The following is a 115,343-nucleotide window of genomic DNA, read 5'->3' as shown; positions in this document are numbered from 1 at the left end:
CGCGGATCCTTACAAATACCTATTCCGCGTGACCAACGCAGATGACAGCTTACGTCAAGCAACAGATTCTGCACTGCGTGCCGTAATCGGTGATTCACTAATGGACAGCATTTTGACGAGCGGTCGCTTGTCTATCCGTCAGAATACTCAAATCACCCTCGAAGATATCGTCAATAATTATGATATGGGTATTGAAATTGTAGCGGTGAACTTTGAAGATGCTCGTCCACCTGAAGAAGTGAAAGATGCGTTTGATGATGCGACAGCGTCTCGTGAGGACGCGCAGCGCTTTAAGCGTGAAGCCGAAGCATATCAAAACGATATTATTCCTAAGGCTAAAGGTCGTGCTGAACGTCTCCTTAAAGAAGCGCAAGGCTACAGTGAGCGAGTCGTCAATGGAGCGTTAGGTGAAGTCGCTCAGTTTGAGAAGTTACTCCCTGAGTACCAAGCTGCACCAGAAGTGACTCGTAATCGACTCTACTTAGATACGATGGAGAAAGTTTACTCCAGTACATCGAAAGTTCTGATTGATTCAGAGTCGAGCGGTAATCTGTTGTATCTACCTATCGATAAGCTTACCAGTGGTCAAAAAGAAACTCGCAGTCGCTCAATGAAAGAAACCTCTACATATGAAAAAATTGAGTTAGAACCGCAATCAAATAGTGATACCAATGACTCAGGTTCTCGTTCTACCTCACGTCAAGGGAGATATTAAAAATGCGTAAGTTAATGATCCCTGTTTTGGTCGTCGCACTTGTCCTTATGTTGATGTCGCTATTTGTGATACCTGAAGGAGAGCGTGGTATCGTTGTTCGTTTCGGTCGAGTGTTGAAAGACAACAATGAGATTGCACGAATCTACGAACCGGGCTTGCACTTCAAAATGCCACTGTTTGACCGAGTCAAAACCCTAGACGCTAAGATTCAGACGATGGACGGGCGCTCGGATCGTTTCGTAACGTCTGAGAAAAAGGATGTTTTGATCGATTCGTACATAAAGTGGCGTATCGAAGACTTTGGTCAGTATTATCTTGCCACTGGTGGTGGCAACGCTAATACAGCCCAAACACTACTAAGCCGTAAAGTAACGGACGTGTTGCGTTCAGAAATAGGTTCACGTGAGATAAAGCAGATCGTTTCTGGGCCACGTAACACAGATATATTGCCTGACAGTACTGACGCCGATGTGGTAACCACTGAAGCTGCCAAAGAGGCACTAGAAGTTGACGGCGAGCGTGACATCATTATGAAGAACGTGCTCAACGATACGCGCAAAGATGCGATGGAAGATTTGGGTATTCATGTCTTCGACTTTAGAATGAAGAAGATTAACCTTCCAGATAGTATCAACCAATCTATCTATAATCGGATGCGAGCAGAGCGTGAGTCAGTTGCAAGGCAGTTTCGTTCAGAGGGTCGCGAGCAAGCGGAAATTATTCGCGCTCAAGCTGAATTAGAAGTGGCGACGATTCTTGCTGAAGCAGACAAGACCGCTAGAATCACTAGGGGTGATGCGGATGCTGAAGCTGCCAACATCTATGCTGAAGCTTATAGCAAGGACCCTGAGTTCTTCGGGTTTATCCGTTCATTGCGCGCTTATCAGTCTTCATTTAACAGTGAAAGCGACATTTTAGTACTGGATCCTAAGAGTGATTTCTTCCAGTACATGAACAACTCAGCAGGTACGCCTGCTAAGTAAGTTCAAACTCATCAATAAAAGGCTCCCTTGTGGAGCCTTTGTTTTTTCGAGGAAAAAGCGATGACTAATTCTCTATGGATGGCTCTGGGTTTAGTGTTGATTGTGGAAGGGTTGGGGCCTCTAATCGCACCGAACGGTTGGAGAAATATGGTCTCTCAGCTTAGTGAACAACCCGACAATCAACTTAGGCGTATCGGTGGGTGTTTAGTGGTTGCAGGTGCCGTGATTGCATACGTGTTTAGTTAGTAGTGTGGTGGCGGGGTTTCTTGGGCTGGATCTGCTAAATTAGATGAGTCCATGTTTTTGACTTTGCCCACCACGTACTTCATCTGATCCTGCATTTTCGTGATCAGCAGTTGTTGCTGACTTAGTGCATCATTGAGAGACTCAATAGTCTGCTCTTGGAAAGCAAGCTGGCACTCCATGTCGTTAAGACGGTTCTCTAGCTCTTCAATACGCTTTTCGGTCATGATTAGTTATCCACACTCCAAGCCTGGGCGATCCCTGCAGAGGTGCCAGATATCACTCGGTTCTGATTATCAAAGGCTGCATCATACACCACTGCGCGTGGAGGGCGAGTATCTTTTAAAGGCTCTGCTTCAAATCCCTCGACCTTTTTACCTGTTTGTATGTCCCAGACCATAATTCGGCTTGAAGGAGTACCAGTGACAAGGAACTGCCCGTCATCAGAGAAGCGGGCCGTTGAGAAGATCAACTGACGAGAAAAACTGCGCAGATTGGAAATTTGTTCTCCAGTTCTGAGATCCCAGATGATTGCCTGATTGCCTCCATCTGAAGTAAAGGCATACAAACCATCTCTTTGTAGGGCGACACGATTGATGCGCTGCTCATGCTCAAAGCTCTTGAGAATTTGCCCTGTACGGGTATCCCATAGATAGGCGGTATAATCATTACCTCCCGATAAAGCGAAACGACCATTAGGAGATAGGGCAACGGAATTCACTTTTTCATTATGGGCAAGGAACTCTAGGCGTCTTCCAGTGACTAAGTTGACGTATATGGCTTTGCCATTCGATAACCCCAGCAAGACTTGTTCACCATTGCTGGCGATGTCGATATCGCGAATTAAGCCGTCTGAGATGGACCAGAGCCCTTGAGCTTGTGTCCAAGCTAAATCCCATACAGCAAAGTTTATTTGTGTTGCAGTGACGGCAAATCGGCCGTTATCTGAGATACGGATTCGAGAAACGGTACTCGCTTGAGGATCTTGTTCGCCTAATGAGGCAAGCTGTTGGCTTTCGTAGAGGTCCCACAGTACCAGTTGATGCTCTTTAGAGTACAACAGGGCAAATCGGGCATCTCGGCTTAAGGCGAAACTGGTGGTTCCCAGAGGTTCAATTACCCAGCGTTGATCATCCTGTGTGGAGAAAAAGCAGCCATTTAACGCTGCGATGACAAACGTAAGTATCAGAGTGTGAAAAATAATTCGCATTAAATACAAAGATCCGCTTTAGTTAACGTTTAATTAAAACGCATATTGGTTATAGTGGTACAACATGCTTATGAGCACCAGTCGAAATTACAGATTTGTGCGCAAAGACAAATGGTTAGCCATTAATTGGAGAATTCAATGAAATCTATTTTTAAGGTGTCACTGCTTGCAGCAACAGTAATGTTGGCGGTTGGCTGTCAAAAAGAAGAAGAAGCTAAAACAGAAGCCGCGCCTGCAGTCGAGCAAGTGCAAGCAGAAGCCGGTAAAACGGTTCACTTTAAAACCGACGATGAAAAAGCAGCTTACGCGATTGGCGTATCGTTTGCTAATTACCTAAACACTAGCTTAGACAAACCAAATGAAATTGGTATTAACCTAGATAAAGATCTCGTACTGAAAGGCATAGAACATGTGTTTGCGGGCAATCCCGAGCTTAATGAAGAAGAAACACGTGCAGCACTTGAATCACTAGACAAGCGCGTTGCTGAAACAATGCAAAAGCAAGCGGCAGAAAAAGCGGCTGAAGCAAAGAAAGCGGGTGATGATTTCCGTACTGATTTTGAAAAGCAAGATGGTGTCAAAAAGACGGACTCAGGCCTTCTTTACCAAGTAATGACACCAGCTACAGGTGAACAGCCGAAAGACACAGATACGGTTCAGGTTCATTACAAAGGCACGTTGATTGACGGCACTCAATTCGATAGTTCATACGACCGTGGTGAACCTGCGACGTTCCCACTTAATCGCGTGATTTCTGGTTGGACGGAAGGTGTGCAGCTAATGCCTGTGGGTTCTAAGTTTAAGTTCGTTATTCCACCTGAATTGGCATACGGTGAGCAAGATACGCCAACTATCCCTGCAAACTCAACACTGGTCTTTGAAGTTGAACTACTGAAAATCGATAACGGTGAAGGTGAGCAAGCGGTTCAATAAACCACTACTCGCAGAATGAAGTAGAAAGGTCTGATGAAAGTCAGGCCTTTTTTATGTTCTGGGCACTGTATCGCGTGAATAGTTTGTTCTAAATCACTAGATAGTGGCATTGCTAGATGTTCAATTCAAAATTTCTGATAAACTTACACCAATTTGTTGATTTTTCGCTCGAAGGCTTAAAAAGTGACAACTACAGACACAGTAAACACAGATATGTTGCTCGAAATGGAATCTGTCAATGTGATGCCATTTAGTGAGCACGACAAAATTATTCTGAGATCGTATGAAGCAGTTGTGGACGGCATTGCTAGTCTTATCGGCCCTTTTTGTGAAATCGTTCTGCATTCTCTGGAAGACCTCAATACATCAGCTATTAAAATTGCGAATGGTGAAAACACAGGGCGTCAGGTCGGTTCACCTATCACGGATTTAGCGTTAAAAATGTTACGTGATATTGAAGGCTCGGAACGTAACTTCTCTCGCTCATATTTTACCCGTGCCAAAGGTGGTGTGCTGATGAAGTCGATTACTGTTGCGATCCGTAACGGTGAAAATCGTGTTATTGGCTTGCTATGTATCAACGTGAATCTCGATGCGCCATTCTCTCAAGTATTGCAATCTTTCATGCCTACCGAAGAAGCCAAGCAAGCGGCTTCCTCCGTAAACTTTGCCAGTGATGTTGAGGAGCTGGTGGATCAGACGGTTGAGCGTACAATAGAAGAGATAAATGCTGATAAGTCGGTATCGAACAACACCAAAAACCGTCAAATTGTGATGGAGTTATTCGATAAAGGAATCTTTGATATCAAAGACGCGATAAATCGGGTAGCAGATCGTTTGAATATCTCTAAACACACCGTCTATCTCTATATCCGCCAGCGCAAAACTGAGGAAGACGAAAGTTGAATTCATTGAGCTATACCTTGGTCGTCAACGGCTCAGTTTATGGTAGTCAGTCCGCCAGAACGGCCTATCAATTTGCACGCAGCCTGATTAATAAAGGTCATCGGTTAGTGAGCGTGTTCTTTTATCAGGATGGCGTAACCAACGGAACGGCACTGAGTGTGCCAGCGAATGACGAATTTGATTTGGTCAAAGCTTGGCAATCTCTGGCTTCAGAACACGCTGTGCGTCTTGAAACTTGTGTTGCCGCCGCATTGCGTCGTGGTGTCGTCAGTCAGGATGAAGCCAACCAACACAGCTTGATGCAAAGTAACCTTGCAGATGGATTTTATCAGGCAGGGCTGGGCAGTCTGGCTGAAGCTATGCTTACGCAAGATAGAGTGGTGCAGTTTTGAGCAAGTTAACCTATGTATTCCGTAGTGCCCCCCATGGTAGTGCCTCTGGTCGGGAAGGCATTGATGCTTTATTGGCAGCATCAGCGTATTGTGAAGATATCAGCGTAGTGTTTATTGGGGATGGCGTTTACCAGTTGATTGCCGGTCAGCAAACTGGTGATATTCTGAGTAAAGACTATTCACCTATGCTCAAGCTATTTGATCTTTACGATATCGAACAAGTGTACGTCTGCTCGGTTTCATTGGCGGAACGTGGGCTAGCGCAAGCAGATTTAGTGATAAACGCTGAATCGCTTTCTATTGTTGATATTCAGGCGCAGATCCATCGCGCTGGCAAAGTACTTTCTTTTTAAGGGAATCATGTTACATATTGTTAAGTCGGTAGCGGCGTTAGAAGACGTCGTAAAGGTGTATGTTGACGGCGATGTTTTGTTGCTGATAGAAGATGCGGTGTACTCGGTCAATCCCCAACACAAGACTTACCCTTTGATAAAAGGCCTCAATACCTTTGTATTGCGGAGTGATCTGGCAGCCCGTGGTATCCTCAACCGCACGAGCCCATCGATAGAGACGGTCGACTACGAAAGCTTTGTCGATCTGACTTCTGAGCAAGAAAACTCTCTCACCTGGGATTGAGTCTTGTCCCTAGCATAGTGTGAATCAGCATTTACGGCATACGTGTTCGAGTTGGACAAAAAAGATCCGTATATTTCTTGACACACCTCTCACTGCTGCATAGAATTTTGCGTCCCTATTTGTACGAAGTACTTCGGTACACGTGTAGATAGGGTTAGATTTTTCACAAAGCTTACTTTTAAGTAAATCAGGAGCTAGTTAATGGCAACTATTAACCAGTTGGTACGTAAGCCACGTGCAAAGCAAGTTGTTAAAAGCAACGTGCCAGCACTAGAAGCGTGCCCACAAAAACGTGGTGTATGTACTCGTGTTTACACTACTACACCTAAAAAACCTAACTCGGCACTACGTAAAGTATGTCGTGTACGTCTAACAAACGGTTTCGAAGTAACTTCGTACATCGGTGGTGAAGGTCACAACCTTCAAGAGCACTCAGTTGTTCTAATCCGTGGCGGTCGTGTTAAAGACCTTCCGGGTGTACGTTACCACACAGTACGTGGTGCACTTGACTGTGCTGGCGTAAATGACCGTAAACAAGGTCGTTCTAAGTACGGTGTGAAGCGTCCTAAGTCTTAATCGTCTTTTCTTTTAAAGAGAAGCGTTAAGTAAGGCCAAACACTAAAATTAATATTAATTTTTGAAGAAACTGTAAAGTTTTGGATAACCTGAAGAATAAGACAACGGAGAAATTCCATGCCACGTCGTCGCGTCATCGGTCAGCGTAAGATCCTTCCAGATCCAAAGTTCAAATCAGAACTGCTGGCAAAATTCGTTAACATCCTTATGGTTGACGGTAAAAAATCTACTGCAGAGAAAATTGTTTACACTGCACTAGATGCAATGGCTGAGAAATCTGGTAAAGATCACTTAGCTGTATTTGAAGAAGCTCTTGAAAATGTTCGCCCTGCGGTAGAGGTTAAATCTCGTCGCGTGGGTGGTTCAACTTACCAAGTACCTGTAGAAGTACGTCCGGTTCGCCGTAACGCACTTGCTATGCGTTGGGTAGTTGAAGCTGCGCGTAAGCGTGGTGAAAAATCTATGGCTCAACGCCTAGCTGCTGAAATGCTAGACGCGTCTGAGAACAAAGGTACTGCTGTTAAGAAACGTGAAGACGTTCACCGTATGGCAGAAGCGAACAAAGCATTCGCTCATTACCGCTGGTAATACCTTTCAGTGCCGCGAGAACCTTCGCGGCGCTACTCTAGTTCCTATGCGCAAGCTTAGGAACTATTGCTATATCTAGGGCACGTAAAAATTGCCATGAGCAGACTAAAATGCAACTAGAAATAGCAATAGTCCCTAATTCAAGAGGATTCAATCGTGGCTCGTAAAACACCTATTGAGCGCTACCGTAATATTGGTATCGTCGCTCACGTAGACGCAGGTAAAACAACCACAAGTGAACGTATTCTGTTCTACACTGGCCTTTCTCATAAAATCGGTGAAGTTCACGATGGTGCTGCTACCATGGACTGGATGGAGCAGGAGCAGGAGCGTGGTATCACCATCACCTCAGCGGCTACGACGACTTTCTGGCGTGGTATGGACGCACAATTCCAAGACCACCGCATCAACATCATCGATACTCCCGGACACGTAGATTTCACTATCGAAGTAGAGCGTTCACTGCGCGTACTTGATGGTGCTGTCGTTGTGTTCTGTGGTTCATCGGGTGTTGAACCTCAATCTGAAACTGTATGGCGTCAAGCTGACAAGTACCAAGTACCTCGTATGGTATTTGTTAACAAGATGGACCGTGCAGGTGCTGACTTCCTACGCGTTGTTGATCAAATCAAAAACCGTCTTGGTGCGAACCCTGTTCCTATCCAACTTAACGTTGGTGCGGAAGATGACTTCAAGGGTGTTATTGACCTAATCAAGATGAAGATGATCAACTGGAGTGAAGCTGATCAAGGTACAACGTTCACTTACGAAGAGATTCCAGCGGACATGCTTGAGCTTGCTGAAGAGTGGCACAACAACCTCGTTGAATCTGCAGCGGAAGCTAGCGAAGAGCTGATGGATAAGTATCTTGAAGAAGGCGAACTAACGGAAGCTGAAATCAAGCAAGCACTGCGTACACGTACATTAAACAACGAAATCGTACTGGCCACTTGTGGTAGTGCGTTTAAGAACAAAGGTGTTCAAGCGGTACTCGATGCAGTAGTCGAATTCTTGCCATCGCCAATCGATGTTCCAGCGATCAAAGGTGTGGATGACAACGACAACGAAGTTGAACGTCATGCAGACGACAACGAACCGTTCTCAGCATTAGCATTCAAGATCGCAACTGACCCATTCGTAGGTACGCTGACCTTTATGCGTGTTTACTCTGGTGTGGTCAACTCTGGCGATGCTGTTTACAACTCTGTTAAACAGAAGAAAGAACGCTTTGGTCGTATCGTACAGATGCACTCAAACAAGCGTGATGAAATTAAAGAAGTTCGCGCAGGTGATATTGCAGCGGCAATCGGCCTGAAAGACGTAACTACAGGTGACACGCTATGTGACCAGAACCATAAAGTGATTCTGGAACGTATGGAGTTTCCTGATCCAGTTATTCAGATCGCAGTAGAGCCTCGCTCTGTTGCTGATCAAGAGAAGATGGGTATAGCACTAGGTAAACTAGCGGCAGAAGACCCATCATTCCGCGTAGAAACGGACGACGAAACAGGTCAGACACTGATCTCTGGTATGGGTGAGCTTCACCTAGATATCATCGTTGACCGTATGAAACGTGAATTCAGCGTTGACTGTAATGTTGGTAAACCTCAGGTTGCTTACCGAGAGACGATTCGTGGTAACGCGGAAGTTGAAGGTAAATTTGTACGTCAATCTGGTGGTCGTGGTCAGTATGGTCACGTATGGATCAAACTGGAGCCATCTGAACCTGGCGAAGGTTTTGTCTTTGTTGACGAAATTGTGGGTGGTGTGGTTCCTAAGGAATACATCAGCTCGGTAGCGAAAGGTATCGAAGAGCAAATGAACAGTGGTGTTCTAGCGGGTTATCCTGTTTTAGATATTAAAGCCACTCTGTTTGATGGTTCTTACCACGATGTTGACTCTAACGAGATGGCGTTTAAGATCGCTGGCTCGATGGCATTCAAGAAGGGTTCACTAGAAGCACAGCCTGTACTTCTTGAGCCAATGATGAATGTTGAAGTAACTACGCCTGAAGATTGGATGGGTGATGTTGTTGGTGACCTAAACCGTCGTCGCGGTATGATCGAAGGTATGGACGATGGAGTGGCGGGTATTAAGATCATCCGCGCTCAAGTACCACTATCTGAGATGTTTGGTTATGCAACGGATCTACGCTCTGCGACTCAAGGTCGTGCGTCTTATTCTATGGAGTTTAACGAGTACGCTGAAGTACCGAAAAACTTTGCAGATAAAATCATTGCAGACCGTGGTTACTAATAAATCGTATTAACCTTTAAAAATAGCAAGACTTTTTTAAAGATCAATACGTCCAAATATTGCGCTGACGGACGTTGGCGCATAAAATAGCAAATTCTGGCGCGTCGTGATCAATAACGTTCGCGGCGAATCATAACTAGGAAGGAACACGATCGTGTCTAAAGAAAAATTTGAACGTACTAAACCGCACGTAAACGTTGGTACTATCGGCCACGTTGACCACGGTAAAACAACTCTAACTGCTGCAATCTGTACAACTCTTGCTAAAGTGTACGGCGGTGAAGCGAAAGACTTCGCATCTATCGATAACGCTCCAGAAGAGCGTGAGCGCGGTATCACAATCGCAACATCTCACGTTGAGTACGACACTCCAACTCGTCACTACGCACACGTAGACTGTCCAGGACACGCGGATTATGTTAAAAACATGATCACAGGTGCTGCACAGATGGACGGTGGTATCCTAGTTGTTGCTGCGACAGATGGCCCAATGCCACAAACTCGTGAGCACATCCTACTAGGCCGTCAGGTTGGTATCCCATACATCATCGTATTCATGAACAAATGTGACATGGTTGACGATGAAGAGCTACTAGAGTTAGTAGAAATGGAAGTTCGTGAACTTCTATCTGAGTACGACTTCCCAGGTGATGACCTACCAGTTATCCAAGGTTCTGCACTAGGCGCACTAAACGGCGAGAAGCAGTGGGAAGACAAGATCGTTGAGCTTGCTGAAGCACTAGACTCTTACATCCCAGAGCCAGAGCGTGCAGTAGACCAACCATTCCTACTACCAATCGAAGACGTATTCTCAATCCAAGGTCGTGGTACAGTAGTAACTGGTCGTATCGAGCGCGGTATCCTAACAGTAGGTGATGAAGTCGAAATCGTAGGTATTAAAGAAACTACAACAACGACTTGTACTGGTGTTGAAATGTTCCGTAAGCTTCTAGACGAAGGTCGTGCGGGTGAGAACGTTGGTGCCCTTCTACGTGGTACTAAGCGTGACGAAGTAGAGCGTGGTCAAGTACTAGCGGCTCCTAAGTCAATCAACCCACACACTAAGTTCGAATCAGAAGTATACGTACTGTCTAAAGATGAAGGTGGTCGTCACACTCCATTCTTCAAAGGCTACCGTCCACAGTTCTACTTCCGTACAACTGACGTAACTGGTGATATCTCTCTACCAGAAGGCGTAGAAATGGTAATGCCTGGCGACAACATCCAAATGCAAGTAGAGCTAATCGCTCCAATCGCAATGGATGAAGGTCTACGTTTCGCTATCCGTGAAGGTGGCCGTACAGTAGGTGCTGGTGTTGTTGCTAAGATCTTCGACTAATTCTTAGGAATTAACTGAAATCTTGCACTTTTCTTCATTTATGAAGAAAGCACATCTAAAAAAAGAGAAGCCTCGGCTTCTCTTTTTTATTATTTGGTTATAAAAAAAAATATTCACCTTTTGGGTCATATCTAGATATAAACTTCATTTTATCTTCTAAAACAATTTGTTAAATCGCCACAAAAGCCATGTTCTAAGCATGGTTAAACGCGTAAGTGCTTTGCACCTTTCATTCGTCCTGTTGGTTATAACAAATTTGTCTTAATATCTTCGACAACCCAACTGGTAATAAGAACAATTATTGTTTATATTTTTGTCCTAGGTTGTATTACGGGTCTCATTTATGTACGTTTGTTTGTGTCATGGAGTTTCTGACAAGAAAATCAGGAGGTTAGCTTTAGAAGAGGGCGTAACCGATATTAAAGGCATAAAGAAATGCACCGCACTTGGCAGTCAATGCGGCAAATGTGTCAAGATGGCGAAGGAAATCCTCAATGAAACCGGTGTAGTACAGTACCAAAAAGCGAGCTAAAACAGTCTCGTGTATTTTTGACACCTTCTCAATTGGTTCTACAGTTTATATGGAGCCAAAGAGGAGGTTTTTGTCATGAAAGGCGATCCAATCATTATTCAACATCTCAATAAAATCCTTGGCAATGAGCTAGTTGCCATTAACCAATATTTCCTTCATGCGCGAATGTATAAAGACTGGGGGTTAAAGCATTTGGCGGATAAGGAATATCACGAATCCATCGATGAAATGAAGCACGCAGATCATTTGATTGAACGTATTTTGTTTCTTGAAGGCATCCCTAACTTGCAAGATCTTGGCAAGTTAATGATTGGTGAAGACACCAAAGAGATGCTGGAATGTGACCTCAAGTTAGAAATGGCTGCGATACCTGACTTAAAAGCGGCGATCGCTTACGCGGAAGATACGCACGATTATGTATCCAGAGATCTGTTTCAGGATATATTAGAAGATGAAGAAGAACACGTTGATTGGCTTGAAACTCAACTTGGTTTGATCGACATGACAGGTATACAAAACTACCTACAGGCTCAGTTTGTTGATGAAGACGACGACTAAGCAGAATGACAACAGCTTAGAGCAGCGTGTTATGCGCTGTTCTATTCTCTAGCCACCCTTGTATCACATTTCTCTTGCTTAAATTGCAATCATTCTGTACTATTCGTGCTCCTTAAATCTCGGTCAATTATCTTTAGTTCCTTGCTTCCTCTGGATGACCGGGCCAATTGTGGAAGCTGAATAATCCGTAAGGAGCAACCAATGCGTCATTACGAAATCGTATTCATGGTGCACCCTGATCAAAGCGAGCAAGTTGCTGGCATGATCGAGCGTTACACTGGTTCTATCACTGAAGCTGGCGGTACTATCCACCGTCTAGAAGACTGGGGTCGTCGTCAACTGGCTTACCCAATCAACAAGCTTCACAAAGCTCACTACGTTCTAATGAACGTTGAAGCTGACCAGGCTGTTATCGATGAACTAGAAACTGCTTTCCGTTTCAACGATGCAGTTCTACGTAACATGATCATGCGTACTAAAGCGGCTATCACTGAGCAATCTATCATGCTTAAGCAGAAAGAAGAGCGTGCTCCTCGTCGCGAAGAGCGTGCTGAAGCTAAGCCAGAAGCAGCGGCTGAGTAATTACTACTCAGAATTAGTACTCAGTCTAGATAACTCTAGGGTTTACTCGAATGTGTTTATCTAGGCAGACAACTTTTTTCAAATTTAAGATCAGGAGATAGCCCATGGCTCGTTTCTTCCGTCGTCGTAAATTCTGCCGTTTCACTGCAGAAGGCGTACAAGAGATTGATTACAAAGACGTAGCAACTCTTAAAAACTACATCACTGAAGCTGGTAAAATTGTACCTAGCCGTATCACTGGTACAAGCGCTAAGTATCAACGTCAACTAGCTCGCGCTATTAAGCGTTCTCGCTACCTAGCTCTACTACCGTACACTGACAAGCATCAGTAATCGGTCGTTTTATTAAGAAAGAGGATTAAGCAATGCAAGTTATTCTACTTGATAAAATCGGTAACCTAGGTGGTCTTGGTGACACTGTAAACGTTAAATCTGGCTATGCTCGTAACTTCCTTATCCCTCAAGCTAAGGCAGTTATGGCAACTAAGGCTAACGTTGAAATGTTCGAAGCTCGTCGTGCTGAACTAGAAGCTAAAGTTGCTGAGCAACTAGCTACTGCAGAAGCTCGTGCAGAGAAAGTTAACGCTCTAGAAGCTGTTGTTATCGCTTCTAAAGCTGGTGACGAAGGTAAACTGTTCGGTTCTATCGGTACTCGTGACATCGCTGATGCAATCACTGCTGCTGGCGTTGAAGTTGCGAAAAGCGAAGTTCGTCTTCCAGAAGGCGCACTACGTAACACTGGTGAGTTCGAGATCAGCGTTCAGCTTCACTCTGAAGTATTCGCTGCAGTTAACCTACAAGTTGTTGCTGCTGAGTAATTCAGTATCAAGACGTATTTTAAAAGCACCTCTCAGAGGTGCTTTTTTATGTCTAAAGTGTGGTATTTAAAATAAGAAAAGTAAGTTAACAGAGAAAATACTGTCGGCTTTCTTTAGCCCTTCGGGGACGCGGTCATGATATTGACGTGTATGAGCCAGTTTGAGTGCGATATCTTCTGTGATGTTGTTGGTCACATTGATATCTGTATCTACTCTGAGGTTACTGTCACCGGCGACGAGAGTCACATCGGCGGCTAGGCTAAGGTTTTTCAGTACTTGCCAACTTGAATTGACTTTACCTCGAAAAATCGCTTCCTGAACGGTTTCCTCAAAGACAATATCGCTGTCACCAATTTCATCAGTATTGGGCTCTTGGTAGCGGAAACCAGGGCCGAGCTCGAGTTCCAGTACAAAGACATCGGTATTAGAAAATTGATAACCTAAGCCTCCCGAGAGCGTATAGTCCTTAAAATAAGCACTATATCGAGAATCGACACCTTTGAAGCTGCCGTAAAGATACGTCTTAGGGCTAAGCTTATAGTCGCTCTGTGCCGTGTAGGTTGACTGCCGTTTGTCTTCTTCCCCATCCTTATAAAGTAGGTAGTACTTCCACTCACCGCTGGTTCGGTATCGGCCAGATAGGTACTCGGCACTGAGTCGAGAATTAAGGGAACGTGAGTCTGAGTTTCCGGTGTGCGCCTGATAACCGAATTCAATTTCGGTATCCCAAGGGGAGGGTATTTCAATGTCCGTTTGACTTTGTACTGTCTCATCCGCAAGGACTACGGAACTGCACAGTAGGCCTGCACTCAAGAGCCAAAGGTTCGTCACTCACTACCTCTTTATAGATGGGAAAATTGGGGAAATAGTAGAGGTTATTCACTCAAATTCCGTCAGTTCTAAGTTAATTCTACACGAGTTGCATTCAAACCCCTTGTTTATTACAGACATCCCGCTCATTCTGGCTATAATGAGCGGTCACAAGTAAATTGTTGAGCAAGAGCATGGCAGAACAGAGAACAGACAATCGTAATCAGAAACCAGCAGACGCCCAAGTCGATGCTATCAAGGTTCCTCCACATTCGTTGGAAGCTGAGCAGTCCGTCATCGGTGGTTTGTTGTTGGATAACGAGCGCTGGGATACTGTATCTGAACGAGTGGTGGCGAAAGATTTTTACAGCCGTCCACATCGTTTGATGTTCGAAGCATCGCAAAGCATTCTAGAAGATAGCCAGCCTCTTGACTTGATCACCTTGTCAGAGTTTTTAGAGCAGCGTGAACAATTGGACGATGTTGGTGGTTTTGCTTACCTTGCAGATTTGGTCAAGAATACACCGAGCGCAGCTAACATTAACGCCTATGCAGATATCGTCGCGGAACGTGCTCTGACTCGCGACTTGATCGGTGTGGCGAATGAAATTGCCGATGCGGGATACGATCCTCAGGGGCGTACATCTGAGGATCTGCTTGATATGGCAGAGAGTAAGGTGTTTGCTATTGCCGAGTCGCGTACTAGCGAAAGTGAGGGGCCGCAAAATGTCGATAATATTCTTGAGAAAACGCTCGAACGTATTGAGATGCTCTATAAATCCCCTCAGGATGGGGTAACAGGGGTAACGACGGGCTTTACCGATTTGAATAAGAAAACGGCAGGTCTTCAAGGCTCGGACCTAGTGATTGTTGCAGCGCGTCCATCGATGGGTAAAACAACATTTGCGATGAACTTGGTTGAAAATGCAGCGATGGCCCATGATAAGCCCGTGTTGGTTTTCTCTTTGGAGATGCCATCTGAACAGCTGATGATGCGTTCTTTGGCATCCCTTTCTCGTGTCGATCAAACCAAGATAAGAACTGGCCAGTTAGATGATGAAGATTGGGCGCGTATTTCTTCTACTATGGGGCTTTTAATGGAGAAGAAAAACATCTTCATTGATGATAGCTCGGGTCTGACACCAACCGAAGTCCGCTCACGAGCAAGACGTATTGCGCGTGACCATGGTGGTCTGTCTATGATAATGGTCGATTACCTTCAATTAATGCGTGTCCCTGCGCTGGCTGATAATCGTACGTTGGAAATCGCCGAAATTTCCCGTTCACTGAAAGCCTTGGCTAAAGAGCTCAACGTGCCAGTGGTTGCACTGTCGCAGCTCAACCGTTCCTTAGAGCAACGTGCCGATAAACGCCCTGTTAACTCAGACTTGCGTGAATCAGGCTCGATAGAGCAGGACGCTGATTTGATCATGTTTATATACCGTGATGAAGTGTATCACCCAGATAGCCCGATGAAAGGTACGGCGGAAATCATCCTAGGTAAGCAGCGTAATGGTCCGATTGGTTCGGTACGTTTGACTTTCCAAGGTCAATGGTCACGGTTTGATAATTATGCTGGCCCGGCGTTTGATGTGGATGAAGAGTAACGCATGAGTTATATGAAAGCGGCAACGGCCTTTATTGATTTAGATGCGTTGCAACACAACTTAAAACAGATTAAATCTCAAGCACCAAATAGTAAGATCATGGCGGTGGTTAAGGCCAACAGCTATGGTCATGGTTTGAGACATATTGCTAAGTATGCCACGGATGCAGATGCGTTCGGTGTGGCACGGATTGAAGAAGCGTTGCAACTTCGGGCTTGCGGTGTGGTGACACCGATTTTATTGCTCGAAGGCTTTTATTCTTCGGGCGATTTACCTGTCTTGGTGACTAATAACATTCAAACCGTAGTGCATTGTGAAGAGCAGCTTGAAGCACTTGAGCAAGCAGAGCTGGATACTCCTGTCGTTGTTTGGCTTAAAATCGATAGCGGGATGCATCGTCTCGGTGTCAGGCCGGAACAATACTGGGATTTTGTCTCTCGTCTCAAAGCGTGTCGTAACGTGGCGAAGCCACTGCGTTACATGAGTCATTTTGGTTGTGCTGATGAGCTGGATAAGTCCACTACGACAGAACAAACTGAGCTGTTCTTGTCTCTGACTGATGGTTGCGAAGGTGAGCGTTCACTCGCCGCTTCTGCGGGATTATTGGCGTGGCAGAACAGTCACCTCGATTGGGTTAGACCCGGAATCATCATGTACGGTGTTTCGCCATTTAACGACAAAACGGCACAGCGGATGGGATATCAACCTGTCATGACGCTCAAATCACACCTGATTGCGGTACGTGAAGTAAAAGCGGGCGAGAGCGTCGGCTATGGCGGGATGTGGACCAGTCAACGCGATACCAAAGTGGGGGTTATCGCGATTGGGTACGGTGATGGCTACCCAAGAACCGCTCCCAATGGCACACCAGTGTTAGTCAATGGTCGCAAAGTACCGATTGCGGGAAGAGTGTCGATGGATATGCTGACGGTTGATCTCGGTCCAGATGCCAGTGATAAGGTGGGCGATGAGGCGATCCTTTGGGGACAAAGCCTTCCTGCTGAAGAGGTGGCTTGCCATATTGGCACTATTGCTTATGAACTGGTAACTAAACTGACCTCGCGAGTGGAAATGGAATATTCCAAATAGCTGACATCGAATCTTTCGTTTTAGGCTGGCTTAATTAAGCCAGCCTTTTTATTATTCGCCCTGAATCGTCGCAACTAAGGTGCGGCTACCACCGTAATCACGATGCTCTCCAAGGTAGATGCCTTGCCATGTCCCTAGAGCTAATCGTCCGTTGCTAATGGGGATCATCACGCTGCACCCTAAGATCGACGTTTTGATATGGGCGGGCATATCATCATCGCCTTCATAGGTATGCTTATAGTAAGGGGCGCGCTCCGGCACAAACTGGTTAAAGTGCTTTTCCATATCATGACGTACCGTTGGGTCGGCGTTTTCGTTAATGGTCAGGCTTGCAGAAGTATGTTGGATAAATAACTGTAATATTCCGACAGAAAAATCCGCTATCTCTGGAATTTGTTGTTCTATTTCATCGGTGATGAGATGAAATCCGCGTTTTCTCGCGCTCAATTGAATACGCTTCTGAGCCCACATATGGCATCCTCTATAATCTATTTGGCAAATTCAACCTGAGGCGGTAAGGTGAGTGCCAATAGCTAGTCATGGGTTTGAGTGTAACTAAATCACTTAACGTGACTTAACTCAATGATGGTGCAGCCACACTGGTTCATAATTGCACCTTGAAAATTTATTACAAAGTTCTGGCTGCTTGTTGCAATGCGAGAACCGAACTATTTTTGCTTAATCGGGGATTCTACTGGCTGTCGTTTATCTTACTCTTCAGTCAATCAATGTAGAATAAAACCTACTGTAACATCGGGATAGTAACCATGTTGAAAAATATCAATCCAACGCAAACATCAGCTTGGAACGCGCTGACTGCGCACTTCGAATCGGCTCAAGATATGGATCTTAAAGAGCTGTTTGCTCAAGACGCTGCGCGCTTTGACAAATTCTCTACGCGTTTCGGTAGCGACATTCTTGTTGATTACTCTAAGAACCTAATCAATGAAGAAACTATGAAGCATCTGTTCGCATTAGCTGGCGAAACTGAGCTTAAAGCAGCAATCGAAGCGATGTTCAGTGGTGAAGCAATCAACCAAACTGAAGGTCGCGCCGTCCTCCACACAGCACTACGTAACCGCAGTAACACTCCTGTTATAGTTGATGGTGAAGATGTCATGCCTGCAGTAAATGCTGTGCTAGAAAAAATGAAATCGTTTACGGAACGTGTCATCGGCGGCGAGTGGAAAGGGTACACAGGTAAAGCGATTACTGATGTTGTGAATATTGGTATCGGTGGTTCTGATCTTGGTCCTTATATGGTGACTGAAGCTCTAGCTCCTTACACAAACCACCTAAATCTCCACTTCGTTTCGAACGTTGATGGCACGCACATCGTTGAGACGTTAAAGAAAGTAAACCCAGAAACGACACTATTCTTGGTCGCATCTAAGACGTTTACTACACAAGAGACTATGACCAATGCACACAGTGCTCGTGATTGGTTCCTTGAGTCAGCAGGTGATGAAGCACACGTAGCGAAGCACTTTGCAGCGCTTTCTACCAACGCACCAGCTGTATCTGAGTTTGGTATCGACACCGACAACATGTTCGAGTTCTGGGACTGGGTTGGCGGTCGTTACTCGCTATGGTCAGCTATCGGTCTTTCCATTGCCCTTGCGGTAGGTTACGACAACTTTGTTGAGTTGCTAGATGGCGCTCATGAAATGGATAACCACTTTGCATCTACAGAGCTAAAAAGCAACATTCCTGTGATCCTTGCGCTAGTTGGCCTTTGGTACAACAACTTCCATGGTGCTGAGTCTGAAGCGATTCTTCCATACGATCAGTACATGCATCGTTTTGCAGCTTACTTCCAACAGGGCAACATGGAGTCTAACGGTAAGTACGTTGACCGTGATGGCAATGCAGTGACTTACCAAACAGGTCCAATTATCTGGGGTGAGCCTGGTACTAACGGTCAGCACGCTTTCTACCAGTTGATTCACCAAGGTACTAAGCTGATCCCTTGTGACTTTATTGCACCTGCTATTAGTCATAATCCTGCAGGTGATCATCACCAGAAATTAATGTCTAACTTCTTTGCTCAAACTGAAGCGCTTGCTTTTGGTAAGTCAGAAGAGACAGTCAAAGCGGAATTTGCCAAAGCAGGTAAGAGTGAAGAAGAAGCGGCAACTCTAGCACCATTCAAAGTGTTTGAAGGTAACCGCCCTACTAACTCAATCCTAGTCAAGCAAATTACACCACGTACTTTAGGTAATTTGATCGCAATGTACGAACACAAGATCTTCGTTCAAGGTGTGATCTGGAATATCTTCAGCTTCGATCAGTGGGGTGTTGAGCTAGGTAAACAATTGGCTAACCAAATACTACCTGAGTTAGCTGATGAGTCGGAAATCAGTTCTCACGACAGCTCAACGAATGGTCTGATTAACGCATTCAAAGCGTACAAAGCGTAATCTGCTTTGAATAAAGTAAGAACGCCAACCTGTCAGGTTGGCGTTTTTGTTTTGGAAAGCGGGAACGCTGCGCTCCGAGATTCGTGAACGGGCTTCGTCCTTCGAGAGAAGCTGTCATTCCATAGACTGACGAAGGAAGGAGTAGGGAATCTCATAGAGTATTCGACTTGCTTTAAGAGATCCCCAACTCACTCGTTCCTCATTCTCGGGGATGACAAATCAATTGATTTAAATAAGACTTGGGAAGTGGGAACGTTGCGCTTCTGGATAACGGGGTCGAGCTTTGTCCTTCAAGAGAAAAGCTGTCATTCCATAGACTGACGAAGGAAGGAGTAGGGAATCTCATAGAGTATTCGACTTGCTTTAAGAGATCCCCAACTCACTCATTCCTCATTCTCGGGGATGACAAATCAATTGATTTAAATAAGACTTGGGAAGTGGGAACGTTGCGCTTCTGGATAACGGGGTCGAGCTTTGTCCTTCAAGAGAAAAGCTGTCATTCCATAGACTGACGAAGGAAGGAGTAGGGAATCTCATAGAGTATTCGACTTGCTTTAAGAGATCCCCAACTCACTCGTTCCTCATTCTCGGGGATGACAAATCAATTGATTTAAATAAGACTTGGGAAGTGGGAACGTTGCGCTTCTGGATAACGGGGTCGAGCTTTGTCCTTCAAGAGAAAAGCGGTCATTCCATAGACTGACGAAGGAAGGAGTAGGGAATCTCGTAGACTATTCGACTTGCTTTGAGAGCTCCCCAAATTACTCATTCCTCATTCTCGGGGATGACAAATCAATTGATTTAAATAAGATTCGGGATGCGGGAACGGTGCGCTTCTGGATAACGGTATCGGACTTCGTCCTGCTAGAAAACGAGAGTTGATTTCCCACTAACCTCAAGCAATGATGGCTCTCCAGCTCCCCTAAACCGTCGTATCCACACTTGGCTGAGCATCTGTACTTGCGGTGAATTTCTGGCTGAGCAAAGCGACCATCTGATCGTAATACTGCATGTTTGGCTTGTTTCCAAGTAGCTTACACAATTCATTGCCAGTTGGACTAAAGCGGTAGTAGAGAAGTCGAACCCCTTTGCTGTGCGCTTGAAGTGATAACTGCTTGCCCTGGTAGGTAAGCGGTAAGGGGGAATCGAGCTCAATTTCACCTGACTCCAACTCAGTGCCGTGCATCAGACCAAGTTCAAATAAGACCAACAGGCTTGAGTAGGGAAGCTGAAAATTACCAACGTTGATATTACCGGTAATATTACGCTTACCAAAGCTGAAAATACCCCCTTGTGCCCGATAGCCAATTAAAAGCTTGCGACTGGTATCGCCACCAAAACTACACGCTAAAGAGGCGGCACGCTGCAAGGTCTGTGCTTCCTTAGGTGACATATCTTGTAGCACCTTGAGCGCTTTCATTGACGTTGAACCTGGGTTGGTGACTTCGCGTTTTAACACTTGTGCCCATAGGCGCTGCATTGAGGCGTTATGTACTTCCTGAGCCATGTTGAAGAAGCGGTGCAGCCAATCTTGATCGGGGTCGCCCGCGGTTTCATCTTTACAGGATAGGTGAGCGAGCTTAAGGATTTGTTCAAGATTTTTTTGTTTCTGCTCTTTGTAACGGCGCTCGCGAATGAGGGCGCGTTCTAATGCCGTTTTTTCTGGTGAGTCTTTTTGTAATAAGGCATCCAAACCATGGGTTTGAGCAATGTTCATCACTCGACTGGCACTATCTTTGATATAGGTTTTCTTTTTCTCATGCCGTGATTCAGCGCTGGACTCGTGCTCTATAACCACTGGCTTTTGCTTTTCCGACATGTGAATTCCTTGCCCATCAGAGTGTTAAACGTATTTAATTAAATTTACCTCTTAACCTGATTGTCTGCCAGAAGAACTATGTGAGCAATCCTTGAAAATTGGCGCTATGCCAAATGATAATAAGTTGTTAAAATTGTTATCGATGTTTTGAGGGGCTTATGAAGTTTTTAAATGAGAATAAACTGAAAAAGCACCTGTCAATTGCCCTACTATTTCTGGTTTATCTAGCAGTCTTGGTATATCTCTCTAGATACATATAAAGAAAAGCGGATAATTAACAGGTTGCTTTTATGTTAATCAATATTAGTAGTCATCGTACTCTTCGATCGCGGTGCCTTCTAAGACGTAACCTGTTTCAGCCAGATCATGGTTGATGGTTTCCGTTTTCAGCGTACCGACCACGTAAATCACATCCCACAGCTCTTGCACCGGCGCCCCTTTAGGGAACTTCACGTAGATGATCTGGTTCGGCGGAGGTGGTGGCACGTGAATACATGCACCAAAGTATGGCACCAGCAGAAATTCGGTGACTTTGTTTTCATCCCCTTCCAACGGAATCACAAAACCAGGTATTTTAACCTGACTGCCGTTGAGCTCCTGACGGACCTTGCCCATCAATGATTGCTTGGCAGCCTGACCGGAGTGATCAGTCACTGGCATACCAGATGAATCGAATTGCTTTCGTTCACTTTCTGGGATCAGGTCGATCCAGTCCAGTTTGAGAATATTTTCTTTAGCACTGACTATAGAAGGTGTCATAAAGCTCATGGCTAATATGACTAATAATATTATCTTTTTCATGTTTAAACCCGAATTGTCATCCCGTCACTAAGGGATTGTCTGTATGCACGGAATGCTGGAATTAAACCGATTACAGTACCTGCTAACTGGACAGCTGCAAGCAATATCCACTCATAATGGGATATGGCTACCATCTCAATATTAATGCCATATTGTTGTTGAATGATTGGTGCGATAGCGGCTAACAGAGCATAAAGACCTAGCACACCGACAACTAAGCCAACTAAGGTTAAGGCACTGGCTTCGAGAACTAACAGAGAGAGAACATGCCTTGGTCTTGCTCCCATCGCCCTTAGAATGGCCATCTCTCGACGTCTTTCTTGCAAACTGGTCAGCAAACTAGACAACATTCCCAGTAATCCGGCAATAACGACGAATACCGAAACCGCCATCAGGGCTTGTTCTGCCACCGACATCATCCCCCACAATTCATGCAGCGCAACGCCCGGTAGGATGGCACTCAGCGGTTCTTTAGGGTAAGTGTTGATCTGGCGCTGCAGAGCAAAGGTCTGAATTTTCGAATTCAGGCCAAGAAGCATGGCAGTAATTTGTTTTGGCTGAAAGTTTTGCTTTTCAAGGTGTTCAGCACTTGGTGTATTGCCTAAGTGGGCTCCAGATTCCCAGCCAACGTGAATCGCTTCAATCGCTTCGAGTGAGACATGTACGGTTTTATCAACTGGGGTGCCTGTCGGAGCTAAGATACCGACCACTTTAAACGGCAGGTTGTCATGGCGACTGAAGCCAACGTCACTGATGCCGTGGGCAATAATGATTTCTGTGCCTATATTGTACCCGAGAGAGCGGGCAACATCGGAACCAATGACGGTTTCAAATAAACCATCAAATTCGCGTCCCTCAGCGATGGCGATGTTTTGTTTTTTGCCGTAGCGATAGTGCTCAAAATAGCTATGATTGGTGCCCATCACGCGGAAGCCTTTGTGTGAGTCTCCGAGAGAAATAGGTATCGCCCACTTCACAGAACGATGATTACTGAATTCCTGATAACTTTTCCAGTCAATGTTATTGGTAGCGTTGCCGATGCGAAACACTGAGTAAAGCAGCAAGTTTACTTGACCAGAACGTCCACCGACGATCAGGTCAGTTCCTGAAATTGTATTAGCAAAGCTGCTTTTGGCTTGGGTACGGATCCTTTCTACCCCCAAAAGTAGTATGACCGAAATAGCGACGGTTAATATGGTCAGAATGGCGGTGACACGACGGTTACGGACACTCTTCCAGGCAAGCATAAATGTAGGGGTCATTGTTGTGCTCCTGCCTGATTGATTTGATTAAGGTTTAAGGTGCGATCGAACAGGCTTTCCAGTGTGGGGTCATGACTGACGAACAACAGGGTTGATTGAGCCTGATTGACCTGCTCGAGCAATAACTCGATAAAAGCAATGCGATTTTCGTAGTCAAGTGAAGAAGTAGGTTCATCGGCAATGATTAGCGCCGGTTTGCCAATCAGAGCTCGAGCGGCAGCGACACGCTGTTGCTGTCCAATACTCAGTTCGACGACAGGCTTCTTCAACAGATGTTCAGGTAGATGCAGTTTTTTCAGAAGCCGAGTGGCGTCTTCAACCAGTGATGTCTCAACCTGTGATTTGCGTTGTGCGGAAAATTGGCACGGCAGGATGACATTTTCAATCACGTTAAGATAGGGGAGCAAATTAAACTGCTGGAATATATAGCCAATATGATCGGCACGAAATTTATCGCGTTGGTTAGCCCTCATCTGATTGAGGTCCTGACCTAAAACACGTAACTGGCCGCTGCTGGCAGTGTTAATGCCAGTGAGTAGCCCGAGCAAGGTGGATTTACCACAGCCACTGGGGCCTTTAATAAAGAGGTGCTCGCCTTTAGTGATATGCAGTTGTTTGATATTAAGTGTCGGAGTTGGGTTCCTAGGCCAGGTAAAGGTGACCTGCTCCAGCTCAACGACGCTGTTACTTCTGTTTTCTACCATTGGATCAACCTGAACGAGTAGACCTGATAGCCGCAAGCTATCAGGTCGTTTTGGACTTAAAGCGAAATCTTAGTGTTGTCTGCAGACAGTTCAAGTGCGGTTTGCACTTTATCTGTTAATAGGTTAACGCTAATAGATTCTGTGCTTGGGAAAGCTTTAAACCATTGTGTATCGATGGAAGAAAGTGCGTTGATGTCGTTACATTCGAAGTGATATTCGACAGTAAACTCGCCATGACCGCCATGAGGTTCATCATGATGGTCGTGACCTTCGTGACCTTCGTGACCTTTATGCTCATCGTGATGTTTATGGTCATCATGATGTTTGTGTTCATCATGATGTTCGTCATGCTTTTCGTGGTCGTGGTCGTGGTCGTGGTCGTGGTCGTGGTCGTGGTCGTGGTCGTCAGCACCCAGAGTGTGCTTTACTGACTGATGTTCAACCTGACAACCTGCTGCTGATGCAAGAGTGAAAATAGAGTCTGCATTTTTTAGTCGAGTGACTGCGTCTTTTAGGGCTTTTTCTTGTTCTGCTGTTTTTGGAGCATGTTCAAAGCCGACAACATCAGCACCAGGAGCGGTAATTTCCATTAAAAGCTCTTTACCATCTTGAGCGATGTTTAGCTCAACGTGGCCGTGCACGTGAGCTTCGTGTTGACGGAATCCTTCTTCAGCGAAAGCGGTAGTACTTAGGGCAAGGCCAACCAGTGTTGCAACTTTTGTCATTGAGTTCATTGTGAATCCTAATAAAGTGTTTTGATAAAATATATGGTTATTGCTTTGAAACAGCACGTGAAAATCTGAGTTAACTAGTTAGTCTCACCGGGGAGAGCGGGCCTGATAGGCAAATGCTAGTCGCTGGTAGAAGTGATAATCATCCTGCTCGATGAATACATCTGGTAATGAGGTATCGGTGAGTGTCGGAGATGAATGGCTCATGCCGTATTGCGCACAAGAAAATAGTTGGCAGTGATGATCACTGTGATGGGCAGGCGAGATATCGTATTGGTGGTCGATGTAAGCGAAGCTCATCCATGACATCAGCACAATGCCAAAGAAAGCAAGGACCGCTGAGCGTCTGGTTAGATTGGGATGAGTTTTAATCACAGCGTTTCATTTAATACGAAAAAGAGCTGTTATATTATAACAACTCTTAAGAAAACGCTAAGCGCAAATGAGATTAGATATTATCTTTAATTAGTGTCAAAACTTGTTGAATTTCTTCATTATTCAGAGCACCTTCTTTAACAAACAAGACGGTACCTTGCTTGTCTTGTAGCACAATGGCGGAAGATTCTTCCTGAAGTTCCCAAGCGCCAGTAACCACACCTTCTTTATCAAGTACCATTGAAGACCATGGGAATTCTTTTTTGCTGTCTTCTGCTGAGGATTTAACGAAAGAGCCTGTACCCCAGATCGCATCATCTTGGTTAATGATGGACGTAGTCTGGTAGCTTTCTGATGGGAATTTCGCGGCTGTGATAGCTGACATAAGGGGGGCATTAAGTTCTTTCGAGCTACTGCGTCCGGCGATAGCTTGGATCACACGTACCTTACCTAACATGTCCTGAGATGACCATGGTTGATACGTCGTATCATTATCTTTGACCATGATTTCACCGTGGCTGGCCACTTCAACGTTTGGAACTGTTTGGCCGACAGTGATGTTATGCGCCAGAGCAAACATGGGAGAGCATGCTACTGTCAAAGCGATTAGAGTCTTGTTTTTCACTATTTTCTTCCTTTTTAGTAAGCGGGAAAAGTATATACCTAAAAATTCTCAGTCGCTGAAGAAAACCAATGATGTTAATAATTTGTTTTGTGTTTGTGATCTTGCTTGTATTGGTCTTACATTAATGTGTATGATGCACTGTAAGCCAAGCAGGAAAAGAAGCGGATCCAAGGAAAGGATCAGATCGCAAATGGATATTGAGGTAGTTATGCTGCGCGAATTTACGAAATATCGACCACATCAGGTGGCACGCTTTGTGAAGACATTATTCAAGGGACAGTTTGTCATTTCAGGAATTGGCAAGTTTAGATTTGATAACGGTAAAGTCCTGATGCCGGACATAAAAGATAAAAAGAAAATGCATACCTTCAAGGAAATTAATCAAGCGATTACCGTGTTACCTGTTTAGGAAAATGAAAAGTCGCTCAACTGGGCGACTTTTTTGCTTAGTAGCGTTTAATCTTCTGGTGGGAAGCACACACCAGTGCCACCTAACCCACAATACCCATTTGGATTCTTAGCCAAATACTGCTGGTGGTAGCTTTCTGCGTAATAGTAGCGACCAGCAGGCAGAATCTCGGTGGTAATGGATGATGTTTCTTGTCCGAGCAACGATTGATACTCGTCTCGCGATTGTATCGCTGCCTGATATTGTTCGTCGCTATATACGTAAATAGCAGAACGGTACTGGGTGCCTAAGTCGTTGCCCTGACGCATTCCTTGAGTTGGGTTATGACGCTCCCAAAATTTTTGCAGTAGTTGGTTAAGGCTGATAACTGCAGGGTCAAAAACAATCCGCACCACTTCAGTATGACCTGTCTGACCTGAGCAGACTTCTTCATAGGTTGGGTTAGGTGTAAAGCCACCAGCGTATCCCACCGAAGTACTGATCACGCCATCAAGTTGCCAAAACAGACGTTCTGCTCCCCAAAAACATCCCATGCCGAACACGATTTCGTCGCAGCCTTCAGCGGGTGGTGCGGTTAAACTGGATTGATTGACAAAGTGTGTATCATCAATCGCAAGTGGTTGCTTACGTCCCGGTAAAGCTTGCTGAGCCGTGATCATGGTTTGTTTATCGAGCATAGTGAATATCCTTAAAATTAATAATCTTGAGAGTAGACCGCCTAATTGACTGTTTTCGTACAGACTTATTTTTTGTGTGGCGTTATTATTCCGTTACGATTCTTGGGTAGTAGATAAAACATGATAAGAAAGTCATTACCAGTCATTCTCCTTGCCAGTGGTTTTCCTGTGTCTGCTGATACAGTAGGCTTGTCTGTTAAAGGGTTATCTGGTGAGTTGGATATGAATGTCGATGCTTATCTGGCCTCTATTCCTGACGAAGATTATAACACCAGTCTACGCTTTCAAGCTCGTGTCGAAAAGAGCATCACAGAAGCTCTCAATGCCCTCGGCTACTATCATCCAGATTTTTCGTTTCAAGTTCTAGACGATGGTCATCAATTAGTGGTGACGGTTACCCCCGGCCCACCAGTATTGATTAAAGAAGTGGATATACAGTTGACTGGTGAAGCGAGCAATGACCGCTCATTTAAAGTGTTGCTCCGAAAAAGTGGTATCAAGGAAGGCCAGATCCTGAATCATAGCCAATATGATGCACTTAAATCTGGGATCCGTAATCTGGCATTGCAGAAAGGCTATTTTGAGGGTGATTACTCGATGAGCCGCCTTGAGGTTTCACCGGATTTGAATCAAGCCTTTATACGCCTGCATTTCGACAGCGGTATTCGTTACGCTTTTGGTGAGAACATAATTTCGGGAAGTCAGATTGAAGAAGACCGTGTAGGATCGCTTTCTCCCTACAAAAAGGGAGAACCGTATCAGGTTTCGCAAGTCGGAGAGTACAATCAAAACTTGTCTAATACGGATTGGTTTTCTTCGGTGTTTGTTGAGCCTGACTTATCCATGTTGAGTAAGAGCAGAGAGTTGCCAATGAAAGTGTCTCTGGCTCCACAGGCAAAGAACAAACTGGAAACAGGCCTAGGTTACTCTACTGACGTCGGTGTTCGAGGTTCCCTGAAATGGAAAAAACCTTGGGTCAACGCACGTGGCCACAGCTTTGACAGTAGCTTTTCTCTCTCTGAGCCTGAGCAGACGATTACCGCAGGCTACCGTATCCCACTTGAAGATGCGTTGAATGAGTATTATCGCATTGGTTATGGGATGAAAAATGTCGATAACCGAGATACAAAAAGCCTTGAATCTAACTTAGCGCTTGAGCGCCACTGGACTTTAGACAATGGTTGGCACAGAACTTTGTTTATTCGCTACTTGTTGGAAAACTACGAACAAGGCCTTCAGGATGACTCTGGTCAGTTTCTACTCCCAGGTCTGACATACAGTCGCAGCCGAGTTCGCGGCGGTGCCATGCCTCGTTGGGGAGATCGCCAAAGCCTGACTATCGAGTACGGTGATGAAAGCTTATTATCTGAAACTCGGGTCATTCGCCTGCAAGCAGGCACATCTTGGAATTCGCAGCGCAGGTCGCAATCATCGGGGATCTTACGTTTAGACGGAGGGGCCAACTTTGCCGACAAGTTCGATAAGTTATCTCCATCACTGCGTTTCTTTGCCGGTGGTGACAATAATTTGCGTGGTTATGGCTATGAATCTATTTCCCCCAAAGACAGTAGTGGTGCATTGACGGGGGCCAAATACATCGCGACTTCATCCTTGGAGTATCAATACCGCGTCTATGGTAATTGGTGGGGAGCGGTATTTTATGATTATGGCGATGCCTTCAATGACAAGCCTGATTTTAAGCGCGGGACTGGTTTTGGTGTCCGTTGGGCATCGCCCGTGGGTCCAATTCGTCTCGACTTTGCTTGGGGCCTTGATGCTTCGCCGGGTGATGAATTTAAAGTCCACTTCACGTTAGGGCCCGAATTATGACCAAGGTTGTTTTAAAATGGTCAAAGCGGCTGTCTATCTCATTGTTCAGCTTTTTGGTGGTGATTGCCATTGCCCTAGCTGCAGTTCTTTTTACAACTCCGGGTCTTAAAATAGTACTCTGGGGAGCAGAAAAGTTTGTACCTCAGTTGAAAATCGAGTCCTATTCAGGGGCGATTTTCCCGCGCTTTACGCTTAATGGTGTCGTGTTTAAAGACGACTCACTTAACGTCGATGTGCAGGCTCGCTCAATCACGTTGGCGGTTAATGCTGCTTGCCTGACAGAGCCCAGTGTTTGTGTCGATGAACTCGCGGTAGATGGCCTTAAGTTTGATATGCCGGAATTACCGCAGAGCAGCACGACGCCAGAGGAACCTGTGGCTGACGAAAGTGGACCAGTGACAGTGCCTATACCCATTAAAGTCAAACGCGTGGCCTTAACCGACATGTCCCTGGATATTCTAGGTCATCAGATCAAGTGGCAGTCTTTCACGACAGGGTTGGCCTTTCAGGGTAATCGTCTACGAATTAATCAAACGGCGTTCGACTCCATTCGAGTGGCTCTGGCACCAAGTGATGCCAGTGAACCAGCCCCTGCTGCGAGGGACACTAACGCCCCGATAGTCTTACCAAACATTACCTTACCGCTACAAATTGATGTAGTGCGACTGGATGTGAATGATTTTGAGTTGCAACAACCCACTCCTGTAGTCGTAAACCATTTGGGGTTGGAGGCAAGTGCCGCTGGATCCCAAGTTCAGGTTGATACTCTTGCATTGGATATGCCCGAAATCGAAGGTGTGCTTAGTACAACAGTGACCTTATCAGATGACTATCCGTTGGAGTTGGAACTGAATGCCAAAGTGAAGCAGGAGATAGCGGATGGACAGACAGTCAAACTGCATGCGACGGGAAGTGTTGCTGAACTGACGTTAAAGGCAGACTTCGGCGGTTTAGCTAAAGCTCATCTTGAAGCTGCATTGCAGCCACTGAATGCCGAATTTCCTTTTGAACTGACTTTGAGTGATGGTGACCTTCAATGGCCGTTGAAAGGCCAAGGTGATTATTTTGCCACAATACGCAACTTGCATACTCAAGGCTCGCTAAATGGCTACAGTGTTGAACTCGATTCGGCTCTGAAAGGCAGTCAATTGCCTGATGCTGACCTGACTCTGCATGGCAAAGGGGATTTAAACCAAATCGATCTTCAGTCCCTCTCTATACAAATCTTAGGTGGGGAGGTGAGTGGTACGGTGATGGCCAATTGGCAAGCGCCGATTAACTGGGCGGCTAACCTTTCACTGAAGGACATTCAACCGGGCCTACAGTGGCAGCAGGCAGAAGGGAATATTAGCGGCAAGTTCGCCACTACTGGTTCACTGACGGAGCAAGGTGGTTGGCAGGTTAAGTTACCAACATTAGATATTGACGGCGTTTTGCGAGATTACCCGCTGAACATAGAAGGTGCGTTGTCTGCTTCCGATAAAGCGGGCACTGGTGAACTCAAAATTGATACGCCACGCTTAGTCTTATCTCATGGACCGAATCATCTGACGGCAAAAGGTGATGTTGAACAAAACCTAAATATGCAGCTTGCCGTCGACTTTCCGGATATCGCTAAATCCGTCCCTGATTTAAGAGGTAGCGCTCGAGGTCAGATTAGGCTGACTGGTAAGTTGGATAAACCTTTGGTTGGTGTGGATCTTAATGTGAAAGCCATTAAGTGGCAGCAAGATGTGCAGGTAGAGGATGTTTCGCTGCAAGGGCAGATCTCTCCACTGCCTTTACCTTCTGGTGAATTGCAGCTCAGAGTTGCCAGAGCCAAATATCAAGATTATCTGATTGATAAAGTGTTATTAAATTTTGATGGCGAGCAACAGCAGCACGCATTGACTCTTGATCTTGAGTCAAACATCGCCTCAACGAAATTGGCGATTAAAGGTGCGTTGCAAGATAAGCCTGAGTTGATGTGGAAAGGTGCGCTGGAGCGTATGTCGTTGACCTCAGAGCAAGGTATGTGGAACTTGAATCAACCGACTCAGTTAGAGTTTCTCATTGACTCACAGCAGGCATTCGTTGCGGCGCATTGTTGGTTACAAGCCGATGCTTCGATCTGTCTCGATCAGGATGTAAACGCCGGCCAAAGTGGCGAAGCGCATCTTTCCATCAAACAGTTCGATTTTGATCAGCTTAAAGCGTTGGTGCCTCAAACGATTAAATTAGAGGGTGGAGTGAATGCTACTGCGATGGCTAAGTGGGCACCAGAACAAGCGCCACAGATCATGATCAAGTTAGAAATGCCCAAAGGCTCGGTAACGCAACATAATGAGCAGCCTGTCCATCTTGGCTGGGAGTCACTCAAACTTAATGCTCATCTTGAGAACAACAAACTTGAGGCTGACTGGTTACTGGATGTGACAGACAATGGAGACATTTCAGGTGAGATCCATATCCCTGATGTGTTAGCGAAAGACAAACAGCTGGATGGTAAGCTTGGCTTAACGACTTTCCACTTGGATTTTCTTGCTCCTCTTCTTGGCGACTATAGCAAGATGAAATCTAATGTTAGTACCGATTTAACATTTTCCGGCCCTATGATGCACCCTAAAGTTTATGGCCAGTTTGTGGTCGATGATATTTTGCTTGAAGGGGAAATCACACCCGTTGAGATTGATTCGGGTAAACTGTCCCTCAGTTTCTCGGGCTATGACGCCACACTCGCGGCGATGATCAATACACCTGATGGTAAGCTGGAAGCTGCCGGAGATGCTAACTGGCAAGATCTCAAAGATTGGCAGACGAGTGTTCGGGTTTTTGCCGAAGAGCTGTTAGTGGATATGCCGCCGATGGTGAAAATCAAGGTTGTGCCAGATATGACGATATCGGCTTCTCCTAAGCAAGCCCAGATCGATGGTAAGATTTCTCTGCCTTGGGGACGCATTGTGGTTGAGGAACTGCCGCCAAGCGCGATTGGAATATCGAAGGATCAGGTTATCCTAGATGATCAGCTTCAGCCCCAAAATGAAACCACTAGCGTACCGTTTAGTGTTCAGACAAACATTAACATCAATATTGGTGAGGACTTCAAACTTTCAGCTTTTGGTTTAGAGGGCGGTTTATCGGGAAACCTCAATGTTGCACAGCGTGATAAAGGGCCGTTCGTCACTGGCGAAGTGAATATTGTCGATGGTTCCTACCGCTCCTTCGGCCAAGATTTGTTAATCAAACAAGGCAAAGTTCTGATGAATGGTCCGGTGGATCAGCCTTATGTGCAAATTACCGCGGTGCGTAACCCTGACAACACTCGAGATGAGGTAACGGCAGGTGTTCGAGTCACTGGGCCTGTTGATGAACCTACCGTCACTATTTTCTCTGAACCTGCGATGCCTCAGGCCAATGCACTATCTTATTTGCTGCGTGGCCAAAATATTGATGGTGAATCAGGCAGTAGCTCCATGACGACGACGTTGATTGGTTTGAGCTTAGCTCAAAGTGGTCGTGTCGTCGGAGAAATTGGCCAAGCTTTTGGTGTTCAGGATCTTCAGTTGGATACCTCTGGGTCTGGTGATGATTCACAAGTGACCGTGAGTGGTTACGTTCTACCGGGTCTGCAGGTCAAATATGGAGTGGGTATCTTTGACTCTGTGGGCGAATTTACGGTGCGTTATCGACTGATGCAAGATCTCTATGTTGAAGCTGTATCAGGTCTGGACAGAGCAGTCGATCTGCTGTATCAATTTGAATTCAATTGATCGTCAAGCTAGGTGGCAGGATGCAGCATTTACTCTTTGTGTACGGAACCCTACGTCAGGGAGAAAGTAACCATAATTATTTGGTTGGCTCCCAATGTTTAGGTCATTTTGAAACTCTCCCTAACTACGCGTTATATGATCTTGGCTCGTATCCAGCGGTGATTGAGGGTCATGGTTCGATTCTGGGGGAAGTGTACCTGATTGATGGTGAGACACTATCTAAAGTCGATCAACTTGAGGATGTGCCTATTGAGTATCGCCGTGAGCAAATTGAAACCCCCTTCGGCGAAGCTTGGATATACCTTTACCAAGATGGAAGCAAGCTTGATACCATTATTTCTTCAGGTGACTGGTGCCAGCGGGTCTAGCGTTCAGTGATATAAAAAAGCCAGCATTTGCTGGCTCTTTTTTATTATTTCTGTGCGCGTTCGTAAGATTCAAGAATCTCTTTACGAGCAGACTCTACGTCTTCCCAACCGTCGACTTTTACCCACTTGCCAGACTCAAGCTCTTTGTAACGCTCAAAGAAATGCGTGATCTGTGCTTTTAGTAGCTCAGGCAGGTCGTTTACGTCTTTGATGTGATCGTATTCTTTGGACAATTTAGTGTGTGGTACTGCTACTACTTTCGCGTCTTCACCAGACTCATCCGTCATTTTTAGAACACCGACAGGACGGCAGCGGATCACTGAACCAGGCATCAGAGGGTGCGGTGTTGGAACCAGAACGTCTACTGGATCCCCGTCTAGAGACAAAGTGTGGTTTACGTAACCATAGTTACATGGGTAGAACATAGGTGCAGACATAAAGCGGTCGACGAACACAGCACCTGAATCTTTGTCTACTTCATATTTGATTGGATCCGCATTAGCAGGGATTTCAATCACGACATAGAGATCATCAGGAAGAGACTTACCTGCTGGTACGTTGTTTAAACTCATTAAGAAAGTTCCTTTTTTAGTTTGTACCTCAGTGAGGCACACGGGCTTGAATATAAGACCGCAATACCTTACTGCTAAACTCGGTTTTATGTAAACCAACTAAGGCGAGATTTTGCTCAAGAAAATGTGAAAAAGGCGCTCGAAAGCGCCTTTCTATTTAATCTTCTGAGTGTTGTTCTAAGAACTGTTCCACTTTCTTGACCATGTTTTTTGAGCCAACAAAGAAAGGCACACGCTGGTGCAATTCAGTTGGCTTTAGATCCATGATACGAGTCTTACCATCAGACGCGACACCACCAGCTTGCTCAATGATATACGCCATTGGGTTGCACTCGTAGAGTAAACGCAGCTTACCGTTTGGATGGCTTTGCGTACTTGGGTAAAGGTAGATACCGCCTTTAAGCAGGTTGCGATGGAAGTCCGCGACTAGTGAACCAATATAGCGTGATGTGTAAGGACGCTGTTCGCTCGGCTCATTTTCCTGACAGTATTTGATGTACTTCTTCACACCCATCGGGAAGCGGATGTAGTTACCTTCGTTGATTGAGTAAATCGTGCCATCTTGAGGAATCATCATGTTTTCATGAGACAGGCAGAATGTGCCCAGAGATGGATCGTAGGTAAAGCCATTAACGCCTTTACCAGTTGTGTACACCAACATGGTTGAAGAGCCGTAAATTACGTAACCTGCAGCAACCTGTTTATGGCCGGGTTGAAGGAAATCTTCTTCTGTCGGTGGGGTGCCAATAGGCGACACACGACGGTAAATGGAGAAGATGGTACCGACTGACACGTTAACATCGATGTTTGAAGACCCATCTAGCGGATCCATCAGAACCACGTATTTCGCGTTTTTGTTCAGCTCTTTATTGAACGCAACGGCTTCGTCTTCTTCTTCACTGGCTACACCACAAACCTGATCACGGGCTTCTAGCGCTGCTTTAAACTTTTCATTCGCGTAAACATCCAGCTTTTGCTGGTCTTCACCCTGTACGTTCTCAGTACCGACTGCACCGGTAATGTCACCAAGACCAGCAGCGTTGATCTCGCGGTTAACGATTTTTGCAGCAAGTCGGATAGAAGAAAGTAGGGATGATAGATCACCGCTAGCGTGGGGGAAGTCCGCTTGTTTCTCAACAATGAACTCGCCAAGGGTGCGCATTCCAGACATGATTTTTCCTTTAGTCGCTTCAATATAGTAGGGGATAGGCGTTGATGATCTCTAACGGATCTTAAATTTCGCCTAAGCCTAGTCTAAGAGTTAGATCTTTTTATTGGTAATGAACTAACTGACTGAGATCTCGTTTTATTTGTCGACTTGATAACAGTTTTCATCTGCTTGTTTGAAGCCATACGAGTTGGATAACGCGCATAACACGCAATCATTTGCGCTCGTGTGACGTAAAACAGTGAGCAAAGTAGTTCGCTTTTCTGCGTATAATCGCCATAATGTCAGCTCAGTTTTCGCCTTGGAGAAGGTTGTTTATGCATATTCATATCTTGGGAATTTGTGGCACATTTATGGGAGGTGCTGCAGTTTTAGCTCGTCAATTGGGGCATAAAGTGACGGGTAGTGACGCTAATGTTTATCCACCAATGAGTACATTGTTGGAATCTCAAGGTATTGAAATTATTGAAGGATTTGAACCGTCTCAGCTTAATCCTGCACCTGATCTCGTTGTGATCGGAAACGCGATGAGTCGAGGTAATCCCTGTGTCGAACATGTATTGAACAGTAATCTGAGATACACCTCAGGTCCACAGTGGCTGCAGGAGTTTCTTCTCCATGACCGTTGGGTGCTGGCTGTCTCTGGAACTCATGGAAAAACGACCACTTCCAGCATGCTGGCGTGGATTTTAGAAGACTGTGGCTACCAACCTGGCTTTCTTGTCGGTGGTGTCTTGGGCAACTTCGGTGTTTCAGCACGTTTGGGCGAAAGTATGTTTTTTGTCGTGGAAGCTGATGAATACGATAGTGCTTTTTTCGATAAGCGTTCTAAGTTCGTGCATTACCATCCTCGCACGTTAGTGATGAACAATTTGGAGTTTGATCATGCGGATATCTTCGATGATCTGGAAGCGATCAAGCGCCAATTCCATCACTTAGTAAGAACCGTGCCGGGGAACGGTCGAATCCTTGCTCCGCAAGGAGATTCAGCAATAGGCGATGTATTACAGCGTGGCTGCTGGAGCGAAACGGAGTTCAGCGGCGAACAAGGTGACTGGCGAGCGGAGAAACAAGTCGCCGATGGTTCAATATTCACCGTTTTCTTCCAAGGGGAAGCCGTCGGTACTGTGAAGTGGGAGCTGGTGGGCGATCATAACGTCGATAATGCTTTGATGGCCATCGCAGCGGCCCGTCATGTGGGTGTTACTCCGGATTTAGCCTGTCAGTCGCTGGCGAAATTCATCAATACTAAACGTCGACTTGAGCTAAAAGGTGAAGTGAATCAGGTTACGGTTTACGATGACTTCGCTCATCACCCTACGGCGATTGAACTTACTGTGGGTGGATTGCGTAATAAGGTTGGCCAACAACGAATCCTAGCAGTACTTGAACCTCGTAGTGCGACGATGAAACGTGGCGTGCATAAAGAAACGTTGGCAGCTTCCCTCGCACAGGCCGATGTAGTTTTCCTTTATCAACCAGATAATATTGAATGGTCTGTCGAGGATATTGCCCAGCAATGTCAGCAATCGGCTTATGTGTCAGACAGTGTTGATGCGTTAGTGCAGATGCTGACAGAACAGGCTCAACCGGGCGATCAAATTCTGGTGATGAGTAATGGTGGGTTTGAAGGCATCCACGACAAGCTGCTGGCTAAACTCGCCGAATAGATTAATGTAGTAGTATGAACAAAGAGAAAAACAAAGCAATTACACTCGCTTTTACGGGGGCTTCAGGCGCACCGTACGGGCTTAGATTGCTTGAGTGTCTGCTAGCCGCCGGCTATCAGGTACATTTGCTGATATCGTCAGCGGCTCGAGTTGTGTTAGCGACCGAGCATGATATGAAATTGCCGGCTAATCCCGAGTCTGCTCAACAAGCATTGGTCGCACACCTTAATTGTGACTCCGCGAACTTGGTTGTCTATGGTAAAGACGACTGGTTCTCTCCAGTGGCTTCCGGGTCTGCGGCGCCAAAACAGATGGTCGTGTGCCCTTGCTCTGCAGGCAGTGTCGCTGCCATCGCACATGGTATGTCCGACAATCTCATCGAGCGTGCGGCCGATGTGGTGATGAAAGAGCGCGGGCAGCTGCTGCTGGTCGTGCGTGAAACACCATTCTCTACGTTGCATCTAGAAAATATGCATAAGTTGTCGCAGATGGGCGTCACCATTATGCCTGCGGCACCGGGCTTCTACCATCAACCTAAGTCTATTGATGATCTGGTCGACTTTATGGTGGCGAGGATTCTCGATCATCTTAATGTTGAACAGGGGCTTGTTCCGCGTTGGGGATATGACCAGCGCGCTTAATTCTGGCCAATTGATAACATTACGATTACAATTCAGCCGACACTCATCGGGGAGCTATTCATCGCACAGATGAAGCTGAGATTGGGCAAAGCCCAGGACCCGTGTACCTGAACCAGATAATGCTGGCGTAGGAATTGAGTCTGAACATTTGCCCTGCCAATGTTTCCTCAAACCTGTGCCGCTCAACCAAGGAGAGAGCGAGCAGTGAAAACCACTTTAAGCACCATCGCCGTTGCCACACTGACATCTTTTTCTGCATTGGCAGCAGATAACACCCTTACCGTTTATACCTATGATTCTTTTGCCGCGGATTGGGGCCCTGGCCCGAAAGTGGCAGCCGCTTTTGAAGCGCATTGCGGTTGTGATGTCAATTTTGTTGCTCTTGATGATGGTGTCTCTATTCTTAACCGCCTGCGTCTCGAAGGGGACAACAGCAAAGCGGATATTGTGTTAGGTTTGGACAACAATCTAATGGCGGAAGCACAGAAAACAGGTTTACTTGCTGAGCATAATGTCGATACCAAATCAGTAAAATTGCCTAATGGTTGGGAAGACAGTACTTTTGTGCCGTATGACTTCGGGTACTTTGCGTTTGTCTACAACAAAGAAAAGCTAACCAATCCACCAAAGAGTCTTAAAGAACTGGTGGAATCTCGGAATGATCTGAAAGTGATTTATCAGGATCCACGCACCTCAACACCGGGTCAAGGTCTGATGTTATGGATGAAATCTGTTTATGGTGATGATGTTGTACCCGCTTGGCAGCTACTGGCTAAGAAAACCGTCACTGTCACGAAAGGTTGGTCTGAGGCTTACTCTATGTTCCTTGAAGGTGAGTCAGACATGGTGTTGTCTTACACCACCTCACCGGCATATCACCTGATCGCAGAAAGCGACAGCCAATACGCAGCGGCTGACTTTTCTGAAGGCCATTACACTCAGGTTGAGGTTGCGGCTAAAGTCAAAGCATCGAAAAACGAAAAGTTAGCCGATGAATTTATGACGTTTATCCTTAGCGACGATTTTCAGTCTTTGATGCCAATGGGTAACTGGATGTACCCAGTGACAGAAGTCGCATTGCCTGAAGGTTTTGAGACACTGACGGTACCTGAAAAAGCATTGAGTTTTAGCGCAGAAGAAGTAGCCCAAAACCGAAAAGCTTGGATACGTGAGTGGCAAAGCGCCTTAACCTTTTAAGGAGACGCTTTGCGTAGTATTCCACAATTGGGACTCTGGGTCGCGATAGCTATCGCGGCCTTTGTTGTTTCTGCTCTCGGTGCTTTATTAGTTGCGGCCCCATCCCTGAATATCGCTCAGGTTTGGTCAGACCCTTACTATCGATATGTGACCAAGTTCAGCTTTTACCAATCGTTTCTGTCGACTCTGCTCAGTGTTGGTTTAGCGGTTCCTGTAGCGCATGCTTTATCTCGGCGTAACTTTCCTGGTAAGTCATTATTGCTTAAGTTGTTTGCCACCACATTAGTACTGCCTGTATTGGTTGGGGTGTTTGGCTTACTGGCGATTTATGGCAATAGCGGTCTGCTATCGTCAGCTTTTGCATGGTTTGATTCTGGACTGCCATTTTCGATTTACGGTCTGAACGGTATTTTACTGGCGCATGTGTTTTTCAACCTGCCTTATGCGACGCGCCTGCTATTGCAATCATTGGAGTCTATTCCGGCTGAGCAGCACAAACTGTGTGCGCATCTAGGTATGGGCCATTGGCATAAATTTAAGTGGGTCGAATGGCCTCGCTTGCGTCAGCAGTTGCCGCACGTGTGTGGCTTGGTGTTTATGCTGTGTTTTACCAGTTTTGCGACGGTAATGGCGCTCGGTGGCGGGCCGAAATCGACCACGATTGAGCTGGCGATTTATCAGGCGATCAAATTCGATTTTGACTTGCAGGCAGGGGCATTACTGGCGATATGGCAAATGCTATTGTGTGGCATTATGGCGTTGGCGGTGCAACGTTTGACCAAACCTGTGGCTGTGAGTTCAGGCGCACCAAGTCACAACCTTTATATGGTAAAGGACTCCATCTGGTCATATAGCTGGGATTGGATCTGGATTGGCCTGAGTATGCTATTGGTGCTGCCACCTTTACTGATGGTGGTGCTCAGTGGCATCAACTCAGAAGCTTTATCGGTGTTTACTGATCAACGATTTTGGCTGGCGTTATGGTCGTCGCTCAAAGTAGCAACATTGGCAAGCGGTATCGCGCTCTCGGCAGGGATTGCAATATTGTTGACCAGCCGTCGATTGCGACTGAACGCAAGAAGTCGTCATGCGGATCAGATTGAACTATTGGGTACGATCATTCTTGTCACTCCCGGCTTGGTGATTTCTACAGGATTATTTTTGCTATTGCGGTCTTTTACGGATGTGTTTAGTCTGGCGTTTTTTATTGTGGTTGCGGTGAATGCGTTGATGGGCTTGCCTTACGTGATCAAAACCTTGTCACAACCGATGCTGCATATCGAACAGCAATACCAATACGTATGCGCAAGCTTAGGTATCAAAGGTTGGCAGCGCTTTCGCGTTGTTGAATGGCGAGCACTGAGAAAGCCAATGGCACATGCTTTCGCGATCAGTTTCATGTTTGCGGTGGGAGACTTAAGTGCAATTGCCCTGTTTGGCAGCCAGGAGTTCCGCACTCTGCCGTTGTATCTTTTCCAATTGCTGGGCAGTTATCAGATGGATGCAGCGGCTGTAGTGTCAGTCACTTTGTTACTGCTCAGTGTTGGCTGTTTTGTACTGATTGAAACCCTGTTTAAGGCAAATGCCAAGGTGACTTATGCTGACCCTTAATGATGTTCGTTACTATTACCATCAGGATCTATTCCATTTTGATTTAGATATTGAGCAGGGAAGTCTGGTCGCATTGATGGGACCGAGTGGGGCGGGGAAATCAACGTTACTGGCCTTGGTTGCGGGTTTTATCGAACCTGAAAGTGGCAGTATTAAAGCTGGTGAATTAGAAGTTGCGGGCAAAGAGCCTCACCAGCGTCCTTTTGCGATGTTATTTCAGGAGCATAACCTGTTTGCCCACCTCACCGTGCGCGAAAATATTGGATTGGGGCTGAACCCTGGATTGAAACTCAATTCTGAGCAAGCCAGTCAGGTGGAACAAGCCGCGATTCAGGTTGGTATTGAGGAATATTTGGATCGTTTACCTGAACAATTATCGGGTGGACAGCGTCAGCGTGTCGCATTGGCCCGATGTTTTGTTCAGCCTCACCCTATCTGGCTGCTTGATGAACCTTTCTCTGCGCTTGATCCGGTATTGCGTGAAGAGATGCTCGGGCTGGTAAAGCAGTTAGCCGCAGAGCGTAATATTACTGTGGTGATGGTGACTCACCATATCAGCGACGCGAAAGCTATTGCCTCGCATTTTGCTTTTGTTGACCAAGGAAAGGTGGCGGTTGCTGATACGATTGAACTTTTAACTCAGCAACATAGCCATGCTGTACTCAGCGGGTTTGTTAAAGCGGGCGAATAACTTTCCCTAACAACAAAAAATGGGCTGATGTATCTGCATCAGCCCATTTTTATCTAAAGCGGCTTGCTTAAATCTCTTCGTCGTTGAGCTCTTTTAGCACTTGGAATATTTCACGGAACGCTTTAGCTGGCTTACCCGCTTTCTTCTCTTTTGCTGCCTGACGTGCCAATTGGCGTAAACGCTGGCGATCCGCTTGTGGGTATAACTCCATTACATCAGCAATGGCGTCATCGCCTTCTTCAACGACGCGGTCACGCAGCTGTTCCAGCTTGTGCAGTGCAGCGGTCGCTTGAGAGTGTTTGTTACGTACTTTGTCCAGTGCCGCTTGAAGTGGCTCAGTCTCTTCGAAACGCATCAGCTTACCAATGTATTGCAACTGGCGACGACGTGCTTCATTTTTAAAGCGTTGTGCATCTTTAATTGCTTCTGCAAGGTCCTCACTTAACGGGAATTTTTCTAACACCGAAGGTTTAAGACTGGCGAGTTCTTCACCCAGTTTTTGTAACTCTTCCATGTCACGCTTCATTTCGGTTTTACTGACCCAAATGATTTCCTCTTCTTCTTCCCATGGCGCTTTTTGATTCTTACGGGCCATCTTTCTGCCTTAATTTGAACATCTATTTCTCTATTTTAACAAGAATCATGGGGAGAAAGCGAAATTCTTGTTATTCTAGGGACAACAGACCTTAAGCATGAAGAAGATATGGACGTAAGACAGCAAGTCGCTCAGCAACGTGTTGAGCTTGAGGCCGCCGTTGCGAAAGCACTGGAAATGGCCGCGGAAAAATCCGATGGCGCTGAAGTCGCGATCACTAAAACCACTGGCCTGAGTGTATCAACACGGATGTGTGAGGTGGAAAACGTTGAATTTAACAGCGATGGCGCTTTAGGTATTACCGTTTACCGTGGTCAGCGCAAAGGCAGTGCGTCTACCTCCGATCTCAGTGAAAAAGCCATTCAACAGACGGTGATGGCAGCACTTGATATTGCCAATTACACTTCAGAAGACCCATGCTCAGGTCCTGCTCCTAAAGAGCTGATGGTAAAAGAAATTCCTGATCTTGATTTGTTTCACCCTGATACGCCAGACCCAGATCATGCGGCCGAGATTGCGATTGCTGCTGAGCAAAAAGCGTTATCTTTCAGTGACAAAATCAAACAAAGCGATGGTGCGAGTTACGACAGCCATTATGGCTTGAAGGTTTATGGCAACAGCCACGGTTTGCTTGCTAGCTATGCCTCCAGCCGCCACAGTACCAGTTGTTGTGTGATTGGTCAGGGCGAAAGTGGTGTTATGGAGCGCGACTACAGCTATACAGTCGCACGCCATAAAGATGATCTTTGGTCACCTGAGTCAGTCGGCTTGAAAGCGGCGGAGAAAACCATCAGTCGCCTTGATGCGCAAAAGCTGAAAACAGGTCAGTATCCTGTGATGTTCGCAGCTGATGTGGCAACAGGTTTACTTGGACACTTAGTGATGGCAATCAGTGGTGGTAACCTGTATCGCAAGTCATCATTCTTACTTGATCATCTCGGCCAAAAGGTACTTCCAGATTGGTTTAATGTTGCTGAAAAACCGCATTTACTCCGCGGCTTAGCGTCGAGCCCATTTGATAGTGAAGGTGTTACAACCCAAGATCGTGAAATCATTACCGATGGTGTGCTCGCGACATATCTATTGACCAGTTACGCCGCGCGTAAAATGGACATGACGCCAACGGGTCATGCTGGTGGCATTCATAACTGGTTCGTTAAATCGACGGGGCAAGACTTTGAGCAGATGCTTAAAGAACTGGGAACGGGCTTTCTTGTCACCGAAGTGATGGGACAGGGCGTGAATATCGTCACCGGTGATTACTCTCGAGGCTCGGCTGGCTTCTGGGTGGAAAATGGCCAGATCCAATATCCTGTTTCTGAAGTGACCATCGCCAGTAACCTGAAAGACATGTTTAATCAGATTGTCGCGGTTGGTAATGATGTTGAAACCCGCTCACAAATCCAGACGGGTTCGATTCTGATTGAATCTATGAAAGTGGCGGGTGAGTAACTCACTCGGTTTTACCACTGATACAAATTGAAAGGGTTGGCGTTTTAGCGCCAACCCTTTTTTGTTCTCTGTTCTATTATTACTTCTCAAACAATTCAGTGTGCAGCTTCTGGATCGCTAGCTTTGCGTCTGACTCATCAACTAAGAAACACAGGTTGTGAGGGCTTGCGCCGTAGCAGATCATTCTCAAGTTAAACTCTTCTAGTGTGCCAAATACTTGCTTTGCATAACCTTTGCTCTCACTCATATTGTTGCCGATCAGCGCGACCAGACACAGGTTATGTTCTACTTCCACTGTACATAGTTCTTCCAGTTCAAAACGTGCGGCTTCAGGTAACTGAGGGGCACCACCAGATGTGTCGGTTTGGTCAAGCGTGAGACTGACACTGATCTCTGAAGTAGTAATCAAATCCACCGAAATCTTGTGCTTCGCCAGAATTTCAAACACCTTGGCCAGAAAGCCGTAAGCGTGGAACATCTGCGCACTGCGCAACGTCACCATGGTCTGGTTACATCGTAAAGCCAGAGCACGGAAGAGAGGTGAACTCTCGACTCGATGGCGAATCCAAGTTCCGCCTTTTTCTGGTTGCTTTGATGAACCGACAAACACCGGGATATCATGGCGCAGAGCAGGAATTAGCGTCGAAGGGTGAAGGATCTTGGCGCCAAAATTGGCCATTTCGGAGGCTTCACTGAAGCTGATCTCTGAGATGGGAGAGGCTTTTGGAGCAATACGTGGATCAGTGGTATAAATGCCCGGTACATCGGTCCAAATCTCGAGTCCCTGAGCTTCAACTGCTTCTGCAATAAGTGCGGCACTGTAATCGCTACCACCTCGACCCAGTGTCGTGGTATTGCCATCTGCATCGGCGCCAATAAAACCTTGAGTTACCACAACCTGTTGTTGGCATAACGGGATAAGTGATGCTTGCGCTTGTTGACGAATGGTAGCTAGTTCTGGTTCTGCTTTACCAAAATTATCATCTGTGCGTAGTACGTCACGAATATCAAAGCGTACCGCATTGATGCCACGTTCTTTCATTAACTGGGCCAGTAGATGTGTAGACATTAACTCACCACAGGCGACAAGGTGATCGGTCAGCTTGGTACTTGACTGAATCGAGGCGGCTTCTGCTAAACTTGTGACGGTATCTAGAATGGAGTAGACCTCGTTGGCCGCTTGAGTCGCATCTTCTAGTTGATTGAGTACCGCATCATGAATACTGGCGAGTTTGGTTAGAATCGCACTGCGTTCTGTCTGATCTTGAACTCCGTTCGCAAGCTCTACTAATAAGTTTGTCACACCTGAACAGGCGCTACTGACGACTAACTTTGTGTTTGGGTTCTGTTCAATGATCGCAGCACATCGACTCATGGCTTCAAAGTTAGCGACACTGGTTCCACCAAATTTAGCAACGTTAAAATTGCCCACGGCATTTCTCCCACAACTTCCTGAAAGTAAATAAGTAATCCTTGCTTGAAGAGAGAGTGAGCGTATAAAGAGGTTTTATTGTGTAAGGTTTACCTCAGAAGCTCTTCACCAGACTGAGCTGATGACAGTTGATGGGAGTCAACCCAAGTCAACCGACAGATCAAAACCACAACGTTGATCTACCTCGGCACTACTCCCCCTCAGTGATTTGTATCGGAGTTGTGGCTCCACAAAACACCTACCTGGGTAGTGCTCCTCTTCTGCAAAATGCATTCATATGGCGGCATAAAAATTCACCATACAAACTGCATTGAACGTTTTTATGTGAGCTTTGTCAACGGGAAAGTGTCACTTTAATCGGTTTATTAATTAACAAACTTGTGACAGTGGTTTTACCTGACAACTTTCGTCCAATTGCTGCTGGTGTCGATTTGTTTTAATGTAAAGACAAATAAAGTAAAAGCAGACCAGTATCAAGGAGTGAACAATGACGATTCAAAGCTTTATCCCCCCTCACCGTATTCTTATGGGCCCTGGCCCTTCGGATATTTCTCCTCAAGTTTTGCAGGCTTTGAGTCGACCTACAGTTGGCCACCTTGATCCCTTGTTCATCAAAATGATGGATGAACTAAAACAGCTACTCAAATACGCTTTTCAAACCGAAAATGAATTCACTATTGCTGTTTCAGCACCGGGCAGTGCGGGTATGGAAACTTGTTTTGTTAACCTTATTGAACCGGGTGAGAAGGTGATCGTTTGTCGCAATGGCGTGTTTGGCGAGCGAATGCGCGAAAATGTTGTTCGAGCGGGAGGTGTAGCGGTCATTGTTGATGATGAATGGGGTACTCCTGTCTCGGTCGATAAAGTCGAGCAGGCGTTGAAAGCGCACTCAGATGCAAAGGTCCTGTCATTCGTTCACGCGGAAACATCGACTGGTGCACGTAGTGATGCCCAAGCATTGGGTAAGCTTGCAAAGGCACACGGTGTGCTAACGATTGTTGATGCGGTGACTTCTTTAGGTGGTGTGCCACTGAAAGTCGATGAATGGCAGCTAGATGCGGTCTATTCAGGCAGCCAGAAATGTTTATCTTGTGTTCCTGGCTTATCGCCAGTGACCTTCTCACCCCTGGCCATTGAGAAGATTCAGGCAAGGCAAACACCTGTCCAAAGCTGGTTTTTAGATCAAAGTCTAGTATTAGGCTATTGGAGCGGGGAAGGAAAACGTAGCTACCACCATACAGCGCCTGTAAACAGCCTTTATGCGCTGCATGAGTCGTTATTAATCCTAAAGAATGAAGGGTTAGAGAATGCTTGGCAGCGTCATAGTGACATGCATGAAAAGTTGAAGTTAGGTCTCGAAAAGTTGGGTTTTGAGTTTGTTGTTGAAGAAGAATCACGTTTACCTCAGCTCAATGCAGTCTATATTCCTCAAGGCGTTGATGACGCAGGGGTTCGTAACCATTTGCTAGAAAACTATAATCTCGAAATTGGTGCAGGTTTGGGGGCATTAGCGGGTAAGGCATGGCGCATCGGCATTATGGGCTACGGCGCTCGTGCAGAAAATGTTGCACTCTGTTTGAGAGCATTAGAAGAGTCACTCACGCAGTAACTGCCATCAAAATAGAATTGAAAGGCGACGCTTTAAGCGTCGCCTTTTTATTCGGCTACTTTTCATTGTCTGCTTTGAGTGCATCGATATCTGGAGCTATGTATTGCACCTGTGAGAAATCTCTCTCAGGGAACAAGTATTGCGCTTCACTGCGAATTTGTTCAGCACGCTCACTATCACCAAGACCTTGGTAAGCCAGGATCAGGTTGTTATAAAACGCTGGTCTTGGCTTCTCTTTAATAATTTTCAGTGACCAGTCAATGTATGGCTGGATGAATTTCGCCTCCTGACGATAAAGGCCAATATTGAGATAGGTGCTATAAATATCCCAGTCGTACCTGTCTTTCCAAACTATTGGATTGCTGACTTGATTGAGTAAGTCAGGATTTTTAGGGTTTGATGTTTCAAACTGAGTGAGCACGTAGTTAGTGTGCAGCGCGGTGAGCATATAGAAACTGGTTATGATCGGCACGACTAAGCTCATCACTCGGAACAGTGTTTTAGTCACAATGCTGAATGACGCAAAACGATACGAGCGCGCGCGCTGATCAATCCAGAAAAGTAGAATCACAAAGGTTATCCAGTGAATTGCAGAGTGGTAAAACGGATATTCCAACTGGCTGTGAAGCACTATTGGTACAAATAAAGCAAACATCGCGAGGCGAGTGCCTTTTTTAGCATTGTAGATCCTTACTAAAACCATCACCGCTGCGAGTACGATAGCTAATACCGGAAGCAATCCTCCTTCTACCCCCCAATAAAGCAGCTCATTATGAGGGTGATCCATTGAAGCAAGACCGGGATGATAGTTAGGGTTTAACTGATGTTGGCGTGCCGTGTAGACGATATATTCTGGCTCAAATCGCCCGTATCCGTAGCCTGTGAACGGCCTCTCAACTAACATATCGAGTGCTTGAGGGTAGATGAATTGTCTGACGTCTTCTAGGCTAACTTTTTGGGAAGCGATATTTTCTTTATCTGCAAATATGATTGAACTGGAGCCTATTGCTAAACCAATGATAATAGCGCTAAGCCAGCCCCAAAAACGCTTTTTAGTTGCAAAGCGGTACAGGTATGAAAGCAACAAAACAACGCTGAGAAATGCACCGAGCCAGCCAGTACGCGAAGCGAGGATGACCAAGAGTGGTACGGTGACCACTGGCATCAAGTACAGCAACAAAACTTCACTGAGATGACGGTTGTATTTCTTTGGGTGGCGAGTGAGTAGGTAGCCTGACAGAGCCAATCCCGTGGCGAGAAAGCTGGCCATGACATTCGGCTGCTGAAAAATACCGTAAGGGCGATTTTGTACTGTATCGTAACCAAAAAAGTTGTCAGGTTGCAGGAGTAAATATTGAAACCAGCCAAACAGCGCCTGCATAAAGACCGAGATGGTGATGAACCACAATAAACGTTGCTTCTGCTTGTTGCTGAAGCGAAATTGTTGAAGGACAAAAAACAGCCCGTAGCCAGCCCATAAGCCGAGCAGTTTACCTTGAGAAAGGGAAAAGTCTGAGTGAGGGAAAAATATCGGAATTGTGATCAATATGCAGCACAGAAACAGTCCAATGCTTAGCTTATTGTATCTGACAACACCTTGGGTTCCGACCTGATACAACCCTATTGCCAGAGAGAAACTGACCGCCAGCCAAGTCGTGGTATTAAAAGAGAGCGCGAGCCCAGCACCGCCAGGATTAGGGGTGAAAATGTGCATCGCGAGCAAAAATACGATCGCTATAGAAACGAGAAACGGCTTAATGAGCGGTAGTTTAGGTGCTTGCGGCTCTAGACTTGTCCCTGCCAAATGGATGGTTGCCATTGATTATTGCGTCCTTCAAAAGAAAACAGACCATGTTATGGTCTGTTTAATTTACTACTTTTCTTTATTTTAACATAGGCTTGAGGAATCGTGCGGTATGTGAACCTTTTACCTTGGCCACTTCTTCCGGTGTTCCTTCAGCAATAATTTCACCGCCACCTTGACCACCTTCTGGGCCTAAATCGACAATCCAGTCTGAGGTTTTAATCACATCAAGGTTATGCTCGATGACCACCACGGTATTGCCGTGATCACGTAGTCGATGCAGTACAGTAAGTAACTGTTGAATATCATGGAAGTGCAGGCCAGTGGTGGGCTCATCCAAAATATAGAGTGTCTTACCAGTATCACGCTTAGATAGTTCTCTGGCCAGTTTGACACGTTGCGCTTCACCCCCAGATAAGGTGGTCGCAGCTTGGCCAAGACGAATATAAGAAAGTCCAACATCGATAAGTGTTTGCAGCTTACGGGCTATGACGGGTACAGGATCGAAGAAGTGTCGTGCATCTTCAACCGTCATCCCCAGTACTTCATCAATGGTCTTGCCTTTGTAGTGGACTTCGAGAGTTTCACGGTTGTAGCGTTTGCCTTTACACACATCGCATGGCACGTAAACGTCTGGCAGAAAGTGCATCTCGACTTTGATGACCCCATCGCCCTGACAAGCTTCACATCGCCCTCCACGTACGTTGAAACTGAAGCGACCCGGTTTATAACCTCGAGAGCGTGCTTCTTGCGTTCCCGCAAACAGCTCTCGGATCGGTGTAAAGATGCCTGTATAAGTGGCTGGGTTAGAGCGTGGCGTGCGCCCTATTGGACTTTGGTCAATATCGATAACCTTATCAAAATGCTCCAACCCTTTAATTTTTTGATAAGGAGATGGGGTGGCTGTCGTCGCACCATTTAGTTGAGTGTGTGCAATCTTGAAAAAGTATCGTTGATCAGAGTAGATTTACCAGAACCTGAAACCCCTGTCACACAGGTGAACAAACCAACCGGGATTGTTAATGTCACATCTTTAAGATTGTTACCTGTAGCGCCGAGCAACTCGACCACTTTCTTTTTATTGATAGGGGTACGCTGTGCAGGCACTTCAATTTTTTTTGTACCGCTGAGGTATTGGCCAGTTAGTGACTCTGGAGTGGCGATAATATCTTCCATGGTCCCTTCTGCCACCACGCTACCGCCATGTACACCAGCTCCAGGGCCTATATCGATCACGTGATCGGCGATGCGAATCGCATCTTCATCATGTTCTACAACCAGCACCGTATTACCTAAATCACGCAAGTGAGTTAGGGTGTTTAATAGCCGCTCGTTATCACGTTGATGAAGCCCGATGGAAGGTTCATCTAATACGTACATTACTCCGACCAGGCCTGCACCAATCTGGCTGGCGAGTCTAATACGCTGAGCTTCCCCCTGATAAGGTTTCAGCGCTACGCGAAAGGTTGAGGTAGTTGAGGCCAACATTGACTAAAAATTGGAGACGATCATTGATCTCCTTCATTACTTTTTCGGCAATCTGCGCTCTCTGACCTTCTAGCTCCAATGACGCAAAGAAATCCAACGCATCTGCGATACTGAGCTCAACAATCTCAGGTAAGGTTGTGTCGTCTAAAAATACATTACGAGCTTCTAAACGCAAGCGACTGCCTTCGCAGCTCGAGCAAGTACGAGTTGAAATGTACTTAGCTAGATCTTCACGTACGGCACTAGACTCAGTATCACGATAGCGACGCTCAAGGGTATTGAGTATGCCTTCAAATGGGTGACGTTTGACGCGAATATCGCCGCGATCATTGATGTACTTAAACTCGATCTCTGTACGTCCGGATCCTGTAAGTACCACATCTTGCATTTTCTTTGATAAGGACTTAAAAGGCGCTTTTAGATCAAAATTATAGTGTTCTGCCAAAGATGACAGCATTTGGAAGTAATAATAGTTTTTCTGATCCCAACCACGGATCGCCCCGTCTGCGAGACTTAAAGAGTCATCTAAAATCACTCGATCTGGATCGAAATACTGTTGTACACCAAGGCCGTCACAGGTGTGGCAGGCGCCTGCTGGATTATTGAACGAGAACAGCCTAGGTTCTAGTTCTTGCATGCTATAGCCACAATGTGGACAGGCGAAGTTAGCTGAAAAAACGACTTCAGCGCCATCTCCATCCATCGGAGCCACGACCGCAATGCCGCCGGACAATTCGAGCGTCGTCTCAAAGGATTCCGCCAGCCTCTGTTGTAAATCATCACGCACCTTAAAGCGATCTACTACGACTTCAATGGTGTGTTTTTTATGCAATTCTAAAGTTGGTGGATCGGACAAGTCGCAAGTTTCACCATCAATACGAGCTCGGATGAAGCCTTGTGCTGCTAAGTTCTCTAGTGTTTTGACATGCTCACCTTTACGCTCTTTGACGATGGGAGCGAGCAGCATCATTTTGGATCCTTCAGGAAGCTCCAAAACTTTGTCGACCATTTGTGAGATGGTTTGAGCTGTCAATGGTACATGATGTTCAGGACAACGCGGCTCGCCAACACGTGCGTACAATAGACGTAGGTAGTCATACACTTCAGTAATGGTACCAACGGTCGAGCGAGGGTTGTGCGACGTTGATTTTTGTTCAATGGAAATGGCTGGTGATAAGCCTTCAATATGATCGACATCGGGCTTTTCCATCAAAGACAAAAACTGGCGAGCGTAGGCCGATAGGGATTCAACATAACGACGTTGACCTTCCGCATACAGGGTGTCGAAGGCAAGTGATGATTTACCTGAACCGGATAAACCTGTAATCACGATGAGTTTATCTCGTGGAATGGTTAGGTTCACATTTTTTAAGTTATGGGTGCGTGCGCCGCGAACTTCGATCTTATCCATTGCTCTCGCTCAATGTAAAAACAAGTGGGCTAAGTATTACATAGAGTGATAAATGTTCAAAGAAAATACTGTATGAAAAAACAGTAAAAAGGTCGCTCTGTTGAGCGACCTTTCATTCTGTAAAGAATCTAGAATTATGATCCTTTCGTTGTACTCTGCTTATCAAGCTCAGACTTTTTGCTGTCTTTAAGGTAAAGGTTCTCAAAACAGTAGTTAGTTGCTTCGATGTACCCTTCAACGCTACCGCAGTCAAAGCGTTTTCCTTTGAATTTATAGGCCAGAACACAACCTGCCTTTGCCTGTTTCAGCAGAGCGTCAGTAATCTGAATTTCTCCACCTTTACCTGGCTCGGTATTTTCGATGAGCTCGAAAATATCAGGCGTCAAGATGTAGCGACCAATGATAGCTAGATTGCTTGGTGCGGTACCAGGTTCCGGTTTTTCAACCATATCATCGACGCGATAAATGTCGTCTTTGATCATCTCACCGGAAATCACACCGTATTTATGTGTTTCGTCGGCAGGCACTTCTTGAACAGCGACAATTGAGCAGCGGAATTGCTTAAACAGGGCAACCATCTGGGCTAACACTCCTTCCTGTTCATTGACACAAAGGTCATCAGCAAGTACCACAGCAAACGGTTCATCACCGACTAGCTCACGGCCAGTCAAAATTGCATGACCTAACCCTTTCATTTCACGTTGACGAATGTAAGTGAAGTTGGCGCTCTCGATAATGTCACGAATATCGACCAACAGTTGTTCTTTATTCGTTCCGCTGATTTGATGTTCCAATTCGTAGTTCTTGTCGAAATGGTCCATGATCGAGTGTTTGCCACGGCCAGTAACAATACACATACCATTCATACCGGCTTGAATAGCTTCTTCAACACCGTATTCGATAAGCGGCTTGTTGACGACTGGCATCATTTCTTTAGGCATGGATTTGGTCGCAGGGAGAAAGCGAGTTCCATAGCCAGCTGCTGGGAAAAGGCACTTTTTGATCATGTTTAAACCCTATATCTTTATTAATCTATTATAGCTGGCGCAACCTTATCACTTTTTGCGTGAATGGATAATGAATGTTAAAGACAAAATGTGAGTTTTTGCGTATCGGATTATATTTAAGACAGCATATGTTGATTAGCCCAAGCAATGGCTTGTACTCGATTCCTTACCGAGAGTTTCTTGAAGATTTGGTACAAATGAGATTTAACAGTGAATTCACTGATGAACAGATCTTCAGCAATTTGTATGTTTGATGCTCCGGTTTTTAAACATCGCAGAATCTGGATTTCTCTAGCGGTTAAGTCTACGGTGGCTGGAGCAGTTTGGCTGAGTACTACATGGCGATAGTAATGCAGCAGTTGAGCAGCCACTTTTCGAGGTAGCCAGTTTTGACCATTGATCACTTCACCACACCCTTTTGCAATCGCTTCAATTGATTCTTCTTGATAAAACAGAGCTTTTAGGTCGCCAAAGCAGAGCAGGTCGTCTGTTTTCAGTCTTTTCTCTACATTAAAAACGATGGTTTCAAACATTTTGTTCGAGAGAGGAAGATCACGGATCTGGTTATTGAGTGTTTGATAGTTCTTGTGATCTATCATCAGAATCTTATGTTTATGCTGCTGCATGGCAAGCATTAATTCGTCTGGCTCGATTCGGGGATCTGGATCTGGAGTTGTTCCTCAACCTGACGGATAAGAGGGTGAATTGTGCTTTTATCTTCACATAGAAAGTAGATAGTTCGGGTATAGATATTTTTGCTCATCGGAGTTTTCATTCGATTTCATTACAAGTACTTGCAGAGTGAAGGAGAAATGTGACTAGTGCGAATTATGTTTACAGGATTGCGTATAGTTTCATGTTAGTAGGTAATTATTAAATCTATCAATCATGTAATGGATTGAATTTGCTCGTAAATAATGCTGCTATCTATAGGGCTCATGACTTTGTGAACCCATGGTGAGGATTGCAATTTGTTCAAAGAGTAAAGCGTGTTATCCTTATGTGCTGTTTTAAGGTAAATAGAAAAATTAGACGGAGCGAATCATGGCGAGCCGTGGAGTCAACAAAGTTATTTTAGTCGGAAATCTGGGTTCAGATCCGGAAGTACGTTATATGCCAAGCGGTGGCGCTGTAGCAAACATCACGATTGCGACGTCTGAAAGCTGGCGTGATAAAGCAACAGGCGAACAGCGTGAGAAAACTGAATGGCACCGTGTGTCACTGTTTGGCAAGCTGGCAGAAGTTGCTGGTGAATACCTGCGTAAAGGTTCTCAGGTTTACATTGAAGGCCAGTTACAAACTCGCAAATGGCAAGATCAGAATGGTCAAGATCGTTACACGACAGAAGTGGTTGTTCAAGGCTTCAATGGCGTAATGCAAATGCTCGGTGGCCGCGCTCAAGGTGGAGCACCCGGTCAGTCGATGGGACAGCCTCAACAGCAAGGCGGATGGGGTCAGCCTCAACAGCCTGCAATGCAGCAAAGTCAACCGGCTCAACAACAGTATTCGCAGCCGCAACAGCAGCAGTCACAGAACCAAAGCCAGCCTCAATACAATGAGCCGCCAATGGATTTTGATGACGATATCCCATTCTAACTCATTGAATCCTGAAAAAAGCCGCGAATTTCGCGGCTTTTTTATATAGTTAGAAAAACAGACCAATCAGTTAATGGCAATGATGAGAACTGATTGATTATTATCGCTGCTACGACCTTATTTTGAGAAAAGGAATTCTTTACCTATGAGGTACACCCCTACCTTAAAGCTGAGCACTCGCCTCGTTGCGTTTGTCACTGTCATAGTGACCAGTGCGATGTTCATCCTTTTTTAGGTGGAACCTTATCGTTTAAACGACTTGGCCAAGAGTACCTAGATCACTCTCTTCAAGGCATTGTCGAAGTATTAGATAAGGAAATGGAAGATCCTGACGCCGCGTACTCGTTGCAACGTTGGATGCCCAAAATGCTCCAAGCTTCCAACATTGTTGAGATGGAGCTGCTATCTAGCCATGGTGTTATATACCGTTATAAAGATACCTCTTCGAAAGTTGATAAAGTTCTCCTCTATGACGCTGAATACCAGCTAGAGCGCAATATTGGTTATCGTCTCCACTTTAAAGCCGTTCCTCCCTACATCGGCTATGGCTATTCCCTAGAAGCTTTGTGGTCGATCACCTTAGCTGTGGTTTTGATTATTTTCTGCTTAATGCGTGGTGTTAAATGGCTCAAGGAGCAACTTGCGGGATCTGAGTTATTGGAGGAACGAGGGCGAATGATTCTTGCTGGACGTGTTGAAGAGTATGCCAAAGGTGATGTAAGAGAGTGGCCCTACACGGCCAGTGAAGCTCTAGATCGGTTAATAGAAGAATTGCAGGATGCTCGTCAAGAGCGCAGCCGCTTTGATACTTTCATTCGTACCCAAACTTTTTTAGATCAGGTCACTGGCACTGCTAATCGCGTACTTTTCGACAGTAAATTAGAATCAGCACTTTCTGAACATGGTTCTCACGGTGGTGTATTGCTTTTGCGTATCGACGATTGGGAACAATTACAAGAAGAGTCTGGAAAACAGGTAGCAGATGACTTTGTGATCGATATCGGCACTAGCTTAAATAACATTGTTCAGCGTTATCCAGACGCCATTCTATCTCGTTATTATGAGTCTGACTTTGCTATTTTTGCCCCTCATTTAGGCAGCAAAGAAGTCGCTCAAATAGCAATAAATAGCTTAAAGCAATTGACTAAACTTTCTCCTCCTTTACCTCTAGAAAAAGAAAATTGGTTGCATATTGGTGTCAGTATGTACAGAGAAGGAGAGAGCCAAGGCCGTATTCTAGATGAAGTTGAAACGGCCCTGAAAAGTGCTCAGTTACAGCGCGTAAATACCTGGAATAAATTTAATAAATTGGTCACGCATGATGATGACCGCGGTAACGTGCGTTGGCGTACTCTATTCGATTTAGTAATTAAGCCAGAAAAACTCTATATTTTTTATCAGCCCTGCTATTTGTTAGATTCAAACAAAGATAGGGTGTTTGAGCACTCTGAGCTTTTTGTGCGTATTAATGATCCGGATAAAGGTTTAATAAAGGCATCTAGATTCAATTCTGCTATAGAATCTGTGGGTTATGAAACCGTTCTTGATCGTGCTGTTTTTGCTGCGATCGTAAAATTTCTGAAAGTGTCAAAGAAAAGAATATGTTACTCTGTAAACATTCATGTAGTGCCGTTTGCGGGTCGAGAATACTTCAAATGGTTCCGGGATGAACTACTACAATTAACATCAGAACAACGAAAATCGTTGATCTTCGAATTTTCAGAAGCAAGATTAGTTAAACATCTGGACTATATGCGCCCAGTGATAAAAATGATTTCTGGATTGGGTTGTCGCATTGCCGTTGGTCAAGCTGGTCGATCGATTGTGAGCACTCATTATTTAAAAGATCTTCCAGTCGATTTTTTAAAACTGCATAGAAGTTTAGTGAAACAAATAGATCAGCGAGACGAAAATCAGTTATTTGTTCGAAGTTTATTAGGCGCATGTGAAGGACTCAAAACTCAAGTTATTGCCGTTGGGGTCGACAATAAACAAGAGTACAAGACTATGCTGGCTTTAGGAGTACAAGGTGTTCAAGGACGCTACTTCCAGTCTGAACAACAGCTGATGCCTAAAGCTGAAACTGAAAGGAAAGCTATGATGGCCAGTAAAGTGCAAGTCGGTCGTCGCAACCGGTGGCGAAAAATTAGCAATAAATGAACATTCAGTCTTTGATCGGAAAGTTAAATCACAAACAGCGAGTCGGCTTAAAACTGACCGTTGTTGTTCAGCCTGGTGAACTCTATTTTTCAGCATTGTCTGAAGGCAAATTACCCTCTAAGGTGATGGTGGAAGAGGGAGCATGGCAAGAAACACTGCTCAAAACATTGGTCCAATCGAAACTCTCTGACTTACATCTGGATATTGTCCTAAACTCCAAAATCTATCAAACCTACCAAATCGATAAGCCTAACATTCCTGAAACTGAATTGAGTAGTGCTTTACCTTTTCTGCTCAAAGATCTCATCAGTGAAAAAGTGACTGAGATAGTTGCTGATGCTGCTCATCTTCCGGTCGGTAACAAGCTACAAGTGTATGTTGTACCTAAGAGTTTGATTGTTGGCTTACAACAAAGTTTGTCAGCTCATCATATCATGCTAAACCGAGTCTTGGTCGAGGACGAGATATGGGGAGTATCTGCGGGTGAACTATCCAGCTTTTTGCTCTTACAACGCAGTAAGCAAAGTAGCTTTCGGGTTAGAGCTTTCGTCGATCACCACTGTGCTTTCCAGAGAACGATTAGGGGAGTGGCTTCTCCACTAACAGGTGTTGCTACTAGTGCACTTCAGCTCGATGGTATTGCCTTAGAACTACAACGTTCGATTGACTACCTCTCCTCACAGTTGCGCGGCGCTTCTCTTCATAAGATGAAAATATGTTGTGATGAGGAAGATCAACAACAACTGGTCGAAGCACTAAGTGAACGTCTGAATGTCAACGTTGCAGCGTTGACTGAGGGTGATCGTGAATCTGGGGATACTCTGATTGAATATGTTGATCAGCTCAGTGACAGCGCGGTCAATTTGTTCCCAGATTCCCTGAAGCCAAAAAAAGAAATATTTAACCTGTTTAAAGTGGTTGTCGGTTGGTCTGCCGTTGCGACAGTTTTAGTCAGTATTTTCGCTTATCTTCATTTTCAACAAGTTCAGCTTGAGCGAGACCTAGAAAATTACAGAGCTCAGCAAGTCGGGCTTGAGCAGCAGATTGCCGAACTGAATCAGCGCATCGCAAAACATAAACCATCAGCAGCTAAAGTTGCTGCTGTTGCGCGATTAAAGCTTGATATTCAGGCGAAACAGGCTTCATTTAAAGCCGTCAAGGGGTTTGACCAATCTCAGCAAATTGGATACTCAGGTGTGATGCGTGCGCTAGCAGAGTTAGGTCGACAGGATATCTCGTTAAATCATATCTTTATCGATGCTGATACTATGGATTTACAAGGGCTTGCGCGCGAAGCTAGGGCTATTCCTAATTGGGTAAATCAATTTAAATCTGAAGTGGATCTTGTGGGACGAACATTTGAAAAGCTCAAAATTGGTCGCAACGATGATGACATTGTGACGTTTGAACTTATCACGAAACAGGAGCCTAAATAATGCAGCAATTGTGGCACCAATTGAGTGACAAATTCAGCGTACTAAGCCAACGTGAAAAGTGGCTTCTGACTATCTGTGGCCTAGTTATTATTGGTTTATCCTTGCTTGTTTGGATGATTGAACCTGTACTGAAAACGAATCAATCCTTATCAGGGCAAGTTAGCTCATCTAAGTTGAGCGTACAACGTCTCGAAGCGGATATTCTGTTGGCAACCGCTACACTTAACAAAGATCCTGATCAGAAGATAGATGTGCAATACAAGCAACTTCTGATGGAAAGTCAGCAGTTGTCAGAACAGTTGGCTGAAATAATAGAAACCCTGATTTCCCCCAGCCAAATGGCACGCTTACTGGAGGGTGTTTTGGCTGGCACAAAAGGATTGAAACTGGTGTCTCTCGAGTCAATGGCAGCAGAGCCAATAGCTGGTGGCGCTGATAATCAGACTCAGACAGGGTATTACCTACATCCGGTTAAGATCGAACTAACGGGCAGTTATTTCTCCATTCTTAGCTATCTCAACACTCTAGAATCTCTTCCAGTGAAGTATTATTGGCGCAGTTTCAATTACACTGTTGAGGAATACCCAACCGCACGTTTAATACTTGAGGTGTACACGCTTGGCACAAGACAGGAGTTCATCGGTGGTTAAATTCATTTTTGTCGTTTTGATTGGCTATTCGTCGGTGATCTGCGCCTCAAAGGACCCAACGGCGCCTTTGGGTTGGCAGAAGCCTCAAGAGGCGAAACCGGCTGCTAAGATTACTGAACAGCCCATCCCTATGTTGGAAAGTATTATTTGCTCAGAGGCTAGACAATGTAAGGCGGTGCTCAGTAATCAAGTGGCATTAGTAGGGGATACGGTCAACGGATATACGGTGAGTCATATTGAACCAGAACTTGTTACGCTATTGAAAGCGGGTCAACAATGGAAGTTAGAGCTATTTACTCTGGATATAAAACAGTAAGGTTATTGGAAGCGTATGCGTAAACTTGTTGTAGTCTTTACAGTTGCGTCATTAATTGGCTGCTCTATGGGGCACCGTCCACCTGTGGAGGCAAAAGACGCTCTCAATGAAGCGTTGAGCCAATCAGGCAGTCATGGCTTAGATGACTTGCCACCCTCTGTAGAAGCTGATCTGATGCCTGAGCTGGATGGTTCAGGCTTGATGGCGTCAGAGACGGTGAAACGCTTTCGAATTCAAGCAAATGATGTTGATGCCAACGCTTTTTTTGCCAGTTTAGTAAAGGGAACGGAATTCAGTGTTGCTTTACACCCTGATGTGTCGGGCACTATTACGGTTAACTTGACGGACGTTACTTTAGACGAGGTGTTGTCTGTTGTTCAGGATCTTTATGGCTATCAAATTGAAAAAGTGGGAAAGGTAATACAGATCTACCCAGCAGGTTTAAGAACCGTGACGATTCCGGTTGATTATCTGCAATTCAAGCGGAATGGCCGCTCACTGACTTCTATCACTACGGGTACTGTAACCAACAGTTCTTCAAGTTCGTCTTCTTCCAGTTCAGATACGTCAAGTACGGGGAGTTCCAATACCAGCTCGTCCAAAGGTGGTACTGAAATTGAAACCACCAGCGAGAGTGACTTCTGGCCGCAACTTGAGCAGGCCGTAAGCCAGTTAGTGGGTTCGGGTCAGGGGCAAAGTGTCGTCATAACGCCTCAAGCTGGTGTCATTACGATTCGAGCGTTTCCGGATGAAATTAGAGAAGTGAGAAACTTTATTGGTGAATCTCAAAAGCGCTTACACCGACAGGTGATTCTTGAAGCCAAAATTCTTGAGGTCACTTTGAGTGATGGTTACCAGCAAGGTATTGATTGGTCGAAGGCGTTCACTTCGAATGGGACCAATTACACCATAGGCCAAGGAACTCCAGTGACCACTGGTACGCCAGCCACATTACCCGGTTTGGATACGGTAGGTGCTTTGTTGGGTGGGCAGGCTAACTTAGTCATTTCTAGTGGTAGTTTTGATGCGGTCATCAGTTTTATGGCAACGCAAGGTGATCTGAATGTTCTTTCTAGCCCTCGCGTTACGGCATCCAACAATCAAAAGGCGGTAATAAAAGTCGGTACGGACAGCTATTTTGTCACGGATTTTTCGACCAATATTGATTCAAGTAGTACAACATCGACAACCAGCACGGATATTGAACTGACCCCATTCTTTTCAGGTATTTCCCTCGATGTGACTCCACAAATAGACAATGATGGCAGTGTACTTTTACATGTCCATCCTGCCGTGATTGAGGTGACGGAAGAAACAAAAAATATCGACACTGGCTCCTCAGGTACAGTCTCTTTACCTCTCGCTACCAGCTCTATTCGTGAATCAGACTCGGTGATTCGTGCTCAAGATGGCGATGTCGTGGTGATTGGAGGGCTTATGAAGTCAAACACTCTCGATCGAACCTCTAAAGTCCCATTCTTAGGCGATGTCCCAGCGTTAGGGCACCTGTTCCGAAATACCACAAAGTATACGGAGAAGACCGAGTTAGTGATCTTGCTCAAACCAACAGTTGTGGGCGTAAATACGTGGCAGAAAGAAATTGAACGGTCGAGGGATTTACTTCAGGAATGGTTTCCTGATGAGCAGTAAACGACTATGTATTTGGAGCATTTTGGTTTAACTCAGTTTCCGTTTCATTTGACCCCGAACACCGAATTGTTCCTAGGGTTGGAGCCTCATTATGAGGCAATTCAAACGGTTCAATCCGCGATAGAAATGGGAGAAGGGTTAATTAAGGTAACCGGAGAAGTCGGTACCGGAAAAACCATGGTTTGCCGAATCCTCGTCAATCAGCTAAGTCAGACAGTACAACTGGTTTATCTGCCTAACCCAGCGCTAAGTGGTGAGGAGCTGAGGAGAGCGATTGCAACAGAGCTTGAGGTGCGTGTTACCGATGCCACGACTCTCGTCGATGATATACAAGCTAAACTTATAGAGTTAGCAAGAAGTGGCGCTCAAGTGGTGTTGTTTGTTGATGAAGCTCAGGCCTTAAGTGATGAAGCGCTGGAAGTGTTACGTTTGTTTGGCAATTTGGAGACGGAGTACCACAAACTGATACAAATTGTACTAATAGGCCAACCTGAGTTGGATGAACGGCTTGAACAGCATCACTTGCGTCAGTTACGACAACGTATCACTTTCAGTGCGAAATTAAGAACACTGTCTGTTTCTGAGGTGGTCGCTTACATAGATAATCGGATCGAAAAGTCTGGTGGGGAGCTGGAACTATTTACACTCAGTCAGAAAAAAGCGATCTGGAAAGCCAGTCGGGGCATTCCAAGACTGATCAATCAAATCTGTCATAAGTGTTTGGTGCTAGCGTGTAGCCAGAGTGAATCTAACGTCAGTAACCGACAGTTGTTTAACGCTATCCATGATACGTATGACAGCTGTAAACCAAAATTTAAAAGCCCGCTAATTTGGGGCTGGAGTTTACCATGAGTGCCATCAATAATGCGCTTTCTGAACTAGCCAACAGTCATTCCAATCAGCCAGAGCAGGTCGTCAAGGCGAAGGTGAAACCTGTTAAGCAGCTTAAGGTTCTGCCTTGGGTCGTTGGCAGCTTTGGCTTAAGCTTGGCAGTGGGTGGATGGGCGCTGTCTACTCAGGCCCCTGTTGTCGAGTCTCAGCCTCTGACGGGCGTCAGTGTAGATAAAACGGTTGAGGTTGTTGTATCTCCGACATCGAAATCATCAGTTAGCAGTGACGCTATTTATCTGCCTCAGCGCAAGTCTGACAAAAAAAACAATCCACCGCCATCAAATTTGATCAATGAAAACTCGAGCCGTTTGCCACAACCGCCGATACTAAAAGTCGCCACGACTGCAACGCCTCCGACTAAAGTTGCAAAAGGAGAGGTTGTGGTCCGTCAAGTGGAGCTTTCTTCGGCTCAACTTGCAGAAAAAGCAGAGATTCGAGCTAAAAAAGCACTCGACAATAATAATCTCAATGAAGCATTGAGCCATTATCAGGAGGCACTACGTTACGCGCCAGCCAGTGTTAAGGTCCGACAAAAGCTTTCAGCGCTTTACTACGGCAAAGGAGAATCTAGAAAAGCGGTCGATATCTTAAGCAAAGGTATTCAGCTCGATAGAGAAGACAGTACACTAAGGATATCTTTGGCTAAGTTATTAATGAAAGAGCAGCAAAACGAGGCGGCGTTAACGGCTTTGGTGCACTTGCCGCAGAAGGCGTCGGTAGAGTATTTATCCCTGCGAGCAGCACTGGCTCAAAAATCTAAACAAGATGACATTGCTCTGAGTAGTTATCAGAGCCTAGTGTCAATGGATCCTGATAGTGGTCGATGGTGGCTAGGTTTGGGGATCCAGCAAGAGAGGGCATTGAACTTACTTAAAGCCGAAGAAGCATATCAGCAAGCTTTGACGAAACTCGGGTTATCGAACCAGTCAAAACAGTTTATCCGTGATCGTTTGTCGCTTATTGGTCGTTTAGAGGGGCAACCGGATGCAAATTAAGCTTAGGAAACGTCTTGGAGACCTACTGGTTGAAGAAGGCATCATTACTGATTCTCAGGTAGAGGAGGCACTCGCCTCTCAGAAAAGCACTGGCCGAAAACTAGGGGCGACTCTGATTGAACTCGGTTTCTTAACTGAGCATCAAATGTTGACCTTTTTATCCCAACAGCTCGATGTCCCCCTTATTGATCTTAGTCGAGCGAATATAGACGCCGATGCGGTGCAGCTCCTCCCAGAGGTGCATGCCCGCCGTTTGAGAACGTTGGTTATTGGTCGTCAGGGAAATACGCTTCGAGTTGCGATGAGTGACCCGGCGGATCTCTTTGCTCAGGAAGCTTTGCTTGGGCAACTCCCTAATTACAGTATTGAATTTGTCATTGCTGCTGAAAAACAACTGGTTGATGGATTTGACCGTTACTATCGACGTACCAAAGAAATTGCTTCTTTTGCTGAGCAACTTCAAGCTGAGCATCAAGTGAATGAAACGTTTGATTTCAGCATTGAGGATGAAGACAGTGACGAAGTCACGGTTGTGAAACTGATCAATTCCTTGTTTGAAGATGCCATTCAGGTTGGCGCTTCAGATATTCATATTGAGCCGGACGCGAATGTATTGCGTTTGCGCCAGCGTATTGATGGTGTGCTGCATGAGACCTTGCTCAACGAGGTTAATGTTGCTCCCGCTTTGGTGCTGCGTCTGAAGTTGATGGCGAATCTGGATATATCTGAAAAGCGTTTACCGCAAGATGGCCGTTTTAACATTAGGGCCAAAGGTCAGTCGGTTGATATACGTATGTCGACGATGCCAGTTCAGCATGGTGAATCTGTGGTAATGCGTCTTCTCAATCAATCGACAGGAGTGAGAAAGCTCGAATACTCAGGGATACCAGACCATTTACTAGTACGTCTGCGGCGTCAACTTCGTCGACCACATGGTATGATATTAGTTACTGGACCAACAGGTTCTGGTAAAACCACCACGTTATATGGGGCGTTAAGTGAACTCAACGAACCCGGCAAGAAGATCATTACCGCAGAAGACCCTGTCGAATATCGTCTACCGCGCGTGAACCAAGTTCAGGTAAATTCTAAAATCGATCTCGATTTCTCAACGATTCTACGAACCTTTCTCCGTCAAGATCCTGATATCATTCTTGTTGGTGAGATGCGTGATCAAGAAACAGTGGAGATTGGTTTGCGTGCTGCGTTAACGGGGCACTTGGTGTTAAGTACTTTACATACTAATGATGCAGTGGATAGCGCGCTAAGAATGATGGATATGGGCGCTCCTGGTTACTTAGTGGCAAGCGCCGTTCGTGCGGTAGTAGCTCAGCGTTTAGTGCGTAAAGTTTGCCCAGATTGTAAAACTGAAGATGTTGTTGAAGATGCTCGTAAACAGTGGTTAGCGCAGCGTTTCCTAATCAAGAACACGCTGCTTTTGTTAAAGGGCGTGGATGCCAAAACTGTAATCTCACCGGTTACCAAGGCCGGATTGGTGTTTTTGAGATGCTCGAACTCGAACAGGATATGATGGATAAGCTTAGGGCCAATGACGCAGTGGGTTTTTCAGCCGTTGCCCGCCAGTCTGACAGTTATAAACCTTTGCTTGCGTCGGCAATGGAGCTTGCATTGCAGGGAGTAGTGAGCCTAGATGAAGTGATGAACCTCGGCGAAGGTGATGCGTCTGGGTCTGTTGAAGCCATCTATCTATAGGATGAGCCATGCCAGTATTTAGTTATCAGGGACGCAACATAGACGGTACAGCCGCGACTGGGCAGGTAGAAGCCCCAAATGAAGAAGCGGCTGCAGAGTCTTTGATCAACAAAGGCGTAATTCCTACGGCTATCACACTAGGTAGAAGTGGTGGGAGTGCGTTTAGCGCGGATTTCGGAGCTCTATTTAAGCCGTCGGTTCCTCTCGAAGTGCTGGTTATTTTTTGTCGTCAACTCTATAGCTTGACGAAGGCGGGGGTCCCTTTATTACGTTCAATGAAGGGGTTAACCCAAAACAGCGCCAATAAGCAGTTGAAACAGGCACTAGAAGAAGTGACGCAAGAGCTGACCAATGGACGCAGCTTGTCGGCATCCATGCAAATGCATTCTAAAGTGTTTAGTCCGTTGTTTGTTTCCATGATCAATGTTGGCGAAAACACAGGCCGACTGGATCAGGCCCTTATGCAGCTGGCTAATTATTATGAGCAGGAGGTGGAAACACGTAAACGTATTAAAACAGCGATGCGTTATCCGACGTTTGTGATCAGTTTTATTCTCGTTGCGCTGTTTGTTCTCAATGTTAAGGTGATTCCACAGTTTACCAGTATGTTTGCTCGCTTTGGCGTTGATCTGCCCCTGCCCACCCGAATTCTGATCGCGACATCTGACTTCTTTGTCAACTATTGGGCCTTTATGCTGGCGGGGATTGTCAGTCTGATATTTGCTTTTAAGGCATGGGTAAGAACGGCAACTGGCGAGGAAAAGTGGGACAAATTTCGCTTACGCATGCCAATCATTGGCGATTTAGTGAATCGTGCTCAGCTATCACGATTTTCTCGTACTTTTGCACTGATGCTCAAAGCGGGGGTTCCTCTGAACCAGTCACTGGCACTCTCTGCAGAAGCTTTAGAAAACAAATATTTAGAAAACCGTCTTTTAGAGATGAAGTCGTCCATTGAAGCAGGGGGAACTATCTCAACCACAGCGAGTAATAGTCAGGTGTTTACGCCGTTGGTGCTGCAGATGCTATCCGTTGGAGAAGAAACCGGACGAATTGATGAGCTTTTGCTTGAAGCAGCGGATTTTTATGATCGTGAAGTGGACTATGACTTGAAAACGCTGACAGCCAGAATAGAGCCTATATTATTAGTCGTAGTAGCAGGTATGGTATTAATTCTTGCACTGGGCATATTCCTGCCAATGTGGGGCATGCTAGACGCTATTCAAGGTTAATATGGCGGGTGGCATACAACGCTCAAGGTTAGTCGTCTGGTTGTCGACTATTATTATTTTATTGCTCAGCTTTGTTTTGGTGCTGGAAAAATTAGAGCAGGATGTTGATGACGCTGCTTTTTTACTGGCCAGTAAGCGGATAATAGAAAGAGCGAGCTATTATAAACAGCAATGGATGTTGAAAGGGCAGCGAGAACGCTTGATTGTGGAAAATCAAAGCTTGGTATTTTCTGAGACAGGTTGGGTATTGCCAAAAATATCTGAAAAGAATAAGCAGTGTATGTCTTGGCTTTCACTATTATACCCGAAGTTGAGCATTTTGGATTCAATACCACTCAAGGTGGTTAATCGCTCTGAATTAAATAATTACCAATGTGACTATATTTATACTCAGGGTAAATCGATTCATATACAACTGGTGGACAATACGTTTACTGTGAGTGTCGGCTTTTCATCAACTTGATTTTATTGACATATTTGTGATGGTTATATCGTAGATATCTCGTATAATACGTTGTACTAAATAGCGAGTTTGTAATTATGCATAATAGGCAGTTTGGTTTTTCGTTAGTTGAGCTTGTCGTTGTCATTGTCGTTGTCGGGTTACTGGCGGTGGCCGCTTTACCTCGCTTTTTAGATGTGACTGACGAAGCAAAGAAAGCCAGCGTAGAGGGGGTTGCCGGTGGTTTTGCGACTGGAGTGCTTTCAGCTCGCGCTCAATGGGAAGCGGAGGCTCGTCCATCGTTGACAATAAGCTCAGAATCGTACAACCGGGTTGATTATGACGGTGTCGATTTCTGGCTGACTCGCTCGAAAAATAGCAGCAATGCGGATACGGGGTTTCGCGATGGTTACCCTTACGGTTTGAACACAGACAATGTCAGTTTTCCAACCAGCCTTACGGATCAGATGTGTATAGATTTAATGGAAAGTTTGCTTCAAAACCCACCTAAGGTGGACACTGTTACAAACTCGAATACGAATTCTAATGTAAAGTATTCAGCACAAGCTGATGATTCAAACGATACTTGTACCTATATTCAGAAAGAAGGTAGCTCGGGTCATCAGTTTGTTTATGAGATTAAAACTGGTCGTGTGACCGTGACATTGCAGTAAAACTGCGGATCTTTAGATAGAGAGATAGAGACTATGAAAAAACAAGGCGGTTTCACCCTAATCGAATTGGTGGTGGTGATTGTTATTCTCGGTATTCTGGCAGTCACTGCAGCACCTCGTTTTCTTAACCTACAAGGAGATGCACGAGAAGCATCTTTACAAGGCCTTAAAGGTGCTATTGATGGTGCTGCTGGCATTGTGTATGGCAAAGCTGTTATTGATGGCCGAGAAACGGCGAGCGCCGCTGCTGGGACCGCAGTGGAAGGCGTTTTGACAATTTATGGTTACCCGCTGGCGACAACTGGTGGTATCGGAGCGGCAGTTGTCGGCCTTGATAGTGATTGGAGCGTTGTGACAAGTGTTGCAAATACTAGTATTACCTATGGCTTCAGTGGCTCTACCGATGCAACATGTGCTGTTACTTACACGCAGGCCACAGGGACTGCTGTTGCGAGTGCGGCTTCGACAACCGTAGCTACAGGTGGTTGTAACTAATTATTAAAGAAAGGCCAGCAACGCTGGCCTTTCTTTTCTTAGACATCTGATTAATTTCTCATTTCCTCTCAAAACCTACCTAGAACACCCTCATTAATGGTTTTTCTAATTTATAATCAAACAAGAAATTAACTACTTAGGTAATTTATGAATGCTAAGCCTTGTCGAGGCTTTACGTTAATTGAGCTTATTATAGTTATTGTGTTGCTTGCTGTGGTTTCAGTCTATGCTGCTAGTCGTTACGTGGGCAAAAGCAGTTTTGATGCACAATTAATGGAAGAAGCCGTTTTATCGTCACTGCGCTTAACTCAGCTGAGAGCGATGAATCGCAGTAGTTTATGCGGGCGTTGGATTGTCAATGGAAATCAAGCGATTGATATGGCGGCATCCATCGTGTCTGGTGCATGTACAACGACGTTTCCTACTGACACCAGCGACAGTAGTTTTGTTGACGCTAACGAAGATGGTGTGTCATTAACAATCAGCTCAGGTAACTTTATTGATTTTGACAGTCTAGGACGTCCATCTCAGTGTTCTTCAGCTTCTTGCACCATTACTATTCAAGGGCAGTCTGGTACTCGTCGATTTATTTGTATTAATTCAGAAGGGGGGATTTTTGCGAACCCGACAAGCTGCTAGACATAACGGTTTTTCGTTATTGGAAATGGTGATCGTTATCGTGATTATGGGCATCGCGATCAGTGGTGTATCGATTGCGCTGTTTCCTAAAGGTAAACAAAGTGCTGAGCAGGTTTCATCGGTGAAAGCGGCGGAGTTAGGCCGCGCGGTGTTGGATGAGGTGTTGGGCCGTAATTTTGATCACAATTCTGGGCCAAATGGTGGTTTACCCGAATGTGTTCTCGTTGCGACTATCGACCGAGATTTATGTACAGATGCTACCGCCCTTGGTCCCGATTCGGGGAGACAAATAAAACCTTATACAATGATGTCGACGACTTTGATGGCCTGAACGGTGCCGTTCAAGATGTGCTGGGTGTTGATATTAGTGGCGAGTATCAAGGTTATAACGTCGCCATTATTGTCTTCTATGAGCAGGATATCGGTGGCACCATGCAAGGCGTAGAATCTCTCACCAGGACACATTATAAGCGAATTACCGTTACCATTACTGATCGTCAGGGGAACACTTATCCATTTTCAGCGACAAAAGGGAATTTTTGATGCGCGGTTTTACTCTGATTGAAATGGTTATTTCCATCACTTTGTTAGGCATTGTTGGGCTGTTTGTCGGTGAAGTGGTGCGTCAATCATTGGTACTTTACTCAGACTCATCTAATCGTGAAGCTTTGATTCAGCAAGGGCGCTTTGCTACTGAAAGGCTACGTCGAGAGATTAGAGAAGCCATTCCCAACAGTGTCGTGGTCGCGAATAACTGCATTGAAATTTTGCCGATCACAAACAGTGCTATATACATGGATCTACCCACCGTTGCGGCTACGTCAGCCTCCATTCGAGTGCTCCCTGTTGTGAAAAGTATCAGTGCCGGGGAACGTGTTGTGGTGTACCCAACAGACGCGGCAGAGCTGAGGCAGAATATTAGTGGTGTTGGCCAAATTGCCCAAGTGAGTACAGATGTTGATTTTAGTGCCAGTGGAGCGATGACTTCCATGGTGAATGTCAATTTAACGGTCAGTGCAGGTTTTACTACATTGAGCCCTGCGGATCGTTTGTATTTCTACCGTGATCCCGTCGCATTTTGCTTGGTTGGCACTGAGCTATTGAGGTATTCCAACTATGCTCTAGATAGAGCGACGTTAGATCCTGCATTGCTTGGTCAGGGGGTTAGGATCGCGGGGAATCTCGCTGCAGTGAATTTTGTTGTTGCTTCACCTCAACTGCAACGCAACGGTTTGGTGAAGATGGAGCTTACGTTTTCTGATAATGGAGAACAAATAAGGTTTGATCATGATGCACTTATCTACAACACGCCGTAGTCAAAACGGGAGTGGGCTGCTTCTGGTGATCTTCATCATTGTTGTAGTGGTGGGGTTTGTGGCGGCCATCGCCAATCGAAATCAAGAGCGTAGTAGTGATCAACTGATTGCATCAGTTATTGGAACCAGAGCAGAAATGGCGGCACGCTCTGCGGCACAGATAGAAATTAGCCGTTTTTATCAGACCGTTACTGACGGTAGCTGTCAGGTCGGGGCCGCGCAAACGATTCGTTTTTCGGGGGCTGGTTTATCTCAGTGCTCGGCCTCGGTGACATGTACCTCTTTGGGAACGCTGGATAATAATGTTGAGGTCTTTCAATTGGTTTCAACAGGATTGTGCCAAGTGGGAGGGTGGCAACTGCAAAGAGTCATTGAGGTAGGAGTCAGGCAATGAAAATGATGAGGAACATTGTTTTTTTCGTGATTGGTCTAATGATACCATTTTACGCTTATGCTGTACCTCAATGTACAGACATCTTTACTGATCCTCCCTCTGGAAATCATTCCGGTAATGGCTTAGTTCCACCATCGGACGTTATTAATAATAAGCTTGGTAATCTTGACTGTTTCCGCTTTGGAGGAAGTAATCTTTGTTGGCAAGGCTTTACATTAAGAACGAGTGACTTTACACCTGGCGATTACAGTTATAACTCTGGTCGATTTCAAAATAGCGTTGAACTCAGCACCAATGGTTCAACGACTCGTTTGTATTTTGATTCTCTCCAACTAACGAATGCTGAGTTAAACCTTGATGGTGATCCGGAAGATTTGTTTATTTATGTGGCAGGTAGCTTGCAGCTTGCTGGTCAGAACAAAATCAATGGCATTTTGTATGTCGCGGGAAGCGTTCAGGTCGCGGGTAATGCACAAATATCAGGGGCTCTTGCTGCTGGAGGCGCGCTAGTCACAACGGGTAACAGCACGGTAACGGTTGAGCCCGATGCGATAGAAAGCGCTAATCTTATCGGTATGTGTGACACATCAAGCGTTCCTTTGGAGTGTTTTAGTGATGATTTCAATTCAGGCTCACTATCTAATCTCTGGGTGACGTCGACCAGCAGTGGTTCTTTCATGCCAGGTGTGATCAGCAGTCGATTGCGTTTTACTCAAGCGGTGCAAGATCAAGCGACGTCGTCGACTTATCAGCGTCTATTCCCTGCTAAGGATAACTTGGTTGAAATAGAGTTTGATCATTTTGCCTATAATGGTTCCGGCGCGGATGGTATTGGTGTTGTGCTTTCCGATGCACTAGTTACGCCGAGAGCAGGCGCGTTTGGTGGCCCTCTAGGTTATGGTTTTAAACCCAATGAGCCGGGGTTTGCTGGTGGATGGCTCGGCGTGGGGATTGATGAATATGGTAACTTCTCCAATGAAGGTGGCCAAGGCAGTGAACCAGGAAGGCGACGTCAATCTGTTGCGATGCGTGGCTCTGGTGTCGGTGAAACGGGTTATCGTTATTTAGCGGGTGCATGTAACAATGGCCAAACGAATCAGAATGGTGACTGTTTGTCGCCAACCGTGGATAACAATAATTCTGGGGCGGTACATCGTTATAAAATTGTGGTGGATTCACGGATCACCAATGAATCGCAGGTAGAGATATCACGTAAGATAGGGAGCGGTAGCTGGCAATCCATTGTCGGGCCAATTAATGTTTTAGATAGTCAATATAATCAGGCAGCGGTACCGGATGATTTCTTACTCTCTATTACTGGCTCGACAGGCAGTGTGACCAATATCCACGAGATTGATAACTTCCAAGTTTGTGCGTTTAAATCACGCCCCATAGAAGAGCAAATCGATCATTTTCGTATTACCCACACTGGGCAAGGCATTACATGCAACAAATCACAAGTCACCATTAAGGCATGTAAAAATGAAAGCTGTACGGAGTTATACACTGACCCTGTCAGCATTACCTTATCTCCCTCCGTCGTTCCTGGAGGAGGAGGCTGGGAAGGGGGAATAACCCAAACCATTACTGGTGGCTCTGAGACCTTTTTTATACGGAAACATTCTCCAGGCAGTATCAAGTTAGATGTGGTGGGGTCAAACCCTCCGGCTCGTCCTTTCTCTACTAATTTATGCCAAATTGGTAGTGGCAGCTGGAGCGACCAGAACTGTAATTTAGTCTTTTCTGATAGCGGTTTTGTTATCGATATGCCAGACAAGTATGCCGCTGAATCCGTTGAAGTCACGCTTAGTGCTGTCAAGCAGGGAGACAGCAATACTAAATGTGATGTCGGCTTTGGGGGAGTGACAAAGAGTGTCGCCCTTTGGAATCAGTATTTAGACCCAGGAGCAGATTTGGTCGGAAGCCCTAAAGTATCTGTTGATGTGACGGGAAGTGATACGGATCTTGGCACCAGTGAGTTAGTGGCGACAAATTATAATTTAGCGTTTGATAGTAACGGTCAAACGAAATTCAATCTCAATTATGATGATGCAGGTCATTTACAGTTGAATGCAAAATATGTCGGAACTGGAGATGAATTAGGGTTAGAGCTTAGAGGTGCAGAGAATTTCGTGAGTTTCCCTAAATATCTGACCATAACAGCTGAAAATTCGTCTGGGGGCTCGGGAGTCTGTAGTAGTGCCGATACCAGTTGTAGTGTTTTCGCCAAAGCAGGGGAAAGCTTTAATCTTAAGGTGACCGCTTACAATCAGGATAACCAAGTGACACCTAACTACAAACATAGCAACATTACCATCAGTCATAGTTTGGTGCAGCCCTCAACAGGCACCGCAGGCAGTATTAGTACCACCTCTTACAGCCATACTCCTATTTTGAATGGTACCAATAGCGTGACGCAATCGGTCTCTGAGGTTGGTGTGTTTCGTTTTACTGTGACGCCACCAAGCTCATTTTATGGAAGTACGGCTAAGAGTATTACCGCTGGTACGACAGGGAATATAGGACGTTTTATTCCTGCGTATTTCGAACTTCCAACGACGTCTACTGATATTTTGAATACGCCAGTGCTGCAGGGTGCTTGCTCTCAATCCCCGAAGTTTAGCTACATTGGCCAATCTTTTGGTTATTCGACTAGCCCTGAACTGACACTAAATCCTAAAGCCGTGGATGGTTCACCTGTTGGTAACTATGTTATCGGTGAATGGTGGCGATATAGCAATAATTGGGGAAGCCGTAACTACCTCTCGGATAACAGTCTAACGATGGCTCTCGACACTGCGGCTTCACCCAGTGTGACCAGAACACCTGCGACTGGCAGCACCATGGTGCTAGAAAATGAGATGATTTATTACACCAAGGCAACGACGCCAATCAATCCTTTTACTGCTAGCTTTCAATTGGTATTAACTGCGAGTGATGTGACGGATTCCGATGGTGTTTGCTTAAAGCCCAATGACTCAGGTAATTGCCAAGGAATTAATTTTGATGATGTAGATGGGACTATGGCCCTACGCTGGGGAAGATTGGTTATCAACGACACTTATGGCTCTGAGATTGCTACGGTGAGACAGCGACTGGAGCTGCAACATTATCAAAGTGATCGCTTTGACACCAATACCGATGACTCATGCACTAGCTTTGGGGGATCGGTAACTTTGTATTTACATCGGGGAACTACACGGTTGTGACTAATGGTAGTCCTACTCAGCCGGAGGTTAATGCTTCGCTTACTTCTGCGATAGCCAGCGGTGGAGAGTCTTGGATAGAGTTTACTCCTCCCGGATCTGGTAGCACTGGAACGATCACAACCTCTCTCAATGTGGATTTGTTATTTCCTTGGCTAAAATATGATGAAAATGGCGATGGCAGTCTGGATGATGTCACTTCAGGACTGACACAATTTGGTCTATACCGAGGGAGTGATCGAGTCATTTGGTGGAACGAGCAGAATTAGAGACAACGAGATTTTTCGACTTTCGTTAGGAATCTGTTAGAAATTGCGGGTTTCAGTCCATGTTTATAGTTCAATGCCTTGCTGATAAGGCAAGGCATTGGTACATTTAGTGCAATTTTCTATCTTCTAATTCTTTCAGGACGAGCGAAGAATATGTTCAAAAAACTTCGTGGCATATTTTCTAATGATCTATCAATCGATTTAGGTACTGCCAACACTCTTATCTACGTCAAGGGACAGGGTATTGTTCTAGACGAGCCTTCAGTAGTCGCTATCCGTCAGGACCGTAACAGAGCAGGAAAAAGTGTTGCTGCTGTTGGTCATGCTGCAAAGCAAATGCTGGGTCGTACTCCAGGTAACATCTCGGCAATTCGTCCTATGAAAGACGGCGTAATTGCAGACTTCTATGTAACCGAAAAAAATGCTGCAACACTTTATTAAGCAAGTTCATGATAATAGTGTACTGAAACCAAGCCCTCGTGTTTTGGTATGTGTCCCTTGTGGTTCTACTCAGGTTGAGCGTCGTGCCATTCGTGAGTCCGCACTGGGAGCAGGTGCACGTGAGGTCTATTTGATTGATGAGCCAATGGCGGCGGCAATTGGTGCTGGCCTACGAGTTTCAGAGCCTACTGGCTCTATGGTTGTTGACATCGGTGGCGGTACTACAGAAGTAGCGGTGATCTCTTTAAACGGCGTAGTTTACTCCTCGTCAGTACGCATTGGTGGTGACCGTTTTGATGAGGCCATTATCAACTACGTTCGTCGTAACTACGGTAGCTTGATCGGTGAAGCGACAGCAGAGAAAATCAAACACGAGATTGGTTCAGCATACCCAGGTGATGAAGTTGAAGAAATTGAAGTGCGTGGCCGTAACCTTGCTGAAGGTGTGCCACGAAGCTTTAGCCTGAATTCAAATGAAATTCTCGAAGCTCTACAAGAGCCTCTGACTGGTATCGTGTCTGCTGTGATGGTCGCCTTGGAGCAGTGTCCACCAGAACTTGCGTCTGATATTTCAGAAAATGGTATGGTTCTGACCGGCGGCGGTGCGTTACTTAAAGATCTCGATCGCCTTCTCACTGAAGAAACAGGCATTCCAGTCGTTATTGCTGAAGATCCACTGACTTGTGTGGCTCGTGGTGGCGGTAAAGCTCTAGAAATGATCGACATGCACGGTGGCGATCTATTCAGTGAAGAATAATCGGGTTTGCCTAGTATATCGCTAGGCTGCTTCGATTCGATTAAGGAACTCATATTCAATGAAGCCTATTTTTGGCCGAGGACCTTCACTTCAGCTACGCCTGTTTTTCGCAGTCATTATATCAGCCAGCCTTATGCTGGCTGATAGTCGTTTAGGCGCATTTGCACAGGTACGCTACTTGCTCAACAGCGTAGTTGCCCCTATTCAGTATCTCGCTGATGTTCCTCGTACTATGTTTGACGGGGCTTATGAACGGTTCAACATTCGCAAAGACTTTATGGAGAGTAATCACCAGCTTAAACGCGAAATTTTGCGTCTTAAAAACGACATGCTGCTTTTGGATCAGTACCGTGAAGAAAACCAGCGTCTTCGAAAGTTACTGGGCTCTTCGTTTGTGCGGGATGAGCGTAAGGTCGTTACTGAGGTTATGGCAGTGGATACGTCCCCCTATCGCCAACAGGTTGTCATCGACAAAGGCCAGATAGATGGTGTTTATGTCGGTCAACCCGTAGCTAACGAAAAAGGCATTGTTGGTCAGGTGACATTTGTATCAGCGCACAATAGCAGAGTGTTGTTACTGACTGATAGCCAGAGCGCAATTCCAGTTCAGGTGATACGTAACGATATTCGAGTTATTGCGTCAGGTAATAGCAAAATTGACCGAATTAACTTAGATCACATCCCGATTAGCCTAGATATTCAGGAAGGTGATTTATTGGTGACTTCTGGGTTAGGGGGCGTGTATCCAGAGGGATATCCTGTGGCTCATGTCGTCGATGTGCTGCGTGATACGGCACGAGAGTTTGCCGCTATTGAAGCGGAACCCGTAGTAGACTTTGAACGTCTACGCTATCTATTGTTGATCTGGCCAAATGACTCACGTCAGAACAAAATCCAACAGGCATTACCGGACAATATGCAAGAGGTAACAGGTAATGGCAAATAGTGTATTCAAAGGCAAGATGGTCATTGTCGTCTCGTTTTTAATTGCCTTAACACTGCAGACGATTCCATGGCCTGGTGTATTGGATGTATTGCGACCGTCTTGGTTGTTTCTGGTGATTTGTTACTGGGTACTTGCATTACCTCATCGAGTTAACGTTGGCACAGCTTTGGTGCTCGGTCTGTTGTGGGACTTACTGCTAGGTTCAACATTAGGTATCCGCGGTATGATGATGTCAATTGTGGTGTACCTCGTCGCACTTAATTTCCTCGTCCTACGCAATATGGCACTTTGGCAGCAAGCGATGCTGATTGGAGTGCTTTCCATGATTCTCGACGTCTTGATCTTTTCGGGTGAGTATTTGATACAGGACATAACGTTTAATCTGCTGTCACTTTGGAGCGGATTAATCAACTGTATTCTCTGGCCATGGCTATTCCTATTGATGCGTAGAGTAAGACGACACTGGCATATAAGGTAATTAATGATGAAAAAACTGGTGTTAGCATCAGGCTCTCCGAGACGGAAAGAATTGCTGTCACAACTGGGCTATTCATTTACTGTCATTCGCACCGATGTTGAAGAAACGCAGGCCGATCAAGAGACGCCCGTTCAGTATGTATCACGCCTTTCTTTAGATAAAGCGATGGCTGGCGTAGAGGCTGAGAGTGATTCCGTCGTGCTTGGTTCAGACACGATCGTGGTCTGCGATGGTACGGTTCTGGAAAAACCAGAGAGTTTGGAACAGGCTAAACAGATGTTGATGCGACTTTCAGGTCGTGCTCATCAGGTAATGACGGCAGTGACCGTTGCAACCATAGAACAACAAGAGACTGTAGTGGTGACTACAGACGTTTGGTTTAAACCTTTGTCCGAAAATGAAATAGAGCAATACTGGCATACTGGTGAACCATGCGATAAGGCTGGTAGCTATGGGATCCAAGGGATTGGCGGACGTTTCGTTACGCGTATTGAAGGCAGTTATCACGCTGTGGTGGGGCTGCCATTATTCGAAACAGACCAGCTCTTGCACAAATTCTTATAATTTAAAATATTGAGGTGCGCCGATGAGTGCAGAGTTGCTAATCAACGTGACCCCGAGTGAAACTCGCGTGGCCATGATTGAAGGGGGAACCCTACAAGAGATCCATGTTGAACGTGAAGCAAAGCGCGGAATAGTCGGTAATATATACAAAGGTAAGGTGAGTCGTGTCTTACCGGGGATGCAAGCCGCTTTTGTTGATATTGGTCTCGATAAAGCCGCCTTCCTTCATGCTTCTGATATCGTTCCTCATACTGAATGTGTGGCTGAAAATGAGAAACAGCAGTTTCAGGTCAGAGATATTTCCGAGTTAGTTCGGCAAGGGCAAGACATTGTTGTTCAGGTGGTGAAAGATCCATTGGGTACTAAAGGTGCTCGTTTGACAACGGACATTACTCTACCTTCTCGTTATTTGGTATTTATGCCCGGTGCTAGCCACGTAGGCGTATCACAGCGTATTGAGAGTGAAGATGAGCGCAACCGCCTCAAAAAAGTGGTCGGTCATTACTGCGATGAAGATGGCGGCTTTATCATTCGCACAGCTGCAGAAGGCGCTCATGACTCTGAGCTATCTCAGGATGCTGCATTTCTTAAGCGCCTCTGGTCTAAGGTGAATGAACGTCGTACCAAGTACAAAACCCGCTCTACGCTCTATGGTGAGCTTGGATTATCTCAACGTATCCTCCGAGATTTTGTCGGTACAGAATTGACTAAGATACTGGTTGATTCTCGTTTGGAGTTTGAAAATCTCAAAGAGTTTACATCTGAATATGTTCCTGAATTGACGGAAAAGCTCGAACTGTATAATGGCGATAAACCTATTTTCGACATGTACGATACCGAGAATGAGATTCAGCGTTCTCTGGAGCGTAAAGTTGAGCTCAAATCTGGTGGTTATCTGATTATTGATCAAACAGAAGCAATGACGACGGTTGACATTAACACCGGTGCTTTTGTGGGGGCGCCGTAATCTCGAAGAAACGATTTTTAATACCAATGTTGAGGCGACGCAGGCGATTGCTCGTCAGCTCAGACTGCGTAACCTTGGTGGTATTATTATTATCGATTTCATCGACATGCTGTCAGAGGAACACCGTAAGCGTGTACTCACTTCTTTGGAGGCCGCTCTCGATAAGGATCGAGTGAAAACCAACATTAATGGTTTTACACAGCTAGGGTTGGTCGAAATGACGCGGAAACGCACACGAGAAAGTATTGAACACATTCTATGTTCTACTTGTCCAACCTGTGAGGGGCGGGGAAGTGTAAAAACGGTTGAATCGGTTTGTTATGAGATACTTCGTGAAATCACCCGAGTGAATCGGGCGTATGAAGCAGACAAGTTTGTGGTTTATGCTTCTCCTTTCGTTGCGGATGCACTACAAGGCGATGAATCGCACGCACTGGCAGAGCTGGAAGTCTTTATTGGCAAACAGGTCAAGGTTCAGGCAGAGCCTCTTTATATTCAAGAGCAATTTGACGTTGTCATGATGTAGGATTTTCGTGAACACCACTGTTAGACGTTTCACCCAAGTATTCATATGGCTCTTGGTGACTGTGATGGTCACCTTAGCTATTGTCATCACCTCATTGCGTATTACTTTGCCCCAGCTCAATCATTTCCAAAGTGCTATCCAGAGCTGGGTCAATAAAGGATCAGAACTTGATTTCGAAATCGGTCAGATCAGTGGGTTCTGGCGTAATACCCACCCTTCGATATCACTGCAGAATGTGCGTGCGAATACGCCTGAAAGCAGTGGTATTCATTTTTCGGCACAAACAGTCGAAGTTGAATTTGACCTCATTCAATCACTGATTGATCGGCGTCCAGTGATTGCCGATTTGAGCATTCATAACCTGAAGCTGGACATCAGCTCCATAGAATGGGTGCAATCTGGGCAAAAAACGGCGATGCAGCCGCAAGGTGAGCAGAAGAGTGTTGTACAGCAGTTGGATCAGCTACTTTTACGTCAATTAGATAGCTTTTCGTTAGTGGATTCTGAAATTTTGCTGCAGGGAGTTGATGGCTCAAAACGTGAACTCGACATAGCGAAATTGTTCTGGCAAAACAAAGGTCGACGCCATATAGCAGACGGTGAGGTCAGCATTGCTCACAGTAACCTTAATTCTGCTCAGGTTAAAGCCAACTTTATTGACCATGGTTCTCTGGCTGAAGTCAGCGGTGAGTTCTATCTAGCAGTCGACAACGTTTTGGTCACACCTTGGCTGACAAAATACCTTAAATCTGAAACGGGTATTGAAAAAGGTCAGGTGAGTTTAAATAGCTGGGTTACTCTGCAACACAACAAACCAACCAATGCCTATGTCGAATTAGAACCTTCTGAGCTGACATGGAAAGAGGGGCGTAAGCATGAACTGCTGATTGAGTCGGGTATATTACAGCTTGAGCCTAAAGGCGAAGGTTGGCAAGTAAATGCTCACTCACTTGCTCTGCAAACGGATGGCCAGCCATGGCCTGAGTTGGATATTGCTTATCAGTGGCAACCTGAAGACTGGCTACTGAATATCTCTCAGCTTGACCTTAAAGTCATTTCCCCATTGGTTAAGTTGGCACCAGAGTCGAAGCAAACCACCCAGCTCCTAGAAACTTTAGACCTAGGCGGTGTCGTGGAAGATATACGAATTTCAATGCATGGTGAAGAACTGAACTCGCTCAACTATTCTGCGCAGCTGACTGATGGTTCAATGAAACAATGGGAATTATTACCCGGTGTCCGCCATCTTGCCGCGACAATATCAGGTGATATACATCAGGCTAAAGCAAGTGTGACCTTAATTGATGACCTATTACCTTATGGCGAAGTGTTTCAGGCACCATTGAACATTAAGCAGGGGCAAGTCGATATGGTGTGGCAGAATCACAAAGATGGGTGGAGCTTGTGGGCAGATAAAGTAACGGCCGCAACACCTGATCTTCAGGTGCTCGGCTCGTTCAAGCTCGATTTTCCGAATGATAAAAGCCCTTTTTTGTCCTTCTATGCGGAAGCCGATTTGTATAATGCAGGTGAAACGTGGCGCTATTTGCCCGCTTTAGCGCTCGGACGAGACCTAACCGATTATCTTTCTACGGCTATTCAAGCCGGGAAAGTCAATACCGCTAAATTGCTCTGGTATGGTGAACTAGGTGATTTTCCATACCATAAGAATGATGGCATGTTCCAGGCTTGGGTAGGCCTGAAACAAGCGAAGTTCAGTTTTGATACCGCTTGGCCTGCCATCACGGATTTGGAGTTAGATTTACTGTTCCAAAATGATGCAATGTACCTTAACTCACGTAATGCAAGGTTAATGGACGTGAGTGCGACTCGAATTACAGGCCGTATACCTGAGTTAGCACCGGGCGGACATATTGAAATTGAAGCGAGTGCGGTCGCGCAGGGTAATGCTGTGCGTGACTACATGACGGCCTCACCATTGGTTGATTCTGTGGGCGCTGCGTTAACAGCGGTACAGGTTGATGGCAAAGTAGCATCCAGTTTCCAACTGAATATACCGTTTAGTTCTGATGAGGAAGCTCGTGCTTGGGGGTACGCTGAACTGGATGAAAATCAGGTCACCATCGAAACCCCACCACTGAAACTGGAGAACGTGTCTGGCCGAGTCGAGTTTGATAATGATGTCGTCAGCGCAGCCGGTTTGTCAGCGCAATTATTAAAGCAGCCTGTTGCCATTGATTTTGCTGGTGAGAATGCCGGTCAAGGTTACAACGTCAATATTGATGTTGTCGGTGACTGGGATTTGAAACCGCTAACACCTTATGTCGGTGAGCGCTGGATTGGGCCTTTAAAGGGGCATGCCCCGTGGAGTATGGGAGTCGATATTCAGCTGAATGATGTTGGATTTACTTACCAACTTGATACCAGTGCGGACCTTAAGATGGTGAGCAGTCAGTACCCTTATCCACTGAATAAAGACTTATATCAACTGGGGAAAGCCAGTATGCAGGCATCTGGCAATCAGGAAAGCATTACCGCTCGCTTACAGTTGCCTAGTTTGAAGTATCAAGCAGAAATTGATATTCGGCCTGACACACCTGTTTTAAAAGCGACAAATCTGATTTTAGGTAAAGGCAGTTTTAAAATTAGCCCAATAGCCGGTCATCAGGTTCAAATACGCACAGACAAGTTTGATCTTGAACAGTGGGCGGATCTGCTTTCTCGTTCTACATCAAGAGCGAGTGAGGCGGCTCTTAATGAGGTGAACACGCCGGAGATACCAACACCCAATCGAGTGGAATTGGATGTGGGGGAGCTGACCTTAGCGGGCATTGAATGGAATGATGTCGACTTTATTGCCAAACGTAAAAACCTTGGCTGGCATATGAGTCTTGAGAGTCAGGAGGCCGCGGGTGAGGCGAGCTACATTGAACCTTATGATCTCTCCGTAGCGCTCGACAGGCTACATGTGTACATTCCCGCTTTAGATGCCGAATACAAAGACAAGACCTTGTTTGAAGCGGGGAAAGATCAGAAAGAGCTAATCAGTCATTTTGAACGCGCTTTCCATGAGCAAGTTCCCAACATAACACTGACAATCGATGATTTTTGGTTGCAAGGTTATAAAGTCGGGCAAACGCACCTAGACCTCCAACGTCAAGGCGACCGAATCGAGTGGAAAAAGCTCTCTTTCCAAAGTGGTGCGAACAAGGTGGATATGAATGGTTCGTGGCTGCTTACGGAGGACATGAGTCATACTAAGTTCAATATCGAGATGTCTGGTGACAACAATAGTGATGTAATGGAACGCTTTGGAATTACTTCAGGCATTCAACAGGCACCGTTTGAGATAGACTCTAAAGTCGAGTGGGATGGCTCCCCTTGGTCGATGAAGGTAAACACATTGCAAGGGCATGTTTCGACTAAGCTAGGTAAAGGTCAAATCTCAGATGTCAGTGGGGCAGCACGCCTACTTGGTCTGTTTAGCTTAGATTCTATCATCCGAAAAATGCAGCTCGACTTTAGCGACGTCTTTGATAACGGGATGGCCTTCAATTCGATTAAAGGTAGCGGTGAGATTAAAAATGGTATCTTCCTTACCAATGATATAAAGATGGATGCGGTGGCGGGTGAGATGACAATCAAAGGGTTGGCTAACCTTAACTCACGTACTGTAGACGCAGAGGTGAACTTTGTTCCTGATATTACGTCGGGTATCCCTGTACTGACGGCGTTTGCAGTGACACCGCAAACAGCACTATATGTGCTTGCTATTACCACGGTTATTTCACCAGTTGTAGAGGTCTTTACTCAAGTCAATTATGAAGTGAAAGGGCCATTGGATGCGCCTGTCGTTAAAGAGCTATCACGGAGTAAAGGCGAGTTTAAGCTGCCAGAAACGTTACGCGAAAAAATTGAATAATGAGGAGCGCTCATGGAAAGAGTGGGACTGATTCAAATGACATCGGGGCCAGATGAACAGGAAAACCTGGCTTACATTCAACAGCAAGTGGCCAAGTTAGCCGCCGCTGGCGCTCAGTTGGTGCTCACGCCGGAAAATAGCTTAGTATTTGGTCATCGTACCGATTACCACACAATAGCGGAGCCATTAAATCAGGGAATGATTCAAACGGATCTGGCTATGGTAGCGAAACGACATGGGGTATTTCTAGTCATAGGAAGCATGCCAATTCGTTGTGAGAATGATGTGACCACGACCTCATTGGTCTTCAGTCCTCAAGGAGAGCTCATTGCACACTATGATAAGTTGCATATGTTTGATGTCGATGTTGCCGACTCTCATCAGCGTTATCGAGAATCCGAAACGTTCAAGCCAGGTGTGCAAATTGTGTCAGTCGATACGCCTATCGCTCATTTGGGCTTAACAATCTGCTATGATGTTCGTTTTCCACAGCTGTATAGTGAACTGGCGAAGCGGGGTGCAAATGTGATGCTGGTCCCCGCCGCATTTACGGCTGTTACAGGCAAAGCGCATTGGGAACCGTTACTAAGGGCAAGAGCAATAGAAACGCAAAGTTGGGTTATCGCGGCCAATCAAACTGGAGTTCATCCTTGTGGTCGAGAAACTTGGGGACACTCTATGGTAATCTCTCCATGGGGAGAAGTGGTCGCCAAACTCAATAGTGAACCGCAGAATCTGTTGGTCGATATTGACTTAAAACGAGTATCTGAAATCCGTAAGGCGATGCCTACTCTCAACCACACTCGGTTCCAAAACCAATTACATGTTTAAGAGCAAAGTATGACAATAAACCAAGTAGAAGACGCATTGCTAAACTCGGCAGGTCTAACCGAGAAGGACATTGCAAAGACTTTAGCCAGCATTGCTAGCCGTCAGATTGACTATGCTGATATCTATTTTCAGTCGAGCTGGCATGAATCACTGGTTCTGGAAGACAGTATTATCAAAGATGGTTCGTTTAACATTGACTGTGGTGTCGGTGTACGAGCGGTCGCGGGTGAGAAAACCGGTTTTGCTTACTCAGATCAAATCCACCTTGAAGGTTTGAAACAAAGTGCCATGGCCGCTCGTGGTATTGCACAACAAGGTCAAAATATTCAAATTCAGGCGTTCAAGCGTAGTGATAATCAACAAGTTTACGCTGCTGAGAATCCACTTGAAAGCTGGCAAAAAGAGCAAAAAACGCAATTGCTAAAAGAGCTGGATGCCTACATCCGTACCAAGGAGCCTTTGATTACAGAGGTGTCTGTAAGCCTGAGTGGTGTACATGAGCAAATGCTGGTTGCTGCAACAGATGGTACCTATGCTGGAGATATTCGCCCTTTAGTGCGTTTGTCTATCAGTGTACTGGCTCAGCGTGGTGAACGCCGTGAGCGAGGCAGTGCGGGTGGTGGTGGACGATTTGGTTATGACTTCTTTTTGACGGAAGAGCAGGGTATAAAAGTAGCCTATCACTACGCTGATGAAGCGATTCGTATGGCGCTAGTTAACCTTGAAGCTGAAGCTGCACCGGCGGGCGCGATGCCGGTTGTATTAGGTTCAGGCTGGCCTGGTGTTCTGCTTCATGAGGCCGTAGGCCACGGCCTGGAAGGGGATTTTAACCGTAAGGAATCTTCGGTATTTAGCGGCAAGGTTGGTGAGAAAGTCACCTCTGAGCTTTGTACTATTGTTGATGACGGTACTTTGAAAGACCTACGCGGCTCTCTTAACATCGATGACGAAGGGGTAGTTGGTCAATACAACACCTTGATTGAAAACGGTGTCCTGAAAGGTTACATGCAGGATAAGCACAATGCACATCTTATGGGGGTTGCGCCTACAGGGAACGGCCGCCGTGAGTCTTACGCACACCTTCCTATGCCGCGAATGACCAACACCTATATGCTACCAGGGCAACATTCGCCAGAAGAAATTATCTCTACGGTAAAGAAAGGTCTTTATGCACCAAACTTTGGTGGTGGTCAGGTCGACATCACGTCGGGTAAATTCGTTTTTTCTGCTTCAGAGGCTTATTTGATTGAAAATGGCAAAATTACTCGCCCTGTTAAAGGAGCAACCTTGATTGGCTCAGGGATTGAAGCAATGCAGCAAGTTTCTATGGTTGGTAATGACCTCAGTATTGACCGAGGTGTCGGTGTGTGTGGCAAAGCAGGTCAGAGCGTTCCTGTCGGTGTTGGGCAGCCCACCTTGAAGCTTGATTCGCTTACCGTTGGTGGTACTGACTAGACTCGACTCGACATACCCAATAACAATGAAAAAAAGGGTTGATGTTTCCACATCAACCCTTTTTGTTCTGTTTCTCTCTAAATATCGTCACGCTCAATTGGGCAGCTCATACAACGAGCACCACCGCGTCCGCGGCCTAGTTCATTACCCGGAATAGTCAGAACTTCGATACCTGCTTTGTCGTACTTCTCGTTAGTGTAAACGTTACGTTCGTAACCAATCACCACCCCTGGTTTTACAGTTAGGACGTTGTTCGCGTCGTTCCATTGTTCACGTTCAGCTTCATAGTTGTCGCCGCCAGTAGTGATTATCTTAAGATTATCGACGCCTAATGCTTGCTCAATAGCATGAGTGTAACTTGACACTTGTTCTACCTTCATCTCATTTTCCCCTTTCGATGTTAGGCGCCAAGTATCAAGGTCCTTGCGCATGATCTCGGGATAAACTGAGAAAGTGTCAATATCCATGTGGGTCATTACTGTATCTAAATGCATACAAGAGCGGTGTTTGGGCAAATCAATGGCAATCACTTCTTTCGCTTGACCATTCTTAAATAGATTTGCTGCTAAATTTTCAACACCTTGAGCTGTTGTTCGTTCAGACATACCGACCAACACAGCTCCTTTACCGATAACCAGTACATCACCGCCTTCAATATTGGCGTTGTCATAATGCAGATCTTCATCACCAAAGTATTTGATGAAGTCTTGTCCTGCGAATACAGGGTGCCAGCGATAAATTGCTCGTAGATGGTTTGTTTCGCGCTGACGAGCTGCTTTCATCATTGGGTTAAGAGACACGCCACCGTAAACCCAACATGATGTATCACGAGTGAAGAGGTGATTTGGTAATGGCTCGATAACAAAGTCCAGTGGACGATGCATCTTAGGTAACATTGATGCAGACTGTATCGGTAACTCCGAGTAAGCTAAGCCACCGAGCAAGATGGTTGCTAAGTGTTCATTATCCATATCCGATAAGTAATGGCGCAGGTCACGGGCAAACGTCGGACCGTAGCGGAAATCAGAAATCTGAGTATCTAGTAACCACTCTTTGGCTTCTTTGACGGCCAAAGTCTCTACTAGGAGATCGTGAAGTAGCAATACCTCGACACCCTGATTCGTCAAAGTTTGTGCAAACTGATCATGCTCTTCTCCTGCCGCTTCGACAGCAAGAACATCGTCAAACAGTAGCTCATGGCAGTTTGAAGGGGTAAGGTGGGTTAACGCTCGCTCTGGTCGGGCTAACAATACACGTCTTAACTGGCCTACTTCTGAGCCTACGTACAACTTACTCATTTTGCGTCCTTACAATAATATCCAATGCGTATTTATGACAAGGTTGTTATCAAGATGCAAGCGATAATGTTGGGTTCAAAAACTGGTTTTTGTTTTATTTGTGGTTTTTAATTCTATATATTTGGTTTTTATTGAGTTTTATAACTGAAATTTCAACTGCAAATTATGTGCGCTGACTTTGCGACTCTATTCGCCACGCTATAAGAGGGATTTTGACAAATTAGAATTGAATTCAGCATAGCTATTCATAACTTTGCCAACTGGTGGCAGAAAGGTATATTTCTATGCAGTTGTCATTTTTCCTAAGATATGCAGCGCTGAAAAATAAAAACTCACAACGACGGGTAACAAACTGTGATCGATGACCACAGATAATTCTGAATCACACTGATGATAAAAAAATGTTAAGTTTTCGATGTTGTGAGCTGGATCCTTTGAGATCGTTCATCATTCCCTCAATAAAGATGACGATCCGAATGGATTGCGGGTAGTAATTTCGCTGGATCCATGCGATATTCCGTTGCGGTAAAAATCGATCAATGTTGTCACTATCTGGAGCCGACTTATGTCTCATGAAGACGAATATCTATCAGTTGAAGAATTAATTGAGATTCAAAAGGAAGAGACTCGCGAGATCATCCAAGCCTTACGAGAAGACGGTAGTGATCCAGATGCGTTATATGAAATAGAACATCACCTGTTTGCTGAAGATTTCGATACGCTGGAAAAAGCCGTTGTTGAAGCGTTTAAAATGGGTTTTGAAGTATTAGAAGCAGAAGAAACAGAAGATGAAGATGGCAACAAACTGCTGTGCTGTGATGCGACAATGGAATCGGCTCTTGATGCAGAAACGATTGATGCTCAAGTAGAGAAGCTGATTCATCTTGCAGAGAAATATGACATCATCTACGACGGTTGGGGTACCTACTACGAAGGCGAAGATGCGCTGTATCCAGAAGAAGATGACGACGAAGAGTAACGAGTTATTGAAGAAACCAGCCCAAAGGCTGGTTTTTTTGTCGCTGTCATTCGGCGAGGGATAAGTATCTTTCATTCAGACGATTCTTTATAATCACCCGAACTTGATCTAGCGCAATTTTAATAAGGGAAACATGCAGCTATCACTCGCAGGCTTATGGCAGATCTCTCCGCTTACTGACCTTTCTGTTCCTCAGGATGACATTACTTTTCCTGCAGCATTAAGCGAGCGGTTACCTGATACGTTGTGCGAACAAGATATCGCTGAGCAAGAGTGGCACTTGATGCACGATATTGAAGTTGATGAAGCGATGCTGGCGTTTCCAGCCGTTGACTTGGTGCTTGGTGGTGTAGATTACCATGCTGAAGTGCGACTCAATGGTATAGCGCTGTTTGATTGTGATGGCTCACAGGCGGAATACAAAAAGGACATTCGTCCTTACATGCAACTCGGTCGAAATCGCTTTGAGATCTTGTTTCTCGAAGAGGAAGAAGAACTTTTGTTCGAAGAAGACAGGTTGGATATGTGTCCTTTAGGTGATCAACCTAACCAAAGGTTTGATTCACGAGTGGGTATCTGGAAAGAGCCTTACCTGCAGTTTATCCGCCATGTACGATTAGAGCATGTTGTGACTGAGCAGATCTGGCACCACGGCGGTGGTTGTGAGTTTTTGGTCGATCTTCATTACAGCACCTACACACCGGGGCTGATTTCTGCTGCAGTTAAATTCAATGGAATGACCTATCACCTGCCTATTGATGTACGAAATGATCATGCGAGCGCTTTGTTTCAAGTCGAAGCGCCGATCTATTTCGATGCTAGCCAGCCAGCTCTCAATGATCTATATCAGCTAGAAGTGATGTTGGATGGCCAAACGCAGAAATTTAATATCGGACTGAGTAAAGATCTCTGCGTGACCCATTTCCCTGTGTAGTGGTTTTCAAACGTGAGCCGTTTGCTGTGAAAATAGCGGGCTTTGTTTGCGCTGCCATACTCGCTCATGGAAATAATAGGCGAGAGTATTAATACTTGGTTCAATCGCGGCCATAACGCCACCGACTAACCAGCTCCCTGTCAAAAGATAAGCAACACTAAACGCCACACTAAAGTGCACAACAGCAAAGCTGGTGGTTTTCAGCGCTGTAGCGTTCTCACGTTTTTTCAACTGGGGTGAGGCTTGCCAAACTCGTTCATGAAAATAAAACGCAACGGTGTTCACCATAGGCTCGATCATGGCAATCAGACTACCAATCAAGATATCTCCCGTTAATAGATACGCGACCGTGAAAGCGATTGAGAAGTGAATAACTGCAAAGGTTAATGTCTTTTTCATGATGTGATCCAGTCTTTGGTGTTGATAGGATCATTATTGATAATTATTATCATTAGTTAAATTCGATTGAACCTATAATATCAATCGTTAGTAACTATTAAAAAAGGCACTCAATTGAGCGCCTTTTGTCTTTATTCAATCCACTTAGCCTTGCGGTTTTACCACCAAGACATTGATGGGTGAGTTCTGAACCACTTTACTGGCGACAGAACCCAATACCACTTTATCCAGTTTAGAACGCTTATGGCTTGGCATCACAATCAGGTCGGCACCGAGCTTTTCCGCATAGTCGAGAATAGTCGCGTACGCTTTGCCTTCGGCTACGTGCACTTTGTAGACGACTTCTTCAGGAATGTGCTGGACAGCGAACTGTTTCAGCTGATTCTCAACGTCGGTTTTCATTTTCGCTGCGGCATCTTTTTGGAAAGTAGGTCGCAACCATAGACATGTGAATACCTGGTAATACGTTCAGAAGATGAACTTGAGCATTGGAATGCTTGGCGTGCCAGACAGCCAGCTCAAGTGCTTTATCAGAAAAGCCTTTGTCGTTCAGATCGACAGGAACAAGAATTTGCTTATACATCGATAGCTCTCTATTCAGTCTCAACCATGGAAATGGCTGAGATATGCATCCTTAGTTGATACCAAATCCACCGAATTTAAGTGGATTAGCTAATTGTAGCCTCACTTCCTTCTATGGAGCGAGGCTAACTAAGTTACGCGCTCAATTCATCCTTACGAGCTCGTCTTCTCTGGTTCATACCTAGACCGATGAGCAGTAGCAGTGCAGGAACGAAGACCCACTCTTTCATTGGTCGATCTGCATCCACTACAACCGAGCGAATCTCCCAGTCGAAATCAACACCAGCTGCTTCTGCTGGGCTGCCGAATTCGACCATATCGACCAACATACGGCCATTGCTGCTATTCAGCATCAGACCCATAGATGAGATACGATCTTCAGCGGACTTTGCGCTGTCCTCGAATGGCAGTCGGACGGTCTTCGAGATGAAATCGCCTTCAAGGTTCTCACCCGCAACAAGAAGCTCAATCTCTTGACCAACGGGTAGCTGTTCAGTGATCTGCGCGATCTCTGTACCTGGGTGAAGTACTTTGGCTGGGTAAATTTGATCCCACCAGAAACCAGGGCGGAAGAAAGTAAACGTCAGAGCCAATAGCAGAACTGTTTCCCACCACTTGTTCTTAGTAAACCACCAGCCTTGTGTTGCTGCAGAGAATATCAGCATTGCAATGACGGAAGATATGATCGTGAGCAACAAATGCCACCAACTCTCAATTCCCATTAAAAGAAGTTGTGTGTTGAAGATGAACATGAAAGGTAAGATGGCGGTACGAATATCGTAAGTAAAGCCCTGAATACCGGTCCTGATTGGATCCGACTTGGCTATCGCCGCAGCGGCAAAGGCTGCTAAACCAACCGGAGGTGTATCGTCGGCCAGAATACCAAAGTAGAACACAAACAAGTGAACGGCGATCAGAGGGATGATTAAGCCGCTTTGTGCACCCAGCGTCACGATAACAGGAGCCATTAGTGTAGAAACTACGATGTAGTTTGCTGTCGTTGGTAGGCCCATCCCCAAGATCAGACTGATCACAGCGGTGAACAGAAGCATCAGGATAATGTTACCGCCCGAGATAAACTCGACGAAGTCCGTCATCACCAAACCAATACCGGTGAGAGTTACCACACCAACAACTGTGCCCGCAGCCGCAGTCGCAACACCAATACCGATCATGTTACGAGCACCAGAAACTAGACTCTCAAGTAAGTCAATAAAGCCTTCTTTGGTTTGTTCCGCAATCGCTCCTTGCTTAGAAAGTACGGCCATGAGAGGACGTTGAGTAATCAGGATAAAGATCATGAATACCGTTGCCCAGAACGCAGACAAACCAGGAGAGAAACGCTCTACCGTTAAACACCATACCAGTACCACGATTGGCAGCAGGTAGTGCAAGCCCGATTTAATCGTTGGACCTGGATCTGGCACTTCAGTCAGTTCGGCATCAATCTCAATCGCGCCTTCTTTGGCATATTTAGCCGAGATATTGACCAAACCAACGTAAGATAGAAGGAGCGCAATGGTGACGATTGGTGTAGCGGCATCACCGAAGACGTCTTTCGTCCAACCGATACCGTAGTAGACCGCGGCACTGATGACACACAAGCCGAGAATGGTGCCAGTGAATGACAGTAAGCTCGCGATTAGTGTCGGATTGTGACGACGAGGAAGACCAGTCATGCCCGCTTTACAGGCTTCAAGGTGGACAATGTAAATTAGCGCGATGTAAGAAATCAGAGCAGGCAGGATTGCCGCCTTGATGACTTCGACGTAAGAAATTCCTACGTATTCAACCATAAGGAATGCAGCTGCGCCCATGATTGGTGGCGTTAACTGACCATTGGTTGAAGCGGCAACTTCTACTGCGCCTGCTTTTGTTCCTGGGAAACCGACACGTTTCATTAGTGGGATTGTGAAAGTACCAGTGGTCACAACGTTGGCGATTGAAGAGCCTGAAACCAGACCAGATAAACCTGATGCGACTACTGCTGCTTTAGCTGGTCCACCTCTCATATGTCCCAGCAAAGAGAAAGCGACTTTAATGAAATAAGCACCTGCACCAGCGCGTTCCAGCATTGCCCCGAACAGTACAAACAAGAATACGAATGATGTGGACACACCCAGAGCAACGCCAAATACACCTTCGGTTGTTAACCATAGATGAGACATTGCTTTGTTCAGACTGGCGCCTTTGTGAGCAATCACATCGGGCATGTACGGACCACCAAAGGTATACAGTAAGAACACGGCTGCAACGACCATCAGTGGTGGACCTAGTGCACGACGTGTTGCTTCTAGCAGTAATATCATGCCCGTTACAGCAGCAACAATATCTAATGTTGTTGGAGCACCTGATCGGCCAGCCAGCTCGGTGTAGAAAATATAGATATAAGCAGCGGAGAAACTGCCGGCTAATGCCAGTAGCCAATCCAGAGCAGGGATATGATCGCGAGGAGAAGTTTTCAGAGCGGGGTAAGCGGTAAACGCTAGGAACACGGCAAACATCAAATGTATCGAACGTGCTTCAGTGTCGTTGAGTACGCCAAAATTAAATATGAACGGCAGAGGGGATGCGTACCAAAGTTGGAAGAGTGACCAACACAGTGGCACAAACCATAAGATGCGTCCTGGGATACCCATAGGGGCACGTGCACCTGTATCGGCTTGAGCTACCATTTCTTGCACATCTTGAGACGGAGATGTTGTCTTCGACATGTACTTAATCCTTATTATAAATGGCCTGTCTTTTTATGATTGTCAGAACCTGATTTGCATCTTTCAGTCTAGTGAAAAGATCAAACATTGCTCATTAGTAAGTTTGTGATAGATACAAATAAAGAGGAGTTTCAAAAATGTGAAACTCCAAATAATACGATATTGCTCAATACCTTAGAGCTTGATACATCAAGGAGGTAGTGACCTCCTTGATGAACAAAAGAGAGGTTACTTAAGTAGGCCTACTTCTTTGTAGTATTTCTCAGCACCTGGGTGTAGAGGGATAGAAAGACCAGCTTTGACCATGTCTTCTTTCTTAAGGTTTGCAAACGCAGGGTGCAGACGCTTAAAGGTATCAAAATTTTCGAATACAGATTTTGCCACGTTGTAAGCAACATCGTCTGAAACATCAGTCGTTGTCACCATAGTCGCGGCAACACCGAAGCTGTTTACGTCTTTATCTGTACCACGGTACATACCCGCTGGGATTGTACTGAATGCGTAATATGGATTGTCAGCGACGATCTTGTCGATTTGCGGGCCAGTTGCAGAAATTAGCTTCGCATCACATGAAGTGGTTGCTTCTTTGATTGATCCATTTGGATGGCCAACAACATAAACGAACGCGTCGATTTTGTTATCACACAGAGCTTGTGAACGCTCAGAACCTTTTAGTTCAGAAGCAAGCTTGAAGCTGTCGTTAGTCCAGCCCATGGCTTCCATTACCACACCCATAGTCGCACGGTCACCAGAACCTGGGTTACCGATGTTTACGCGCTTGCCTTTCAGGTCAGATACGTTTTCTATACCAGAATCAGCACGAGCGATGATGTTGAATGGTTCTGTGTGTAGTGAGAACACTGCACGTAGCTTTTTGTACGGGCCTTGTTCAGCAAACTTACTTGTCCCGTTGTATCCGTGGTACTGCCAATCAGACTGAACGATACCAAAGTCCAGCTCTCCAGCACGAATAGTGTTGACGTTGTGAATCGAACCACCAGTCGACTCCACAGAACAACGAATATTGTGATCTTTACGGCCTTTATTAACCAGTTTACAAATCGCGCCACCAGTCGGGTAGTAAACGCCCGTTACAGAACCTGTACCAATCGTAATGAATTCTTGAGCGTTAACCGCGCCAGCACCCACTACAGCAGCTGCAATAGCACCAACTTTGATAAGTTTGTTCAATGCCATGAATTTCCCTTCCTTTATCCATTATTAACCCAGAGCAAGTGTAGTCACTATGGGAGTTTCCTATTATGGAAACGGCATCTTTTTCAATCCGTATGTTGAAAAAGTGGCAGAATAATACCAAATAATCGGCACATAATTACACAATTGTTAAAAAATATAGCGATTTTGGCTGCATATTGAACGAAAAATTAACCTAAATTAGCAGGTTAAACCATCGTTGAATCAATGGTTTAGAATAATACGTATTTGGATGAAGAGATTTGTCGAAGATGTGATTTGAGTCACAAGGAGAGTGACCTCAAGTGACTCAACAACAGGGAGTGATATCTGAAACTTATCCAGTATATTCAAATAGTTCACAGACTGAATTGAACAATTGTTCCGTCGTTATATTTAGGGTCGGAGTAATGAAAATGGTGTCATCTCCAGCGACGACACCGAGTATGCCTTCTGATTTACCCAGTGAATCGAGTAAACGAGCAATTAACTGAGCGGCGCCTGGTCCAGTATGAATCACGACTAGGGCATTGTTGTGGTCAATATCTAGAACCAACTCACGCAGCGAGCTCGATACTGTCGGCACACCTAACTCCGCTGGCAGACAGTAAACCATTTCCATCTTGGCATTGCGGGTACGAACAGCACCAAACTTGGTCAACATACGGGAAACTTTGGACTGGTTAATGTTTTCGAAGCCTTCATTTTTCAGAGCCTCGACAATATCCCCTTGGGAGCCAAATCGTTCCTCTTTGAGCAATGCTTTAAATGCACGGACGAGGTTATCTTGTTTTTCTGAATGACGCATGGTTCTCTTTCAGCCGTTGTTTTTATAAAAATCAAGTGAATATTCTCGCATAGCTATGCATATTGTGCCAATGCGATCCCTAAATCTGTCTAACATGTCACTGTAAACAGGGGAGAGGTATTGCAACTTTATTATTGCTTAACCCTTTGTCAATAAAGGTAAATATGAGGATAATAAACACTTGTATGTAGTATGTTGTTACTGTGTTGCGCAAGGTCGCAAAGCTGACGTTAATTGATTGTAATCAGTATGTGATTGCTATAGCTTTGGACAGCGTTGATTTCAAATCACCCCAAGACTTATAAAGAGATCCATCTCAAGGAGAACTACGATGAAAGTAGCCGTTATTGGTGCCGCTGGAGGCATCGGTCAAGCCCTAGCCCTTTTACTTAAAAACCGCCTTCCTGCAGGTTCAGATTTAGCACTTTACGACATCGCTCCGGTTACTCCGGGTGTTGCTGCTGATCTAAGCCACATCCCAACGCCTGTATCAATCAAAGGTTATGCGGGCGAAGATCCAACGCCAGCACTTGAAGGTGCGGATGTTGTTCTTATTTCAGCGGGTGTTGCACGTAAGCCTGGTATGGATCGTGCGGACCTATTTAACGTCAACGCTGGTATCGTTAAGTCTCTTGCAGAGAAAATCGCTCACGTTTGTCCTAAAGCGATGATCGGTATCATCACTAACCCAGTCAACACGACCGTGCCAATCGCGGCAGAAGTTCTTAAGAAAGCGGGCGTTTACGATAAGCGTCGCCTGTTTGGTGTAACAACTCTGGATGTTATCCGTTCTGAAACTTTCGTTGCGGATCTAAAAGATAAAGATCCAGGTGAAGTGCGTGTTCCTGTTATCGGTGGTCACTCTGGTGTAACGATTCTTCCTCTGCTTTCTCAGGTTGAAGGTGTTGAGTTCACTGCAGAAGAAGTCGCTGCATTGACTAAGCGTATCCAGAATGCGGGTACTGAAGTCGTAGAGGCAAAAGCGGGTGGCGGCAGCGCAACGCTGTCTATGGGTCAGGCGGCGTGCAGATTCGGTCTTGCTTTAGTGAAAGCACTTCAAGGTGAAGACGTAGTTGAGTACGCTTACGTAGAAGGTGATGGTGAGCATGCGCCGTTCTTCGCACAACCAGTGAAGCTGGGTAAAGATGGCGTTGAAGAGATCCTGAGCTATGGTGAACTGAGTACATTCGAAAAATCCGCACTTGATGGCATGTTAGAAACACTGAACGGCGACATCCAAACGGGTGTGGATTTCGTTAAGTAAGCCATAAATTAATATTATAAAAAGTCGACTTTTGAGTCGGCTTTTTTGATCCTTTTATCTCTCAGGTTGTAAATAGGTAAACAACAAGGGGAGATGGATATGGATATTACTGAAATCGAAAAAGGTATGCTGGTGGAATGTAAACAGGGCGTTGGAAGAGTCTTGGCCGTTGATAAGAAGAACCATGCGATTCTTATTGAGGCGCGTGATTCTCATCAGCAGTTTGCTGCTGACATCAGCGAATTAATGGATGATCCACAACTGCATATAGGTTGTGACAAATATTATTGATTTTCTAGCGTAAAAAAAGCGAGCATTAAGCTCGCTTTTTTATGGTATTCGAAAATTACTTACGAACAGCAATCGCTTCAATTTCGATACCTACATCTTTAGGTAGACGAGCCACTTCTACACATGAACGAGCAGGGTAGTTTGACACATTATGCTCATCGAAGAATTGACCATACACTTCGTTAACTGTGCCAAAGTCATTGAGGTCTTTGACGAAAACCGTCATTTTAACGATGTCAGTAACAGACAAGCCAGATGCTTCAACCACCGCTTTTACGTTATCCAGAGACTGACGAGCTTGCTCAGAGATGTCTGCTGATACTTCACCTGTTGCAGGGTTTACCGGGATCTGACCTGAGGTCAGTACCATGTTACCTAGGTCTACACCTTGTACATATGGGCCAATAGCAGCAGGAGCGGATTCTGTATGAAGTACTTTAGTCATATTATGTTCCATCTGTTGGGGTTAACGTAATTAAGGGAAATCAGTGTGCCGTGAAAGCTCGGCGGCGTAAAGAAAAATCCCTGCTAGCAGAGAGCAGGGATAGATAATTTATGATTAATAGATGATTAACGCTCAGTGACGATTTCTCGTGAGAAGACTTTTTCACAATACTTACATTTTAATCGAACGTTATCTTTCTTCTCGAATACTTTAAAGCTAGTTTCTACAGGTTCATCGTGGGTAATGCAGTTACTGTTTGGGCATTCAAAGACGTTGTTGATCTGTTCTGGTAAATCGAGAGCCAGCTTCTTCACAACCTCGTAGTTTTCGATTTGGTTAACTGTGGCATGTGGTGCGTACAAGGCAAGTTTGCTTGCCTGCTCTTCAGTGATAAAGACATTTTCAATCTTAAGCAGGTCTTTATGGCCGAGGGCCGAAGACGGCAAATTGAGGCCAACAGTGACGCGCTGCTCTGACTTATCCATTGAAAATAGTTTGAGAACTTTAATACCAATCTGAGCTGGGATGTGGTCAATAACGGTGCCGTTTTTGATTGCTTCAACCTGCAATTGAGTTTCTTTAGCCATGATGATTCTCCCGATTACAGTGATTGGTTTAAAACAAGGGCAAGTAGGGCCTCACGCGCATAGACGCCATTTTCAGCCTGTTCAAAGTAATAGGCGTGTGGCGTTTTATCGACGTCAACCGTGATTTCATCCACACGAGGCAGTGGGTGGAGCACTTTTAGGTTGTCGCGCGCACCTTCTAGCAGGGCTGCAGTGAGGATGTAGGCAGATTTGATGTGCGCGTATTCCGACTCATCAAAGCGTTCTTTCTGAACACGGGTCATATACAACACGTCCAGCTCAGGGATGACAGTTTCCATGTCCGTATGCATGCTGTATTCAATGCCAGCTTCATCCAACTCTTCACAAATATAATCTGGCATCGCCAGTGCCTCTGGAGCGATGAAGTAGAAGCGAACATTGTTAAACTTTGCTAGGGCCTGTGTCAGAGAGTGAACAGTACGGCCATATTTCAGGTCACCAACAAAGGCAACGTTGAGGTTATCAAGACGGCCTTGTGTTTCGGCAATTGAGAACAGATCGAGCAGAGTTTGTGTGGGGTGTTGGTTCGCTCCGTCACCCGCGTTGATGACCGGTACACCACTGGAGAATTCAGAAGCTAATCGTGCAGCGCCTTCCTGTGGATGACGCATAACAAATGCATCGACATAAGAAGAGATAACCTGAACTGAGTCAGATAAGGTTTCTCCTTTTTTGGCTAGCGAAGTGTTACCGCCATTATCAAAACCAATCACGCTGCCACCGACACGTTGGATAGCGGTTTCAAAAGACAGACGAGTACGGGTAGAGGGTTCAAAGAAGCAGCTGGCAATCACCTTATTCTTGATAAGCTCAGGATTAGGCTCTGCTTTGAGTTGACCTGCGGTTTTGACAATCAGTTCCAGCTCTTCACGAGAAAGCTCAGGAATTGAGATAATGTGCTTGTTATAAAGCGTGTTCGTCATAATCATCGTCCCATCTGCAATTTAGGCAATAAAAAAGCCTCCCAATAGGGAGGCTTTAAAAATCGGTGGAAATAGTAAAAAGACCAGCCAGTAAGCGTTTTGGCTTACCTAATGTAAATCGTTTTGTAGAACACGTTTTACGTGGCATTTGGTCACTACCTCCAGACAAATTGCCGAGCATTATACGCTGAAGATTTGTTAACGCAAGCGATTACATCGAAGCTTTACTGTGCAATTTTTGTTGGTGTTATGAACCGAGTGTTGCGACCATCACAGCTTTAATCGTATGCATACGGTTCTCTGCTTCATCAAACACAATCGAGTGGTCAGACTCGAACACTTCTTCAGTCACTTCTAGACCATTCATTCCGTATTTGTCGGCTACTTCCTTACCTATGGTGGTTTCATCATTATGAAATGCCGGTAAGCAATGCATGAACTTGACTTGCGGGTTACCGGTTTTATCTAGGGTTTCCATATTCACTTGATAAGGCTTCATTTGAGTAACTCGCTCATCCCAAGCTTCTGGAGCTTCGCCCATCGAAACCCACACGTCAGTATACAGGAAGTCGCAATCTTTAACCCCTTGATCAACGCTTTCAGTCAGCGTGATTTTTGCCCCTGTTTGTAGAGCAATCAGTTGGCAGTTTGCCACCAGTTCCTTTTCTGGCCAGAAAGCTTTAGGGGCGACAAGACGAATATCCATGCCCATTTTGGCAGCCCCCACCAATAGAGAGTTACCCATGTTGTTGCGTGCATCGCCTAAATAAGCAAACTTGATTTCATGGAGCAGCTTACCGCGACCGTGTTCAATCATGGTGAGAAAATCGGCCAATATTTGAGTGGGGTGAAATTCGTTGGTCAAACCGTTCCAAACAGGTACACCAGCGTATTGCCCCAGCTCTTCTACGACTTCTTGGCCGAACCCTCGGTATTCAATCCCGTCATACATTCTGCCTAATACACGCGCGGTGTCCTTCATCGACTCTTTGTGACCGATCTGTGAACCGGATGGGCCGATGTAAGAAACTTGTGCGCCTTGATCGAAAGCGGCTACTTCAAATGCGCATCGGGTGCGAGTAGAGGCTTTTCAAAGATCAGGGCGATGTTTTTACCAACGAGCTTTTTTCTGTTCTGTGCCCGCGTATTTTGCCTTCTTAAGATCCGCAGATGAATCGAGTAAAAACTGAATCTCTTTTGGGGTGAAATCGAGAAGCTTAAGGAAATTTCGGTTACGTAGATTGAAAGCCATGCTTCAGTCCTTCATTGCTCATTATTTTAATAGGACTAGTTAAACATAGTTAAGTGCTGTTTGTGAATAATTATTTCAATAAAATGGCGGGATGTAAATAATATCCCGCTTTTTTTTGATTATAAATTCTCTTCTGCAAACTCAGCTAGACGGCTGCGAACGACGCCATTTAGGTGGACATTAGCGCTGCCTTCGAAGTTCTTGAAGCGCTCCACCATGTAAGTCAATCCTGAGGTAACAGGGGGTGAGGTAGTGGGAGTCAATCTGCGCCAGGTTACCCGAGCAGACTATCTTAGTGCCTTCACCACAGCGAGTAATGATGGTTTTGATTTGCGAAGCGGTCAGGTTCTGACACTCATCCAGTAAGACAAACGCGTTTTGGATTGAGCGGCCACGCATAAAGTTTATCGACTTAAACTGTATATTGGCTTTGTCACAGATGTACTTCAATGAGCCTTCAGTACAGTGGTCGTGCTTATGTAGCGCTTCCAGTGTGTCCGTTACCGCCGCTAACCAAGGCAGCATTTTTTCCTCCTCACTGCCAGGCAAGAAGCCAATCGATTCGCCGATATCTGGCGTATTACGTGTGACGATGATCTTGTCAAACATACCGTGTTCAATGGTTTGCTCTAAAGCGGACGCCATAGCAAGTAGCGTTTTACCACTGCCCGCAGCCCCCGTTAGAATCACCAAATCAATATCAGGATCGAGTAAGGCATCTAACGCCATGCCTTGATAAATGTTCTTCGGCGTGATGTCCCACGCTCGACGATGCATCATACGCTCGCGGCTGAGATCTTTCAGTGTTACCTTGTCAGGGGTGATGTCTTCCACTCGCCCTGCGAAATCACTCTCTTCATCAATCACATACTGATTAATGTAAGTTGGTTCAAAAGGCTCTCGATCTAGGGTATGGAACGTGTGACCACCAAGGTTCTTACTCTCGACCTCATCAATATTGCTCCAGAAGTCACCTTCGATTTGTTGGAAGCCTTTAGTTAGGTACTGAACGTCATCAATTAATTGATCAGTACGATAGTCTTCAACGAAGCGAACGCCTGCCCCTTTGGCGCGTAAGCGCATATTGATGTCTTTGGTGATCAGAACCACTTCACGTGGTGCTCGTTTGTTCTGCAGATAAAGTACCGCATTAAGAATGCGATTATCGCCGGCTTTGTCTGCAAATGCCTTAACAGTCTCTTGCAGTTCAAAATCGGCGAGAATAGAGATATGGCCGGTATTTTCCTTATCTCGATTGATGGGAATGCCTTCAGAGATTTCATCTGGTGTGGCGTCTTTGAACATAGCTTCCATGGCGCGGATGGCCACTCGCGCATCGCGGGCAACGTCGCGTTTGCTGTCTTTGATTCGGTCGAGCTCCTCGAGGACGGTCATTGGAATGACCACGTCGTGTTCTTGAAAGGAATAGATGGCTAAAGGTTCATGAAGAAGGATGTTGGTGTCTAGGACAAAAAGTTTCCGATCCGTGTCACCCATAAGCGTCTCCTTGCCGTGATGCGGCTTGTTTGCCATTCACAATCGCTTGTGATGATGGCCTACCTGCGGTTGTTTGCAGCATGTCGCTAAGTCGCTCAGAGATCGCTGTCGGTTAGCTGATATGCTACAAACCCGTATTGATCGTCATCCGAAACAATGCATCTCTCGTGCCAGTCAAAACATTGACACCATCGTCTGCATTCTCACCTGTGAGTATAAGTCAGATTTCCAACTCTCTTTTTTAGATTTGCCACTCTTTTCTTACACTTTGATGTCATGCAAAAGATAGAGAAAAATTTGTTGGTTTTTGAGGTGTTTGTGCGTGACCAATATCACAGCTTCGAGTAATATGAGCGACCTTTTTGGCGTGACTGCTGACCATTTACTTCCCCGTCAGTTGCCTTTCAAGTCACGCAAGAACAACTAAGATAAATAGACCCATTTTTGAATTAAACAGATGAGGTAGTCGATTCATGACATTTGCTTTGGGCCAGCGCTGGATCAGCGATACAGAAAGCGATTTAGGTTTAGGGACTGTAGTAGCACTGGATGCTCGCACTGTGACACTTATGTTTGCAGCTTCAGAAGAGAACCGAGTGTACGCTCGTAATGATGCGCCTGTTACCCGAGTAACCTTTAACGCTGGTGATGTCGTTGACAGTCAGCAAGGTTGGTCACTTAAGATTGAGCAAGTGGTCGAGGACCAAGGTCTGTTTGCCTACATCGGCACCCGTGAAGACAGCGGAGAGCAAGAGGTGATGCTGCGCGAAATCATGCTCAGCAATCAAATTCGTTTTAACAAACCTCAAGATAAATTGTTCGCGGGTCAAATTGACCGAATGGACAATTTTGTGCTCCGTTATCGTGCATTGATGAACCAATATGAGCAGCATAAAAGCCCGATGCGTGGTCTGTGTGGCATGCGTGCGGGTCTGATCCGCATCAGCTATACATTGCTCATGAAGTCGGTCGTCGTCATGCGCCTCGCGTTTTATTAGCCGATGAAGTGGGCCTAGGTAAAACCATTGAAGCTGGGATGATCATCCACCAGCAGGTGCTGGCTGGCCGAGCGGAACGTATCCTGATTGTGGTACCGGAAACGTTGCAGCATCAATGGTTAGTGGAAATGATGCGCCGCTTCAATCTGCACTTCTCTATTTTTGATGAAGAGCGCTGTATTGAGGCGTTTGCCGATTCAGATAACCCGTTTGATACTCAGCAGTATGTACTGTGTTCACTGGATTTCTTACGCAAGAGCCGCAAGCGTTTTGAGCAAGCGCTCGAAGGTGAGTGGGACTTACTGGTTGTTGATGAAGCTCACCACTTAGAATGGAGTCAAGAAAAACCAAGTCGTGAGTATCAGGTGGTTGAAGGGCTGGCAGAGCGTACCCCAGGCGTACTCCTTTTGACCGCAACCCCAGAACAGCTAGGACGTGAAAGTCACTTTGCCCGTCTGCGTTTGCTCGATTCAGACCGCTTCTATGACTACCAAGCGTTTGTTGAGGAAGAAGAGCAATACGCGCCAGTAGCGGATTCAGTGAGTGCGCTTTTCTCCGGCCAACAGCTCGAGAATGACGCTAAAAATCAGATTACTGAATTGTTGTCTGAGCAGGATGTTGAGCCTTTATTCCGCATTATTGAAAGCGATAGCGAAGAAGAAGCTAAAGCCGCAGCTCGTCAGGAGCTGATCGACAACTTGATGGACCGCCATGGTACCGGACGCGTGCTGTTCCGTAACACTCGTGCAGCGATTAAAGGCTTCCCGGTGCGCAACGTGAACCTACTGCCAATGCCGATACCTCAACAGTACACAACGTCTATGCGCGTATCGGGCATGATTGGTGGCAAAATCAGCCCAGAAGCACGTGCGCTGAAAAATCTGTACCCAGAAGAAATCTTCCAAGAGTTTGAAGGTGATGATGCTAGCTGGTGGCAGTTTGATTCACGTGTCAATTGGCTGATTGAGAAGATCAAACAAAAGCGCAGTGACAAGATCTTGGTTATTGCTTCTCGTGCTAGCACAGCGCTACAGCTAGAGCAGGCGCTGCGTGAGCGTGAAGGTATCCGTGCCACCGTGTTCCACGAAGGTATGTCGATTCTGGAACGCGATAAAGCGGCCGCTTACTTTGCGCAGGAAGAGGGTGGCGCTCAGGTCCTTATCTGTAGTGAAATTGGCTCAGAAGGTCGTAATTTCCAGTTTGCAAACCAACTGGTGATGTTCGATTTGCCGTTCAACCCCGACTTACTTGAGCAGCGTATTGGTCGTCTGGACCGTATTGGGCAGAGTCGTGATATTGATATTCACGTTCCTTATCTGGAGCAGACTTCACAGGCGATTCTGGCGCGTTGGTTCGATGAAGGTCTAAATGCGTTTGCTGAAACTTGCCCGACAGGTCGCGCGGTGTATGACAAGTTCTCTGATCGTTTGATTGAAATGCTCGCTTCAGGTGACGTTACCGAACTCGATGATGTGATCAGCGAGTCTGCTGCGATGAATAAAGAGCTTAAATCTCAACTTGAGCAAGGGCGTGACCGTTTACTGGAAATGCATTCCAATGGTGGTGAAAAAGCGCAGCAGATAGTCGATAAGATTGCGGCTACCGATGGTGATACCAATCTAGTGACGTTTGCGTTGAGTCTGTTTGATACCATTGGCCTTAATCAGGATGATAAAGGGGAGAATGCCTTGGTGGTGACGCCATCTGAACACATGATGGTGCCAAGTTATCCTGGTCTGCCTTATGAAGGTGCGACGATCACCTTTGATCGTGAAACGGCGTTGTCTCGTGAAGACATGAACTTCATCAGTTGGGAGCACCCTATGATTCAGGGTGGTATCGACTTATTGATGAGTGAAGGCGTTGGTGCAACGGCAGTATCTTTACTAAAGAACAAAGCGTTACCAGTAGGCACCATGCTGCTTGAATTGGTATATAAAGTTGATGCTCAGGCGCCAAAGCGCAGTGGTATCAGCCGTTTCCTGCCGACAACACCAATCCGCTTGATGTTGGATGGCAAAGGCAGTGACTTATCTCAGCAGGTTGAGTTTGAAAGTTTTAACCGCCAGCTTAGCCCGGTAGGCCGTCATATGGCGACCAAACTGGTGTCGTCAGTTCAGGCTCAGGTTCATCAGATGATCACCGCAGGTGAAGCGTTGATTGTCGAAAAAGTCGAAGCCGTACGTGCAGAAGCGCAACAAGAAATGCAGGCGAGCTTGAATGCAGAGCTGGAACGACTGCAAGCATTGAAAGCGGTTAACCCAAACATCCGTGATGAAGAACTGGCGGCGATTGAAGCGCAAATTAAAGAGCTGAGTGGCTACATTGCTCAAGCTCAATATCAACTTGATTCTCTGCGTATGATCGTTGTATCTCACAACTGATTTACGTCACTTGCAGTAAAAGGCCTTCATTTGAAGGCGCTTTTTTGTTGGTCGCTATTTTGACTACATCAGCCACTTCCACCAGACAAATACCGCCAAGAAACCAAACAGGTAGACAAGGCCAGTGATAGAAAGCCATTTCAGTTTATTGCTGAGCGCCAAAGGTTCTGGTAGCTGAGATTTTGAAACCAGAATATAGTTAAGTAGCGCGAAAAACGGTGTGGTCATAAAGGCCAGAATCATCGCAAAATCAAGCATTGGTAGAAGTGCTGTCGCCCAGAATACGATAATCGACAGTGCCGCTGCGGAGATAAGTAACATCCAACCTTGAGTCACTTTATGCTTCATCTCTTTTTGCTTACGCAGTAGTCGTTGAGATTCTGAAATCACTCGAGCGTAGCCGTCAATCACCGTAATCGTACTGCCAAAAATGCAGAAGAACGCAACGGCTGCAATCAGGTAACGCGACCACTCTCCAATGGTTGATGCGTAGAGCCCAACCAACTGATGTGAAAAGCCTACACCCGATTGAGATAGTTCAATATTGCTGCCGTGTAAGACCAAAGTACCCAGCGCAAGGAAGACAATCGCCAGAATAGCGGTACCGATGTAGCCCACATTGAAATCAAACAAAGCAGAACGAGCCGTTACCTTTTGGTGGTGTTGCTGACTTTTAAGCCACATTGAAGTCAGGCTGGAAATTTCAATCGGTGCTGGCATCCAACCCATGGTTACTACAATAAAACCGATAGCGGCAATGGACCAAGGTGAGGGCGCTTCAAAAGCGGGAGCCGCTTCGACAGGGGTTACCTGCGGCAATAGCGACCGCAGTCAATGTTGCGATGGTCAGTACCGCCATAATGATTTTGGATAAGGCGTCGAGGGCTTTGTAGTGACCTGCAAACAGAATCGTTAAACAGGTGGCTAAGACGATTAAGCACAAGCTCGTAGTCGAGAGCTCGAAAGGAATAAAGTAACCCAACAAGCTAGCACTGAAGAGGAGTAAGGCGGCTGTGTTAACGACGCCAGAAACGACGCTGAGTGCGACAAACAGCCATAGGTAAGGTCGGCCTAGCTTGGCGTAGCCTTCGACCAGACTTTCTCCTGTTCCCATGGTGTACTGTATGCTGGCACGGAAAAATGGGTATTTAAAAAAAGTTAACTAACAAAATGAGTGCGGCTAGCTGCCAACCGTAAATTGCACCGGCTTTGGTTGAAGCCACCAGATGTGATCCTCCCACCGCAGCGGCAGCCATCGTGATCCCTGGGCCTGGCGAACGGATGAGTTGTGACAGAGAGCATTTGGGTTTGCTTTCTGAAGCGGAGATCGTTTCCATTTGGGTTCCTTGATGTTTTTGTCGTTATTGATTATTTCTTGTCAACTTTAAGTATGAATATCACATGCAATCAATGTGTTAAATATTATTTACATGAAAAAGCTAAAACATACTAGGATGTGGAAACGCCGTCACAGGCATGACTCTGATATACTGGTTGCGTTTTATACCTGATTGAGATGTTTTATGGCTATGCAGCAATACTATCCTCCCACCGAGCCATGGATTGAGCGAGTATTTGAAGATGAAGGCATCCTTGTGGTGAATAAACCGTCGGGTCTCTTGTCTGTGCCAGGCAGGGCTGAAGAGCATTACGACAGCATGTGGAGCCGATTGAAAGACATCTATCCTGACATCCAACCGGTTCATCGTCTTGATATGTCAACTTCAGGTTTAATGCTTTTGCCAAGAACAAGCCCACAGAATCGGCGTTAAAAAAACAGTTTCAGTTTCGCCTCACGCATAAGGTCTACTATGCTCGTGTATGGGGGCAGGTTGAACAACAAGAGGGAAAAGTGGATCTTCCACTGATTTGTGATTGGCCAAATCGGCCGAAGCAGAAAGTCTGTTTTGAGCAGGGTAAGCCATCTCAAACCTTATTTGAGGTGGCGAAGCGGGAGGAGCAGACCACTATTGTCAGGTTACTGCCTATTACAGGGCGTTCACATCAGTTGCGTGTGCATATGCAGGCTTTAGGGCATCCGATTGTCGGAGATGAATTTTATTCGCAAGGGAGAGCTTTTGAATTCTCCAACCGTCTTGAACTGCATGCGGCTGAATTGAGTTTTTACCACCCTCAAGATGACTGCTTACGCAGTATTTTTTGTTCCTTGTGATTTTTATCCTGGAAGCGGAGGCGTTGATCTTTAACTATTTCGATCCTGTGCGAGTATTGCCTGATTACAAAGCGCTGCCGCGTCCATGATTTCATTATGGGCAGCGAAAGGAGAAGCTATGTCGCTGCCGAATGTTGTGTTCTTGGATCGTGCAACGATCCCAACTTATATCGAATTACCTCACCTTCCTTTTGACCATCAATGGATTGAATATGATTTTACCAGCCCCGAGCTGGTGGTAGAGCGGTTGAAAAATGCTCAAATCGTCATCACGAATAAAGTCGTATTAGATGCGGCAGTATTGCGTCAACTGCCGGAGCTCAAGCTGATCGCGGTCTCGGCTACTGGCTTCAACAACATCGACATTGATTACTGCCGTGAGCAAAAACATAGCCGTCACAAACGTGCGGGGGCTATGCCACTCAATCGGTGCCTGAGCATGTGGTTGGGATGATATTTGCTCTTAAGCGCAATTTGATGGGCTATCACAATGATATTGCTAATGGGGGAATGGCAGCGCAATAAGCAGTTTTGCTTCTTTACTCACCCAATTGGTGACGTAGCAGGATCAACTTTGGGCGTTGTTGGTTCTGGAGCTTTGGGTCAGGCCACTGCGGCTCTGGCTAGGGCGGTTGGGATGCAGGTTATTTACGCCGAACATAAAGGCGCAAATCTTTGTCGAAATGGCTACCTGCCATTTGAGCAGGTGTTGATGATGGCTGATGTGTTGACGCTACATTGTCCGTTGAATGAACAGACTCATCACTTGATTGGGCGTCATGAACTGGCTCAAATGAAGCCTGGCAGTGTGCTGATCAATACTGGTCGAGGTGGGTTGATTGATGAAGCGGCTCTGGTTGAGGCCTTAAAACGAGGCACCATTGCTGGCGCTGGCGTAGATGTGTTTAGCCAAGAGCCAGCGGATGATAGCAATCCGCTACTCGCCAATATGAATTTGCCCAATTTACTCCTAACACCACACGTGGCGTGGGGTAGTGACTCATCGATACAGAATCTAGCGAATATTCTGATGGACAATATTAACGCTTTTCATCAAGGGCGAGAGCAAAACCGTGTCGTTTAGTTGCTTTGAGATTGCTGCTGATGCCATTTAATAAGCCCTTGGTTAAAAACCTCTAGTAGTTTTTTCCTCTTGGACTTAGTTTTGAGAACATGACAAAGCCGTCGTTGTTAGAAAAGGTTTCGGGTGGTAGGTAATATTACCTGAATCTCTTCTGGTTGTTGGTTTTAGGTGATATATGCCGATTTGCCGTTCTTCCGGATAGATTTGGATGCGTTTGTGGTTAAGGCGCAACAGATTCTGACTGGGGCTATTGACCCGGCTTATACTGATCTCTTTGGCATCAATGAGTCTATCCAAAGCTTCCCCATAGCTGTAACCAAGCCCGCCGCCCATCTTATAGCCTTTTGAGATCGTCTATAGTAGACCAATCAAAGGCGAGGTCTTTGTGATGAAAGAAAACAAATTGCTCTTGTGATACGGGTTCACTGAAATAGAAATGTTCCGTCCGCTCATCATCAAACATCCACACCGCAGTGGCATCGTATTCGCCACTTTGGGCTTTCTCATAAGCTCTTGCCCAAGGGTAGAAAGTGAAAACCACCTTATAACCTTGTAACGCAAAAACCTGCTTGATGGTTTGTGCGACGACACCGTAATCTTCGAGGCTTTGACCGATAAAGGAGGCCAATCTCCAGCGGTGATGTTGACGGTTTTACGCGTGTTTTCGGCGTAGGCTGATGATATGAATAAACAGAAGCAAGGGAATAGCCGCTAGTGATTTCTTCAGCATCTGGGTTCCTTATTTGGTGACCTCTTAAGTAATTCTAGAAGACACGTACTCGATTGGCTCAATAACAACAAAAGCGCTGAGCGAACATGACGGTAGCCAAGCAAAAACTATTTGAGATCTCATGAGGAAACAAATTTGGTGTCTACCATATGTAAAATTATTGTATCAATCACTCATGTTATTTGTGATGTACATCAATTGGTTGCATTTTCTTGTTATTAAGACATGGACGATGGCAATGAAATGTAAGAAATTATTTGCCTTGTTTTTTTAGTCAACTACGTCAGGAAATGTAATAAATGGAACAAAAACATATAACGAATCCCATTAATTTTAAGGGAAGGGAGGCGAATTCTTTGGCATTTGGATAGTCAATGTTCTGCTGAGCATCATCACTTTGGGCATTTATTCTGCTTGGGCGAAGGTCAGAACAAAACGCTATTTCTACGGCAATACCTATGTCGACAATGATAACTTTGAGTATCATGCTGTGCCGATGCAAATCCTCAAAAGGGCGTATAGTCGCTGTTGCAGTTCTAGTCATTTGGGCTGTGGCTAACGCATTTTCCCAGTAGTGAGTGCTGTACTACTACTGGCTTTTTGGTTGCTTTACCTTGGTTATTGTGGAGCAATGCCCGTTTTGATGCCGCAATGACGAGTTACCGCAATGTTCATTTCTCTTTTGACTCTTCATTAAAAGATGCATATGTGGCACTGATGGGACGAGGTTTTAGGCGCTGTGCTGGCTGTGGCTATTTACGTTGGTGTAGTCATGGGAGTCGCCAGTGTTTCGCCGGTAGGAGCTACGGTATTGAGTATTGCTTCTTTTGTGTTCATGGCTGTGGTGTATGCATGGGTCGTGGCTGGCGCACATAGATATTTTTCTAATGGCTATCGATACGGAGACTGGAAGTTCAGTGCAGAACTCGAGACTGGCTTCTTCTTCAAAACCTATCTAAAAGCGATAGGTCTGGGTATTGTTGCGTCGATTGTTCTTTTGGTTGTGATGTCTCTGACGGTATTCAGCGGTTTCGATTTCACCACATTTCAGAGTGGCGATCTAAGCTCGTTGATGGGCGCATCTCAGTTTATGACGTTTATTGTGGCCTACCTAGCCATCATCATTCTGACTATCGGTCTAACGGCGTATACCACAACAAGATTACGCAATTACATTTTGACCAGCTACAAGCAAAATCGGCGCAAGAGTCAGACAATCGATACACTTTCAAGTCGTCACTAACTGCGAGAGGGTACACTTGGTTGGTGATCTCTAACTTCTTATTGCAGGTAGTAACCCTCAGTATTGCCAGACCTTGGGTTATGGTTAGAACGTCCCGCTATGTTGCTGATAATACCGTTGTGTTTGGTGATATGGGCGCACTGAAAGCGACAGATCAAGATTCAACGGTCAAATCAGCGGTATCAGATGAAGTGGCTCAGGCTTTTGATCTCGGTATCGGAATCAGCTAATGCTATTTGACGGGGTGGCATTTCCGCCACGTAGCTCGGAGCGTCATCCTGCCAAGTTGGATGTCACTCAAGCCAACGCATTAAGTTTGCGTGTTGATGGGAAAATCATCAGCTGTGACCAGCAATACGCCGATATCAGTGTGCCTGTTGGTAATCTCCCGTGCGTTTTAAATTCCCCGATGGCTGGGTGTTTGTCGTGGAGAGAACTACAGACGTCAGCCACTGGCTGGAGCGAAATCGCAGAAGCAGCACTATTGATAAAATGGAAGCTAACTGGTTGGCTTGGCTGTTGTCAGTAGCAGTATGTATCGGGTGGTATTAGGCAGCTACTTTTATGTTTTGCCATGGACCAGTGAGAAGGTCGCCAACGCCATCCCTGATTATGTAGCAGTGACGCTGGGCGATAAAGTACTCGAAAGCTTTGATAATCGCTGGCAAGAGAGCAAGTTGAGTCTGCAAGAGCAGCATGCGATCCGCCAACGCGTGATTCAGCATGTCACACAGCTGGAACCACTACCTTATCCTATTGAGGTGGTGTTTCGCTCCTCAGAACTTGGCGCCAATGCATTTGCTTTACCAGGTGGGAAAATCGTGTTGCTCGACGACTTGGTCACTCTAGCTGAGAATGAACAACAACTCGATAGCATTATACTTCACGAGCTAGGTCATGTTCATCATCGCCATATGATCAAAAGCTTGGTCCACTCGAGACTTACTTTCCGTTGGCGTTGCCCTCTTAACCGGCGAAAGTTCGGGAGTCGTGGATAACTTGGCTGGGCTAGGAGTTTTCTTCCTTGCCAATGGTCACTCTCGTGAAGCTGAATTGGAAGCTGACGTTTATGCTCGACAAGCGATGGTGGATATCTATGGCAGTAGTGTGCCGATGGCAGACATGTTCGAGTTAATCAGGCAACAAGGAATGCTGGACGTACCAGAGTGGATGAGTACTCACCCTGATTTTGAGCTACGTATCCAGTCCGCACGCGAATAGCAGAGATAAAAAAAGGCAGCGTATTCGCTGCCTTTTCTTTGTGTGGTACTGGTTTAGAGTGCCGCGATCGTTGTCTTCTGCTCTTCAAGCTTGATTAAGGTTTCTTGGTAACCTTCTAGCTTTTCACGCTCTTTCGCAACAACCGCTTCAGGCGCTTTAGCAACGAAACCTTCATTACCTAGTTTGCCTTCGATGCGTTTGATTTCGCCGTGAGTTTTTGATTTCGCCATCAAGACGAGCAAGCTCGGCATCTTTGTCAATCAGACCAGCCATCGGGATCATCAGCTCAGACTTTTCAACCAGTTTCGTTGCACAAGCTGGTGTCTCTTCACCTTTAGCCAGAACTTTGATTTCATCTAGTTTAGCCAGTGAGCTTAGTACAGTCTTGTTTGCTGCGATACGAGCTGCATCTTTCTCATCAGCAACCTTAACCATTACCGATAGACCTTTGCTTGGTGCAATGTCGTACTCGGCACATGGAGTTACGGATAGCAGTAATGAAAGTCTTAACCCATTCGATGTCTTCTACGATCTCAGCGTTGAAGTTCTCTTGGTTAAACTGAGGAAGCGCTTGAGTCATAATAGTGTCGCCTTCAACACCGTCTACTAGAGGCTTCACGCTCTGCCAGATAGATTCTGTGATGTAAGGAAGCACGGGATGAGCTAGACGTAGCGTTTTCTCAAGTACCGTGATCAGCATGTGGCGAGTCGCAACTTGCTGAGCTTCGAGTGCCTTTCCAAAAGAGCGGGTTTCGTTAGCTCTAGGTACCAGTCACAGAATTGGTTCCAGATGAATTCATAAAGCGTGTTTGCCGCCATGTCTAGACGGTAATTGTCTAGGTGAGCGTTAAACTCTTTCGCAGCCAGCTCAAACTGAGATTCAATCCATTTGTCAGCAAGAGAGGACTCAAGGTTAGCGCGCTCTTCAGCAGACAGTGACATGCCACAATCGTGCTCTTCTGTATTCATCAGTACGTAACGGCTTGCGTTCCATAGCTTGTTACAGAAGTTACGGTAACCTTCAAGACGCTTCATATCCCAGTTGATGTCACGGCCAGTAGAAGCCATAGCAGCAAGAGTGAAACGCAGTGCGTCAGTACCGTATGGTTCGATACCGTTTTCAAAAGTCTTACGAGTGTTCTTCTCGATCTTCTTCGCTAGCTGAGGCCGCATCATGTTGCCACAACGCTTCTCTACGAGAGACTCAAGGTCGATACCATCGATCATGTCGATTGGGTCAAGTACGTTACCTTTCGACTTAGACATCTTGTCGCCGTTTTCGTCACGGATTAGACCCGTTACATAAACGGTCTTGAATGGTACTTGTGACTTACCGTTTTCATCTTTGTTGAAGTGCATGGTCATCATGATCATACGCGCAACCCAGAAGAAGATAATGTCGAAACCAGTTACTAGTACGTCTGAAGGATGGAATGTCTTCAGGTCTTCAGTTTGCTCTGGCCAGCCTTGAGTACCGAACGTCCATAGTGCAGAAGAGAACCACGTATCCAGTACGTCGTCGTCTTGGCGAAGAACAACGACTGGTGCAAGGTTGTTGTTTGCACGTACTTCTTCTTCAGTACGACCTACATATACGTTGCCGTCGTTGTCATACCAAGCTGGGATACGGTGACCCCACCAAAGCTGACGAGAGATACACCAGTCTTGAATGTCACGCATCCAAGAGAAGTACATGTTTTCGTACTGCTTAGGAACGAACTGGATCTCGCCATCTTCCACTGCTTTAACAGCGGGCTCAGCAAAGAGGTGCAGCACGCACGTACCATTGGTCTGTTAGCATTGGTTCGATAACTACGCCACCACGGTCGCCGTAAGGAACCGTTAGGTCGTGATCTTTGATTTCATCAAGAAGACCAAGCTCTTCAAATTCCGCAACGATCGCTTTGCGTGCAGCAAAACGCTCCATGCCGTGGTACTTAGCAGGAAGCTCTGTAGAGTAAACATCGCTAGCTTCACCGTTAGTAGTGAAGACTTCAGCCGCATCACGGATATCAGCGTTGAAAGTTAGGATGTTGATCATTGGTAGGTTGTTACGCTTACCAACTTCGTAGTCATTGAAATCGTGTGCAGGGGTGATCTTCACACAACCTGTGCCTTTTTCCATATCTGCGTGCTCATCGCCTACGATAGGGATTAGACGGTTAACGATAGGAAGCAGGATCTCTTTACCGATAAGATCTTTGTAACGAGGGTCTTCTGGGTTTTACAGCAACACCAGTGTCACCAAGCATGGTTTTCTGGACGAGTAGTCGCAACAACAATGTAGTCTTTGCCTTCTGCTGTCTTCACGCCGTTTGCTAGCGGGTAGCGGAAGTGCCACATGTGGCCTTTTTTGTCTTTGTTTTCCAACTTCAAGATCAGAAATCGCAGTGTGCAGTTTTGGATCCCAGTTTACTAGACGTTTACCACGGTAGATTAAGTCTTCTTCGTACGGGCGAACAAACACTTCTTGAACAGCGTTAGATAGGCCCGCATCCATAGTGGAAACGCTCGCGGTCCCAGTCTACAGATGCGCCTAGGCGACGAAGCTGTTTAGTGATTGTGCCACCAGATTCGTTTTTCCATTCCCAGATTTTGTCGATAAAAGCATCACGACCGTAATCGTGCTTAGTTTTGCCTTCTTCAGCGGCGATCTTACGCTCAACAACCATCTGAGTTGCGATACCAGCGTGGTCTGTACCTACTTGCCAAGGGTGTTTTTGCCCTTCATACGCTCAGCACGGATCAGAGTATCCATGATGGTGTCTTGGAACGCGTGGCCCATGTGTAGGCTACCAGTGACGTTCGGTGGCGGGATCATGATGCTGTATGATTCTTTCGTCGTGTCGCCGTGTGGCTTAAAGTAGCCTTTCTCTTCCCAAGCTTGGTATAAAAGCTTGTTCAATTGAAGTTGGGTTATATGTCTTTTCCATAGCTATAGATATTCTGCAGATAGGTCTAGTTTAATTCTAAGTCAATCTTTATAAGTGAACTCTCTCGAAGGAGAGCTTAACTATAAGGATTGACCATTAGTGATGTGCGATGTCGATCGTTTTGTAGCTGATAACCCGCTTGGCGATAGATTTTATATCGTTCTCGCGCCAGTTGCTTGGCTTTTTCTTCGCAAGGGACGAAGTCTACCACCTCTGCAAACTTATTCGCAAAGGTTGTCTCATTTTCCGCCAAATTTATTACTAGTTGACGGTTCCATGAGGGCTTAACGCCTTGGTATCCGATTTCAATGCCTGTGCCATATTTTGGTCCTTCACCTGTGAGGTTGTGAGCCAGATATTGCTCGGCATCGACTTGCCAGAAACATTCCGCTAGCTGCTCCGCATGTTGTTTATCATGGCAATGGAGATAGACCTTAGCGCCTTGTTTGGCAAAGTGACCAGCCAGAAACAAAACATACTGCTCAAAGCCTTTTTGATTAGCTTGTGGTGAATCAGGCTTAATGATGTAAAACGTCGCGTTTGGCATAATCATTCCGAATAAAAAGGGCCTGTCGGCCCTTTAGAATTTGTTCAGAAATTACTCTTCTGTTTCTTGGCCACTGCGGTTCAGTAAGAACTGGACAAACATTGAGACCGGACGGCCTGTTGACCCTTTTGCTGCGCCTGATTTCCACGCAGTACCTGCAATGTCAATGTGTGCCCAGTTGTATTTTTAGCAAACTTAGACAGGAAGCAGCCGGCTGTAATGGTACCGCCAGGGCGACCACCGATGTTTGCCATGTCGGCAAACGGGCTCTTCAACTGTTCATGGTACTCGTCAGCCATTGGAAGGCGCCATGCGCGGTCACTCGCTTGTTCAGAAGCGTTGACCAACTCATGGGAAAGTGGGTTGTGATTAGAAACAACGCCACTGATGTGATGGCCCAATGCAATGACACAAGCACCTGTCAGAGTCGCGACATCGACAACGCAATCTGGTTCGAATCGTTCGACGTACGTCAATGCATCACATAGAACCAAACGTCCTTCTGCGTCGGTGTTTAGCACCTCGACAGTTTGACCTGACATAGTGGTTAGAATATCACCTGGGCGGTACGCGTTACTGCCAGGCATGTTTTCGCAGCCTGCAAGGACACCGATAACATTGATTGGTAGGTTCAGCTTTGCCAGAGATTTCATGGTACCGAAGACAGATGCTGCACCACACATGTCATACTTCATCTCATCCATTCCTTCACCGGGTTTGAGTGAGATACCGCCTGAGTCGAAAGTGAGACCTTTACCCACCAGAACAATTGGTTTTGCTTCTGAATCCGGGTTGCCTTTGTATTCCATGATAGACATCATAGATTCGTTTTTAGAACCACGACCAACGGCTGGGTATGAAGTCATACCCAGTTTTTCCATCTCTTGTTCTCCAATGATCTTGGTGGTGATGGTTTCGTAATCGTCTGCTAGGCGACGGCTTGTGAGGCAAGGTAGGCTGGGTTTGCAACGTTAGGCGGCATGTTGCCCAGGTCATAGATGCCTTTACGCCTGACGCAATAGCAAGGCCATGAGTGATCGCTTTTTCACCCAAGCTCAGCTCGCGACGAGTAGGGACGTTGAACACTAGCTTACGCAGTGGGCGGCGAGTCTCTGGTTTCACGCTCTTGAACTGATCAAAGTATACAGACCATCTTTTGTTGCTTCGACTGCTTGACGAACTTTCCAGTAAGTGTCGCGACCTTTAACGTGCAACTCAGTTAGGAAGCAGACCGCTTCCATCGAACCTGTTTCATTCCAGAGTGTTGATCGTTTTCTGAATAATTTCTTTGTACTGACGCTCGCCCAATTCACGTTCCTTGCCACAACCGACAAGTAAAACACGTTCAGACAATACACCTGGTACTTGATGCAAGTAGCATCTGTCCTGGTTTACCTTCCAGATCACCACGGCGAAGTAGTGAACTGATATAGCCGTCGCTGATTTTATCGAGCTGTTCAGCAACTGGAGAAAGGCGACGTGGTTCGAATACGCCTACAACGATACAAGCGCTGCGCTGCTTTTCCGGGCTACCACTCTTTACACTGAACTCCATGCGTACTCCTACATCCTGAAGACAAATAGAACTAAATGTTAGATAATGGCGTCTTACTTGTTGATTCCTTAATCGGAACTACTTTTAAATAAGCGCGTTAACAGTTAGCCAAAAATTTAAAAATAAAAAGGTTCAACGGGAAATTATAGTGATTCAATTAAAAAACAAGTTTTGTATAGGTAATTTCAGCGTGATTATTGTTAGATATTTGATCCACGAGACACTCAAGAGCCAGTTAGCGATATTTTTATCCTGTTTTTAGTGTTTTTAAGCCAAAAATTGATCAAAGTTTTAGCTGGATGCGTCGGATGGTGATATTCCCTGCCGGTCTGGTGATGCACTATGTGAGTTTGAGTATGCCTTCGATGGGCTTATTGATGCTCCCTTTGAGTCTTTTCCTTGGTATTTTGCTGACTTTCGGTCGTCTGTATGCGGAAAAGTGAAATAACTGTCATGATTACAACAGGGATCGGCAATAAATTCCTGATACGTGCTGCCTTGTATTTGGCCGTTATTACCGGTGTGATTGCCGCAGCCAATGCATTTGTGTTTTTCACCAATGAGTCAGGAAAAGCTGATTCAGTTACAGGAAGAAGTGGAAGCTGAAAATAGTGTTGATTTATTGCAAAAGGGTCAGTTCCAAGGCACCCCAGACGGTTCTTCAGTGGTCTTTATTGATGATATTGAAGGCAAGCAGCTTAAACATGTATTCGTTGCTCAGATGCGCCCACGTGATTCAATTTTGCCAAGTGTGTCCTTCTCGCAATCTGGTGAAGTGAAAAGAATTAAGTGATGGACGTCAGGTTATTCGCATGTACGACGGTACGCGTTATGAAGGTGTACCAACGCGCGTTGATTACATGGTGACCGATTTTGATCAGTATGAAGGTTTTGATTGGTCAACGTGATGTGAAACCGAAAGGGCGTGACTGGGAAGCTATCCCTACGATGCAGTTAGTGTCTAACCCAGATCCGCGCGCTCAGGCTGAATTGCAATGGCGTATTTCTCTGGTGGTTTGCATTCCGCTTCTGACCATGTTGGTTGTTCCGTTGTCAGCGGTGAATCCGCGTCAGGGGCGCTTTGCGAAAATGGGCCCAGCGATTCTCATCTATCTGGCGTATTTCCTCTCGATCAGTGCAACGAAGTCTGCGCTGGAAGATGGCTCGATCCCGTCTTTTATCGGTATGTGGCCGATTAACGCCGCTTTGCTGTTGACTGCGTTAGGGGATCAATTCTTTGGACAGTATTCCAATGCGACGCTTTAAAAGACAAACTAAGACAAAGAAAGAAGGCAGCATAAGTCGTGTTTAAAATTCTCGATCTGTATATTGGTAGAACCATTATCGCAACTACGTCACTGGTGTTGGCGACATTTGTGGGCCTTTCTGCCCATCATCAAGTACGTTGAGCAGCTACGTAAAGTAGGTCAGGGCAGTTATGGACTTAATCCAGAGCTCTTTTCTACGTATTGTTGAGTATTCCTCGTGATATTGAAATGTTCTTCCCAATGGCTGCATTATTGGGCGCTTTAATTGGATTAGGCATGCTGGCCTCCAAGTTCCGAGTTGGTAGTGATGCAGGCGGCTGGTTATTCCAAGCTTGATATCGGGCTGTCAGTAGTAAAAACAACAGTCCCATTAATGATTCTAGTGACTTTACTTGGTCAGTGGGGGCCCCTCGGCTCAAAAGATGGCGCGTGATCTGCATTGCTTTACTTTGCATCTGGCGGAGCGGAAAATCGTGTCAGTGCGAACCGGTGTTTGGGCGCGAGATGCGAACGACTTTATTTTCTTGGCAAAGTTGAAGACGATAAACTTTACTGGTTTGAACATGGCGCTTCGGCGATAAAAAGCAAGTAGAAAGTGTTGTGCATGCAGGCGGGAAGTCGATTATCTGTCTGATAATACCTGGGTGATGAAAGATGTTCAGGTTACGAGTATCCAGATGAGATTGGGAATCTCCTAAACCAGTTTGCAAAGGTACGTCGGACAGCCTCTCTCGCCCGAATAAATTTAGCTTGTAGTGCGGTAAAACCAGAAGAACATAACTTTGAGTGGATTATATGATTATGTCACTTACCTCAAAGCTTCGAGCAGGATGCCTCGCTATGAGTTGGCTTTACTGGCGTAAAATCACTCAGCCATTCTCGATCGCAGTGATGATGCTTATGGCGCTATCGTTCATTTGAGCGTTGCGCAGTGTAGACAATGGGAGCGCGTATTTTTATCTACAAGCGTGGTCGCGGGATTCACTTTCTACATCTCTAGCGAGTTCTTTGGTCCACACCCAGGCCTGGTTTACAGTATTCACTCCGGAGTCTTTGAATTGCTGTTATGCCTAGTATCGTGTTTTTAAGCCGTGGCGATTGAAATTGCTATTGCAGCTTTAAAGCGTCGGTTAGACATAAAGTGACAAGAGAAGCGCGCGAATGAGCCGCAAGAACGCTTTGCCGCCGCTTTTCAGAGCGGTACAATGGCAGTGCTTGACGGCGTTAAATCGTCTGGGTCGGTAGCAGAGAGCTGTTCCACTTCATAGCTCTGGGAGTGGAGGCTCAGTTGATTGTATTATCTAGGCTCCAGACTTCACAGGTGTGTTTGCTGCTTTCTCCTGACTGGAGTTATTTCAAAAAAGGCTGAGTTAATTTTGCTTCATGGGCATTTTTAAATCACGCTCTTTGGTACCCCAGCCAGCCCAGCCACAGCAAGACCATAAGATTTACTGGCAGCACCGTCCTGAACGCAGCATGCATGAGAAGGCAAATCGTATCGCCGTGCTCAACCGCATCTAAGTGGACATTCGCTAAATGAGGAATCTGGTTCAGTAATTTGATTCAAGCCCAAAATAGTTAGGTTAATACCATCAAGTTATGGAACCATGATTCTTTGCCAACCATTCTGCACTCATGCAGCCAAGGTGAGGCTCATCCGCCAAAGTACTTTTAGTACCTCAGCGTTTCCATCCATCAGTACTGGGCTATTAGGCGTCTGGGAAGGGATGTTAGCCGTTTCAGTCATCACACCGCTGAAGGTCAAAGACGTCCTGAGGCGAGATCATCGGATACTCCTATAAGCGTGAAGATGCAAATCGATCGTCAGGCCAATCTGTGCTGATTTCGACTGGGCACATGGAACCGATATAGACCATAGAGCAATTAAAGCGGTTTTGAAGCACGTAACCAGGTTGATTTTTTATGTTCAGCGGACTTCGAAATGCAAATCAGCATCTTACCTGTAGGTTTAGCTCTATCAGGATTAACTTCACAATAAATGGTTCATTCATTACTTGCTCGACGGCGGTGGCGCCCCTGACTGGATGTGAATACCAGGATCTTGACTCATTACAGGTCGACGTAATCTAAGCTGTCAAGCTCTGCAAGGTTTTGCAATTACACTCCTTTGAAATGGCCGAGCCAAATTCTGCAGCTTTTCTAGGTGGGGCAGTAAAAGGTCAAACAGCTCTTCCACAATTGTTTCT

The 115,343-nt window shown here is 45.7% G+C and carries 84 protein-coding genes, 21 pseudogenes and 1 riboswitch (1 of these 106 running past the window's edge); of the genes and pseudogenes, 69 read left to right on the top strand and 36 right to left on the bottom strand.

The window, feature by feature from the left end; translation table 11 throughout:
• The 3 genes in view from hflK to KW548_00515 are tightly spaced (at most 60 nt apart) and all read left to right on the top strand, a layout consistent with a single transcriptional unit that may run on beyond the window.
• Positions 1-715, top strand: the 3' portion of a protein-coding gene (gene hflK, locus KW548_00525; protein QXX06691.1) for an FtsH protease activity modulator HflK. It extends 476 nt beyond the left edge of the window; 715 of the gene's 1,191 nt are visible here — the last part of the coding sequence; its start codon lies beyond the left edge, outside the window; its stop codon occupies positions 713-715.
• Positions 716-717: 2 nt separating this feature from the next.
• Complete coding sequence (gene hflC, locus KW548_00520; GenBank protein ID QXX06690.1) at positions 718-1,698, top strand: protease modulator HflC; 981 nt, start codon at positions 718-720, stop codon at positions 1,696-1,698.
• A 60-nt stretch (positions 1,699-1,758) separates the two neighbouring features.
• The gene (locus KW548_00515; GenBank protein QXX06689.1) at positions 1,759-1,944 is read left to right on the top strand and encodes a DUF2065 domain-containing protein; all 186 of its coding nucleotides are present in this window, start codon (positions 1,759-1,761) and stop codon (positions 1,942-1,944) included.
• Here the strand turns inward: KW548_00515 and KW548_00510 are convergent.
• Complete coding sequence (locus tag KW548_00510; GenBank protein ID QXX06688.1) at positions 1,941-2,168, bottom strand: SlyX family protein; 228 nt, start codon at positions 2,166-2,168, stop codon at positions 1,941-1,943. The genes KW548_00515 and KW548_00510 overlap by 4 nt on opposite strands.
• A 2-nt stretch (positions 2,169-2,170) precedes the next feature.
• Positions 2,171-3,151 (bottom strand): PQQ-binding-like beta-propeller repeat protein, encoded by a 981-nt coding sequence (locus KW548_00505; GenBank protein ID QXX06687.1) that lies wholly within the window; start codon positions 3,149-3,151, stop codon positions 2,171-2,173.
• Positions 3,152-3,289: 138 nt separating this feature from the next.
• Here KW548_00505 and fkpA point away from each other — a divergent pair, with 138 nt between their 5' ends.
• The 14 genes from fkpA to rplI all read left to right on the top strand — a co-directional run bounded on the left by fkpA (position 3,290) and on the right by rplI (position 13,266).
• On the top strand, positions 3,290-4,084 hold the full coding sequence (gene fkpA / locus KW548_00500; protein QXX06686.1) for an FKBP-type peptidyl-prolyl cis-trans isomerase: 795 nt from the start codon (positions 3,290-3,292) through the stop codon (positions 4,082-4,084).
• Between the two features lie 183 nt (positions 4,085-4,267).
• Positions 4,268-4,990, top strand: a complete 723-nt coding sequence (locus KW548_00495; GenBank protein ID QXX06685.1) for a transcriptional regulator — start codon at positions 4,268-4,270, stop codon at positions 4,988-4,990.
• Positions 4,987-5,382, top strand: a complete 396-nt coding sequence (gene tusD, locus KW548_00490) for a sulfurtransferase complex subunit TusD (protein ID QXX06684.1) — start codon at positions 4,987-4,989, stop codon at positions 5,380-5,382. Before KW548_00495 ends, tusD begins: the two co-directional genes overlap by 4 nt.
• Complete coding sequence (tusC, locus tag KW548_00485) at positions 5,379-5,735, top strand: sulfurtransferase complex subunit TusC (GenBank protein ID QXX06683.1); 357 nt, start codon at positions 5,379-5,381, stop codon at positions 5,733-5,735. Before tusD ends, tusC begins: the two co-directional genes overlap by 4 nt.
• Positions 5,736-5,742: 7 nt before the next feature.
• Positions 5,743-6,018, top strand: a complete 276-nt coding sequence (gene tusB, locus KW548_00480; protein ID QXX06682.1) for a sulfurtransferase complex subunit TusB — start codon at positions 5,743-5,745, stop codon at positions 6,016-6,018.
• Positions 6,019-6,219: 201 nt separating this feature from the next.
• Positions 6,220-6,594: a 30S ribosomal protein S12 gene (rpsL, locus tag KW548_00475; protein ID QXX06681.1), complete on the top strand. Its 375-nt coding sequence runs from the start codon at positions 6,220-6,222 to the stop codon at positions 6,592-6,594.
• A 117-nt stretch (positions 6,595-6,711) separates the two neighbouring features.
• Positions 6,712-7,182 carry a 30S ribosomal protein S7 gene (gene rpsG, locus KW548_00470; protein QXX06680.1) on the top strand — a complete coding sequence of 157 codons (471 nt, stop codon included), beginning with the start codon at positions 6,712-6,714 and terminating at the stop codon, positions 7,180-7,182.
• 156 nt (positions 7,183-7,338) lie between these two features.
• Positions 7,339-9,438, top strand: a complete 2,100-nt coding sequence (gene fusA / locus KW548_00465) for an elongation factor G (GenBank protein QXX06679.1) — start codon at positions 7,339-7,341, stop codon at positions 9,436-9,438.
• A gap of 154 nt (positions 9,439-9,592) precedes the next feature.
• Complete coding sequence (gene tuf, locus KW548_00460; protein ID QXX06678.1) at positions 9,593-10,777, top strand: elongation factor Tu; 1,185 nt, start codon at positions 9,593-9,595, stop codon at positions 10,775-10,777.
• 343 nt (positions 10,778-11,120) lie between these two features.
• Positions 11,121-11,309: a (2Fe-2S)-binding protein gene (locus tag KW548_00455; protein QXX06677.1), complete on the top strand. Its 189-nt coding sequence runs from the start codon at positions 11,121-11,123 to the stop codon at positions 11,307-11,309.
• Between the two features lie 75 nt (positions 11,310-11,384).
• Complete coding sequence (gene bfr / locus KW548_00450) at positions 11,385-11,867, top strand: bacterioferritin (GenBank protein QXX06676.1); 483 nt, start codon at positions 11,385-11,387, stop codon at positions 11,865-11,867.
• Positions 11,868-12,068: 201 nt separating this feature from the next.
• The gene (gene rpsF / locus KW548_00445) at positions 12,069-12,449 is read left to right on the top strand and encodes a 30S ribosomal protein S6 (GenBank protein QXX06675.1); all 381 of its coding nucleotides are present in this window, start codon (positions 12,069-12,071) and stop codon (positions 12,447-12,449) included.
• A gap of 104 nt (positions 12,450-12,553) precedes the next feature.
• Positions 12,554-12,781, top strand: a complete 228-nt coding sequence (gene rpsR / locus KW548_00440) for a 30S ribosomal protein S18 (protein QXX06674.1) — start codon at positions 12,554-12,556, stop codon at positions 12,779-12,781.
• A gap of 32 nt (positions 12,782-12,813) precedes the next feature.
• The gene (gene rplI / locus KW548_00435; GenBank protein ID QXX06673.1) at positions 12,814-13,266 is read left to right on the top strand and encodes a 50S ribosomal protein L9; all 453 of its coding nucleotides are present in this window, start codon (positions 12,814-12,816) and stop codon (positions 13,264-13,266) included.
• A gap of 66 nt (positions 13,267-13,332) precedes the next feature.
• Here the strand turns inward: rplI and KW548_00430 are convergent, their stop codons facing one another.
• On the bottom strand, positions 13,333-14,097 hold the full coding sequence (locus tag KW548_00430) for a DUF481 domain-containing protein (protein ID QXX06672.1): 765 nt from the start codon (positions 14,095-14,097) through the stop codon (positions 13,333-13,335).
• Positions 14,098-14,270: 173 nt separating this feature from the next.
• Here KW548_00430 and KW548_00425 point away from each other — a divergent pair, with 173 nt between their 5' ends.
• Together KW548_00425 and alr are read left to right on the top strand one after the other, a co-directional pair.
• The gene (locus KW548_00425; GenBank protein ID QXX06671.1) at positions 14,271-15,683 is read left to right on the top strand and encodes a replicative DNA helicase; all 1,413 of its coding nucleotides are present in this window, start codon (positions 14,271-14,273) and stop codon (positions 15,681-15,683) included.
• Between the two features lie 3 nt (positions 15,684-15,686).
• Entirely contained in the window at positions 15,687-16,772 is a 1,086-nt protein-coding gene (gene alr, locus KW548_00420) for an alanine racemase (GenBank protein ID QXX06670.1), read from the top strand.
• A 51-nt stretch (positions 16,773-16,823) separates the two neighbouring features.
• Here the strand turns inward: alr and KW548_00415 are convergent, their stop codons facing one another.
• Positions 16,824-17,243: a secondary thiamine-phosphate synthase enzyme YjbQ gene (locus KW548_00415; protein ID QXX06669.1), complete on the bottom strand. Its 420-nt coding sequence runs from the start codon at positions 17,241-17,243 to the stop codon at positions 16,824-16,826.
• Positions 17,244-17,539: 296 nt separating this feature from the next.
• On the opposite strand from KW548_00415, the gene pgi reads away from it, so the two are divergent.
• Positions 17,540-19,192: a glucose-6-phosphate isomerase gene (gene pgi, locus KW548_00410; protein ID QXX06668.1), complete on the top strand. Its 1,653-nt coding sequence runs from the start codon at positions 17,540-17,542 to the stop codon at positions 19,190-19,192.
• A gap of 922 nt (positions 19,193-20,114) precedes the next feature.
• On the opposite strand, the gene KW548_00405 is transcribed toward pgi, so the two are convergent.
• The 7 genes from KW548_00405 to KW548_00375 form a co-directional block, all read right to left on the bottom strand.
• Positions 20,115-21,011: a TIGR03899 family protein gene (locus KW548_00405; protein QXX06667.1), complete on the bottom strand. Its 897-nt coding sequence runs from the start codon at positions 21,009-21,011 to the stop codon at positions 20,115-20,117.
• Between the two features lie 303 nt (positions 21,012-21,314).
• Positions 21,315-21,812 (bottom strand): DUF3299 domain-containing protein, encoded by a 498-nt coding sequence (locus KW548_00400; GenBank protein ID QXX06666.1) that lies wholly within the window; start codon positions 21,810-21,812, stop codon positions 21,315-21,317.
• 2 nt (positions 21,813-21,814) lie between these two features.
• Positions 21,815-23,074, bottom strand: coding sequence for an ABC transporter permease (locus tag KW548_00395; GenBank protein ID QXX06665.1), 1,260 nt, complete (start codon positions 23,072-23,074; stop codon positions 21,815-21,817).
• Complete coding sequence (locus tag KW548_00390; GenBank protein ID QXX06664.1) at positions 23,071-23,778, bottom strand: ABC transporter ATP-binding protein; 708 nt, start codon at positions 23,776-23,778, stop codon at positions 23,071-23,073. The genes KW548_00395 and KW548_00390 overlap by 4 nt, the downstream gene beginning before the upstream one ends.
• Before the next feature lie 56 nt (positions 23,779-23,834).
• On the bottom strand, positions 23,835-24,512 hold the full coding sequence (locus tag KW548_00385; GenBank protein QXX06663.1) for a DUF2796 domain-containing protein: 678 nt from the start codon (positions 24,510-24,512) through the stop codon (positions 23,835-23,837).
• Between the two features lie 84 nt (positions 24,513-24,596).
• Positions 24,597-24,884 carry a DUF2607 domain-containing protein gene (locus tag KW548_00380; protein ID QXX06662.1) on the bottom strand — a complete coding sequence of 96 codons (288 nt, stop codon included), beginning with the start codon at positions 24,882-24,884 and terminating at the stop codon, positions 24,597-24,599.
• A gap of 73 nt (positions 24,885-24,957) precedes the next feature.
• Complete coding sequence (locus KW548_00375; protein ID QXX06661.1) at positions 24,958-25,509, bottom strand: YtfJ family protein; 552 nt, start codon at positions 25,507-25,509, stop codon at positions 24,958-24,960.
• Positions 25,510-25,717: 208 nt separating this feature from the next.
• Between KW548_00375 and KW548_00370 the strand changes: the two genes are divergently transcribed.
• Positions 25,718-25,918 (top strand): DUF1107 domain-containing protein, encoded by a 201-nt coding sequence (locus KW548_00370; GenBank protein ID QXX07947.1) that lies wholly within the window; start codon positions 25,718-25,720, stop codon positions 25,916-25,918.
• 47 nt (positions 25,919-25,965) lie between these two features.
• Here the strand turns inward: KW548_00370 and msrA are convergent, their stop codons facing one another.
• The gene (gene msrA / locus KW548_00365; GenBank protein QXX06660.1) at positions 25,966-26,595 is read right to left on the bottom strand and encodes a peptide-methionine (S)-S-oxide reductase MsrA; all 630 of its coding nucleotides are present in this window, start codon (positions 26,593-26,595) and stop codon (positions 25,966-25,968) included.
• 120 nt (positions 26,596-26,715) lie between these two features.
• On the opposite strand from msrA, the gene KW548_00360 reads away from it, so the two are divergent.
• From KW548_00360 to KW548_00350, 3 genes are read left to right on the top strand one after another with little or no spacing between them, the layout of a single operon-like run.
• Positions 26,716-28,425: an autotransporter assembly complex protein TamA gene (locus KW548_00360; protein ID QXX06659.1), complete on the top strand. Its 1,710-nt coding sequence runs from the start codon at positions 26,716-26,718 to the stop codon at positions 28,423-28,425.
• The gene (locus KW548_00355; protein QXX06658.1) at positions 28,422-32,174 is read left to right on the top strand and encodes a translocation/assembly module TamB; all 3,753 of its coding nucleotides are present in this window, start codon (positions 28,422-28,424) and stop codon (positions 32,172-32,174) included. Before KW548_00360 ends, KW548_00355 begins: the two co-directional genes overlap by 4 nt.
• 20 nt (positions 32,175-32,194) lie before the next feature.
• On the top strand, positions 32,195-32,542 hold the full coding sequence (locus KW548_00350; protein ID QXX06657.1) for a gamma-glutamylcyclotransferase: 348 nt from the start codon (positions 32,195-32,197) through the stop codon (positions 32,540-32,542).
• Between the two features lie 44 nt (positions 32,543-32,586).
• Here KW548_00350 and ppa read toward each other — a convergent pair whose 3' ends face one another.
• Both ppa and fbp read right to left on the bottom strand, forming a co-directional pair.
• Positions 32,587-33,114 (bottom strand): inorganic diphosphatase, encoded by a 528-nt coding sequence (ppa, locus tag KW548_00345; protein QXX06656.1) that lies wholly within the window; start codon positions 33,112-33,114, stop codon positions 32,587-32,589.
• Positions 33,115-33,271: 157 nt separating this feature from the next.
• Positions 33,272-34,285: a class 1 fructose-bisphosphatase gene (fbp, locus tag KW548_00340; protein ID QXX06655.1), complete on the bottom strand. Its 1,014-nt coding sequence runs from the start codon at positions 34,283-34,285 to the stop codon at positions 33,272-33,274.
• A 314-nt stretch (positions 34,286-34,599) separates the two neighbouring features.
• Between fbp and mpl the strand changes: the two genes are divergently transcribed.
• The 5 genes from mpl (at position 34,600) to thiQ (ending at position 40,092) form a co-directional block, all read left to right on the top strand.
• Positions 34,600-35,952, top strand: coding sequence for a UDP-N-acetylmuramate:L-alanyl-gamma-D-glutamyl-meso-diaminopimelate ligase (mpl, locus tag KW548_00335; protein QXX06654.1), 1,353 nt, complete (start codon positions 34,600-34,602; stop codon positions 35,950-35,952).
• A gap of 14 nt (positions 35,953-35,966) precedes the next feature.
• A complete protein-coding gene (locus tag KW548_00330; GenBank protein ID QXX06653.1) occupies positions 35,967-36,593 on the top strand; it encodes a UbiX family flavin prenyltransferase in 627 nt (208 codons plus the stop codon).
• 37 nt (positions 36,594-36,630) lie between these two features.
• A riboswitch (TPP riboswitch) is annotated at positions 36,631-36,744 on the top strand.
• A 53-nt stretch (positions 36,745-36,797) separates the two neighbouring features.
• Positions 36,798-37,790: a thiamine ABC transporter substrate binding subunit gene (gene thiB / locus KW548_00325; GenBank protein QXX06652.1), complete on the top strand. Its 993-nt coding sequence runs from the start codon at positions 36,798-36,800 to the stop codon at positions 37,788-37,790.
• A 9-nt stretch (positions 37,791-37,799) separates the two neighbouring features.
• Positions 37,800-39,401 carry a thiamine/thiamine pyrophosphate ABC transporter permease ThiP gene (gene thiP, locus KW548_00320; protein ID QXX06651.1) on the top strand — a complete coding sequence of 534 codons (1,602 nt, stop codon included), beginning with the start codon at positions 37,800-37,802 and terminating at the stop codon, positions 39,399-39,401.
• Positions 39,388-40,092, top strand: coding sequence for a thiamine ABC transporter ATP-binding protein (gene thiQ / locus KW548_00315; protein QXX06650.1), 705 nt, complete (start codon positions 39,388-39,390; stop codon positions 40,090-40,092). The genes thiP and thiQ overlap by 14 nt, the downstream gene beginning before the upstream one ends.
• A 67-nt stretch (positions 40,093-40,159) precedes the next feature.
• Here thiQ and KW548_00310 read toward each other — a convergent pair whose 3' ends face one another.
• Positions 40,160-40,687 (bottom strand): ribosome-associated protein, encoded by a 528-nt coding sequence (locus KW548_00310; protein QXX06649.1) that lies wholly within the window; start codon positions 40,685-40,687, stop codon positions 40,160-40,162.
• Positions 40,688-40,795: 108 nt separating this feature from the next.
• Here KW548_00310 and pmbA point away from each other — a divergent pair, with 108 nt between their 5' ends.
• Positions 40,796-42,139, top strand: a complete 1,344-nt coding sequence (gene pmbA / locus KW548_00305; GenBank protein ID QXX06648.1) for a metalloprotease PmbA — start codon at positions 40,796-40,798, stop codon at positions 42,137-42,139.
• Between the two features lie 79 nt (positions 42,140-42,218).
• Here the strand turns inward: pmbA and lysC are convergent, their stop codons facing one another.
• Positions 42,219-43,571, bottom strand: coding sequence for a lysine-sensitive aspartokinase 3 (gene lysC, locus KW548_00300; GenBank protein QXX06647.1), 1,353 nt, complete (start codon positions 43,569-43,571; stop codon positions 42,219-42,221).
• 487 nt (positions 43,572-44,058) lie between these two features.
• Between lysC and KW548_00295 the strand changes: the two genes are divergently transcribed.
• Positions 44,059-45,180 carry an alanine--glyoxylate aminotransferase family protein gene (locus KW548_00295; protein QXX06646.1) on the top strand — a complete coding sequence of 374 codons (1,122 nt, stop codon included), beginning with the start codon at positions 44,059-44,061 and terminating at the stop codon, positions 45,178-45,180.
• Positions 45,181-45,235: 55 nt separating this feature from the next.
• Here the strand turns inward: KW548_00295 and KW548_00290 are convergent, their stop codons facing one another.
• From KW548_00290 to KW548_00275, 4 genes and pseudogenes are all read right to left on the bottom strand, one after another.
• The gene (locus tag KW548_00290; protein QXX06645.1) at positions 45,236-46,999 is read right to left on the bottom strand and encodes a PglL family O-oligosaccharyltransferase; all 1,764 of its coding nucleotides are present in this window, start codon (positions 46,997-46,999) and stop codon (positions 45,236-45,238) included.
• A 64-nt stretch (positions 47,000-47,063) separates the two neighbouring features.
• Positions 47,064-49,883, bottom strand: a pseudogene (uvrA, locus tag KW548_00285) (excinuclease ABC subunit UvrA).
• Positions 49,884-50,017: 134 nt separating this feature from the next.
• The gene (gene galU / locus KW548_00280; protein ID QXX06644.1) at positions 50,018-50,890 is read right to left on the bottom strand and encodes a UTP--glucose-1-phosphate uridylyltransferase GalU; all 873 of its coding nucleotides are present in this window, start codon (positions 50,888-50,890) and stop codon (positions 50,018-50,020) included.
• Between the two features lie 116 nt (positions 50,891-51,006).
• Positions 51,007-51,653: pseudogene (locus tag KW548_00275) on the bottom strand (response regulator transcription factor).
• Between the two features lie 281 nt (positions 51,654-51,934).
• Between KW548_00275 and KW548_00270 the strand changes: the two are divergent.
• The 27 genes and pseudogenes from KW548_00270 (at position 51,935) to tldD (ending at position 81,812) form a co-directional block, all read left to right on the top strand.
• Entirely contained in the window at positions 51,935-52,486 is a 552-nt protein-coding gene (locus KW548_00270; protein ID QXX06643.1) for a single-stranded DNA-binding protein, read from the top strand.
• A gap of 145 nt (positions 52,487-52,631) precedes the next feature.
• Positions 52,632-54,646 (top strand): annotated as a pseudogene (gene csrD, locus KW548_00265) (RNase E specificity factor CsrD).
• On the top strand, positions 54,643-56,082 hold the full coding sequence (locus tag KW548_00260; GenBank protein ID QXX06642.1) for an MSHA biogenesis protein MshI: 1,440 nt from the start codon (positions 54,643-54,645) through the stop codon (positions 56,080-56,082). Before csrD ends, KW548_00260 begins: the two are co-directional and overlap by 4 nt.
• A complete protein-coding gene (locus tag KW548_00255; protein ID QXX06641.1) occupies positions 56,082-56,732 on the top strand; it encodes an MSHA biogenesis protein MshJ in 651 nt (216 codons plus the stop codon). The genes KW548_00260 and KW548_00255 overlap by 1 nt, the downstream gene beginning before the upstream one ends.
• A complete protein-coding gene (locus KW548_00250; protein ID QXX06640.1) occupies positions 56,725-57,048 on the top strand; it encodes an MSHA biogenesis protein MshK in 324 nt (107 codons plus the stop codon). The genes KW548_00255 and KW548_00250 overlap by 8 nt, the downstream gene beginning before the upstream one ends.
• Positions 57,049-57,063: 15 nt before the next feature.
• Positions 57,064-58,698 carry a pilus (MSHA type) biogenesis protein MshL gene (gene mshL, locus KW548_00245; protein ID QXX06639.1) on the top strand — a complete coding sequence of 545 codons (1,635 nt, stop codon included), beginning with the start codon at positions 57,064-57,066 and terminating at the stop codon, positions 58,696-58,698.
• 6 nt (positions 58,699-58,704) lie between these two features.
• Positions 58,705-59,550 carry an AAA family ATPase gene (locus KW548_00240; protein QXX06638.1) on the top strand — a complete coding sequence of 282 codons (846 nt, stop codon included), beginning with the start codon at positions 58,705-58,707 and terminating at the stop codon, positions 59,548-59,550.
• Positions 59,547-60,584: an MSHA biogenesis protein MshN gene (locus KW548_00235; protein ID QXX06637.1), complete on the top strand. Its 1,038-nt coding sequence runs from the start codon at positions 59,547-59,549 to the stop codon at positions 60,582-60,584. The genes KW548_00240 and KW548_00235 overlap by 4 nt, the downstream gene beginning before the upstream one ends.
• Positions 60,574-62,297: pseudogene (locus tag KW548_00230) on the top strand (GspE/PulE family protein). The gene KW548_00235 and the pseudogene KW548_00230 overlap by 11 nt, the downstream one beginning before the upstream one ends.
• 8 nt (positions 62,298-62,305) lie before the next feature.
• A complete protein-coding gene (locus KW548_00225) occupies positions 62,306-63,529 on the top strand; it encodes a type II secretion system F family protein (protein ID QXX06636.1) in 1,224 nt (407 codons plus the stop codon).
• Position 63,530: 1 nt separating this feature from the next.
• Complete coding sequence (locus tag KW548_00220; GenBank protein QXX06635.1) at positions 63,531-63,992, top strand: MSHA biogenesis protein MshF; 462 nt, start codon at positions 63,531-63,533, stop codon at positions 63,990-63,992.
• A gap of 77 nt (positions 63,993-64,069) precedes the next feature.
• Positions 64,070-64,645, top strand: coding sequence for a prepilin-type N-terminal cleavage/methylation domain-containing protein (locus KW548_00215; GenBank protein ID QXX06634.1), 576 nt, complete (start codon positions 64,070-64,072; stop codon positions 64,643-64,645).
• Positions 64,646-64,678: 33 nt separating this feature from the next.
• Positions 64,679-65,140: a type II secretion system GspH family protein gene (locus KW548_00210; protein QXX06633.1), complete on the top strand. Its 462-nt coding sequence runs from the start codon at positions 64,679-64,681 to the stop codon at positions 65,138-65,140.
• Positions 65,141-65,287: 147 nt separating this feature from the next.
• The gene (locus KW548_00205; GenBank protein QXX06632.1) at positions 65,288-65,779 is read left to right on the top strand and encodes a type II secretion system GspH family protein; all 492 of its coding nucleotides are present in this window, start codon (positions 65,288-65,290) and stop codon (positions 65,777-65,779) included.
• Positions 65,757-66,322, top strand: a pseudogene (locus KW548_00200) (type II secretion system GspH family protein). The gene KW548_00205 and the pseudogene KW548_00200 overlap by 23 nt, the downstream one beginning before the upstream one ends.
• On the top strand, positions 66,322-67,095 hold the full coding sequence (locus tag KW548_00195; GenBank protein ID QXX06631.1) for a prepilin-type N-terminal cleavage/methylation domain-containing protein: 774 nt from the start codon (positions 66,322-66,324) through the stop codon (positions 67,093-67,095). The pseudogene KW548_00200 and the gene KW548_00195 overlap by 1 nt, the downstream one beginning before the upstream one ends.
• A complete protein-coding gene (locus KW548_00190) occupies positions 67,067-67,489 on the top strand; it encodes an MSHA biogenesis protein MshP (GenBank protein QXX06630.1) in 423 nt (140 codons plus the stop codon). Before KW548_00195 ends, KW548_00190 begins: the two co-directional genes overlap by 29 nt.
• Positions 67,486-70,698: an MSHA biogenesis protein MshQ gene (locus tag KW548_00185; protein ID QXX06629.1), complete on the top strand. Its 3,213-nt coding sequence runs from the start codon at positions 67,486-67,488 to the stop codon at positions 70,696-70,698. The genes KW548_00190 and KW548_00185 overlap by 4 nt, the downstream gene beginning before the upstream one ends.
• Positions 70,695-70,964 carry a hypothetical protein gene (locus KW548_00180; GenBank protein QXX06628.1) on the top strand — a complete coding sequence of 90 codons (270 nt, stop codon included), beginning with the start codon at positions 70,695-70,697 and terminating at the stop codon, positions 70,962-70,964. Before KW548_00185 ends, KW548_00180 begins: the two co-directional genes overlap by 4 nt.
• A gap of 153 nt (positions 70,965-71,117) precedes the next feature.
• A pseudogene (locus KW548_00175) lies at positions 71,118-72,162 on the top strand (rod shape-determining protein).
• A gap of 58 nt (positions 72,163-72,220) precedes the next feature.
• The gene (gene mreC, locus KW548_00170) at positions 72,221-73,108 is read left to right on the top strand and encodes a rod shape-determining protein MreC (GenBank protein ID QXX06627.1); all 888 of its coding nucleotides are present in this window, start codon (positions 72,221-72,223) and stop codon (positions 73,106-73,108) included.
• Positions 73,098-73,586: a rod shape-determining protein MreD gene (gene mreD / locus KW548_00165; protein ID QXX06626.1), complete on the top strand. Its 489-nt coding sequence runs from the start codon at positions 73,098-73,100 to the stop codon at positions 73,584-73,586. The genes mreC and mreD overlap by 11 nt, the downstream gene beginning before the upstream one ends.
• Positions 73,587-73,592: 6 nt before the next feature.
• Entirely contained in the window at positions 73,593-74,150 is a 558-nt protein-coding gene (locus KW548_00160; GenBank protein ID QXX07946.1) for a Maf-like protein, read from the top strand.
• A 22-nt stretch (positions 74,151-74,172) separates the two neighbouring features.
• Positions 74,173-75,643 (top strand): annotated as a pseudogene (gene rng / locus KW548_00155) (ribonuclease G).
• Positions 75,644-75,650: 7 nt separating this feature from the next.
• A complete protein-coding gene (locus KW548_00150; GenBank protein QXX06625.1) occupies positions 75,651-79,526 on the top strand; it encodes a TIGR02099 family protein in 3,876 nt (1,291 codons plus the stop codon).
• Positions 79,527-79,538: 12 nt separating this feature from the next.
• Positions 79,539-80,357 carry a carbon-nitrogen hydrolase family protein gene (locus tag KW548_00145; protein QXX06624.1) on the top strand — a complete coding sequence of 273 codons (819 nt, stop codon included), beginning with the start codon at positions 79,539-79,541 and terminating at the stop codon, positions 80,355-80,357.
• 9 nt (positions 80,358-80,366) lie between these two features.
• The gene (tldD, locus tag KW548_00140; GenBank protein QXX06623.1) at positions 80,367-81,812 is read left to right on the top strand and encodes a metalloprotease TldD; all 1,446 of its coding nucleotides are present in this window, start codon (positions 80,367-80,369) and stop codon (positions 81,810-81,812) included.
• 77 nt (positions 81,813-81,889) lie between these two features.
• Here the strand turns inward: tldD and arcA are convergent, their stop codons facing one another.
• Positions 81,890-83,110 carry an arginine deiminase gene (arcA, locus tag KW548_00135; protein ID QXX06622.1) on the bottom strand — a complete coding sequence of 407 codons (1,221 nt, stop codon included), beginning with the start codon at positions 83,108-83,110 and terminating at the stop codon, positions 81,890-81,892.
• Between the two features lie 565 nt (positions 83,111-83,675).
• On the opposite strand from arcA, the gene rraB reads away from it, so the two are divergent.
• Together rraB and KW548_00125 are read left to right on the top strand one after the other, a co-directional pair.
• Positions 83,676-84,089, top strand: a complete 414-nt coding sequence (gene rraB, locus KW548_00130) for a ribonuclease E inhibitor RraB (protein QXX06621.1) — start codon at positions 83,676-83,678, stop codon at positions 84,087-84,089.
• A 133-nt stretch (positions 84,090-84,222) separates the two neighbouring features.
• Positions 84,223-85,023, top strand: a complete 801-nt coding sequence (locus KW548_00125) for a hypothetical protein (GenBank protein QXX06620.1) — start codon at positions 84,223-84,225, stop codon at positions 85,021-85,023.
• A 6-nt stretch (positions 85,024-85,029) separates the two neighbouring features.
• Here KW548_00125 and KW548_00120 read toward each other — a convergent pair whose 3' ends face one another.
• From KW548_00120 to argR, 5 genes and pseudogenes are all read right to left on the bottom strand, one after another.
• Positions 85,030-85,422 carry a DUF2061 domain-containing protein gene (locus KW548_00120; protein ID QXX06619.1) on the bottom strand — a complete coding sequence of 131 codons (393 nt, stop codon included), beginning with the start codon at positions 85,420-85,422 and terminating at the stop codon, positions 85,030-85,032.
• A gap of 144 nt (positions 85,423-85,566) precedes the next feature.
• A pseudogene (locus tag KW548_00115) lies at positions 85,567-86,005 on the bottom strand (universal stress protein).
• Between the two features lie 133 nt (positions 86,006-86,138).
• A complete protein-coding gene (locus KW548_00110) occupies positions 86,139-88,718 on the bottom strand; it encodes a TRAP transporter permease (GenBank protein QXX06618.1) in 2,580 nt (859 codons plus the stop codon).
• Between the two features lie 228 nt (positions 88,719-88,946).
• Positions 88,947-89,915: a TAXI family TRAP transporter solute-binding subunit gene (locus KW548_00105; protein QXX06617.1), complete on the bottom strand. Its 969-nt coding sequence runs from the start codon at positions 89,913-89,915 to the stop codon at positions 88,947-88,949.
• 334 nt (positions 89,916-90,249) lie between these two features.
• Positions 90,250-90,720: a transcriptional regulator ArgR gene (gene argR, locus KW548_00100; protein ID QXX06616.1), complete on the bottom strand. Its 471-nt coding sequence runs from the start codon at positions 90,718-90,720 to the stop codon at positions 90,250-90,252.
• Positions 90,721-91,051: 331 nt separating this feature from the next.
• On the opposite strand from argR, the gene mdh reads away from it, so the two are divergent.
• Positions 91,052-91,984, top strand: coding sequence for a malate dehydrogenase (mdh, locus tag KW548_00095; GenBank protein QXX06615.1), 933 nt, complete (start codon positions 91,052-91,054; stop codon positions 91,982-91,984).
• 99 nt (positions 91,985-92,083) lie between these two features.
• Positions 92,084-92,275, top strand: coding sequence for a hypothetical protein (locus KW548_00090; protein QXX06614.1), 192 nt, complete (start codon positions 92,084-92,086; stop codon positions 92,273-92,275).
• A gap of 55 nt (positions 92,276-92,330) precedes the next feature.
• On the opposite strand, the gene KW548_00085 is transcribed toward KW548_00090, so the two are convergent.
• From KW548_00085 to KW548_00065, 5 genes and pseudogenes are all read right to left on the bottom strand, one after another.
• Positions 92,331-92,720 (bottom strand): RidA family protein, encoded by a 390-nt coding sequence (locus KW548_00085; protein ID QXX06613.1) that lies wholly within the window; start codon positions 92,718-92,720, stop codon positions 92,331-92,333.
• 125 nt (positions 92,721-92,845) lie between these two features.
• Positions 92,846-93,307 carry an aspartate carbamoyltransferase regulatory subunit gene (pyrI, locus tag KW548_00080; protein QXX06612.1) on the bottom strand — a complete coding sequence of 154 codons (462 nt, stop codon included), beginning with the start codon at positions 93,305-93,307 and terminating at the stop codon, positions 92,846-92,848.
• A 14-nt stretch (positions 93,308-93,321) separates the two neighbouring features.
• Entirely contained in the window at positions 93,322-94,251 is a 930-nt protein-coding gene (gene pyrB, locus KW548_00075; GenBank protein ID QXX06611.1) for an aspartate carbamoyltransferase, read from the bottom strand.
• 247 nt (positions 94,252-94,498) lie between these two features.
• Positions 94,499-95,503 (bottom strand): annotated as a pseudogene (locus KW548_00070) (ornithine carbamoyltransferase).
• A 119-nt stretch (positions 95,504-95,622) separates the two neighbouring features.
• Positions 95,623-97,000, bottom strand: a pseudogene (locus KW548_00065) (PhoH family protein).
• A gap of 473 nt (positions 97,001-97,473) precedes the next feature.
• Between KW548_00065 and rapA the strand changes: the two are divergent.
• Positions 97,474-100,382 (top strand): annotated as a pseudogene (rapA, locus tag KW548_00060) (RNA polymerase-associated protein RapA).
• Positions 100,383-100,445: 63 nt separating this feature from the next.
• Here rapA and KW548_00055 read toward each other — a convergent pair.
• Positions 100,446-101,719, bottom strand: a pseudogene (locus KW548_00055) (divalent metal cation transporter).
• Positions 101,720-101,905: 186 nt separating this feature from the next.
• On the opposite strand from KW548_00055, the pseudogene KW548_00050 reads away from it, so the two are divergent.
• Positions 101,906-102,644 (top strand): annotated as a pseudogene (locus tag KW548_00050) (RNA pseudouridine synthase).
• A gap of 29 nt (positions 102,645-102,673) precedes the next feature.
• Positions 102,674-103,639, top strand: a pseudogene (locus KW548_00045) (D-2-hydroxyacid dehydrogenase).
• Here the strand turns inward: KW548_00045 and KW548_00040 are convergent.
• A pseudogene (locus tag KW548_00040) lies at positions 103,636-104,369 on the bottom strand (transporter substrate-binding domain-containing protein). The pseudogenes KW548_00045 and KW548_00040 sit on opposite strands and share 4 nt — an antisense overlap.
• A gap of 299 nt (positions 104,370-104,668) precedes the next feature.
• Between KW548_00040 and KW548_00035 the strand changes: the two are divergent.
• Positions 104,669-105,842, top strand: a pseudogene (locus KW548_00035) (DUF898 domain-containing protein).
• Positions 105,842-106,833, top strand: a pseudogene (locus KW548_00030) (M48 family metallopeptidase). Before KW548_00035 ends, KW548_00030 begins: the two co-directional pseudogenes overlap by 1 nt.
• A 53-nt stretch (positions 106,834-106,886) precedes the next feature.
• Here KW548_00030 and KW548_00025 read toward each other — a convergent pair.
• The 3 genes and pseudogenes from KW548_00025 to pepA all read right to left on the bottom strand — a co-directional run bounded on the left by KW548_00025 (position 106,887) and on the right by pepA (position 111,868).
• A pseudogene (locus tag KW548_00025) lies at positions 106,887-109,766 on the bottom strand (valine--tRNA ligase).
• Positions 109,767-109,842: 76 nt separating this feature from the next.
• Positions 109,843-110,313 (bottom strand): DNA polymerase III subunit chi, encoded by a 471-nt coding sequence (locus KW548_00020; protein QXX06610.1) that lies wholly within the window; start codon positions 110,311-110,313, stop codon positions 109,843-109,845.
• 51 nt (positions 110,314-110,364) lie between these two features.
• Positions 110,365-111,868 (bottom strand): annotated as a pseudogene (gene pepA / locus KW548_00015) (leucyl aminopeptidase).
• A gap of 190 nt (positions 111,869-112,058) precedes the next feature.
• On the opposite strand from pepA, the pseudogene lptF reads away from it, so the two are divergent.
• Positions 112,059-113,180, top strand: a pseudogene (gene lptF / locus KW548_00010) (LPS export ABC transporter permease LptF).
• A pseudogene (lptG, locus tag KW548_00005) lies at positions 113,173-114,224 on the top strand (LPS export ABC transporter permease LptG). Before lptF ends, lptG begins: the two co-directional pseudogenes overlap by 8 nt.
• The last annotated feature ends 1,119 nt before the right edge of the window (positions 114,225-115,343 follow it).

This window comes from Vibrio neptunius, assembly GCA_019339365.1.
In the GTDB taxonomy this organism is placed as follows: domain Bacteria; phylum Pseudomonadota; class Gammaproteobacteria; order Enterobacterales; family Vibrionaceae; genus Vibrio; species Vibrio neptunius.
Note: the sequence above shows the minus strand (reverse complement) of the source record. Positions and strands in the feature narration are given on the sequence as shown.

What these genes read in the sequence shown, in the direction of transcription:
- hflC (QXX06690.1), top strand. Translation starts at nt 718, where the DNA reads ATGCGTAAGTTAATGATCCCTGTTTTGGTCGTCGCACTTGTCCTTATG.
- KW548_00515 (QXX06689.1), top strand. Translation starts at nt 1,759, where the DNA reads ATGACTAATTCTCTATGGATGGCTCTGGGTTTAGTGTTGATTGTGGAA.
- KW548_00510 (QXX06688.1), bottom strand. Translation starts at nt 2,168, where the DNA reads ATGACCGAAAAGCGTATTGAAGAGCTAGAGAACCGTCTTAACGACATG.
- KW548_00505 (QXX06687.1), bottom strand. Translation starts at nt 3,151, where the DNA reads ATGCGAATTATTTTTCACACTCTGATACTTACGTTTGTCATCGCAGCG.
- fkpA (QXX06686.1), top strand. Translation starts at nt 3,290, where the DNA reads ATGAAATCTATTTTTAAGGTGTCACTGCTTGCAGCAACAGTAATGTTG.
- tusB (QXX06682.1), top strand. Translation starts at nt 5,743, where the DNA reads ATGTTACATATTGTTAAGTCGGTAGCGGCGTTAGAAGACGTCGTAAAG.
- rpsL (QXX06681.1), top strand. Translation starts at nt 6,220, where the DNA reads ATGGCAACTATTAACCAGTTGGTACGTAAGCCACGTGCAAAGCAAGTT.
- rpsG (QXX06680.1), top strand. Translation starts at nt 6,712, where the DNA reads ATGCCACGTCGTCGCGTCATCGGTCAGCGTAAGATCCTTCCAGATCCA.
- KW548_00455 (QXX06677.1), top strand. Translation starts at nt 11,121, where the DNA reads ATGTACGTTTGTTTGTGTCATGGAGTTTCTGACAAGAAAATCAGGAGG.
- bfr (QXX06676.1), top strand. Translation starts at nt 11,385, where the DNA reads ATGAAAGGCGATCCAATCATTATTCAACATCTCAATAAAATCCTTGGC.
- rpsF (QXX06675.1), top strand. Translation starts at nt 12,069, where the DNA reads ATGCGTCATTACGAAATCGTATTCATGGTGCACCCTGATCAAAGCGAG.
- rpsR (QXX06674.1), top strand. Translation starts at nt 12,554, where the DNA reads ATGGCTCGTTTCTTCCGTCGTCGTAAATTCTGCCGTTTCACTGCAGAA.
- rplI (QXX06673.1), top strand. Translation starts at nt 12,814, where the DNA reads ATGCAAGTTATTCTACTTGATAAAATCGGTAACCTAGGTGGTCTTGGT.
- KW548_00425 (QXX06671.1), top strand. Translation starts at nt 14,271, where the DNA reads ATGGCAGAACAGAGAACAGACAATCGTAATCAGAAACCAGCAGACGCC.
- alr (QXX06670.1), top strand. Translation starts at nt 15,687, where the DNA reads ATGAGTTATATGAAAGCGGCAACGGCCTTTATTGATTTAGATGCGTTG.
- KW548_00415 (QXX06669.1), bottom strand. Translation starts at nt 17,243, where the DNA reads ATGTGGGCTCAGAAGCGTATTCAATTGAGCGCGAGAAAACGCGGATTT.
- pgi (QXX06668.1), top strand. Translation starts at nt 17,540, where the DNA reads ATGTTGAAAAATATCAATCCAACGCAAACATCAGCTTGGAACGCGCTG.
- KW548_00405 (QXX06667.1), bottom strand. Translation starts at nt 21,011, where the DNA reads ATGTCGGAAAAGCAAAAGCCAGTGGTTATAGAGCACGAGTCCAGCGCT.
- KW548_00400 (QXX06666.1), bottom strand. Translation starts at nt 21,812, where the DNA reads ATGAAAAAGATAATATTATTAGTCATATTAGCCATGAGCTTTATGACA.
- KW548_00395 (QXX06665.1), bottom strand. Translation starts at nt 23,074, where the DNA reads ATGACCCCTACATTTATGCTTGCCTGGAAGAGTGTCCGTAACCGTCGT.
- KW548_00390 (QXX06664.1), bottom strand. Translation starts at nt 23,778, where the DNA reads ATGGTAGAAAACAGAAGTAACAGCGTCGTTGAGCTGGAGCAGGTCACC.
- KW548_00385 (QXX06663.1), bottom strand. Translation starts at nt 24,512, where the DNA reads ATGAACTCAATGACAAAAGTTGCAACACTGGTTGGCCTTGCCCTAAGT.
- KW548_00370 (QXX07947.1), top strand. Translation starts at nt 25,718, where the DNA reads ATGCTGCGCGAATTTACGAAATATCGACCACATCAGGTGGCACGCTTT.
- msrA (QXX06660.1), bottom strand. Translation starts at nt 26,595, where the DNA reads ATGCTCGATAAACAAACCATGATCACGGCTCAGCAAGCTTTACCGGGA.
- KW548_00360 (QXX06659.1), top strand. Translation starts at nt 26,716, where the DNA reads ATGATAAGAAAGTCATTACCAGTCATTCTCCTTGCCAGTGGTTTTCCT.
- KW548_00355 (QXX06658.1), top strand. Translation starts at nt 28,422, where the DNA reads ATGACCAAGGTTGTTTTAAAATGGTCAAAGCGGCTGTCTATCTCATTG.
- KW548_00350 (QXX06657.1), top strand. Translation starts at nt 32,195, where the DNA reads ATGCAGCATTTACTCTTTGTGTACGGAACCCTACGTCAGGGAGAAAGT.
- ppa (QXX06656.1), bottom strand. Translation starts at nt 33,114, where the DNA reads ATGAGTTTAAACAACGTACCAGCAGGTAAGTCTCTTCCTGATGATCTC.
- fbp (QXX06655.1), bottom strand. Translation starts at nt 34,285, where the DNA reads ATGTCTGGAATGCGCACCCTTGGCGAGTTCATTGTTGAGAAACAAGCG.
- mpl (QXX06654.1), top strand. Translation starts at nt 34,600, where the DNA reads ATGCATATTCATATCTTGGGAATTTGTGGCACATTTATGGGAGGTGCT.
- KW548_00330 (QXX06653.1), top strand. Translation starts at nt 35,967, where the DNA reads ATGAACAAAGAGAAAAACAAAGCAATTACACTCGCTTTTACGGGGGCT.
- thiQ (QXX06650.1), top strand. Translation starts at nt 39,388, where the DNA reads ATGCTGACCCTTAATGATGTTCGTTACTATTACCATCAGGATCTATTC.
- KW548_00310 (QXX06649.1), bottom strand. Translation starts at nt 40,687, where the DNA reads ATGGCCCGTAAGAATCAAAAAGCGCCATGGGAAGAAGAAGAGGAAATC.
- pmbA (QXX06648.1), top strand. Translation starts at nt 40,796, where the DNA reads ATGGACGTAAGACAGCAAGTCGCTCAGCAACGTGTTGAGCTTGAGGCC.
- KW548_00295 (QXX06646.1), top strand. Translation starts at nt 44,059, where the DNA reads ATGACGATTCAAAGCTTTATCCCCCCTCACCGTATTCTTATGGGCCCT.
- KW548_00290 (QXX06645.1), bottom strand. Translation starts at nt 46,999, where the DNA reads ATGGCAACCATCCATTTGGCAGGGACAAGTCTAGAGCCGCAAGCACCT.
- galU (QXX06644.1), bottom strand. Translation starts at nt 50,890, where the DNA reads ATGATCAAAAAGTGCCTTTTCCCAGCAGCTGGCTATGGAACTCGCTTT.
- KW548_00270 (QXX06643.1), top strand. Translation starts at nt 51,935, where the DNA reads ATGGCGAGCCGTGGAGTCAACAAAGTTATTTTAGTCGGAAATCTGGGT.
- KW548_00260 (QXX06642.1), top strand. Translation starts at nt 54,643, where the DNA reads ATGAACATTCAGTCTTTGATCGGAAAGTTAAATCACAAACAGCGAGTC.
- KW548_00255 (QXX06641.1), top strand. Translation starts at nt 56,082, where the DNA reads ATGCAGCAATTGTGGCACCAATTGAGTGACAAATTCAGCGTACTAAGC.
- mshL (QXX06639.1), top strand. Translation starts at nt 57,064, where the DNA reads ATGCGTAAACTTGTTGTAGTCTTTACAGTTGCGTCATTAATTGGCTGC.
- KW548_00240 (QXX06638.1), top strand. Translation starts at nt 58,705, where the DNA reads ATGTATTTGGAGCATTTTGGTTTAACTCAGTTTCCGTTTCATTTGACC.
- KW548_00235 (QXX06637.1), top strand. Translation starts at nt 59,547, where the DNA reads ATGAGTGCCATCAATAATGCGCTTTCTGAACTAGCCAACAGTCATTCC.
- KW548_00225 (QXX06636.1), top strand. Translation starts at nt 62,306, where the DNA reads ATGCCAGTATTTAGTTATCAGGGACGCAACATAGACGGTACAGCCGCG.
- KW548_00220 (QXX06635.1), top strand. Translation starts at nt 63,531, where the DNA reads ATGGCGGGTGGCATACAACGCTCAAGGTTAGTCGTCTGGTTGTCGACT.
- KW548_00215 (QXX06634.1), top strand. Translation starts at nt 64,070, where the DNA reads ATGCATAATAGGCAGTTTGGTTTTTCGTTAGTTGAGCTTGTCGTTGTC.
- KW548_00210 (QXX06633.1), top strand. Translation starts at nt 64,679, where the DNA reads ATGAAAAAACAAGGCGGTTTCACCCTAATCGAATTGGTGGTGGTGATT.
- KW548_00205 (QXX06632.1), top strand. Translation starts at nt 65,288, where the DNA reads ATGAATGCTAAGCCTTGTCGAGGCTTTACGTTAATTGAGCTTATTATA.
- KW548_00195 (QXX06631.1), top strand. Translation starts at nt 66,322, where the DNA reads ATGCGCGGTTTTACTCTGATTGAAATGGTTATTTCCATCACTTTGTTA.
- KW548_00190 (QXX06630.1), top strand. Translation starts at nt 67,067, where the DNA reads ATGATGCACTTATCTACAACACGCCGTAGTCAAAACGGGAGTGGGCTG.
- KW548_00185 (QXX06629.1), top strand. Translation starts at nt 67,486, where the DNA reads ATGAAAATGATGAGGAACATTGTTTTTTTCGTGATTGGTCTAATGATA.
- mreC (QXX06627.1), top strand. Translation starts at nt 72,221, where the DNA reads ATGAAGCCTATTTTTGGCCGAGGACCTTCACTTCAGCTACGCCTGTTT.
- mreD (QXX06626.1), top strand. Translation starts at nt 73,098, where the DNA reads ATGGCAAATAGTGTATTCAAAGGCAAGATGGTCATTGTCGTCTCGTTT.
- KW548_00160 (QXX07946.1), top strand. Translation starts at nt 73,593, where the DNA reads ATGAAAAAACTGGTGTTAGCATCAGGCTCTCCGAGACGGAAAGAATTG.
- KW548_00145 (QXX06624.1), top strand. Translation starts at nt 79,539, where the DNA reads ATGGAAAGAGTGGGACTGATTCAAATGACATCGGGGCCAGATGAACAG.
- tldD (QXX06623.1), top strand. Translation starts at nt 80,367, where the DNA reads ATGACAATAAACCAAGTAGAAGACGCATTGCTAAACTCGGCAGGTCTA.
- arcA (QXX06622.1), bottom strand. Translation starts at nt 83,110, where the DNA reads ATGAGTAAGTTGTACGTAGGCTCAGAAGTAGGCCAGTTAAGACGTGTA.
- rraB (QXX06621.1), top strand. Translation starts at nt 83,676, where the DNA reads ATGTCTCATGAAGACGAATATCTATCAGTTGAAGAATTAATTGAGATT.
- KW548_00125 (QXX06620.1), top strand. Translation starts at nt 84,223, where the DNA reads ATGCAGCTATCACTCGCAGGCTTATGGCAGATCTCTCCGCTTACTGAC.
- KW548_00120 (QXX06619.1), bottom strand. Translation starts at nt 85,422, where the DNA reads ATGAAAAAGACATTAACCTTTGCAGTTATTCACTTCTCAATCGCTTTC.
- KW548_00110 (QXX06618.1), bottom strand. Translation starts at nt 88,718, where the DNA reads ATGTCGAAGACAACATCTCCGTCTCAAGATGTGCAAGAAATGGTAGCT.
- KW548_00105 (QXX06617.1), bottom strand. Translation starts at nt 89,915, where the DNA reads ATGGCATTGAACAAACTTATCAAAGTTGGTGCTATTGCAGCTGCTGTA.
- argR (QXX06616.1), bottom strand. Translation starts at nt 90,720, where the DNA reads ATGCGTCATTCAGAAAAACAAGATAACCTCGTCCGTGCATTTAAAGCA.
- mdh (QXX06615.1), top strand. Translation starts at nt 91,052, where the DNA reads ATGAAAGTAGCCGTTATTGGTGCCGCTGGAGGCATCGGTCAAGCCCTA.
- KW548_00090 (QXX06614.1), top strand. Translation starts at nt 92,084, where the DNA reads ATGGATATTACTGAAATCGAAAAAGGTATGCTGGTGGAATGTAAACAG.
- KW548_00085 (QXX06613.1), bottom strand. Translation starts at nt 92,720, where the DNA reads ATGACTAAAGTACTTCATACAGAATCCGCTCCTGCTGCTATTGGCCCA.
- pyrI (QXX06612.1), bottom strand. Translation starts at nt 93,307, where the DNA reads ATGGCTAAAGAAACTCAATTGCAGGTTGAAGCAATCAAAAACGGCACC.
- pyrB (QXX06611.1), bottom strand. Translation starts at nt 94,251, where the DNA reads ATGACGAACACGCTTTATAACAAGCACATTATCTCAATTCCTGAGCTT.
- KW548_00020 (QXX06610.1), bottom strand. Translation starts at nt 110,313, where the DNA reads ATGCCAAACGCGACGTTTTACATCATTAAGCCTGATTCACCACAAGCT.